A 111234-nucleotide genomic window follows, 5' to 3' on the forward strand; every position below is an offset into this window, starting at 1 on the left:
CAACGGCCACTCCTCCGCGCGTATCTATTGTCAGAAGATCGAGGCTGAACTGCTTGCAATTGATGGATTTTACCAGACTGCGGACGACATCGACGCCTCCTTGCGCGGCAAGCCGGCGCAGGCCTGGCTGCAGGGGAATACCATGCGAATTACAGCACTGAACTGACCAGCAAAGGAGAGATTTCAGATGAGTAAGGTACTGGTCGTGACATCAGGCAAGGGCGGGGTCGGCAAGACCACGACGACCGCAGCCTTGGGGGCGGCGCTGGCGCAGCGCGGCGACAAGGTCGTGGTGGTCGATTTCGACGTTGGCTTGCGCAACCTTGACCTCGTGATGGGCGCCGAGCGGCGCGTGGTGTTCGACCTCATCAACGTGGTGCAGGGGGTTGCAAAGCTCCCGCAGGCCCTGATCCGCGACAAGCGGCTGGAGAACCTCTGGCTGCTGCCGGCATCGCAAACCCGCGACAAGGACGCGTTGACCGAGGAGGGCGTTCGCGCCGTCATCGCCGATCTGCGCAGCCGGTTCGACTGGGTGATCTGCGACAGCCCCGCCGGAATCGAGCGCGGCGCATCCATGGCGATGCGCTTTGCCGATGAGGCCGTGATCGTCACAAACCCGGAGGTCTCCTCGGTGCGCGACTCCGACCGCATCATCGGCATGCTCGACTCCAAGACGGTGCGGGCCGAGAAGGGCGAGCGCGTCGAAAAGCACGTCCTGATCACGCGCTACGATTCCTCGCGTGCATCGCGCGGCGAGATGCTGAACATCGACGACATCCTCGAGATACTCGCAACGCCGCTGCTCGGCATCATCCCGGAGAGCCAGGACGTGCTGAAGGCCTCCAACGTCGGTACGCCCGTGACGCTGTCCAATGCGGACGGCGCGCCAGCGCGGGCCTACATGGACGCGGCGAAGCGGTTGTGCGGCGAAAGCATTCGGATGACAGTGCCTGCCGAGAAAAAAGGCTTCATGGATCGCCTCCTGCGACGGAGGGCAGCATGAGCATGGGTCTGCTCCGGCTTCTCCGCGGCAACAAGGCCACCGCTCCGGTCGCGCGCGAGCGGTTGCAGATCCTGCTTGCGCATGAACGCGGGCTGCGCGGCCAGCCCGATCTGCTGAGCGTGCTGCGTGAGGAAATCCTCGCCGTCGTCTCGAAACACGTCAAGCTCGACCCGACCAAGGTGATCGTGCGGCTGGAGCGCGGGGACGAAGTCTCGACGCTCGAGGTCGACATCGAGGTGCCCAACGATGTCGAGCGCAAGCGGGTGGCGGTCGGGTAGGGGCCCGGCGGGGTCGTCTAACTTGGGGTGGATGAAAAGGCAGTCCGCTGGCGACAGCGGGCTGCCTTTGTTGCGTTCGCAAGGCCGAGCCCTTCAAATTCCCGGGCCTGCCGACGTGATGTGACGCGCGGGAACCCGGCTTACGCTCGGCCGTTTGTTAGAGGTCGTGGCGGCGTCTACGCCGCGGCTGCGATGCGTCAACCGGGAGAGCGCCCATGATGTCCGAGGTCCAGGTCCATACCATCGCGCGTCAGATGCTCGAGAAGCACGGCTTTGCTGCGATTGCTCAGGCCGCCCAGCAGGCGCAGGCCTGCGAGAGCCGCGGCGAGGCCGAGGAGGCGAAGGAGTGGCGCCACATCGAGGACGCCATGAAGATCATGAAAGGCCCGCACCATAGCTGAGCTGACGCGGCGGCGGCCTCAAGCGCTCATCGCGCTTTAGGTTTTTTGTTTGAGCATGATCTTTTCGGAAAACCGTTTCACACTTTTCCGGATCATGTTTCCGGATCATGCTCTAGTGCGCGTCCGGTTCAGTGCCCGGCGCCGGCGGCTTGTGCTGCGTCTGCGCCTGGTTGTTGCGCTCGCCGGTCTCCTTGCAGGCAAGCTGTGTCCACGAACCGTCCGGCGCCTGCTGATAGGCGCTGCACGTTGACGTTGCCGATTTGTCTTCAGCGGGCTGGTTATTGGAATTCCTGGCGAGCACGGGCGCGGTCAACGCGCCTGCGAGCACACCTGCAAGCAGAATGTGGGCAATCCGCATTTTGGGGTCTCCTTGACGAAGCCGCCTGCATGCTTGCGAGGATTGTGACGATTGTTGGCCAATGCCACCGGGTCCATCGCGGCATGGCTAACGTTTGCGCACGAACGCCTCAGTGTCCCGCGGGCTCGATGGCGATGTCGTTGCGGCGGGCGCAGGCGCGCAGCCAGCCGATGATGCCGGGCTGCACCGAGAATCCGTAACTGTCCTCGACCATCTTGGCCCTGACAATAAGGCTCGAGTCCTTCTCGATCGCCGCCGCAAGCGCGGCGCCGTGCTGCGGGAAGATGCCGATCTCGTCGGGGCCCTGGACCTGCGCGGAGAAGTCGCCGAACGGCGCGTTGCCGACCTTCAGCGTCGCCTCGATGGCCTGGCCTTCTGGCAGGTTGAGCTTGGAATCCTTCAGCATCATGGTCAGGCCCTTCGCGCGGCTCACCATCAGGAAAGTTCCGAGGCGGCGCGATGGCGTGTCCGTGCCGCCGACATAGTGACGGCGGATGAGGCAGATGATGATCGCGCCGTCGCGGTTGCGGAGCTCGGAGGCGTCCCAGCCCTCGATCTTCCGCTTGTCCTCGATGCCGGGCGGGCCGGCCGGCGTCGGCTGCATCACGGCGATCTTCGGCGAGCGCGCCCGCGGCGCGGGTATCTCCGGCGTGTTGGGATCGGTCGGCCTGTCGATTGCGATATCGAAGGTCTTGCTGCACAGCTTCAGCCAGGCAAGCGCGTCCGCAGGCAGGTTGAGCGCGATCGCGCCGGAATCGACACCGGCGCCTTGCGAGCGCAGTGTCACGGCGTTGGCTTTGCCAAGCGCCGTGAGCGCGCCGTCGGTATCGCCGGGATGGAGCGCGAATACGGGGCCGACCGGGAAGCCGACCGCCGGAAAGCCGCGATTATCGATCACGATCTCGGCCTGGTCGTCCAGCACCTGCTCGGTGGGCATTCCGTCATCCATCATCGAGATCACGAAGCCCGAGCCGCGGCTGATGTTGAGCACGAAGCGGGTATCGACCTTGCCGCCCGCCTCGATGCGCTGCCTCGGCGCGACCAGCACGCATTGCCTCACCTTGCCGTCCGGCCCGACCTGGGGCACGGCGCTCCAGGCGCCTCGCGGAAAGCGCACCTGCTGCCCCGCAACGGGCTTGTCCGCCGTCGCCGCGCAGGCGGGCAATGTTGCGGCGATGAGCGCCGCAAGCGCCGCCGTCCAGCGCTTCCAATGCGTATGTCCCCGAGGCATGGCCCCTCTCGCGTTTTCCTGAGCTTGAGGGGTTGGACGCGAAGGAGGGAGCTGAGGTTCACCGGGGGCGCAGGATGGGCTGCGGGACCGTCATTTGGCGTGAATGAGCCCGGCGAGGTTGGTCTTCTGGGCTTCGCACCAGCCGCTCATCCCGAGCCGACGCTGGTCGAGATCGGTCGATTGGGTTGCGACCGCAACCTCGGCCATGAGGTCATCGTCCTGCTTCTCGCCCATCTTGCCGCCGGTGTGCATGAAGGCGATGGCCTTGCGCACCTTTTCGGTCGTGCCGTCGGGTAGCTGCATGTCCTGCGCACGCTTCACCAGGTCCTGGTAGACGAGATCGGTGCCCGGGCATTCGACCTTGGCGGCGAAGGCCTGCAGGACCATCGTCACATAAACCGACCGCGGCGTGGCCTGGGCGGGTGCAGCAATCAGCATCAAGCCCGCGATCAACCAACCATAGCGCATTCCAATGTCCTCCCGTTTTTTTGGGAGGCTAGCGTCCGGCGTCCCGCTGCGCAATGGGGGTGGAAGATCGCGCGCGCTGGTGCGGGCCGTCAGGTCAGGACGCCACACACGAGGAATGCCGCCCCGTCGTGCGATAGCAAATTCGGGATGGCGGTGCGTGACGAGTTAACCGGACCGTTGCCAGCTCGGAACGGGATCGAGCGGCGTCCGATAGACCTCGTTGTGATCGCGGTCGGTGACGCGCACGGCGCAGCCCCTGTGCTGAAGATCAGGATTCACCTGCGACAACTCGTTGGCCAGTTGTTCAGCGCGATCGGAGGCGACCTCGAGGTCTTCGAGGATAATGCCGCCCTGGTTCTTGAACTCTTCACCAACGACGAGATCGAAAGAGTAGTAAGGCATCTGAGGTCCCCAAGTCTTGGCTACTCAAGTCCTGAATTCTCAAGCTCTGCGACAAGTCTCACATCGAAGATGATACCACTGAGTCGACATCTTCCGAACGAAGCGTCCGCGTAATCTCTGTGCGTATGACGCAAAAATCATGTGCAGCGCGCGAGGTCATTAAGATTTTATTAAGTATGCGCGCGTCATGCTCGCGGCATGAAATTGCAGCAGAACCGGGCTCCGGGAACCGGCAGTTGCAAGAGAAGGCCGGCGGCATAGATCCCGACGGCCTTTTCTCTTTCCGTGCACAAGCACAAATCCCCGCTACCGTAGTCGCCCGGACTCAATGTCTCACGACGACTCAGACAGCGTCACCTCTGCTTCGCGTGAGCCAGCGCACGAGCGAGACGAGCGCGTAGATCATAATCGCAAGCGGTGCGAACAGCACCAGCATGCCGAACAGCGTCATGACGTTGGCGACGAAGTTGTCCGCGGCCTGCGGCCCTGCGATCGCTGAAATGATCCAGCTTGCCAGTCCGATCAGCGCAAACAGTCCGACGATCGCGAACAGAATGACCAGCGGGGTTGCCGCCAGCGATAGATTCGAAATGAAGCGTCTGATCGTCAGCATGGTGGTCAGCCCGAGGCGCATGTCCGGTCGGTGAGCGAACCGGTCCTCTGCCTTGGTCTCGCTGTGCCGCCGAAGGGTTCACGAGCCTGAGACTAGTGCACCGGCATCGGCGGGCGCACCACAGGTCCGTCGTCATCAGCGAGCTGCGAAGCGGAAGCAGGCGGTGGCGGCGGCGGAACGGCAGCAGCTTGCGGCGGAGGTGCGATCGGCGCCGGCGCGTAAGTCGGTGCATAGGCCGGGGCGGCGGCCACGGGCCTGGGTTTGCGCACAGGCGGCGCGGGCGGCCGCGGCGGCAGAGCAGAGAGCTTCGCGCGTGGATCGGCAATCCTGGCCTCAGCCGGTCTCGGCGGTGCGGAGGCCTTCGCGATCTCGCGTGCCATCTGCTCCTGGCTTGCTTTCAGTTCGGCGATGTTGGCCTTGAGCTGCTCGATCTGCTGCGTCATCGCGGCGAGATCGCGCGTCATCGACTGGAGCGACTGCGGCGCGTCGGACGCGGTCGCCGGTGCGCTCGTGTTGCTGTTGTCCTGCGCCTGAACCGGAGTTGCCGGTTGCTCGGCGGGTTGATCAGCCGTGGTGGCTTGCTGCTCGGTTGACGCAGGCTGCTCCGTCACCGGCGGCGTTGCCTGCGACGGCGAAGCGACCAGGGCCGGCATCCATGCAGCGACCATCGCTTTCGCGGTATCACCGTGAGTCTGCCAGGCGACGGTGGCGGCGGCGCTGCCTGCGGCGAACAGCAGGGTGACGAACGCGCCCCTGAGCCATCTGCCGACCGACGAGCGCTTGCGTCTGATGTCGCCGGCCGCTGCGCGAACTGCGGTGTCGACCGACGGCGCCGCAGCGGGAGCCTCCGTCACCAGATTGATCTTCGGCTCCGGACGTAGTGCGCTGTCAGGCACGAGCGTGGGCGCGGCCTTGTCCGGGCGCGAGGCGAGGACGATCTCGGGTGCAATATCGAGCGCGTCGTGCGGATCGTTATCCTTCGCCGTGTCCTTGACGATTTCATCGACGATTTGCTTGCTGTTCAGCGTCGCGAGCATCGAGGCTCCTTAAACCTTGGTCGTCCGCATTTGCGCGAGCCGATTGAACGAGATCAGTCGGTCCTCCGCCCCCAGTGCGCACGAGTCCAGCCGGGTTTGACGAAAGCAAGGCGCCGGGAAGGAGAGTGTGGGGCCGCCCCTTGCCGGACATGCCGGCGGAACCCTCGCTCCCGTACACTTGTCAATTTTCCCGCGGTGCTGCCATTTTTTCAGCACGATTTGGGCAGCAGATGTCTATGGTTGGGGGCGCAACCTGGGGCAGGCTGTGCAAAAATCCTCTATCGCAATACTGGTAGCCGCGTTGCTGCCACTGGGCGGTTGCATGCAGGCGACACTGTCGCCGTCCAACAACGCGAGCATGACGCCGCGCGACCGGCAGTTGCTGGCGCATACGCCCTACGCGCAGGCGAGCGTGCCCGAACAATATCTCCGCCACATCGTCGACTATTCGCGCAAGGAGCAGCCGGGCACGATCCTGGTCGATACCGACGCGCGCTATCTCTACTACGTCCTGCCGGACGGAAAGGCGATCCGCTACGGCGTCGCCGTCGGCGAGGAAGCGATGGCATTCTCCGGGGTGGCGCGGGTTGGCAAAATGGCCGCGTGGCCGGACTGGATCCCGACGCCGGAGATCCAGGAGAGGCTGGGGCCTTATCCTTCGCGCGTTCCCGGTGGCGCAGCCAATCCGCTCGGCGCGCGGGCGCTTTACCTCTACGCCGGAAACAAGGACACGCTCTACCGCATCCACGGCACCAACCAGCCTGAATATATCGGCCAGGCGATCTCGTCCGGCTGCATCCGGATGCGCAATGAGGATGTGATCGATCTCTACGACCGGGTGAAGATGGGGTCGACCGTGGTGGTGCTGCCGCCGGGACGGACAGCGCAGTTCGGGGCGGCAGATGGCTTGCGCGGGTAGCGAATAACCGCAGAGGCGAAATCACCTCTGCGCGTGGCGCTATGGAACTGCAAAACGTGAACTGCCGCACAGCGGATTTGCTGCATGCGCGCGATGCCTCACGGGCTGGCTGCCATGGGAGGCACCATGCAGAAATTCTTTCATCAATTGAAAGATGACGACCGCCGCATTGCGCGAAAATGGCGGTGGGCCAGTGTCGGCTTCTACGCCTCAATCCTCGCGGGAATGATCCTGTACGCGGCGCTGCATTGGAATCCGGAGGTGAACTACGCCGCCGTCGATTCCGTGGCGCATGTAAAGGTCGCGAGCAGCCTGAGGCACTGAGATTCGAGCGGTCCTGCTATTCGTCGGGCCGGGCAATCCGCCATTGCAATGTCGTGGCGTTGCCATTGGTGTCGCCGGGCTCCTTGTCGGCGGGAGACGTATAGAGCGGGCGATAGCGGTAGGCCCACATCTTGCTGCCGTCATTGCGGGTGATCACGGTGAAGTCGCCGACCGCCTTGGCGTCGGTGGGCGCTGACAGCGGCGTCCAGCTCTGGGTGCATTTGCCGTCGCAATTCGACGTCTTGCCGCTGGTGTCACGCTCATAGTAATAAAGGGTCATACCCTTGAGATCGACCAGCTTTGGCCCTTGCTTGGTCAGGATCACGCGCGCAGGCGCGGTCGTGGCGTCGGGCTTTGGCGGCGGCGGAGCATCCGAGCCGTGTCCGTTGGCGAGCGCCTGCCCGGAAAAGAGCAGTGCGGCTAAGGCCGCCATGACGAACCTGAACATCCAAGGCCCCCGATCGCAAAGTTAAGCACGCGTTAAGCGCAGAATGGGGGCGACGGTAGCAGCCGAAAGTTAGTTCCAGGTTTCGCCGCGTTGCGACAAATTTGGGCACCGGTTGCAATCGGCGAGGATTTGCGGGAACTCTATCGCACGCGATATCCAAGTGGGGAGTTACGCCATGGCCTTTTCGCTCTACGACGCAACGGTTGCCAACTATCTCCAGATTTCGGGTGCGGTCGGCGGCTTCCTCGACAAGAGCCTTGTCCATTTCAAGGAGAAGGGCATCGATCCGGCCGAGGTCGTGGAGACGCGCCTTGCGCCGGACATGTGGCCGCTGCGCGCCCAGGTGATTTCGGTCGCGCATCATTCGCGCGGCGCGCTCGCAGCGGCGAGGGACGGGGTGTTCGTCCCGCCTAGCATCAAGCCCGATCTCGACTACGCCGCGCTTCAGGCGCTGGTGACCGAAGCACGCAACGAGATCTCCGCTCTGACCCCCGAGGCCGTCGATGCTCTGATCGGCCGCGATGTCACCTTCAAGGTCGGTGACCGCACGCTGCCGTTCACCGCGGAGGGTTTTCTGATGTCGTTCTCGCTGCCGAACTTCTTTTTCCATGCGACCACGACCTATGCCATCCTCCGCCACAAGGGCGCGCCGCTGGGCAAGCGCGATTTCATGGGCCGGCTGAATCTGAAGACGTGAGCGCGCTCACGTCGGCGCCTCGCGCAGCGGCGCGCGGCTGAGCTCGTTGCCCGCGGCGATCGCCTTGCGCAAGAGCCGCGTCAATTCATTGGCCTCCTTGTCCGTCAGGCCGCGCAGCATGATCCGCTGCGCCGCCTCGACTGCCGGCGTGATGGCGCGCAGCGTCTTGCGTCCTTCGTCGGTGATCTCGAGTTCGCGAGCGCGCCGGTCGCGGCTGCTGGCGCGACGCTCGGTGAGGCCCTTCTGCACGAGGCGATCGATCACACCGGTGATGGTCGTGCGGTCGTAGGCGATCAGGCCTGCCAACGTCACCTGGTCGAGCCCGGGATTGGCCTTGATGGTCGCGAGCGCCGCATATTGTACGGGCGTGAGATCGAACCCCGCGTCCTCCACCTCGGCGAGGAACACCGCCACTGCAATCTGCTGAAAGCGACGGGCCAGATGGCCGGGCATGTCGTTGTTGTCTTTCACCGGGCGCTCCTCGGATAGGGGGGTGTTGACGAGTATACTGATGGTCAGTATACTGATCAATATTGAAGAAGGGGCTAACGCCGACAGCAAGCCCGAAAGAGGGGAGGAGCAGGTCTCATGCAGTTCCATCTCAATGGATTTTTGCCCGGCGACCCCGATATCGCCGACCCCGCAGAGCGCATTCAAGCCTCCGGTGCGACCGGCTCCGTTCCGGACCAGGTCGACGTTTTGATCGTCGGTTGCGGTCCGGCCGGCCTCACGCTCGCGGCGCAGCTCGCCGCGTTTCCCGACGTCAAGACCTGCATCGTCGAGCAGAAGCCCGGCCGGCTTCTCGTCGGCCAGGCCGACGGCGTTGCCTGCCGCACCATGGAAATGTTCCACGCCTATGGCTTTGCCGAGCGGGTGCTGAAGGAGGCCTATTGGGTCAACGAGACGACGTTCTGGAAGCCCGACGACAAGCACAGCGCAAACATCGTGCGCAGCGGCCGGGTGCAGGACGTCGAGGACGGGCTGTCCGAATTTCCGCATGTCATCCTGAACCAGGCGCGCGTGCATGACGGCTTTCTCGACGTCATGCGCAAGTCGCCCGCCAAGCTCGAGCCGCATTACGCGCGGCGTCTGATGGATCTCCATGTCGATCCCGCGGCGCGCTTCGAGGAACGCGCGGTGACGGTGAGGCTGGAGCGCGTTGATCCCGGCCATCAGGGCGAGATCGAAACCGTGAAGGCGCGCTATGTCGTCGGTTGCGATGGTGCGCGCTCCACCGTGCGCAAATCCATCGGCCGTGAGCTGCATGGCGATTCCGCCAACCACGCCTGGGGCGTGATGGACGTGCTCGCGGTGACCGACTTTCCCGACATCCGTTTCAAGGCGCTGATTCAGTCGGCCAATGACGGCAGCATCATCATCATCCCGCGCGAGGGCGGCTATCTCGTCCGCCTCTATGTCGAGCTGACGACGCTCGACATTGGCGAGCGTGTTGCGAGCCGCAACATCACCTCCGACGATTTGATCGCAAAGGCGCGCCGCATTCTGAATCCCTACACGCTCGATGTGAAGGAAATCGCCTGGTGGTCGGTCTACGAGATCGGTCAGCGCCTGACAGACAAGTTCGACGACGTGCCGGAGGCGGAGATCGCGATGCGACTGCCGCGCGTCTTCATCGCCGGCGACGCCTGCCACACGCACAGCCCGAAGGCGGGGCAAGGCATGAACGTCTCGATGCAGGACGCTTTCAATCTGGGCTGGAAGCTCGCCGCAGTGCTGCGCAAGCAGTGCGCGCCGCGCCTTCTGCACAGCTATTCGGCCGAACGCCAGGCAGTGGCCAAAGAGCTGATCGAGTTCGATCGCGAATGGGCGACGATCCTGGCCTCGGCCAAGGGCGACGGCAAGGCTGCGGATGCCGCCAAGACTCAGGACTATTTTGTCCGCCACGGACGCTACACCGCAGGCACGGCGACGCATTATCGGCCGGCCCTTCTCACCGGCAACACCACACATCAGCATCTGGCCAGCGGTCTCGTGATCGGCAAGCGCTTTCACTCTGGGCCGGTCATCCGCCTTGCCGATGCAAAACCCGTTCACCTCGGCCACGTCGCCAGGGCGGACGGCCGCTGGCGCATTTTTGCCTTTGCGGGTGCGGGCAACCCCTCGGCGGGCGAGGGCCCAATTGCCGCGCTCTGCAATTTCCTGAGCCAGGGACGGGAGTCGCCGGTGCGACGCTATACGCCCGGAGATGCGGATATCGACTCGGTGATCGATGTGCGCGCGGTGTTCCAGCACGATCATCGCGAGCTCGCAATCGGTGCGATGCCGTCACTGCTTCTGCCAGCGAAAGGACGCTACGGACTTCGCGACTACGAAAAGATGTTCTGCCCCGATCTCAAGGGCGGTCACGACATCTTTGCGATGCGCGGCATCGATCGCAATGCGGGATGCATGGTCGTGGTGCGGCCGGATCAATACGTCGCACATGTGCTGCCGCTCGATGCCTACGCAGAGCTGGCGGCGTTCTTCGACGACTTCATGCTGCAGGTGAATTGAGCGAGGAAATCGTAGCCTGGATGGAGCAAATCGCAATCCGGGATTAGAGCCCGCGGGACGATACCCCGATTACGCTTCGCTCCATCCGGTCTACGCTTCAAAGAGCGTGTGATGAACGGCGGATGAATATTGAACCCGTCCGCCAACGGTCTTTTGGCTAGTTCGACGCGATGACGCGGAACGCTCGTTCCGTTCGGACGTTCCTGCTCGTACGAGGAGGATCACGCCATGAAGCTTAGACTTGTTCTTGCTGCAGCCATGCTGCTCGCGCCGACCGCCGCGCTTGCGGCGCCTGGCATCGTCACTGCGTCCGTCGGATTGAGGGCAGGGCCGGGGCCCGGCTTTCCGATGGTCGACCGTATTCCCGGTGGGGCACGCGTCAACATTCACGGCTGCCTGCGAGGCAATGCCTGGTGCGACGTGAGCTGGTCGGATGACCGCGGCTGGGTGTCATCGCAATATCTCGAATATCTCTACCGCAACCACTACGTCTATCTGCCCGACTATGTCGACGAGATCGACGTTCCCGTGGTGCCGTTCGTGCTGAGCTCGTACTGGTCGAGCTATTACGCCGGCCGACCCTGGTATCACCGCCGCGACTACTGGGCGAACTATTGGACCTCGCACGAGCGCGACGTGACGCGGTTGACGCTTGATCCGCGGGCCGCGCGCATCGGCCGTGCCGCGACGCGTGACGCCGCGATCGGCGTCGAAGGTCGGACCCGTGCAGGCGAAGCCGGGCGCGTAACGCGCGAGCAGTCTCAAGCTCGTGTGACGCGCGAGCAATCGCAGGCACGCGAGATCCGCGGCCGCCCGGCGGATGCACAGGCGCGGATGACGCGTGAGAACGAGGTGCGTGCGACGCATGAGAATGCGCGCGCCGCTGCCCATGAGAACGCGCGTGCCGCCGCCCGCGTGCAGCCGATGGCACGTCCGCAGCCGCAAATCGCACGTGGCCACGAGGCGCCGCGCGTCTCGGCGGCCCCTGCGGCACGTCCCGCGATGCCGCACGTCGCGCAACCCAATATCAGTCACGGCGCGCCGATGAACGCGCATGCGCAGATGCCGGCTCCGCGCGCGGCTGCACCCGCGACGCCCCATGTCGGCGGTGGTGGCGGTGCCCCCCATATCAACGCCGCGCCGCATGGCGGCGGAGCGCCGGCCGGAGGCCCTCCGGGCCGCGAACGGCACTAAATAGACCGAAAGCCCGGCCAAGAGCCGGGCTTTTTCTTTCCGGCGTGCACAATTTGAGGCAATTACGCAGAGGTAGATTTCATCGAACGTAACAACTTCACCGGATGATTCGCTGGTCCACTCGGGGCAAGGGGCTTACGGGAGGATGACGATGAGACAGCAAGGCCAGTCGGAGACGCGCCGGCAAAATGTCGCGATGAAATCGATGTCGAAGGAGGCGAAGCAGCTTGCCCGCGTGATCGCCGGCTATCGCGGTTCGCTTCTCGATCTCGACCAGCAGCGGACGCGGACGAAATTGTCCGACGCCGAAAAAGGCATCTTGGACGAGCGGCGTAATAATTTGCTTGTGACGATTGCAGCATTGGAAGACCGCCTCTCGGCGGTGCAAGGATTGATCGACCTCGGCCGGCCGCACATCATTCGCGTGCATTGACCGCCGCCCAGCGCGCCCCGACATCCATAACCTGAGGGTTTCGCGCGCCGCGGCGGCGGTCGCGAGGCTGCACGATGCTCTGGACGGCACCAAATTGCCATGCTCCCGGCGAATTGCCGCCAAAGCCCGCTGGCACGTGAGAAGCGGGTGCAGGGGATGTGCGATGGGGACGATTGTGGCTTACAAGATGGTCGCAGAACGCGACAATGAGACGTATAGGTTCGAGCGTGAGAGCCGGCTCGTGATCGTGGCGAAGGCTCGGGTGTGGGCGAGCGAAGGCTGGCAGGTCGTGATCACCGACCAGGATGGCAAGGCCTACGCGCCAGCCGAGTTCGAGGCGTTGCCGGCGGCCTGACCGGCTGCTCGATTGGGGTAGGGGACAATTTTGACGTCATCTGATCGATCGGGGCGCAGGCTGATCGCGCGCTTGTTCGCCGTGGCCGCAGCCGTCCTGCTGACCGCGACCGTTGCGCGTGCGCAAAATCTCGACGAGGGCAAGCCGCCGCAAAAACTGTTTGCCGATGGCTGCGCGAGCTGCCACCGCAGCCCGCGCGGGCTTGCCAAGGGGCGCTTCAGCTTCACGCTCTACTGGTTCCTGAAGGACCATTACGCGAGCAGCGCGGACTCGGCGAAGGCGCTGGCAGCTTACCTCGAGAGCGTCGACAGCCCGCCTGCCGGCAAGCCGCGCGCGGCCGCGAAATCCTCGAAGCCGGCCGGTGCGCCGCGGTCGTCTCTGCGGCCGCCAGCGCCGGTTCCGCAGAGGTAAACGGCCCTACGCGGCTACCCGCTCAGCTCGTGCGCACTTTGGAGGCACGCGAAGCCTGCGGATGTTTCCCTCGCGCATCGCGCGCGGCGGTGTGCCTGGCTGCGCGTGCGGCCGCGAGCTTCCTCGCAGCAACTTTCTTGTGCGGCTTCGCCTCGGCCGCGGCCTGCTTGGAGGTCGAGCCGCCGCCGCGGCGGGAGACGTATTCCTGGCCGTCGATCGGGCCAACATGCGGCGGATCGTGGTCGAGATAGGGCCGCCCGATTCCGAGCGCCTTGCCGTTGGCATCGACCCACTTCCACAGCAATTCGGTGGAGACCCAGCGCTGCGCGCGGTTCTCACCCTTGACGCTCACGATATCGGCGGCGAGCCCATGGCCATAACCGCCACGCGTGCTGCCGCCATGATACGAGCGGTTGGAGGCGGCTTTCAGGCCGCTCGCGATCGACTGACGATAGTCGTCGCGGAAGGCGCTGGTGATGCCGGGCTCGAGACCCGCCGCCTGCGCAGCATGAAGCGCGTGGAACAGCTTGAGCTTGAAGCTGCGGTCCATACCGCCGATCACGTAATCCATCAGCGACATGCCGGCCTTGTCGGCGGCCTTCGGATCCTTCCAGGCGAAATCCTCGTCAACGAGCTTGGTGAAGGTTCTCATCACCGTCACCATCTTACCGCGCCGCTTGATCGTGACGCTGCGCCGCTCCTGCTCCTTGATCGAGTCCTCCTTGGGCGTGCGCTGATAGAGCGCCCAGAGATAGCGGTCGATGCAGACGTCGACGACGAGGCACTCGTCGGCGACTTCGAGCGGATCCGGACCCTCGCGCGTAGTTGCTTTCGCGTCGGTCACGACGGGCTCCGCGCTCGCTGCGGCGAGCGGCGGCGTGTCCGCGGGCAGCACGTCCGTCGGATCGGCGGAAGCGAGCTTGACGGTCGGCTCTTGCGCCTGTGTGGTGGTGACAGTCTCCGGCGTGCTTGAACTTGCGAGCGGCGGCGAGCTTTCCGCCGGCAGCATTTGCACGGGATCGGACGATGCAAGCTTGATGACTGGTTCAGGTGTGGCCGTGGCTGGTGCCACGTCGGTCGTCGTGCTCACCGCCGGCAGTGCGATCGTCGGCACGTCGATCACGGCGACGGGCTCGCTCGCGCTCGCAGCACGCGGGACGTCGGCAAGTTCAGTGTGCGCGGCGAGAGCTGGTGTGGAAGAGTCCGCAGCGACGTTGGCACTGCTGTTCTCGATTGCCGCCGGAGCAGCCGAGGCAAGCCACAGTGCAAAGGAACCCGCGAGAACCGCCGCAGGGCACGACACCGCCACGATGAGAGAGCGTTGATCGTTCATCATCCCAGCCTCCAAAGGCTCCTGCCGGAACCCGATTGCAACAGCCAAGCATGCGACGCAGCAATTGTTCGGGCGAGGATATGGCGGCGCAATGGCGTAAAAGGCGAAGGCAGAGCTTTTCAGCGCGAGTGTGGCCCGGCGGACACGCGCGGGTTCCATGCAGTTCCCTCAGAGTCTCAGCCGGCCGTCGCTGAGCCTCGCATGATCACGATGCTTCAGACACAAAAAGGCCGCCCAGCGGCGGCCTTTGAAGTCATAAAGCGCAGAGCCAATCAAAGTAGGTACCGCAAAGCCAGCCCCGGGTTTTTCAAAATCGGCACGAGCTCAAACGTCCTGCCCGGTCGCGTGGAGCTTAATGGAAAATTGTTGCACGCGTAAATGAGGAATTGTGACTTCGCTTAATGCAAAACCTTAACGCGCGATGCAGCGCGAACCGTCTTGGCCGGGACACGCCCCGGCCATAACGATGTGCAGATTGTGCTAACGCGTCAGCATCGCGCGCGATCGCCGGCTCCTATTTGCCCGGCGGCGTGTAGACGGCGGCGAGACGCGAGGCCTTTTCCGCGACCGACTTGAACTCGCCCATTTTCCAGGCGCGGACCGTTTCGATCTTCGACACCGCGCCGCTTGCAGCAGCCGCCATGCCGATCGCAATGGCATCGGAGCCGTCGGGCATATCGGTGACGATCACGGCATCATGCGCGCCGGTGGTCATGAACGCGCCGAGCAGCTTGCCGCCTGCCTTCTCGACCAGCTTGTTGACGACCTCCGAACGATCAGACGGCTTCTCGACGAGTCCCTTCACGCCTGCATTCGAATAGGAGACGTAGGTGATGAACAGTGGCATCGTTCCCTCCGTTGGGGTGATGAGCGCACAATCAGCTTTTTGAAAAAGGCGCCCGCAGGGGCGAGGATCAAGCCTGCCGACGGCATGCAAGCTGCCTCAAAGCAAAGCGGACTTCGGCACGTCCGTTGTGGCAGCGGGGAGGGACTATAGTCCCTTTTTCGAGCGCCACAATGCTTCGCCTCGCACATGAGGTCACGGAGTTGAGACCTTGCGAAAGGTATCATCTTGGTGGAGCAATTGACGGGTATCGCTGTCGCTCCAGCCATCCTCGAAGTCAAATCGCGCACATGCTCGTCATCTCCATTCAAAGCCAGGTCGTTCACGGCCATGTCGGCAATTCGGCCGCCGTCTATCCCATGCAGGCGGAGGGCGTGGATGTCGCGGCGGTACCGACAACATTGCTGTCGAACCACCCGCGCTATCCGACGCTGCGCGGCCGCGTGCTGGACGCGGAGCTCGTGGCCGATCTCCTGCTCGGCGTCGAGGAGCGTGGCCTGATCGAACGGGCAAGCGTCCTTCTCACCGGTTATCTCGGCTCGACTGCAAACGCGAAAGCCATCGCCGATTTCGTCGAGCGCGCGCTGCGACGAAATCCAAACCTTATCTATCTCTGCGATCCCGTGATCGGGGACGACGGCAAGGTCTACGTCGCCGACGGCATTTTGGATGTGATCCGCAAGCGGCTCGTGCCAGCCGCGACCTTCATCACGCCGAACCAGTTCGAGCTGGAACTGCTGTCAGGGATCGCAGTCAAGGATGCATCCAGCTTGTTGGCGGCAAGCGCCGCCATCGCGGCGCAGGGCCCGCGTGGCGTCATCGCTACCGGTTGCACGCTTGTCGAAACGCAAGCAGGGCAGGTGGAGACGATCCTCTGCCAGGACGAAAAACTGTCGCGCTTTGCGACAGGACGGCTGCCGATCCGGCCGTGCGGGACGGGAGATCTGCTGTCGGGGCTCGTGGCGGCGGGGCTTGCGAAGGGAGCGACGATTGAAACGGCGGTTCGGCTCGCGGTCGATCATGTGTTTACGGTGCTCGCGCGCACGCATCAAACGGGATCGGACGAGCTTTGCCTTGTTGCGCCGACAGGTTGAGTGGTTGCTAATTTCATTATCTGCAGGTGTCCGGCCGGCCGTCGTAAAATACGGCAAGCTTGAGGCAGTCAACAGCATATACCGTTAGAACGCGAGTTACCCCCGTAATACATTGGGAGCGTTGGGGTTGTTCGGGGCGCGTATCGGGAGAACCCACCCATGGCAAGTGTTGAACAATTGCGAAGAAAGGACTCGGTAAACCTGGTTCAACTTGAGGCGGACATTGCTTCGGTTCGTCACGGAAGTTCATTAGCTTCAATTGCATTGCCTGATTATGTCGAGCACACGGAGGGTGTCACGCGTGTGGGCGCCCTCAGCGCAGAGGCGGTCATTCGCGATTATGAATCCGCCGCAAAAGAGATTGAGGCGATGGGGGCCGAGTTGATCGGCGCTGCGCGAAAATGCGAAGAGCTGACGGCTCAGGTGCACGATGCGATCGCGTATATGCGCGAAACGGCCGCGGGCTACCGTGAAGAAGGACGCAAGATCTTCAAAAGGATCGAAGAATGCGCCCTGTTCACCGAGGACGTCCGCAAGACATGCGAGCAGGTGAAACGCAGAATGGGAGGCGCGGGCAGCGTTCCCTCCACGGAGGAGGAGCCCGCCCAAGAGGAGCAGGTATCCGAAAGCGCCTAGGTGCCCTCCCGGATCCGGTCCCCTTGATCCGGGGGGTGTGAGACCGCCTTCGGGCGGTCTCTTTTTTTGCGAGAGCCTCGCAGCCTCGGATACCGAACGACCAGCTAGTGGCGTGTTGCACGGACTTCCAGCGTGGTCTGGGTGATCCTGGCCACGAAGCCCTCAAAGTTTACGACCCGCTGCTTGACCAATTGTTCGTGCAGGTCGGTGATTTTCTGAGTTTCTTCGACGAAGGATTCACACGCCTGCTTCGCGAATTCCATCTGAAGCTCAAACGCCTCCGCGGGTGAGCGCGCGCTCGCAAGCTTCCCGATGAAGGACCAGGCGCGTTCAAGTGACTTCCTGGTGTAGTCGCCATAGGCATCCGCAATCGACTGCATGCTGACCGGGACGAGTTCCATCGAAGCGGCCGGCACGTTTGCTGTCTCGATGGCAGAAACCTCAGTCGACGGGAACTGTGGTTCGAGGTCTACGCCGGTCTCCAGCTCGGTTGCCTGACTGGTCTCCGGCTCGGGATCCGGCGACTGAACCGTTGCGGCCGCGTGTTGCTCGTCGGCCTTGGCCTGCTTCGTCTTTTTCTTCCGGTTGCGCTGGCCGGATTTTCCGGTCTGCTTGGTCTGGTCCACGCTCAACATTACAAAATGACTCCCCAAATCGATGAAGCTGCAACCCTCCGCTGCGTTTGCGCTGAAATCGCGATTGCGGCTTGTCACAGGCGTGGCGGGGGTGTGATGAGATTTGGCAGGGTGAACGCCAGGCCGGAGGGATTTCGCGTTCAGGACGGTCCGGCCATCTGCAAAATCTGCATTGTTGCAATGCAGCAAGGTGGGCTACCGCGCTGCAACATAAGGACATAGTTCCGGATCTCACGTTCTACCCAGGAGATTCGGTGTGAAAACAATTCCGTTAACCATTGCAGCCGCTGCCATGTCGGTCGCTGCTGCCACCGCCGCCTTCGCCGCGGAACTGCCGAGCTATGAGGCCAATGGCTTTGCGGCCTCGCCCGTGCAGGTGAGCCTGCTCGGCGCCGCGCATGTGAACCAGCAGGCGGCTTCCACGACCGCGCCGTCTCCGCACCAGGTGAGCGTGCTGACGCCGCGCGCCAAAGTGACGACCGCAACGACCGCGCCGGTCACGACCGGCACCGCGCGCTGAGCGAGGTCAGAAAGAGCAGGGTGGGCCTGCGCCGTTGGCCAGCCCCATCCTGCCGGCTCATTCCGCGAGCACGATCCCGGCGCAGCCTTCGTCTCGCATATCGTCAAATTGTCAGACCCGAATTAACGCAATCGTAGATTGCACATCCTATCCGGTTACGCGCGGGCCATGCCTCGCACAACCGGAAAGGATACGCTTTTGAAGCGCATTTTCGCAAAATTCATCGCTGACGAGTCCGGCGCGACCGCGATCGAGTACGGCTTGATCGCCGCCGGCATCGCGCTTGCCATCATCGAAGTCATCTATGCGCTCGGCACCAATCTGGTTGAGAAGCTCAACGCGCTGGCCGCCGCGTTGAAGTAGCAAGAGCGGTCTGCGTAGCCCGGATGCCCATCCGGGCTACCGACGGCCTCTCGGATCGCGACGCCTAAAGAAATACCGTAAATCCGAAGTATTGTAAAGGAGCATCTACCGGCCGAGGAGCCGATCAACCAAACAGCGCCGCGTAGATCACGTAGAGCCAGCCCAAAATGCCGTGGATGATTGCCCACAGGATCGAATGGTTCTTGGTGTAGGAGATCGCGATGGCCAGCGCCGAACCGAAGCCCACGCCATATTTGGCGCCCTCGACCCGAACTCCGTAGTAGCGATTGCCGTTCATCGTCGTCCTCGCTTCGCTGATCCCGACCCGCCTTACGCCTTCCGCACGAACTCCGATTTCAAATTCATCGCGCCGATGCCGTCGATCTTGCAGGCGATGTTGTGCCCGTCGGTGGCGTCCTGGAGGCGGATGTTCCTGACCTTGGTGCCGCCTTTGACCACCGAGGACGATCCCTTGATCTTGAGATCCTTGATCACGATGACGCTGTCGCCATCGGCAAGCGCATTGCCGTTGGCATCGCGCACGCCCGCCTCCTGCGCGGCTTCCGAAGCCGCCTCAGTCGACGTGCTCCATTCATGGCCGCATTCCGGGCAGACCCAGAGATCGCGATCCTGGTAGGCATGCTCGGAGTTGCAGGTGGGGCATTTCGTGGCGTCAGTCATCGTCAAACTTATCCATCGTTTTTAGGCGGGCGCACCGTAGGGGCCGGGGAGGGGAAAGCAAGGGAAATCCGGGCTACCTGTCCCTCCCATCATCGTGACGCAGCATTTGGCTGATACCGCTTGTGCTCAGCCTCGCGAAACATAGCTGATAGGGAGCGGATTACCGCTTGCGCCGCGTTCAGGTAACATCATCGCATGAGCGAAATCGAGACCTTGTTTGGTGTGTTGCGTCAGTCGGCCGACGAAGGCGTCGTCGACATGCTCGAGCGCATGGTGCGGGAGGCGCCGGACCATGCCTTGAACCGCATGAACGCGCTGGACCTGGCGGTTCGCGCCGGGCTCGATGAGGAGCGCGTTGTCGCGGGCCTGCTGCATGCGGTGCAGCTCGGCATGGCCGAGATGACCTGGAGCGTGATCTGCCCGAGCTGCGCCGGTGTGCTGTCCGCCAACAAGAGCCTGAAGACCCTCAACAGCCCGCATTATCATTGCGCCTTCTGCGCCGCGGGCTATGAGACGACGCTCGACAATCTCGTCGAGGTGACCTTCACGATCAGCCCGCGCGTGCGCAAGATCGCGGCCCACAATCCCGACGATTTGCCGCTGGCCGACTACTATCGCCAGATCTTCTGGAGCTCGGCCATCGATCTTCCGGGCGACGTCGAGACACTGCTGCGCGAGGTGACGCTCGAGACGTTCGACCTGCCGCCGGGCGAGCGGGCCATCCTGTCCCTGCAGGTGCCAGAGGGCACGTTGATCGTGTTCGATCCTGTGACGCATACCGCCCAGTTCCTCGATATCAAGGGCGAGGAGACCAGCGAGCGGCAGAACCTCTCGATGATCTTCAACAAGGCGGAAACGCCTGCCGAAGCGGTCAGCTTGCGCCCCGGGCCGCTGCGGCTGGCGCTCGACAACCGCACCGACGGCCGCGTGCTGCCGGCGGTGTGGGTCGCGAACAAGGCGCTCGACGATCTCTTGACGCGTCGCAAGCCGGCGCTGACGGCAAAGCGCCTCCTCACCAACCAGACCTTCCGCGATCTCTACCGCACCGACACGCTCGCTATCGGCCAGCGCCTGAAGATCCTCAGCCTGACCTTCCTGTTCTCGGACCTGCGCGACTCCACCGGGCTCTACGAGCATGTCGGCGACCTCGTCGCCTTCGATCTCGTCAACGAGCACTTCCGCCTCTTGCAGGAGATCATCGTCTCCGAGCGCGGCGCCATCGTGAAGACCATTGGCGATGCCGTGATGGCGACCTTCGAGACGCCGGACCGCGCCATTGCCGCCGCCATCCGCATGCGCGAGGCGATGAGCGACCTCGGCGCCGAGCGGCAGCATCAGGGCCTGCTGCTCAAGATGGGCATTCACGAAGGCTCGTGCCTCGCGGTCACGCTCAACGGCCAGCAGGATTATTTTGGCCAGACCGTCAACATCGCCTCGCGCGTCCAGGGACTTGCCGCCTCACGCGCGATCGTGGTGACGGAGCCGGTGCTGGAGCATGCTGACACGCGGACCTTGCTCGAGGCCAGCGGCCTAAGCCCAACGCGACGCAGCGTGGCGCTGAGCGGCATCTCGGACAGGGTGTCGGTGTACGAGATTCCCTGAGGGTGGGGCCGGGTGGGGGCAAAACAAAAAGCGCGAAAACAACCCCATGCAAAGTAGCCGATCACCCCTGTGATGCGTTTGCGGATTTTACGAAGTCGCTTGACGCGTCGGGCAAATCATCGGCATTATTTCATCATCGCGGTTTTTGGCGACAGCCCGTCACCGTAGTCCGGATGAAGCGCAGCGCAATCCGGAATTGGAGCCCGCGGGACGATACGCCGATTACGCTGCGCTCGATCCGGGTCACGCCACGCTCATCCGCATTCATCACCAAGGTGACCAGATGGATATGAAGACCGCGCTCGCGGCGTCGCTCCTGATTGCCAGCTTCCTGGTCACCCTGTGGCTCTGGGCTCTTGTGGAGCAAATACCAGGCGTGCCCAGTCCCTTTGGTGGGGGGCGGGAAGCCGGCCTCGGCATCATGGTTCTCATGCCTCCTTTGCGCTGGCTGACGCTGTCAGCCGCGTTTGTCGTCCTGCTGATCGACGGAAGATTGCAGGCGTGGGCGCCCTACGGGATTCTGCGATTTCTCATGGCGATGGTCGGACTCATTGTGCTGGAAATTTTCATGTTCCAGATTCTCTTCCGTCGCCTCGACGACTCCATTGCGCCTTTCCATTGGCTTTTTAGCTCTTTGATGATCCTGCTGCCTCTGACCGTGATGGTGGGAGGCTATCTGGGCTCGCGCGCCGTATTCGTCATCGGCATCGCGGCTTCATTGGCTGCCGTGGTTTGGCCCATCTCTCCCAGTGTCGACTACATCGTGCGCCACCCCGACAATGAGGGAGGCGCAACGGCTACTCTGGCGAGCCTCGAGAAACATCCCGATTGGGTGAAACAGGTCTCACGCGAACTCGATGGCAACCACTACTGGTCCTTACGCCCGGCCTATCTGCTGACCCTGAAGCCGGCCGCGCTGGATGAGGATGTGCAGGAGAAGTGCTGGAAGGTCGGGCTCTCGGTGTTTGCCGAGGCGAGACGGTTTCGCGACAAGGGTGAAAACCAGATGCCTGGAGAATTCAACGAGATCGCACCGGTCTTCGCGGGCCTGGCCTCGATTCCCGGCCCGGTGCGGGATCGTCACCACGCCGAGTTCGTCGCCGTTCGCGATCTTGTCAATTTCTACAGGACCGAAACGCCTGACACGCGTCATCCTGAACTGCCGGACCTCAACACGGTGGATTGGGTGCCCGCGGGCAAGTGATGCGAGGCGCGGGGTAGCGCTTGTAGGATGGGTTGAGCTCTTCGAAACCCATCGTCTTTCCGAACCGCGATCGATGGGTATCGCTTCGCTCCACCCATCCTACGGGCTACGCTTGCTGCGCGGCTCGTTATGTATGGCCGTTCAAAACGGACGTGATCTCCTTAATGGTTGCTTTGCAGATCGCGCGGCTTGATGGGGCCGCCGCGTTTTGAGCGGTCATTTCTGGAAATCATACTGGAGGCCGTCATGCCCGTTGCGCAGAAAGCTGTCATTGCCACCGCGTCGCCGCGTGCGTTCATTCTCAGGCATATGGCGCTGTTCGCCGCGGCCGCGCTGTTCGTGTTCGTGCTGAGCTTGACCTACGGGCTGGATCTCAGCCCGGGGTTCTTCTGAGCGAAAGTGCATAGGGTGCAGGATGGGTTTCGCTGCAGCGAAACCCATCATTTGCCGCGGTGAAGATGATGGGTATCGCTTCGCTCCACCCGTGCTACGGGATACGCTCTACCCATCGTGAGGGCTCACCACTCCGGATAGCCGTAAGGGTCCATCATGTAGGGCGGGGGCATCCAGTGTTCTCGCGGCGGCCTGGGCCGCCGAGGTGCGGGTGCGGCTATGTGCTGGCGCGCAGCCGTGTCGTTCTCCTTCATCACGGTCCGAGCGGCGGGTTTCGCGGATGACGCAGCAAGCTGCGCTTGCAACGCCTGGACCTGCGCGGCGAGGCGCGCATTGTCCCCCGCATCTTTCTCCTGCGCCGTCTTGAGTTGTTGAATGGCGTCGGCCTGCTCGCGAAGCGTTTGCTCGTGACTGTTCTTCAGTTGCTCGAGCTTGTCGTTGATGTTCGCAAGCGACTGCGTGATGGTCTTGAGCGATTGCGTAAGCTCGGCGGATGCCTGGTCGGGCGGTGTGGCGGCGGCCGGCGGAGCGCTTTCTGCCTGCTTTTGCGCTTCCTTGTTCGCTTGCTTTTCCGATTCCCTGGGGACCGGCGGTGCCGGCACGGACGTCGGCTCATCCGCGGCAGCCAGCTGGACCGCTGGCGGCTGCGCCGGACTGCGAACGTCTGATACCTCCGGGGGCGGATTCGAGGCCGGTGGGGCCCATCGCGCCATGATCGCCTTGGCCTCGTCGCGATATTGCGAAGCGAAGGCAGCACCGAGGACGCCTATCGCCAGTAACAGGCCAACGAAGGCGCGCAGCATGGGCCGGTCCGCTTTCAGGCCTTGAGGGCGAACGTTGCTTTGCGGCGGCGGCGCCTTGTCCGGGGGAGCGTCGGCTCGTTCCGCACCGGCGTCTACTGGCGGGGCTGGCGGGGGCGGGCTGTCGCCGCGTTCCAATCCGGAAACCAGTCGGTCCAGCCGCGCGAGTTCTTCATTGGCGCTCTTGATCCGTTCATAGGCCCGCGTCAGCTCGCCGTCGGCGCGCTGCGGGCCCTGCGGATCATCCGGCTTGGGCTCGTCCGGCATGGGGTCGTCCGGATTGGGGTCGTCAGGCTTGGGGTCGTGCGACTCAGGCACCGATGCGCTCTCCATTCAGTCCGTTCGTCAACGGAATGAGTGCGGCAGTCCGAGATTGCTGAGGATAGTTCCCGCCGCCGTCGTGATCAAGACAACGCGAAGGTGTGGGAGAATTTATGGCGACCTCGGCACGCGGTGCGTTGTGCTATGGTATGGCGTGGAGGAAGTGCAATGAGAGTCCTTACCGCGATACTCGCCCTGCTTCTTTCAAGTCCGGCCTCCGCCCAGGACTGCCAGACATGCTCGATGGCCGACGCCTGCATGAAGGAGTACCTCAAGGCGACGTCGGAGGCCCAAAGGGCCACCAAGCAAGCCATCCGGGACTGGAAGCAGAATCTGGACAGGAAGGCCTCCGCGGAATTGTCCAGCAGGGGCATAAGCGCACTGCAAGACACCATGGAGACGCAGGTTCGTTCCGAGCTGGAGCGCCTGAAGGATTGTTTGGCGAAGATCAGATAGGGAGCAAAGGAGGATGCGATGAAATCGCTTTTGCTGCTCACGGCGAGCGGGCCGCTGCTCATTCTTACATCGCACGAGTCCCTGAACGACCAGAGGCTCCTTGAGGTGCTCAGGAACAAGGGGATCGGCAAGTTCGTCGGCTTCGAGGTTCCCTTGGCGCTCGCGAGAGCGCGCTACGGCGGGCACTTTCAGGCGGTCGAAAGCAATCTGCACGAGACCGATGATCTGAGGGTCCTCGACTTCAACGGCCAGCGGGTCTTTCAGCTGTTTCGGTTCGACGAACTGGGTTCGCCGGCCCTGATAGAACATTTGTGATCCGGTTTTGTCTCGAAGCATCGATCGAGCCTGCCAGAGGAGCCTGCTATGACATCCTATACCGTCGGGTTGAAGCTCGGGATGCGCGCCAAGGCGCTCACGATCGACGCCGAGGATGCATTGGTCGCGGCGCTGAAGATCAAGCTCGAGAACCCCGAGGCCCTCGTCACCTACGTTCGCAAGTCAAATCGACGCGGCGATCGTCGCCACCCCCACGAAGCGCTGCGGGCCAAGAAAACCGGCTAGCCACGGCTGCAGGTCTGTACGGTGGGCAAGGCTTGTAGGATGGGTTGAGCGAAGCGATACCCATCATCTTCGCTGCGGCAATTGATGGGTTTCGCTGCGCTCCGCCCATCCTACGGGCTGCGAGCCGATCTACCCTCAGCAGACATTCTGCCGGAAAAGATTGATTGGGAGGGAATCCTTTACCATGGCTTCCGGTCTCGGTTGAACCAATGGAGGTTTAGGAATTAAGGAAAAATTCTGCGGTATCTATGCCTGGATTTTACGGATGCGTCGGATACGCCGTTCGACGTTGCCGCAGGTTACGGGAGCGTACGAGTCATGAGCGAGTATCGTGCTGCAGTCAGACATCACACGCTGAGGACCGGCATCATCGAATTCGACAACGGCACCGGCCGCATCATCAACGTGCCCTGTACGATCCGCGATGTTTCCGGCACCGGCACCCGCCAGGCACTCAACAGCTCGCGATGGATCCCGGAGCAATTCACGTTGGTCTTCAGCAACGGACTGCGAAAGGACTGTCGGGTCGCGTGGCGCAAGGGGAGGCTGATCGGCAGCGCGTTCGTGGATGGATATGCGAGCCCGGACGAACAGGCCGCCATGATGACCGAGGAAGAGCAGTCCCGGCACAGGCGGCAGATTGGTGCGCGTGTCAGAAGTGCGCGCGAGACTCGCGGCTACACCGAAGTCCAGTTGGCGGAGCTCATCGGCGTCTCGCCCGGGTTTGTGTCACGTGCCGAGAATGGAGAGGTGGACATTCCTCTCTACCAGCTGATGCATATCGCCGATCTGCTGCAGGTCAGTCTCGACGGGCTTGTGGCAGGGCCGACGCCGAGCGGTTTGCCCGGGGAAGTCGACGCAGCGTAGTGGGGGCAGCAAAGCTTGCAGGATGGGTCGAGCGAAGCGATACCCATCATCTTCGCCGCGGCAATTGATGGGTTTCGCTGCGCTCTACCCATCCTACGAGCCATCATCCGCCGCAAGGCGCAGGAATTGCCGCTTCATCGCGTTGACCCTGGAGACATAGCCCGCGACGAGATGATCGCCGCAGCGCTCGCCGGCCATCATCTGAAAGTGACGGCGTGCGTAGGCTAGCGCGGGACCCGCGCCACAGAGATGGATGAGCGCGGCGAGATCCTGCTTCTGCTGCGCGCTTGCCTTCACATCGCCCGCGAGGGCGAGAACCGCCGCTACATTGCGGTCCAGATACACCGATGCCAGTTCGATGGCGTGGCTCGGGATTGCGCGGATATAGAAGCCGGTCGATCCGCAGCCGCTATCGGTGACCGCGTTGCCACGGACACAGAACCTGATAGCCTCGGCATAGGCCGGATTGGTCATCTGGTAGAGGCCGACGGCACTGGAGGCGGGCTGGTAAAGCGCGAGGGGATTGGGGCTCAATCGCCAGCGCCAGTAGGTGCGCGCGACCGGATTGCCTGAACTCTCGACCTGCGCCAGCGCGGCCAGCAATTCGGGTGTGATCGTATCGGTGGAATGCTTGCGGAAGAGCGGCCCGTATTGTCGCCACGTCTCGGCCGGCTCCTTGTCGAGGGAGTTGCCGACAAGGAAGAACAACTCGGTCGGCTTGCGGACCACGTGATAGACAATGTTCGTCAGCGCCAGGACCGCAAGGAGGATCGCGGCGACACCAGTGATACGAACCGCTCGCGGAGCTCGCGCGAGCTTGCGTCGCGCCCACAGAGCGCCGCGCCGAAAGCTGCGAAGGCGGCTCTTGCGTTTTCTTGGCATGCGTCTCGCGGGAGCACGTAGGATGGGTTGAGCCCTAGCGAAACCCAGACCTGACCGAGTTTGATGGGCGTTGCTTCGCTCTACCATCCCATGGGCTTGCTTGAAAATGTAGCTACAAGTGTGAAATGGCGCACAGACGGAAGCCGGTCCGTCTGGTTGTGTCACATGAATGTTGGCCCCTGCCTCCGGTGCAGGCCGTGAGAGGGGCATGCGGCAATCTCAGGAGCCTCGTCATGCGCGTCCAGAAGCTCACGGCCATGCTTTGCAGCTTTCGCATTGAGTTCACCTTGAGCGGGTGTACCGAGGGGTTTCGAGTGCGCTGAACAACGCGCACAGGGATTTTCTGGAGGCCCCGCCGGTGACGGACGGGGCCTTTTCCATTTGTGTCTGCTCACGTCTGCCCGGCGGCGCCTTCGCGATGAAGGACCGGGGTCATGTGGGAGTATTTTGGACCCGATTTCGCGTTTGACGTGGTGAAGGGAGTGGTCGCCGGAATAGCCTCGATGGCCTTTCAGGTCGTCGCCCCGCGGACCTTCCGTGCCGCGAAGCAGTTTCGCGCGCGCTGGGTTGCGAGGAAAGCTGCGAGGCGAGCGGCAAGGCGGGCACGCCGCGACGCGACGGCGAACGATGGGCGGTGAGAAGAGAATAGCTCGGATGGACTTCGTAGGGCGGGTTAGCCGAAGGCGTAACCCACCCTTCTGTCGTCGTGGAAACGAAAGAGGTGGGTTACGCCGAGCGAAATGCGCTTCGCGCAGTCGCAAGGCTAACCCACCCTACGCGCTGCGCTGGTTGAAATGCTACACACCGCAGCCGTCCCGGCATACCACCGGGGCGGTTTCTTTTTTGTGCCGACGTGAACTGCTTCACACTGATTTTTCGGACCGGTCCTAAAATCAGCGGCGCGCAATGAAGCGCTTCTCGAATGTGGGAATTTGATCATGGCTATTGCACAACATTCAGCAATGCCGTCCCTAGTTCGTAGCTACGACGGCTTGATAATTCTTGGTTACGCGGCATTTGCCGCTATCGCGCTCGTCGCGATCTACTTCGCTGCGGGCGGCCCAAGCTTCAATGCCGCTGCTCTTTCAATGATGGATGTAATGCCACTAATGCGGTGGACTCTCGGCTGCTCGCTTCTGATTGCTGTCGGCGTCTGGCTGTCGGTTGGGCCGCCAGTGGCGGATGCGAGCAGCGCATACATCGCCGTTGCCAGACGCTGAGCGCGCGCGGCAACCCGTTGGCTAACCACCGTGTGGCTCCGTCATGTCCGACCGAGTGGAAAGATACTTGAAAATGGCAGAGGAATGCCGGCGGCGCGCAGCGGAAGTGCGCAATTCGGCGGATGAGCAAGCTTGGCTTGCACTAGCCGACGAATGGTCAAAGCTTGCGCAACGGAACTGCGACGACGCTAGCGGCCATGCTGCATCCGACTGACTGCAACAAGAAGATCGGGACGTTCGAGCACTTCGACGAGTTGATCGAGGATTACGCGTTCGTTGGTGCGTGGTAGGGGCTTGAGATACTCTTCCAGAATACGTTGCGCCTCCCCGAGGGCTTTGGCAGCTAGCTCTTCGTCACGCATGAAATCGCTCCGTTGCGATTGATGCCCTTTAATAAGTATTCGTGCATTTGGTTCCACAGACTTTCGACGATGCTCGCCGGAACGTCAGGGCGATTGCTAAGTTAGACCGATGCCCTTCCCCAAGGGCGGTACGGCCCCAGCTCACCCCCAAAGCCCCCCAGAGCTGGGGCCTTTTTTGCGTGCTGCACCGCTAGCGCTTGCTTCGCTGCTTGATCCCCGCCGGCACATACGCCTTCGGCGGCCACTTACGGAACTGCACGCCGGTTTCGGTGAAGACGATTCCGGCGTTGCTAAGCTCATTCATCAAGACAAACAACGTGCCTTCGTGCGGCTCGCGCTAAACGTGCGACGACGAAACGTCAAACGCCCGTGCCGTTGCCGAAGCGGTTGTTGGCTCATTTGCGGAGATGGTCGCGGCTGGGAATATCGAAGAGCCATTTCGTGGAGTGGAACGGCAAATTCGTAGGATGGGTTGAGCTCTTGCGAAACCCATCATCTTCGCCGCGGTGATTGATGGGTTTCGCTGCGCTCTACCCATCCTACGAGCTGCGCTTCGCGCAGTCGCAAGGCTAACCTACCCTACGTGCTACGGTGGACAAGTCGCTCCACCATCACCGTGGGCAAGCCCAAAGCCTCAGCAAGAAAGTAGAACGTTAAGATTTGCTGATGGCTGATTTGCGCGATTCTGATTCGTTCTTTGAGAACGAAGCAGAGTCAGATGCAGAACAAATTTCCTGCATGGCTCGTAGGGTGGGTTAGCCGAAGGCGTAACCCACCACTTCTCTCAGCGCACCGAAAGCAAAGCGGTGGGTTACGCTTCCGCCTTACGCTCGTTGAGCTTCGATCGACCCATGCTATCGGCTGCAAGATCGTGAAGACGTCTTGTCGGTTGCGCGGGTTCCTGCGTGCGGTGCGAGGTCCGTCGGTTAATACATTGGTCATTCCTTTGCAGTCATTTTCACGGCCTCATTCAACAGGGAGGCACCATGTCTGACGTCACCATTCCCGGCGGAAAAATTCGTTCGTTCGTCGAGCGGATCGAGAATCTGGATACCGAACTGCAGGAGTTGAACGAGCAGAAGAAGGAAGTGTTTTCGGAAGCCAAGGCCGAGGGTTTCGATGTGAAGATCCTCAAAGAAATCATCAAGCTGCGGAAGCAGGACGAGGACGAGCGTGACGAGCGAGAAACCCTGCTTGATCTCTACATGAGAGCGATGGAGACGGCGGCGCCGGAACAGGCCGCCAAGGCAGCTTAAGGCAGCCTGATTCAGTTCGAGCGAATCCAAACAGCGGCGCGAAGGATGGGCTGAGCACTTGCGAAGCCCATCATCGTCTTGGCACCCGCGGTTGATGGGTTTCGCTTTCGCTCTACCCATCCTACGGGCTCTAAGCCCATTCGGGTCAAAGTCGCGCGTCTTTGTACTTCATGGGCCTCTTTTTCTCCTGCGGATCGATCATCAGGTCGATCGGTACAGACCGTCGATCATCTGCCGAAATCACGGCGATCAAATTCCAGATTGAAGGGCGGTCAGTCTCAAGGGCTAACGCAAATCGATATTTGTTGCCTCGCGTGCCTACATCAAACCGCAACATCCCTCGTTGGACATTATGCTCAAACATTTCTAGGTATCGATCCTCAATCGTTACAGAGCCGACGGCTACGCCCATGATTGAAGATGAGACAATCCTACCAAGCACAAAGAAGGCTGCGTTTCCGTGCTTAATATCTATTTCACTCGTCTCTGTATCCTTAATCTCCGACGCCACTGGTGCTTCGTATCCTCGAATTTCGACTTGGACCTTTCGGATCGTTGATCCGTCGTCCGACGAGTTCGCCACCACGAGATAGAATGTATTTTCGTGAAGCCCCGTGTCTCGCCCGCTCTCCGCTTTGACTAGCCGGGATTCGGTGTAGATGTGGGCGCCTAGCTCGAATGGACCGCGGCGAGCAGATGATCTGTCACCGGCCGCTAAGATAGAAAGGGCCCATACACCGAGCGCAATGCTAGTGATGAGCAGGGAGATTCCGACGATCATCTTCTGCGACTTTGTCCCGTGCGTTCGCAATGGCGCTGTAAGCCAGACAAGTCCGAGGAACACGAGGCCAGCTGCAACTACATAAAGGTATTCGCTAGACAGTCCCCGTGAGCAGCTTTCTGTCAGTGAAGGGGTTAGCTTCTTTGGCCATTTGCAGAGGTTTGCAATGGCGTCATCGGGCCCCACTTGCATCATGAAAGGAATGGCGGCACCCGCCGCTGTCGCTAGTAGGCCGTAAGTGGTTGTGCGCTTCTTAGTCATTCACAGTCGTGGCAGCCATAAGTCCGACGAACACACGATAAAAAGGCGGCCGTGGCCGCCTTTCCAGGTTCGGTAGTTTCGGTCAAGAACCACCAATCTCACGAACACCCCGTCGTGCTGCCGCACGTATCGCACTTCATGCACGTGCCATTCCGCACCAGCGTGAAGTTGCCGCACTCGCTGCACATCTCGCCTTCGTAGCCCTTGGCCTTGGCTTCCGCGCGGCGCTCGGCCTTGGTTGGCACCACGGTTTGCGCGGTGCCGGCCTTGCTCCACTGGAGCTGCTCGAGCTTCTCGGTCGGCGAGAGGTCGTGGCTGGCTTCCTGCTTCAGGGCGACTGCGCCTTCGATCGTATCGCCAGCGCGCACCGATGCGCCGTGCAGGGCGGTGACGCGGTGGCCGCCGGCGGGGGCGCTGTCGTTGCCGGAGGAGACCGCGGCGGAGCCGCCGCGCATCACGACCAGGTTGTCCGTACGCGAGCGGGTGAGGCCGCGCGAGACCAGCTTGGTCGCGTGGTGGCCCGGCTCGTCGTCCGGCTCCTTGCCTTCCTCGACGCCCTTGCCGAGCGCGTCAAAACCCGTCTCGCTGGGATCGACGTGGGCGAGGTCGAAGCGGCTGAGATAGCTCACCGCCAGCTCGCGGAAGACGTAGTCGAGGATCGAGGTCGCGTACTTGATGCTGTCGTTGCCCTGCACGGGGCCCGCGGGCTCGAAGCGGGTGAAGGTGAAGGCGTCGACATATTCATCGAGCGGCACGCCGTATTGCAGGCCGAGCGACACGGCGATGGCGAAGTTGTTGATGAAGGAGCGGAGCGCCGCGCCTTCCTTGTGCATGTCGATGAAGATCTCGCCGAGACGGCCGTCGTCATACTCGCCGGTGCGCAAGTAGACCTTGTGGCCGCCGACGACCGCCTTCTGGGTGTAGCCCTTGCGGCGATCCGGCATCTTCTCGCGCTCGCGCATCACGATGATGCGCTCGACGAGCTTTTCGACGATCTTCTCGGAGACCTGGGCAGCGCGCGCGGCCATCGGCTTCTCGTAGATCTGCTCGACCGCATCGTCCTCGTCCTCATCATCGCTGATGAGCTGCGAGTTGAGCGGCTGCGACAGCTTCGAGCCGTCGCGGTAGAGCGCGTTGGCCTTTAGCGCCAGCTTCCACGACAGCATGTAGGCGGACTTGCAGTCCTCCACGGTGGCGTCGTTCGGCATGTTGATGGTCTTGGAGATCGCACCCGAGATGAAGGGCTGGCTGGCCGCCATCATGCGGATGTGGCTCTCGACCGACAGATAGCGCTTGCCGATCTTGCCGCAGGGGTTGGCGCAGTCGAACACCGGATAGTGCTCGGCCTTGAGGTGCGGAGCACCTTCCACCGTCATCGCGCCGCAGATGTGGACGTTGGCGGCCTCGATCTCGCGCTTGGTGAAGCCGACGGCCTGGAGCAGGTCGAAGCCGGGGGCTGCGATCGCCTCGGCGCCGATGCCGAGCTGGTCGCGGATGAAATCCTCGCCAAAGGTCCACTTGTTGAAGGCGAACTTGATGTCGAAGGCGGTCGGCAGGGCCTTTTCGACCTTGGCGATCGCTTCATCGGTAAAGCCCTTGGCCTTCAGCGTCGAGGCGTTGATGCCGGGGGCATTCGACAGCGAGCCGTGGCCGACGGCATAGGCCTCCATCTCCGCGATTTCGCTCTCGCGATAGCCGAGCGTGCGAAGCGCTGCGGGGACTGCGCGGTTGATGATCTTGAAGTAGCCGCCGCCGGCGAGCTTCTTGAACTTCACCAGCGCGAAGTCGGGCTCGATGCCGGTCGTGTCGCAATCCATGACGAGGCCGATCGTGCCGGTCGGCGCGATCACGGTCGTCTGGGCATTGCGATAGCCGTGCTGCTCGCCGAGCTCGAGCGCCGCATCCCAGGCTGCCTGCGCATGCGCGACCAGGTCGGCTTGCGGGCAGGAGGCGTGGTCGAGCGGCACCGGATTGACGCTGAGCGCCTCGTAGCCCGAGCTCTGGCCGTGCGCGGCGCGGCGGTGGTTGCGGATGACGCGCAGCATGTGCGCGGCGTTCTTCTTGTAGCCGGGGAAGGTGCCGAGCTCGGCCGCCATCTCCGCCGAGGTCTTGTAGGTGATGCCGGTCATGACGGCGGTCAGCGCGCCGCAGAGCGCACGGCCTTCCTTCGAGTCGTACGGCAGGCCCATGGTCATCAGCAGGCCGCCGATATTGGCGTAGCCGAGGCCCAGCGTGCGGAACTCGTAGGAGAGCTCGGCGATCGCGCGGGACGGGAACTGCGCCATCATCACGGAGATTTCGAGCACCAGCGTCCAGAGCCGGCAGAGGTGCTCGTAGCCCTCGACGTCAAAGTGCTTCGTCGTCGTGTTGTAGAACGTCAGCAGGTTGGCTGAGGCGAGGTTGCACGCCGTGTCGTCCAGGAACATGTATTCCGAGCACGGATTGGACGCGCGGATGTCGCCGGACGCCTTGCAGGTGTGCCAGTCGTTCATCGTGGTGTTGAAGTGCAGGCCCGGGTCGGCCGACGCCCAGGCGGCGTAGCCGATCTTCTCCCAGAGGTCGCGGGCGCGCAGCGTCTTCGTCACCTTCTTGTTGGTGCGGCCAATGAGGCTCCAGTCGCCGTCGGTCTCGACCGCGCGCAGGAAGTCGTCCTTCAGCGAGACCGAGTTGTTGGAGTTCTGGCCGGAGACGGTGAGGTAGGCTTCTGAATCCCAGTCGGTGTCGTAGGTGTCGAACTGGATGTCCTTGTAGCCCTGCTTGGCAAACTGAATGACCCGCTTGATGTAGTTGTCGGGCACGAGGCTCTTGCGCGCCAGCTTGATCTCGCGGCGCAGGGCAGGGTTCTTCTCGGGGTCGAAGCAGTCGTCGCCCGAGCCTTCGCAGTTCACGCAGGCCTTCAGCACCGCCTTGAGGTGCTTCTGGTTGATCTTGGATCCCGTGACGAGGGCTGCGACCTTCTGCTCCTCCTTCACCTTCCAGTCGATATAGGTCTCGATGTCGGGGTGATCGACGTCGACCACGACCATCTTGGCCGCGCGGCGCGTGGTGCCGCCGCTCTTGATGGCGCCCGCCGCGCGGTCGCCGATCTTGAGGAAGCTCATCAGGCCGGACGAGCGGCCGCCGCCGGAGAGCTTTTCGCCTTCGCCGCGCAGGCGCGAGAAGTTGGAGCCGGTGCCGGAGCCGTATTTGAACAGGCGCGCCTCGCGCACCCAGAGGTCCATGATGCCGCCCTCGTTGACGAGGTCGTCACCGACGCCCTGGATGAAGCAGGCGTGCGGCTGCGGATGCTCGTAGGCGGACTTCGACTTGGTCAGCTTCCCGGTGAAGGGGTCGACGTAATAGTGGCCCTGGCCGGGGCCGTCGATGCCATAGGCCCAGTGCAGGCCGGTGTTGAACCATTGCGGCGAGTTCGGCGCGACCATCTGCATGGCGAGCATGTAGCGGAGCTCGTCATAGAAGGCCTGGGCGTCCTCGTCGGAGGAGAAGTACTTGCCCTTCCAGCCCCAATAGGTCCAGCAGCCGGCGAGGCGGTCGAACACCTGCTTCGCCGAGAGCTCGCTGACATAGCGCTCCTTTTCAGGCAGCGCGGCCAGCGCGTCGGTATCGGGCACGGAGCGCCACAGGAAGGAGGGGACGGATTCCTCCTCGACCTTCTTCAGGCGCGCGGCAACGCCGGCTTTGCGGAAATACTTCTGGGCCAGCACGTCGGAGGCGACCTGCGACCACTCGGTCGGCACTTCGACGTTATCAAGTTTGAATACGACCGAGCCGTCGGGATTGCGGATCTCCGACGTGGTCAGCCGGAATTCGATCCCGGCATAGGGTGACTGTCCTACCGTGGTGTGGCGCCGCTCAATTTTCATAGTTTGCCCCGTCCTTTTCTAGCCGGACCCGCCTTTCGTTCAGGCGCTGCCGGGTCGTTATTCTCTCGCGACTCCTCCCGGCCGTTTCGGCTTCAAGGCTTCGCAGTTCAGCCGGTGGATCCGGCCCAGTTTCTCCCGACGGAGCGACCAGTACCGAAGCACCGATCATCCGCCGGCATGTCCACGTGCACCCGCCCCCAAGGGGATGCGCGCGACATGCGTTCAACGCCACCACACTACGCTTGCTCCGGGCCTGTCTCGGCCCGTTCGAGCGCCCCGAGAGTCGGCAAATCAAGGGCAGACAAGCCCTTCACCCGCTGCCCCCTTCGGCTGGCGGAGTGGTCATTTGCGAGGACCCTTTGGGGAGTGACCGGCGGGACGCAAACACACTCGCGCCGAACGGACCGAAAGCTAGGACTCTCCGTTGCGCACGTCAAGAACTAGTGCGAGTTCCTGAATCAAATACTAAATATGGTGGAAAGACGGGGATAACAGGGGTCGGAACCGCGCCTGTTGTGGAGGCAAGTATCAGTGAGTCCTGAGAGATTCCCAACCAAAAAAATTTGCGTTTGGTGATGCCTGGCGGGCTTCGTCCCGCTGTTCACAGGGTGCGTTTATTTTTGCCTCGGGGCTTGCGTCAGCAGGACTCACGTAGCGCTACGGAACGTACAGGCAGCCATGCTCGCTTGGGTGGTGGTGGAGCGCGCCAATAGGCGACAAGGTGGGCCCGTTTCTGCCGGGCTACCACATGCATGATTCGACAAAACGGGGGATGCGGACGCCCATCGCCCCGGCCGGCCTGATGTTCCTCGCCATCACCTCGGTGGGCTGGGGCTTCAACTGGCCGGTGACCAAGTTTCTGCTCTCCGAACTGCCGCCGCTGAGCTTGCGCGGCGTCACCGGCGTGCTCGGCGCGCTGCTACTCGCAGCCCTGGCCGTGATCCGCCGCGACAGCCTGAGGATCGCCCCCGGCATATGGCCGCGGCTTCTGGCCGCGGCCATTCTCAACGTCACCGGCTGGATGGTGCTGATGGGGCTGGCGCTCTTGTGGTTGCCGGCGAGCGAGGCGGCGCTGATCGCCTACACCATGCCGGTCTGGGCCTCGCTCTTTGCCTGGCCGGTGTTAGGGGAGCGGCCGACGCTTCTGCGCACCGTCGCGCTGGTGATGGCCTTTGCGGGCCTTGCCTCGATCATGGGCGGCAACGGCGTCTCCGCGAGCGTGGAAAAGCTGCCGGGCATCATCATGGCGCTCGGCGGCTCGATCGGCTTTGCGGTCGGCACGGTGGTCTCAAAGAAATATCCGATCCATCTGCCGCCCATCACGGCTGCCGCCTGGCAGATCGGTCTCGGCTGCCTGCCGGTTGCGATCGTGGGCCTGGCGCTGGAGACGACGCATCTGTCGCAGGTGACGCCGGTCGGCTGGGGCTTGCTGGTCTATTCGGTCGTCGGGCAGTTCTGCATCGCCTATGTGAGCTGGTTCGCCGCGCTGTCGCGCCTGCCGGCCTCGGTCGCCGCGATTGGCACAATGGCCGTACCCGTCATCGGCGTCGTGACCTCAGCGCTCGCGCTGCACGAGCCGCTCGGCGCAGGCCAGATCGCCGCGCTGGCCTTCACCCTCGCCGGCGTCGTGCTGGCGACGCGGTGAGGCGGCGCAATATTTGTAGGATGGGTAGAGCGAAAGCGAAACCCATCAACTTTCTTCTCTCAAGTTCTTTCGCCGAATTGGGGACCGTCCTCGTCGCGGGAGACGACTCCGGCCCAGTCCGCCGGGTAAATCCCAAGCTTGACGAAGCGATGGAACGACGACGGCGCCCAGTCTGACACCCGCCCGACCAACCCATGCTTGACGGGATTGATGTGAACATAGTCGATGTGCCTCGCCAGATCCGTCTCGTTCCGGATGGTGTGCTCCCAATAGCGGCGCTGCCACACACTGCGCTCACCCCTGCCGGCACGGCTCGCTGAAATTCGCTCGACCCGCGCGAGGTTGCGAGAGAATGTTGATTTGATCAATCGCCACCGCGTCGCGAAATCCGCATGACCTTCGGGCATGCTCCAGACTGTGTGAAGATGATCAGGCAGCACAACGATTGCATCGATCGTGAATGGGTGCCTTTGACGTGTCTCTCGGAACGCCGCGCGCAGCAACTCGATATGGGTCGTCAACAACGAGAGCTTCCGTTCGACCAGATTGACGGTGAAGAAGAAGGTCCCGCCGGGGACGAAATTGCGGCGATACGAGGTCATTGCGCAACGATAGCACAACTTGGGCGTGATGAGTTTCGCTTCGCTCTACCCATCCTACAATTCTAACCCACCGGCTCCTTGCCGAGCGCCAGGCGGATCATCTCGGCGAGCTGGTTGCGGCGATAGGGCTTGGTCAGCAGCAGCACGCCTTCGTCGAGCTTGCCCTGGTGGACGATGGCGTTGTCGGTATAGCCGGAGGTGTAGAGCACTTTGGTGCCCGGCCGGCGTTTTTCGACCTCCTGCGCCAGCGCGCGTCCGCTCATGCCGCCGGGGATGACGACGTCGGTGAACAGGAGGTCGAACGGCTCGCCGCGGTCGACGAGCGCCAGCGCCGTGCGGCTGTCGGCGGCGGAGATGGTCTTGTAGCCGAGGCTTTGCAGCTGCGCGGTGACGAAGTTGCGCACGAGATTGTCGTCCTCCACGACCAGGATGGTTTCGACGCCTCCGGTCGCCGGAGCAGCCGCGCTGACCGCCGTCTCGCTCGCGCCTTCGCCGGGCGGCAGATAGAGCTTGATGGTCGTGCCGTGGCCCGCCTCGCTGTAGATCTTGATGTGGCCGCCGGACTGCTTGACGAAGCCGTAGACCATGGACAGCCCGAGCCCCGAGCCCTTGCCGATTTCCTTGGTGGTGAAGAACGGCTCAAAGGCCTTTTCCTGCACGTCTGGCGGCATGCCGCTGCCGGTGTCGCTGACCGCGAGCATCACATAGGCGCCGGGCGTCACGTCCGGGTTGGCCTGCGCGTAGGCCTCGTCCAGCGTCACCCGGCGCGTCTCGAGCAGCAGCTTGCCGCCATCGGGCATGGCGTCGCGGGCGTTGATCGCCATGTTGAGCACGGCGTTGGTCAGTCGCGACGGATCGATGTGCGAGGTCATCGGCCCCTGTTCGAGCGCGGTCTCGATCTGGATCTGCTCGCCGAGGGCGGGACGCAGGAGCTTTGCGCTGTCTGATATCGCGGCGTTGACGTCGACGTTGCGCGGCTCCAGCGGCTGCTTGCGGGCGAACGCGAGCAAATGCTGGATCAGCTCGGCGCAGCGCTGCGCGGCATCGTCGATCAGCCGCGCCACACGCTGCAGTTCGGGTTGCTTCCCGAGGCTGCCGACCAGCGTCTCGGTATTGCCCGAGATCACGGTCAGCATGTTGTTGAAGTCGTGCGCGACGCCGCCGGTCAATTTGCCGATGGCGTCCAACTTCTGCGACTGGTGCAGCTGCCGCTCGGTCTCGCGCGAGATGGTCGCATCGTGATAGACCAGCACCGCGCCGGAGATCACGCCTTGCGCGGTGCGCATCGGCCGCCCGCTGATGAGGAGATGGCGGGCGGGATCGCCGCTGTGCGGGCGGACGATCATCTCCATCTCTTCGAATTCGTCGCCGCGCAGCACGCGCGCCGACGGCAGCTCCTCGGACTGCAGCGGCGTCACGCCGTCGCCGTGGAACACGTCCGACATCGCGCGCAGGCTCGTCAGGTTCATCCCGGCGCGATGCAGCAGGATGCGCTCTGCGGCGGGATTCGACAGAAGGACGTTGCTGTCCTTGTCGATGACGAGCACGGCTTCCGCCATGCTGTGGAAGGTGCTTTGCATCACGTTCACCGAGATGCGGAGCTCGTCATGGGCGGTGACGAGGTGCTCGGTTCGCTCTGCGACCGCCGCCTCCAGTGCCTCGTTGGCAGCCCTGGTCTCGTGCAGCGTGCTTTGCAGAGCGACACTGGTGCGCCGGGTCTCGCGTATCAGGAGCGCGACCAGGAGCAGGATGATCAAGGCCCCGACAATGTCGATGCCGAGCAGGACGATGCCGGTACGGCGAGACTCCACCGCGCGAGCGGCAAGCTGCTGATCTTCCTCCGCGGTCAGCCGGTCGAGATTGGCGGTCACCGCCTCCATCAGGCCGCGGCCTTCGGCCTTGCCCTGGAGCGCGGCGATGCCGTCGCCGTCATTCGCGGCGCGCAGCCGCATCGCTTCGGCCGCGATATCGAGCCGGCGCAGAATCAGCGGTTCGGTGCCCTCAAGCAGCGCAACTTGATCGCGATTGTCGTGGAGCGCGCGCTTGAGATCGGCGAGTGCAGGCGCGACGGCCCGGCGCGTCGCCTGGAACTCGTCGTTGAAGGCGGGGCTGCGATAGAGCTCATAGCCGCGCGCCGCACTTTCGGCGCGACTGACGAGCAGGCGCAGGTCCGAAATCTTCTTCAGCGCCCCGACGGTGTGGTTGGCCCATGAGGTGTCGGAGCGCGCCTTGACGTCGAGACCGATCGAGGCGGCGGTGATGATCAGGAGGATCGCAAGTCCGGCACCGAGAATGACACGCTGCGAAGCAATCAAGGGGATTTGTTGTCCTTCACCGGCGTCGCCTCGTCGAGGCATTCCTTGATTGCCGTCAGCAGCGTCTCGGGCGTGAACGGCTTGCGCAGGCAACGCGTCGCGCCGAGCTCGAGTGCCATGCGGAGAAAATCGGGCGAGGGCGATGCGGACGAGGCGAAGGCGTAGCCGGACATCGCGATCAGCGGGATCGTCGGCGCACGCTCATGGAAGATGCGGATCGACTCGAAGCCGCGCATATGCGGCATGAAGATGTCGACCAGCATCGCGTCGAAAATCTGCTGCTCCAGCGCAGCCAGCCCGGTTTCGCCGCCGTCAGTCAACGTGACGTCGAAGCCTTGGCGTTGGAGGAGGACCTCGATGGTCGCGCCGACCATCGGATCGTCATCAACCACGAGAATACGCGGCATGACTCTGCCTAACCAATCGAAGTCCCCACAGTCTTTGCTGATATAGGCGAATCGTGGATCGGGTCAATTTTGGATTGGATTAGGACAGATATGCACGGTGGGGTGCATAAAACGCGCGATGTATGGCGTTCGTGTGAAAGCCCGCGCAGCTCAACGACGCGTCAAAAAGGCGCCGCGTGAAAGCGGCGCCTTTTTCGATCAAATTAAAGCAGTGCAACTAACCTGCCCCTAGGGGCAGGGATGTCGCAGACCGTCATAGCCGAGATAGGTGCCTGACGCGGGGTCATAGGACCTGTAGCGCTGGGCACAATAGGCCGCGGAATCGCCGCCGGTGTCGGGCACGACGGCAACGCTCGGACCCTCGTCATAGTAATAGTCATCGTTGTAGTAGGAGTCGTTGTAGTAGGGGCTGCCGTAGTAGGCATACGACCCCAGCGTCCCGATCGCGGCGCCGGCAGCCACGCCGGGCCAGAAGCCGCCACCGCGATGGTGCCAGCCGCCGCCACGCCAGTTACCGCCGTTCCAGTTGCCGGACGGAGCGCCGGCAGCAATACGGCCGCCTCCGGTGAAGGCTGGCGCGGAGACGCCAGGACGAACCGCTGTGGAGGCTGCGAAATTGCCGCCACCACCGCGGATCGCCGCGGCACCGCCGCCAAAATTACCGCCGCCCATCCGGGCTCCCCCGCCGCCGCCTCCGACCGAGACGTGTCCGCCACCGCCACCGCCGCCACCGACGGCCTGAGCGCGGGATTGGGCAAAGCTGGCGGCCGGCGTCACCAGCGGGAGAACCAGTGCCAGCGTCGCCGTGGCGGTCAAAACTCTGAGATTGTTCATTTTCGGCTCCTTTTCCCGAAATCAAACCGCTCAAGCAGGCAGTGGTTCCCGGGCGCCCGCGTGGTTTGCATGGGAAGCGCAGGATTCCAGCCCGCATCTGTACCCGCCATGAACGGATCGCGTCCTCCTTGCGGCGGATCAGCGCATTCCAGATGGTTCATTCGCAGTGCCGCAACTGGACAAGTTCGCTTGCGGATGGCATCAGGACCCCACGAAGCAGGGCCCTTGCCGCATGAAACAATTCTTTCTCAAGCTCTTCACCTGGTGGAACGGCCAGACCTTTGGCACGCAGCTCTGGACCTGGCGGTTTGGCGAGCTGGTCGGCGAGGACGAGCAGGGCAACCGCTACTACCGCACCCGCGGCGGCGTGATCGATCCGACGCTCGGTTTCGAGCGACGCTGGGTGATCTATAACGGCTATGCCGAAGCGAGCCGTGTGCCGCCGGCCTGGCATGGCTGGCTGCATCACGTCGTCGACGTGCCGCCTACCGAGCTCAACTACAAGCCGCACGAGTGGGAAAAGCCGCATCAGCCGAACCTGACCGGCACGCCCAAGGCCTACCGGCCCTCGGGCTCGACGCTTGCGAGCGGCAAGCGCCCGAAGGCGACCGGCGACTACCAGCCCTGGACGCCCGGCTAGACCGGCAAACTCAGTGATCATTGGTGCTGGATGCATTCGCATCCAGCTATCGCAGCTGTGAACAACGGGAACAGCGGGGACGCCGCGCGCGCCGCCGTTGCACTTTCGCGAGCGATACGGCTCAATGAACCCATCTTACGGAGATGGGAGACCATCGCGTACGGTTCGGGCAACAGTTCGCGACTGTCCCGAAATGCAGCGGCTGCCGAAGAGGACTCGATCGGGAGATAGGCCCCCGGTCTGGAAGCTCCGAAATCGCCCGTTGGAATGTGCAGCTGTCGTAAGACAGGAAAGGCCGCCCGGGAAACCAGGCGGCCTTTTTCTGTTTGTCGGTCGCGTGCCCCGGACGCAGTGCAGCGCGCCAGCGGTGCACTGCTGAGCCGGGGCCCAGTCTCGTGCGCAGTGGCTCGATGGGTCCCGGCTCTGCGGCGCAGCGTTGCACGCTGCACGGCGTCCGGAACACGAGTGCGGCGTCCTCACATTACCCTGGCCGCGGCCTGCTTGGCGGCTTCGATGCGGCGCGCTTGCGCCGGCGCGATGCGTTCCTTCATCAGTGCGAGCACTTCAGCGGGGGCTGTCTCCGGCGAGCCCGCATTGAACGGCGGTGCCGGATTGTATTCGAGGCGGAGCTGGATCGCTTCCGCCATGGTGCGGTCGACCAGCATCGAGACCAGCGTCAGCGCGAAATCGATCCCGGCCGTGACGCCGCCGCCGGTGATGCGGTTGCGGTCGATGCAGACGCGTGTTCGCGTCGGCGCCGCGCCGAACAGCGCCAGCACCTCCATCGCGCTCCAATGGGTCGCGGCGCGATAGCCCTTCAACAGGCCGGCTGCGCCCAGCACCAGCGATCCCGTGCACACCGAGGTGACGCATTTGGCGCCCTCGGCCTGCCTGCGCAGAAAGTCCAGCACCTCCTCGTCATTGACGAGCGCATCGGTGCCGAAGCCACCGGGCACGCAGATCACGTCGAGTTGCGGACAATCGGCGAAGGTCGTGGTCGGCGTCAGCGTCAGCACGGAATCGCTCGGAACGGGCTCGATCCGCTTCCAGATCAGGTGCACCTCGGCGCCGGGCACGGAGGAAAACACCTGCACGGGACCAGTGAGGTCGAGCTGGGTGACACGCGGAAAAACCAGACATCCGATTCTGAGCGGTGACGACATGAGAGCCTCCAGACAATCAGCTTGACGGGCAGACGATGCCATGATGCTCTTCTGTCAGAAATGGCATAATTCCCTCAATTTCGGACATAACGCAGGGTTCGGCCCATGATCGGCGTCCTGATCTTCCCCGACTTCCAGTTGCTCGATGCGGCGGGCCCGATCTCGGTGTTCGAGATCGCTGCGCGCTATTCGAAGAAGGTGCCTGCTATCCGCGTGCTGGCGCTGAACGCCGGGCCCGTGCGCAGCTCGTCCGGCGTCGAGATGATGGCGCGTGATTTCAAATCGGCGCACGCGATCACGACGCTGGTCATCGCGGGCGGCGAGGGCGTGGCGGGCGCAGCGCGCTGCCCGGCCACGCTTGCGTTCGTGCAGCGGCTGGCCAGGCGCGGCGTGCGCGTCGCGAGCGTCTGCTCGGGCGCCTATGTTCTGGCTGAGGCTGGCTTGCTCGACGGCAAGCGCGCGACCACGCATTGGGGCCGCACGCGCGATTTCGTCGCGCGTTATCCCAAGGTGAAGCTCGAGCCAGACCAGATCTTCACCCGCGACGGCAATGTGTGGACATCGGCCGGCATCAGCGCAGGCATTGACCTCGCGCTTGCAATGGTGACCGACGACCATGGCGAGGCCGTCGCGCAGGACACCGCGCGCCAGCTCGTGCTGTACCACCGCCGCAGCGGCGGACAGTCTCAATTCTCCTCGCTGCTCGAATTGAAGGCGCCGAACGGGCGCTTCGGACCGCTGCTCGCCTGGGCGCGCGAGAACCTCGATACGCCGCTCACGGTCGAGGACCTAGCCGAGCGTGCCAACATGAGCGCCCGGCACTTTGCGCGCGCCTTTGCGGCGGAGACCGGCTCGACGCCGTCAAAGGCGATCGAGCGCTTGCGCGTAGAGGTGGCGCGCGAGCGCGTGCAGTCGTCCAGCGAAGCGATCGAACTCGTTGCGCAATCGACCGGCTTCCGCGACCCCGAGAGGATGCGCCGTGCCTTCATCCGCGCCTTCGGCCAGCCGCCGCAATCGCTGCGGCGGGCGGCGCGGGCGGGCTAGGATGTCGTTCCGGCGGTCGCACCGACCGCAGTCGACTGCGCCGTCAAGCGTCGGGCGATCGGCGTCAGCATCTGCGGCGCGACGTAGTAGGGAAACTGGGTGAGGGCGAAATAGAGCCAGGTCACGCCGGGCAGGGTTCCGGCCGTCGCGGCCAGCATCAGCCCGATATTGCGCTGCGAGACCATCAGCCCGAGCGCGAAGGCCTGTTCGTAGCCGATGCGGCGGAACAGCAGCGTCGTGACGATCAAGAGCGCAAAGAAGATCGCGAAGGCGAGCAGCGCAATGGCGATCGACAGCAGGGGATCGGCGAGGAAGTCGGCGATCACATTGCCCATCACGGCCGCGACGAAGACGAGCAGGATGATGATGTTGATGCCGTCGATCGGCCGGCGTTGACGCTGGATCGCGTCGGCGCCGAACAGCCAGCGGATCACGGTTGCGACCATGAGCGATCCCGCGAGGATCGCGAGCAGTTTTGCGCCGAGCGCAAGCGGCGAGATGCTGAGCGTTTCGCCAAGGAAGAGTGCGGCGAACAGTGACGCCGTGAACGGCACCAGCGCCGTGGAGGTCACCAGCGTGACCAGCACCAGCGTGGCATCGAGGCCCATCAGCGCCGCGATCGCGGGCGATGCCATCATCGGCGAAGCGATGGCCTGGAGCATCAGAGCGAGGAACAGCTCGGGCGAACGGGCATCGAAGCCGGACAGATGCGCCACGAGGCCGAAGATCAGGGGAACGCCGATCGTTGTCCAGGCGGTGGCCGCGACGATCAATCCCGGCCGGCGCAGATGCGCGCGCAGCGCGGCGAGATCGACGCGCATGAAGGAGATGACGAGCAGAAGGAAGATCGCTTCGGTCACGTAAGGCCGCAGCAGCGCGCCGAGGGGCGGGATCGCGATCCCGAACAGCACCAGCGCCGCCACCGCGCGGGTACCCTGGTCGCCGAGCCATGCCAGCCATCGCACGGGGGCGACCAGGATGCGTTGCAGGCTGAGGGACATTTTGTCTTCCAGGAGAGGGTCACCTCGCGCGAAGCGGTTGAGGCGATTTGCGGAGTGCAACTCTTGAGGCACTGGCCTTGTTGTTCAAAGTAACAAAGTGATTACCGTGCATTGCCATGAGCGGTAGCCCGGATGAGCGAAGCGATATCCGGGGACAGGTGCTTCCTCGCAGCGACAAAGTCCGCGCATGTCGCTTCGCTCATGTGGGCTACGATCGATCATCGCTGGCTGAGATCCTCAACCACGCGCCGATCTCTTTGGCCGCGACATCGGCCTGCGGCAACAGCTTGCCCATGGTGAAGAAGCCGTGGAATTGGCCGGGGAAGTGTCGATAGGTGACGGGCACGCCGGCAACTTTCAAGCGCTGCGCATAATCGTCGCCTTCGTCGCGCAACGGATCGCCGCCTGCGGTCAGCACATAGGCCGGGGGCAGGCCGACAAGCGTCGGAGCGCGCGCAGGCGAGGCGCGCCAATCATGGGTGTCGGCGGTGCCATTGAGATAGTGGTCGCGAAACCAGCGGATCACGGAGTGGGTGAGGAGGAGGCTGGTTTCGGGCTCGCTGTGCGAGGCGTGAGTCATCGCGAAATCGACGGCGGGATAGATCAGCACCTGGCCTGCGATGGCCGGGCCGTTGCCGTTCCGGGCGGCGATGGCGACCACGGCGGCGAGATTGCCGCCGGCGCTGTCGCCGCCGACGCAGAGGCACGACGCATCGATGCCAAGCGCGCTTGCGTTCGCTGCGATCCAATGGGTCGCGGCGATGGCGTCGTCGACCGCGGCGGGAAACTTGTGCTCGGGCGCGAGGCGATAGTCGACGGAGATCACGATGAGCTCGCCCTCGACGGCGAGCTTGCGGGCTGCGACATCATGGGTGTCGAGATCGCCGATCACCCAGCCGCCGCCATGGAAGAACACCAGAGCCGGCGATAGACCGTCGCGTTGGCGCAGCTTCATTGGCACGTAGAGGCGGGCGGGGATCGTGCCGTGCGGCGCCGGGATCGCAAGCGCTTCGACGCGTGCCAGCTCCGGCGGCTCGGGATTGGTCGCAAAGCGCGCTTGCGAATAATCCGCGCGGGCTTCCGCTGCGGTCAGCGCTTCATAGGGCGGGCGGTCGGCGTCGAGGAACGCCTTGTAAACGGCGGCGGCATCGGGATCGAGGACGACTGGCATGGGAGGCCTTGACGAGGAATTGGCGGGTGGGCGCATTCGGGGTCACCTGTTGGAGGCTCCCCGGAATGATAGGAGGCGCCGCCCGTCAGGGCCCGCCGAAAAGGGTTCATCGACGCAACTATCCCATCCACCGGGCGGTGTGGCCAGCCAAGGGACCGGGAACGGGCCGGCGGGCGGGGGAAACCGCCCTTTCCCCGCCGTATTCGGCGTGTTAACCGGATGGTCTGCGAGCGGCCGTAACCCCTGTACAATGCTCGATAAACCCGATTCGCTGTTGAAGCCGCGCGAGATGTCTCGAAACCTGATCCTGACCGGCCTTGCGGCGCTTTTTGCCGCCACAGCGATGACCGTCTCGCCTCCGGCGCAGGCGCAGATTGGCACGATCTTCTCCGATCCGCCGCCGCTGCGGCCGCCCGGCAGCATTCCGCGCGGCAACCAGCCGCAGCAGCAGATGCCTGACGACGACGAGGAAGTGCCGGAGCTGCCGCCGCAGGGCCGCGTGCTGCCGACGCCGAACCGTCCGGCCGCCCGCCAGGGTAATGCTCTGCCCGGTCCGGTTGAGACGCAGCCTCTGGCGCCGCCGCCGGGAAGCACCGTGCTGCCGCAGAACCAGCAGCCCTCCATCGCGGTCGCACCGCCCAATCCTCAAAGCCCCCCGCCGCAGCCGGGCGCCAATCCGACGCTGCCGGGCTTGCCGCCCGGGCAGCGCCAGCCCAAGGGCACGCCGCAAAACGGCGTGCCGCAGACGCCGGCCAGCCTTCAGCCGGGCGATGAGGTCGTCACCGAGCCTCCGGCGCAGAAGATCGTGAACAAGAAGGCGACCTTCTCCGGCCTCGACAAGATCACCGGCCGCATCATCAATTTCGACGAGGAGATCGGCGAGACCGTGCAGTTCGGCGCGCTGCGCGTCAAAACCGACGCCTGCTACACGCGACCGGCGACGGAAGCCGCCAATACTGACGCTTTCGTCGAGGTCGACGAGATCACGCTGCAAGGCGAGGTGAAGCGGATTTTTTCGGGCTGGATGTTTGCGGCAAGTCCCGGCCTGCACGGCGTCGAGCACCCGATCTACGACATCTGGCTGACCGACTGCAAAGAGCCGCAGCAGACGATCGCGACCGCGGCGCCGGATCCGGCGAGCAGGCCGGCCGCGCCACCGCCGCCGGCGCAGAAGAAGGCCGCACCCAAGCAGGCCGTGCAGCAGCCGCGTCCGCCGCAGCCGCCGCCGCAACAGCAGCAGGCGCCGCCTCCGCCGCCGCCACCGCAGCAGCAGCCGGGCCTCTTCGGGCTCCCGGGCTTCGGCCGGAATTAGCTTCGCGTCGCGATGATCTCAAGTGCGCTCGCCCCCGGGATCGCGTCTCCAGGCAACTTCAGGAAGTCGGCGGACTCGCCCGCCAGCGCCTTGTCGAGCAGGGCGGTGTAACGGCGCCTGGAAATCTCGACCGCACCGAAGCTGCGCAGATGCTCGGTGACATATTGCGTGTCGAGCAGCTCGAAGCCGCCGCAGATGAGCCGCGCCACCAGATGCACCAGCGCGACCTTCGAGGCATCACGCGCGGTGTGAAACATGCTTTCGCCGAAGAAAGCGCGTCCCAGGCTCACGCCATAGAGACCACCGACGAGGTCGTCGCCCTGCCAGGCCTCGACACTGTGGCAATGGCCGAGCTCGTGCAGGCCGCCATAGAGGTCACGAATGCGCTTGTTGATCCAGGTGTCCTCGCGTCCGACCTGCGGCGCGGCGCAGCCCGCCATCGTCGCCTTGAAGGCGGTGTTGACGGTGACGCGAAACACATCCGAACGCACGGTGCGCGCAAGGCGTGAGGCGACGCGAAATCCATCGAGCGGGATCACGCCTCGCATCTCCGGCTCGACCCAGAACAGCGTCGGATCGTCCGCGCTCTCGGCCATCGGAAAGATGCCGCAGGCATAGGCACGCAGCAGCACGGCGGGGGTGATTTCAGACGAGGCGGAGTCGCGCGCAGTCATGCGCGGCACATTAGCAGGATCGCGGCAGCCTTGCGATGGGGTCGATGCGGGGCTTCGCGGATCAGCTCGCGGCGGCGCTGTTCGTCGTGCTCGACGGCGCGGGCAGGCGGCGGAACTTCAGCAGGATCTTCGTCCCGGCGTGATCCGGATCGCGTTCGACGGAGGCGTCGAGCTTGGAAGCCATCGCCGCGACGATGCGCTGGCCCATCCCGGTCGAGCGCGGATCGGCCTTGGCGTTGTCGCCGACGCCATCATCGGCGATTGACAGAACGAGATCCTCACCCTGCGAGGTCAGCTCGACGTGAATGGGGCCTGCCCCTTCCGGATAGGCGTATTTCACCGCGTTCATGACGAGCTCGTTGACGATGATGCCGACCGCGACTGCGCGGTCCGGATCGATCTCGATCGGTTCGGCCTTCAGCGTCAGGCGCGACATCCGGTTGCCCTCGGCGGAGCGGCGGAGGTCCTCGAGCAGCGAATCCAGATACTGGTTCAGGACGACGCTCTTCAGATCCTGCGAGGTGTAGAGACGGCGGTGCACCTGTGCGACCGCGGCAACGCGGCCCATCGCGTTGGTCAGGGCGGCCTTGACTTCCTCCTGCGCAGCCGAGCTTGCCTGGAGATGCAACAGCGAAGCGATGATCTGGAGCGAGTTGCCGACGCGGTGGTTGACCTCGCGCAGCAGCATTTCGCGCTCGGCGGCAAGCGCTGCGTAGCGGTCGCGCGAGGCGTGGATTTCGGCTTCCGCCTCCTCGCGCGCCTTCTGCAGCTCGGCTTGACGCAGCGCGCCGTCGGCCGCGACATGCAGCAGCGGGATGAAGTCGCCGGTGACGTCCTTGACGAGGTAGTCGGCCGCGCCCGCCTTCAACGCGGTCACGGCAATGCTGGAATCCTGCGAGGCCGTGACGAAGACGACGGGCGGCGCGTCCGGGATCGCCATGATCTGTTCGAGTGTCTCGAGACCGTCGAGGCCCGGCATGTACTGGTCCAGCGCCACGACGTCGATGTCGCCGTCGACGTTGCCTTGCCGGATGCGAGCGAGGCCTTCCTCGCCGCTTGCGGCAAGAACGACCTTGTAGCCGCGGCGCGACAGGCCGCGCTCGACGAGGCGCGCCAGCGCGTCATCGTCGTCGATATAGAGCAGCGTCGGCGTGGTCTGGCTCATGTGGCGGCGGCTGGGATCTGGATGACGGAGAAGAATAGCCCGAGCTGGCGGATCGCGTTGGCAAAATTCTCGTAGTTGACCGGCTTTGTGATGTAGACGTTGCAGCCGAGCTCGTAGCAACGCTTGATTTCCTGGGAGTCGTCGGTGGTGGTCAGCACCACCACGGGCGATGCCTTCAGGTACTTGTTTTCCTTGATCCGCCTCAGGATATCGATCCCGGTCATGTCGGGCAGGTTGAGGTCGAGCAGGATCAGGAGCGCGTTGCCTTTGTGCGCCAGGCCGTTGCCATCAGCGCCGAACAGATATCTGGTGGCGTCCGTGCCGTTCGCGAACGGTACGATCTCGTTATTGACGCCGGAGCGGCGGATGTTGCGCTCGATCAGGCGGGCGTGCCCTTCGTCGTCCTCGATCATGATGATGGTGACGGGCTGGGTCATTGGTTTCTGTCCCGATTGCTGGCGTTCCACTTGATCGGCAGCGTGATCGTGAACGTGCTGCCGACGTTAAGTTCGGAGGAGACCGACATCGTGCCGCCGAGGCGCCGCACCAGGGCGCGGACGTGGGCAAGGCCGATGCCCTGGCCCGGCTTGTCCTGGAGGCCGGCGCGGCGGAACAGATCGAAGATGCGCTGGTGATCCTTCGGGTCGATGCCGCGGCCATTGTCAGAGATCTCGAAGATCGCATAGCCGAGCTTGGTGCGGCCGCGCAGCACGATCTCGCCGGGAACGCCGGCCTTGAGATACTTGATGGCGTTGTCGATCAGGTTGGAGAAGATCTGCTCCAGCGCCAGGCGGTCGCTCACGATATCAGGCAGCTCGCCGACGCGGATTTCGGCCTGCGCCTCGGCGGCCTGATGCGCTACCGTCGCCACGATCGTCTCGATCAGCTCGCCCGTGTCGATCCTGACCGGCTCGAATTCGCGCCGGCCCTCGCGGGTGAGGTTGAGGATCGCCGAAATCAGGCGGTCCATCTTGCCGATCGAGGATTTGATGAAGCCGAGCGCCTCGGAAAAATCCTGCGACAGCTGCTTGTCCGGTTCCTCCAGCGCGCTTGCTGCGGCATCATTCATTGCCAGCGGTGGCCCGTCCGCCGGCACGTGGGTGAGGCTGCCGATGCGCCGGAAGATGTCGTTGCCCAGTTCCTCGAGCTCGCTGGTGAAGCCCATGATGTTGACCAGCGGCGAGCGCAGGTCATGGCTCACGATATAGGCAAAGCGCTGGATCTCGTTGTTGGCTTCGCGCAAGTCGGCCGTGCGTTCATCGACGGTGGCCTCGAGATTGAGATTGGCATCGCGCAGGCGCGCCTCCGCCTCGTCGCGGATGGCCGCCGAGCGCCGCACCAGCCAGATCGAGATCAACGCGAGCACCACGACGAGACCGGAGCCGATGCCGGTGAGCGATGCTGCCAGCGTCTGACTGTTGTTGGCATTGGCCGAGCGGAGCGTGAATAATCGCTGTTCCTCGCGGAGCATGGCGTCTGCGGCGTCGCGGATCGTGCTCGTCGTGTCGCCGGCGGCCGCTTCGCGGACGAGCGCGGAGGCGCGTGCGAAGTCGCTCTGCTCGATGTAATTCATCTCGCGCGTGAACTGGTCGAGCCTGGTTTCGACCGCCGGCCGCAGCTTGCGGACGCTTTCCGCCTGCGCGGGATTGTCCTTGGTCAGCTCCACCAGCCTGTTGAGATGCGGCGGGACCCCCGCCACCGCGGCCTGGTGGTCGGTCCAGAATTCCGGCCCGCGCGTGAGGAGAAATCCGCTCGCACTGCTCTCGGCGCGGCGAATTTCCAGGAGCAGCGTGTGGATCTGGTTCTCGACCTCGATGGTGTGAATGACCGAGGCGTTGTCGTCACGCGCCTTGTTGACGAGGTAGACGGAGCCGGCGCTGATCACCGTCAGCACCAAGAGTCCCGCCGCGAACAGCAGGATCTGCCAAAGTGCGCGCCGCCGTCTCAGGTCAGGCGTCACGCCAACTCCAGTTCCGACCTTAAGAATTTCCACTCCCCCATGCAGAAAACCCGCCGATAACGCCGCAAGCGGCGTTCGGTTCCATAGCAAGGGTAGGACGGTGGCCGCTAGTTGCCGGATTGGCCGGCCAGGTACTGTTCGAGCCAATGGATGTGATAGTCGCCGTCGATGATGGCGGGTTCACGCACCAGGGATCGGAACAGCGGCAGCGTCGTCTCGATGCCGTCGACCACCATCTCGTCCAGCGCGCGGCGCAGCCGCATCAGGCACTCGGTGCGGGTCTTGCCGTGCACGATCAGCTTGCCGACGAGGGAATCGTAGTAGGGCGGGATCGTGTAGCCCTGATAGACGGCCGAGTCGATCCGTACGCCCAGACCGCCGGGCGGATGGTACTGCGAGATCCGGCCAGGTGAGGGACGGAAGGTCTGCGGGTTCTCCGCGTTGATGCGGCACTCGATCGCGTGCCCGATGATCTGGATCTCCTCCTGCTTCGCCGGCAGGTCGCCGCCGGCGGCAATGCGGATCTGCTCCAGCACGAGGTCGATATCGGTGATGCTCTCGGTGACGGGATGCTCGACCTGGATACGCGTGTTCATCTCGATGAAGTAGAACTCGCCGTCCTCGTAGAGGAACTCGATGGTGCCGACGCCGAGATATTTCATCTCGCGCATTGCCTTGGCGCAGGTTTCACCGATCTTGGCACGCGCGGCCGCGGAGAGGACGGGCGAGGGGCCTTCCTCCCAGACCTTCTGGTGACGGCGTTGCAGCGAGCAGTCGCGTTCGCCGAGGTGGATCGCGCCGCCGCGGCCGTCGCCGAGGATCTGGATTTCGATGTGGCGCGGCTTCTTCAGGTATTTTTCCAGGTAGACGGACGCGTCGCCGAAGGCGGATTTCGCCTCGTTGGCGGCGGTCGACAGCGCCAGCGCAAGGTCTGCCTCGCTGTTCGCGACCTTCATGCCGCGGCCGCCGCCGCCGGCGGCAGCCTTCACCAGCACGGGGAAGCCGATCTGCTTCGCGATCGCCGTCGCGTCGTCGTTGGGACCGACCGCGCCGTCCGAGCCGGGCACCACGGGGATGCCGAGCCGCTTGGCGGTCTTCTTGGCCTCGATCTTGTCGCCCATCAGGCGGATGTGCTCGGCCTTCGGACCGATGAAATGCAGATTGTGCTCGGAGAGGATTTCCGCGAAGCGCGCATTTTCCGACAGGAAGCCGTAGCCCGGATGCACCGCATCGGCGCCGGTGATCTCGCAGGCCGCGAGCAGCGCTGGAACGTTGAGATAGCTGTCCTTCGACTGTGGCGGCCCGATGCAGACGCTCTCGTCGGAGAGGCGGACATGCATCGCGTCCGCGTCGGCGGTGGAGTGCACGGCGACGGTCGCGATCCCGAGCTCCTTGCAGGCCCGCAGGATGCGAAGGGCGATCTCGCCGCGATTGGCTATGAGGATCTTGTCGAACATGGTGCCTCAGCGGGCAAATAGCGAGTAGCGAATGGCGAATGGAAGTGTAGCAACCATTCGCTATTCGCCATTCGCCACTCGCTTATTCAATGATGACCAGCGGCTCGCCGAACTCGACCGGCTGGCTGTCCTCGACCAGGATCTGAGTCACGGTTCCGGCGCGCGGCGAGGGGATCTGGTTCATGGTCTTCATCGCTTCGATGATGAGGAGCGTCTGACCGACCGAGACCTTGGAGCCGACCTCGATGAAAGGCTTTGCGCCCGGCTCGGGCGACCAATAGGCGGTGCCGACCATCGGCGAGGTGACGGCGCCGGGATGTTTCGACAGATCTGCCGGCGCTCCGGCCGCAGTCGCCGTGGCAACTGCCGCGACAGGGGCCGCGATGATCGACGTCGGCACGGCCGCGGCGACGCTGATATTGCGCGCGACGCGCAGGCGAAGTCCTGCGCGTTCGATCTCGATCTCGGTGAGGCTCGTCTCGTCGAGCAGGGTCGCGAGTTCGCGGATGAGCGCGGAGTCCTCGCTGGAAAACTTTGCGGCTGCTTTATCGTCTGGCTGGCGCGCCATGATCTTGATTCCGAACCTTCTGTTTGAAAAGGGGCGTCAGGCTTTGGGCTGGATGCCGAGCTTGGCGGCAAGGCCCTGGATCGCGAGGCGGTAGCCTTCGATGCCGAAGCCGCACAGCGACGCGAAGGCGGCGCGGGCGGTGTAGGAATGGTGACGGAAACTCTCGCGGGCGTGGATGTTGGTGACGTGCACCTCGACCGTCGGGATCTGCACCGCGAGCAGTGCATCATGCAGCGCGATCGAGGTGTGCGAATAGCCGCCGGCATTGATGATGATGCCTTTCATCTTGCGGGCGTGCGCCTCGTGGATGAAGTCGATCAATTCGCCTTCGCGGTTGGACTGCCGGCAGTCGGCCTTGAGGCCGAAGTTCGCTGCGGTCTCCCGGCAGAGCGTCTCGACATCGGCGAGTGTCGCGTGTCCGTATTTCTCCGGTTCGCGCGTCCCCAGCATGTTGAGGTTCGGCCCGTTGAGGACGAGGATCGTGTCGGTCGCAGGTTCAGCCATTCAAAATCCCGTCAGGTGCTTCGGCGGAGGTGGCGGGGGTTATAGGTAACAAAGGGGCTTAGGGGAAGCCTTCAACGACCTCCCGCGGGGCTTCAGATAGCTCATCCAGCCCGCAAAAAGCTGTGCGGAAGCTACGGAAATTGCTTGTTAACCAGTCCAAATCATGGCCGGCCGATGGCAAAAAGGGCGGGCATTGCTGCCCGCCCCTGGGGGGTGCCGATCTGGCGGCCGTCAGGCGTTGAGAACCGCGATGATCTCGTAGGTGACAGGATCGATGATCACGATCTCCTCGCGGACCAGGATGTACCTGTAGCTTCGCCACTCCGGATATATCGTCGCCACCCGCGACGGCAGGGCGTGCAGCTCGATGCCCTCACGCGGAATCCGCGTGCCGACCGAAACCGAGAAGTTGACGTTGCTGACGGGAGCCACGTGCTCCTCGTGGATCACTGACGTGATCTGCGTGCGCTGCTCGGTCGAGAGCTTGGCGCCGGCGCCGGCCTGGCCGGTGGTCTGTGTCTGGGTCGACGTGCCGGACTTGGTTTGCGTCTCCGAGCTCATGCCCTTCGACCTGTCCTGCTGGCCCTGGGCGCGTTCGTCAGTGCGTTGGCCCTTCGTTACACCCGACTTCTCCTCAGCCGTCGGATTCTTGTGCATCGTGCCCGAGGACTTTTCGTCCTTCATCGCGCCTGAGGATCTCTCTTCAGCGCCGGACTTCATTGACCCGCCGGCCTGTCCCACGGTGCCCTTTTCCTTGCCCGTCGAATCCTTGTGCATGGCGCCGGACTTCTCGTCCTTCATCGCGCCCGAGGACCTCTCTTCAGCGCCGGACTTCATGGATCCGCCAGCTTGTCCCACGGTGCCTCTTTCCTTGCCCGTGGATTCCTTATTCATGGCGCCGCCGTGCTCGGTCGCGCCAGCTGATGGCTGGTGCTGCTGCGTCTGCTGACCGCCGTACTCCTTGGTCCCAGTTCCCTGCGCATTCGCGAGACCAGTGCCCGCGACGAGTGCCAGCGCGGCAACCGAGATCATAAAGCGATTAGTCATTGAACCTCTCCTCACGTGTTTTGTGCGTCATTGCCCGCGCCGACAACGAAAGGAGAAATGAGATGTTCCGAAACTTCATCGGTTCCGAGGTTTTTGTTTGTTGAATGCGAGATGAATGGTCGCACCAAGATTCCGACAACAAAAAAGGCCGGTAAAAACCGGTCTTTTTCAATGTTCGAATAATCGAAAACGGGAACTAGCAGGTCGCCTTGCCGCAGCGTGCGACGCCGATCTTTTCCTTCAGGCCGTCGAGGCCGATGGCGCCGACCACGATCTGCTTGCCGATCACGTAGCTCGGCGTGCCGTTCATGCCCATCGCTTCGGCGAGCTTGAAGTTCTCCTCGATCGTTGCGCGCACTTCCGGAGTGGCCATGTCCTTCTCGATCTTCGCGACGTCGAGACCGGCTTCCTTGGCGGCGGCAAGCGCGTGCGCCTTGTCGGCCTGGCCGCGGCCGCCGAGCAGCTTCTGGTGGAAGTCGAGATACTTCTTGCCGGTGGGATCCTGCATGCGGACGGCGACCGCAACCTGCGCCGCCTCGACCGAGCCCTGGCTCAGCACCGGAAACTCCTTGAGCACGACCTTCAGCTTGGGATCGGCCTTCATGAGATCGAGCATGTCGGTCATCGCGCGCTTGCAGTAGCCGCAATTGTAGTCGAAGAACTCGACGAAGGTGACGTCGCCGTCCTTGTTGCCGAGCACGACCTGGCGCGGCGAGTTGAAGATCGCATCCGCATTCTGCGCAATGCTTGCTTCGTGCTTCTGCGCTTCGGCTGCCGCCTGGCGCTTGCTGAGCTCGGCCATCGCATCCTCGAGCACCTCGGGATGGCTGACGAGATAGTTCTTGATGATCGTCTCGATGTCGGAGCGCTGGGTGTCGGTGAAGCTGTCGGCCGCGGCCGGCCCGGTTGCGCCGAACACGGCGAGCGCAAACAGGGCGGGTACGATCAGGCGCAGCGAAGGCATTGGCAAATCCTCTGGTCGAAAGCAGGTTTCGGAAGACATCCCGGCCGATCTAACCTGGCCGCGCCGTGACGTCGTGGTGTTGGTGTCATTGCGTCGGTGTCGTTCTAAGCGTCTAATTGTTGCGTGGCGGTTTTGACGCCACGATGTCATCGGCCTTGACCCAGCCGGGCGTGCCAATGGCGAAACGGGTTTTTGCGCGCGTCGCAAGCTCGCGTGCGGTCTTGTTGTCGCCGCGCAGGTAAGCTGCCTGCGCCGACGCCAAATCGGCCTCCGCATAGTCCCCCTTGCGGCCATAGGCCATGGCGAGCTGTGTGTAGCCGATCGGCGCCTCCGGCTCCCGCGCCACCGCGGCACGGAGAATCCGGATCGCTTCGTCCGTGTAGGACTTATTATCAGTTCCGACCAGAGCCTGCCCAAGTAACATCTCGATGAGCGGGGCGTTGCCGGACAGCTGCACCGCCTTGTGCAGGGCAGGGATCGCTTCCGCCGCCTTCCCGCTCTCGAGCAGTGCCTGGCCGCGCACCTCGTAGAAATACGGGTTGTTCGGCTGCGCCTGGATCAGCGCGTCGATCTGGGACAGCGCGCTGCGCAGGTCGCCGTGCAGATAGGTGCTGATGGCGCGGGCATAGCGGGCTGGTATGCTGTCGTTGGACAGCGGATAGCGGCGGTAGACAGTCTCGGGCCGCTCCATGAAGGCGGAGACCTTGGCGCGAACCATGTCATGGCGCGCCTGGAGTGCCGGATCGTCCTTCTTGTCCCAATAGGGGCTGGCGCGGGCGAACTGGGCGAGCGCCTCGACGCGCTCGGCCGGCATCGGATGCGACTGCAAATAGGGATCGGCGCCGCGCGCGGCGAACAGGCTCTCGCTGGTGAAGCGCTTGAACGTCTCGTACATGCCCTTCGGCGACTGCTGGGTCGCGGTCAGGAACTTCACGCCGGCACGGTCGGCGTTCTCCTCCTGTTGGCGCTGATAGGACAACAGCGAGCGGCGGATCATCTCCTGCGGTCCGGCGACGGCGGCCGCGCCGGCATTGGCGAGACCACTGTTCGCGTTGCCGCTGCGGGCGCCCGCGACCATGGCGCCTGCGCCGAGCAGCATGGCGATGATCATCTGCGTCTGGGCGTTGGCGAGCTGCTCGCGCAGCTTGGCGAGATGCCCGCCGGCCAGATGCCCGGTCTCGTGCGCGAGCACGCCGATCAGCTGGTTCGGGGTTTCCGACTGCATGATCGCGCCGTAATTGACGAAGATGCGGCGGCCATCAGCGACGAACGCGTTGAACGATGCGTCGTTGAGGATCACCATCTGGATGTTCTGCTTCTCCAGACCCGCGGCGCGCAGGATGGGTCGGGTATATTCGCGCAGCAGTTGCTCGGTCTCGGTGTCGCGCAGCACCGGCGGACCTCTGGGGCTCTCCTGCGCCTTGATCGCCGGGAGCGGCGCCAGCACCATGGCGGTCGCGGTCACGATGGCGGTGAGAGCGGAGGCCTTCTTGCGCAAAGCGAGCTGTAGCAACATCGATCGGTCTTGAAATGCAGTTTTGTGATTGGTCTTGGTGATTGGCGTCGGACCGGATACGGGCTATGCCCTAATGAGCCGCACAATGCGGCCAGTCTGGGGCGCGGACGCCCCCGTTCCCGGCCCCCCAAGGGTTCCGAACTGGAAGCGAAATAGCAGATATTGATGGCCGATGCGATATTGAGGAACCGGCTGGAGCCTTGGCTGACGCCATCCCGCCGCAGTGACGTTCCCCCCTTCATGGTGATGGACGTGATGGCGGCGGCCGTGCGTATAGAGGCAGCCGGCGGCCACGTCATTCATATGGAGGTCGGACAGCCCGCCGCGCCGGCCCCGAAGACCGCGATCGCGGCCGCCCACAGGGCACTGGACACCACGCGGATCGATTATACCTCCGCGCTCGGCATCCCCTCGTTGCGCGAGCGCATCGCGCGCCATTATCGCGACGCCTATGGCTGTGCGGTGAGCCCCGAGCGGATCGTCGTCACCACCGGGTCTTCCGGCGGCTTCATTCTGGCCTTCCTTGCCCTGTTCGAGCCAGGTGACCGCGTCGCGGTGACGGTGCCCGGCTATCCGCCATACCGTCATATCCTGACCGCGCTGGGCTGCGAGCCGGTGCCGATCGAGACCACCAGCGAGACCCGTCACGCTCTGACCGGCGAGGCGCTGCTGGCTGCCCATCGCAAGGCGCCGCTCAAGGGCGTGCTGGTTGCAAGCCCCGCCAACCCCACCGGGACCATGATGTCCAGGGAAGCGCTATCCAGCCTGATCGCAGCCGCCGAGGGCGCCGGTATCCGCTTCATCTCGGACGAGATCTATCACGGCCTCGACTATGCTTTTCCCGCCGTCACCGCAGCGGCGCTGTCGGACCATGCGCTCATCATCAATTCGTTCTCGAAATATTTTTGCATGACTGGCTGGCGGGTCGGCTGGATGGTCGTGCCGGACGTCCTGGTGCGGCCGGTCGAGCGGCTCCAGCAGAACCTGTCGATCTCGGTGCCGTCGCTGTCGCAGATCGCGGCTGAAGCAGCATTCGACGGCGCTGCCGAGATGGAGGAGATCAAGCACGGCTATCAGGAGAACCGCCGCATCCTGATCGAGGGCCTGCCCAAGGCGGGCCTGACCAAGTTCCTGCCCGCCGATGGCGCATTCTATCTCTATGCCGACGTGTCGGATTTCACCTCCGACAGCTTTGAGTTCGCCAAGCAGATGCTGGAGCAGGCCCATGTCGCGGCCACGCCCGGCATCGACTTCGATCCCGTGCACGGCCGCTCTTTCATCCGCTTCTCCTATGCGAGATCGGGGGAGGAGATGCGGGAAGCAGTTGACCGGATCGCCCACTGGCTTAAATAGCCGCCAGTTTTTGAGAGCCTTCCGGAGTTCAACGTGTCCGATAGATCGCCTGCCGCCGCGCCGCATTTTCCTCTCGCCACCATCGTGTGGCCGGTCCAAAGCGGCGAAGCCGCGGGCGCGCTGCGCGCGGTCGTGCTGGTTGCGTTTGGAACGGCCTTGATGGCGCTATCAGCCAAGGTCAGCCTGCCGCTGCCCTATGTGCCCATGACCTTGCAGACCCTGGTCGTGCTGATGATCGGCGCTGCCTTTGGCTGGCGCCTCGGTAGCGCAACCATGATCGCGTATCTCGCGGAAGGCGCAATGGGCCTGCCGGTGTTCGCAGGCCCGGTGGGCGGCCTCGCTCCGCTCGTCGGCCCCACGGCCGGATATCTGTTCGGCTTCGTCGCGGCGGCCTTCGTCACGGGCTTTCTCGCGGAGCGGGGCTGGGATCGGAGCATGGCCTGGCTGTTCGCTGCCATGGCCATCGGCCACATCGTCATTTTGGCGATGGGCTTCGCCTGGCTTGCGTTCGGCCTCGGGCTTGGCGCTGTCAAGGCCTGGCAGGTCGGTATCGTGCCGTTCATCGCGGCGTCGCTGATCAAGAATGCGCTCGGGGCGACCTTGATGCCGGCCGCGCGCCGGATCGTCGATCGCCGCCACTAGGCGGTCAACGGTCGAGCAGTTCCATTTGACTCGGCCCGCCAAGTTGATCTTGGCTAGAACCAAGAGAATTGAGGGGAGGGAGCAATGACAACGACAACGATGACGGCGGCCGCGCCTGCCGCAAAGGCCGCGGCCAAGCCGTGGTACAAGGTTCTCTATGTCCAGGTGCTGATCGCCATCTTCCTGGGCGCCATCGTCGGCTGGCTGTGGCCTACGGTCGCAACCAACGACTGGATCAAGGCGATGGGCGACGGCTTCATCAAGCTGATCAAGATGGTGATCGCCCCGATCATCTTCTGCACCGTGGTCTCGGGCATCGCCCACATCCAGGACGCCAAGAAGGTCGGCCGCATCGGCGTCAAGGCGCTGGTCTATTTCGAGATCGTCTCGACCTTCGCGCTCCTGATCGGGCTCGTCGTCGGCAATCTGGTTCGTCCCGGCGCGGGTTTCGGCAGTGCGGCGGCGAACGCGCAGGCGGTTGCCAACTACGCCAAGCAGGCCGAGGGACAGAAGAGCGTCGACTTCATCCTGCACATCATCCCTGACACCGTGGTCGGCGCCTTCGCGCAAGGCGAGATCCTCCAGGTGCTCTTGTTCTCGGTGCTGTTCGGCTTCGCCATCATGGGGCTCGGCGAGCGTGGCCATACGATCCGCAGCTTCATCGATGATGCCGCCCATGCCGTGTTCGGTGTCATCTCGATCGTGATGCGCGCAGCGCCGATCGGCGCATTCGGCGCGATGGCCTATACGATCGGCAAGTTCGGCACCGGCGCGATCCTCAACCTGATCGGGCTGATCGCGACCTTCTATGTCACCGCTGCGCTGTTCGTGTTCGTCGTGCTCGGCACGATCGCGCGCTTTGCGGGGTTCTCGATCTTCAAGTTCCTGGCGTACATCAAGGACGAGCTCCTGATCGTGCTCGGCACCTCGTCGTCGGAAAGCGCGTTGCCGTCCTTGATGGAGAAGCTGGAACGGCTCGGCTGCTCCAAGTCGGTGGTCGGCCTCGTGGTGCCCACTGGCTACTCGTTCAACCTCGACGGCACCAACATTTACATGACGCTGGCGACCCTGTTCATCGCGCAGGCGCTCGGCGTCGATCTGAGCTTCGGCCAGCAAATCACCATCCTGGTGGTGGCGATGCTGACCTCGAAGGGTGCCTCCGGCATCACCGGCGCCGGTTTCATCACGCTCGCTGCGACACTGGCGGTGGTCGATCCACGGCTCGTGCCGGGCATGGCGATCGTGCTCGGCATCGACAAGTTCATGAGCGAATGCCGCGCGCTGACCAACCTCTGCGGCAACGGCGTCGCCTGCGTGATCGTCGCCTGGTGGGAGGGCGAGCTCGATCGCGAGAAGCTCAGTGCGCGACTGAGCCAGCAGATCGATCCGACCGACATGGAGACGGCGCTCACGACGGACTGAGCCGCAAGCTGATCGTAACGGCGCCTCGCGCCGCTGCGCCTTGAAACTGGAGGGCTGGTCGACATCGTCGATCAGCCCTTGCTGTTTTTGCCAGGCGCCAAAGTGACGGAATTTTCGCGCCCGTCCGTTTAACCCCCATCGGGATTTCGGGGTGAAGGGCGGGTGGCATCGTGGGCAAGGCGGCGGTCGATCGGATTCTGTTGCAGGCGGTGGAGCATTACGAGGCGGGGCAGCCGGATCAGGCCGGCCTGTTGTGCGGCGAAGTCCTGAAGGCGCATCCCGACCATGTGCCGGCGCTGCATCTGTCCGCCGTGGTCGCTTTTGTGACCGATCGCGCGAGCGACGGGGCGAGCCTGCTGAGCCGCCTGTTCAGCCTCGATCCCGACCACGCGCCGGCCCTCGTCACGCTGGGCGATGCGCTTGCCGTAAAGGGCGAGCGGGACGGCGCGGTGGCGGCGTTTCAGCGCGCGCTGCTGGGGCGGCCGCGCGACGCGGCCCTCTACAACAAGCTCGGCGTGGCGCTGGCTGAGCTGTCGCGCTTCGAAGAGGCGGAAGCCGCCTATCGGCGCGCCATCGAGATCGATCCGCATCTGATCCGTGCGCATTTCAACCTGGCCATCGCGCTGGCGGGGCAGGGACGGCTCGCAGAGGCCGAGAACGCTTATCGCGAGGTCATCGCAAGGGATCCAGCGCATCGCGGCGTCTGGCTCAATCTCGGCAACGTGCTTGCGGATCGGAAGAAGCTCGACGAGGCCGTGATGGCCTATCGTCGCGCCCTCGAAGCGGGCGCCGAGGATCCGGGCCTGCTTTGCAATCTCGGCGCTGCGCTCTACCGCAAGGGCGAGCTCGAGGAGGCGATCGCGCATTATCGCCGCGCGATCGCGCTTGATCCGGACAACCTTCCGGCGCTGCGGTTGCTCGGTCTCGTCCTGCACGAGGCCGGCCACCTGCATCAGGCGGCCGCGACCTACCAGCGGACCATCGCGCGCGATCCGGCTGATCACGTGATCACCAGCAATCTTGGCGCCTGCCTGTGCGAGCTCGGACTTTTCGACGAGGCCATCGCGGCCTGCGAGCGCGCGCTGGAGCTGAAGGCCGATCATGCGCCAGCCCACACCAATCTCGGCATCATCTTCGAGAAGCAGGGCCGTGTCGAAGCGGCTGTTGCCGCTCATCGCCGCGCCGTCGTCGCCGATCCCGCCTATGCCAAGGGCCATGCGAACCTCGCGGTGGCGCTGCGTAACGCCGGCGAGATCGACGCGGCGCTTGCCGCCTCGCACCAGGCCATCGCGCTCGATCCGGAGCAGCCGCTCGCGCAATATAACCACGCGCATTTCCTGCTGATGAACGGCGACTTCGCCAGCGGCTTTGAAGCCTATCAATGGCGGCGCAGGTGCAAAACCCTCTCGGACGGCGATCCGATCTTCAGCGAGCCGGAATGGCGGGGCGAGCCGCTTCTAGGCTGCAGGCTTCTGCTGTTCGCCGAATACGGGCTCGGCGACGCCCTGCAATTCGTGCGCTACCTGCCGATGGTGGCCGCCCAGGGCGGCTCCATCATCCTCCAGGTCCAGCCGGCGCTCGCCTCGCTGCTGCGCATGATGGAGGGCGTCACCGTGATCGCGCGCGGCGAGCCGCTGCCGCCGTTCGACGTGCAGCTGCCGCTGATGAGCCTGCCGCGCGTGTTCGGCACGACGCTCGATACGATCCCGTCGAACGTGCCCTATCTGCATCCGGATCCGGCAAGGGTCTTGCGATGGCGCGCCGCGCTCGATGGTCTAAGCGCGCTGAAGGTCGGCGTGGTCTGGGCTGGCAATCCCAGGCACAAGGGCGACGCGCAGCGCTCCCTGTTGGCAGAAGAGGTCTTGCCGTGCCTGATCACGCCGGGCGTGCAGCTTTACAGCTTGCAGAAGGAGCCGCGCGAGGCTGACGTCCCGGTGCTGGCGGCGCTTGGCACCGACATCATCGATCTCGCGCCGGCGCTCGGCGATTTTTCCGATACCGCCGCGGCGGTCGCAGCGCTCGATCTCGTCATCGCCGTGGACACCTCGGTTGCGCATCTTGCCGGCGCGCTCGGCCGCCCGGTCTGGATGCTCCTGCCTTACGCGCTCGACTGGCGCTGGCTGCGCGATCGCGAGGACAGCCCATGGTATCCGACCATGCGGCTGTTCCGACAGCGCAGGCCGGGCGAATGGGACGATCCGCTAATGCGAATGTCGGCCGCGCTGGCGGTTCTCGCCGCGAAACACGCTGGCTAGAAGCGCTCCGGCCGGTACGGCGCGGGATCGATCGACGGCCTCTCGCCGCTCATCATCTCCGCGAGCAGGCGTCCGGTCGCGGGCCCCAGCGTAAAGCCCTGGTGACCGTGGCCGAAATTCATCCAGAGCCCGCGATGGTGCGGCGCAGGCCCCAGCACCGGCAACATATCGGGCGTGCAGGGCCGCGTGCCATACCACGGCTCGGGTTCGGCGCGGCCGCCGAGATCGAGCAGTTCTCGCGCGGAGGCCTCAGCACTGGCGAGTTGCACGGGCGTTGCCGGCGCATCCGGTCCGGTCAACTCGGCGCCGGTGGTGATCCGGATGCCCTTGGCCATCGGCCCCATGGCATAGCCTCTTGCCGTATCGACCAGCGGCAGGTCGAGCGAAGCGCCGCCGCTATAGTGCATATGGTAGCCGCGCTTGCGCACCAGCGGAATGCGGTAGCCGAACTTTTGCAACAGATCGGGCGACCACGGTCCGAGGGTGACGACGACATTGGCCGCATCGATCGGTCCGTCGTCGGTCTGCACCGACCATCCGGACGAGGTCTGCTGCAACGTCTGCGCATCGCCGAGAAGGATATGGCCGCCGAGGCGCTGGAACAGTTCGGCATAGGTGGCGACCAAGGCGCCGGGATCCGACACGGTCCAGGTGTCGAGCCAGTGGATGGCACCGGGAAGATCATCGCGCAGGATCGGTTCGGCCTTCGCGAGCTCGCTGCCGGACAGCACGCGGAAGTTCACGCCGAAGTCGCGCTGGTTTTCCTCCGCGGTCTTGATCGCGAGCTCGAGCGCGGCGGGATCGCGATGCAGCAGCCGGTAGCCGGCGCGACGAATGAGATTGTCGGCGTGCGCCTCGCGGATGAGGGTATCGTGCTCTGATGTCGCATAGGCGATCAGGCGCGCCCATGCCTCGATCGCCTCGCGATGCCGCTTCGGCGCCGAATGCCACCAATAGCGGAGCAGGGGCTCGACGTGGCGGTGCAGGGACGCAAGGCTGTAGCGGACGTCGTTGGTGCGGCCGGTCACGATCTTCAACAGCGTCGCAAAGTCGCGCGGCATTGGATATGGCCGCACAGCCTCCGCCTGGATCATTCCGGCATTGCCGTAGCTGGTCTCCCGGCCCGGCTCCCTGCGGTCGACGAGCGTCACCGACCAGCCGCGCCGCTGCAAGTGCAGCGCCGCGCTGACACCGATCATGCCGCCGCCAAGGACGATTGTGCTTTGCATCGGCATGTGCCCCTCAGGCCGGCTGCGGCGCGAGTTTGGGTTGCGCCGTGTTGATGGTCGCCGCGACGACGACCGACATCGCGGTCATCGCCACCAGGAAGCCGAAGGCCGCATCGAACGATCCGGTTCCGGTCACGATGAAGCCAATCGCCGCCGGCGCCACGAAACCTGCGCTCTGGCCGCCGAGATTGACCATGCCGACGCCCGATCCGATCTGGTCGTCGCGAAGCAGTTTCGTCGGAAGCGCTACCACCGAGGCCAGCACGAAGGATTTGAAGAAATAGACCAGCGACTGGTAGGTGATCAGCACCGCGATCGTTTCCGCCTTGTACATGGCGTAGAGGAAGATGCCGGTCAACGCGGAGCTGCCGATCAGCAGCCATTTTTCGCGCTCGGCGAAAAACCTCGTCATTACCCAGCCGCCGATCGCGGTCGCGATCGTCGCCATCACGAACGGGATCGGCGCCACGATGCCGACGGTCTTGAGATCGAGTCCGCGCTGCTGGAGCAAATAAAGCGGCATCCAGGAATCCAGGCCCTTGTTGACGCAGCTGAGGCCGAACCACACCACCATCAGCTGCCAGATCAGCGGGTTCTTCATCAATTCGCGCATCGGCGTGCGGTCCGCAGGCTTCGCCGTCGCCGTGCTCGCCGGGGCCGCGCCCAGGCGCCGCAGATGAGGGACGAAGAGGAAATAGACGATCGCGAACACCAGGCCGGCGATGCCGATCGTATTGAAGGCGTGGCGCCAGCCGAGCCAGAGGATCAGCGGCGCCATGATCAGCGGCGCGATCATGCTGCCGGCATAGTTCGACGACAGCAGCAGCGCCGACATTTTTGGCCGGCTGTCCTTCTTGAACAGCTCCGCGATGGCGCGAATGCTCGCCGGCGGAAAGCCGCCCTCGGCGATGCCGAAGATGAAGCGGATCGCGATCAGCGACGTCAGTGACCAGGCCAGGCTCGTGAAGGCCGTGAACAGCGACCACATCACGATCGTGACGATCACCACATATTTCGAGCCGAAGCGGTCGGAGAGCCATCCGCCCGGCACCTGCATCGCGGCATAGCCGAGGAAGAACGCGCTGATGACGATGCCGAGATCGGCGGCCTGGAGATTGAAGTCCTTGCCGATCTGCGCCAGCGCCAGCGAGATCGCGGCGCGGTCGATGTAGGAGATACAGTAGGCGATGTAGAGCAGGACGAACGCGACGACCCCGGTTTTCCGCTGCGACAATTCAGTCATGCTCATCTCCGTTTCGCCGGCGATCCGGTGGCTGCTAACTCTGCTGTGGGGTCATTCCCAGGTGAAGAAGCCTGGCGCCGCCGAGAGCGGCGGCGCCCCGGCGAGCCGTGCCAGATCGGGGATCGGGCGGCAGAGCTGCGGGTCGCTCGCAAACGCCGCCTCGATGCTCGCCGCAATCGAGAGCACGATGGCGTCCCCGCCGCGCGGGCCCACGATCTGGAGGCCGAAGGGCAGGCCCGCTTCATCGACGCCGAGTGGCAGGCTGAGCGCGGGATGGCCTGGAAGCGTCACGGCATAGGCGAGCGCAAGCCAGTGGAAATAAGATTTGGTCGGCGTGCCGTCGATCTGCGCCGGATAGAGCTCCGACCAGGGGCGCGGGCTCAGCGTGATGGTCGGGCTGATCAGCACGTCGCAGCTTTCGAAGAAGTTTTGATAGGCGCGATAGATCCGCGTCTGCGTCGTCGCCGCGCGCGCGTAGTCTTCGAGCGTGTAGTTCAGGCCTTCCTCGACATTGGCCCGCACATTGGGGCCGAGCATCTCGGGACGCTCCTTGTAGTTCTTGCCGTGCATCCCGAGGAACAGGCCTGCGCGCAGCACGGCGAAGGCATCGTCCGCGCCGGAGCAATCCGGCGTCGCCTCGCGGCAGTCGGCAAACAGCGGCGCAAGCTTGCCAACGCGGTGGCGGAATACGCGGCGGATCGCCTGCTCGGTCGGGGCAAAGCCAAAGTCTTCGGTGAAGGCGACGCGCAGCTTGCCGAGCTCGGCGGGGCGCGGCGCTGTCCAGCGTTCGGCGCGTCCGCGCAATGGTTCGCCGGGCAGGGTGTAGGCGAGCGGATCACGCGCGTCGTCGCTCGCCATCACCGACAGCATCAGTGCGGTGTCGGCGACATTGCGCGCCATCGGCCCGTCGGTCGACAGGTTGGACCAGCCGAAGGCGCGCTTTTCGCTCGCCACGAGGCCATAGGAGGGACGCATGCCGACGATGCCGGCAAAGCCGGCCGGATTGCGCAAGGAGCCGCCGGTGTCGGAGCCCGAAGCGAGCGGGGCCATGCCGCAGGCGAGCGCCACCGCCGAGCCGCCGGAGGAGCCGGCTGCCGAGCGCATGGGATCGAAGGGATTGCCGGTCGCGCCGAACACCGGGTTGCGGGTGTTGCCGCCCGCAGCCCATTCCGGCGTGTTGGTCTTGCCGAAGATGATCGCACCGGCCGCGCGCAGCCGCGCAACGGAAGCCTGGTCGGCGGCTGGAATGTGATCCCCGAACAGCGGGCTGCCATAGGTCGTGCGTAGCCCGGCGGTGTCCTGTGTATCCTTGATGAGGACCGGCAGGCCGTGCAGGGCGCCACGATCCTCGCCGCGCAGGATGGCGGCCTCGGCTTCCTTGGCCGCAGCGCGCGCGCCGGGCTCGTCCAGCGTCACGACGGCGTTCACGGCGGGATTGGTGGTGGCGATGCGCGACAGGCAGGCGTCAAGCAGCTCGACGGGCGAGATCGCCCGCGCGGCCAGCAGACGGCGCAGCTCGACGGCGCTGGAATCGCAAAGCTCGGACAATGCCATGGCCTTTCAAATTATGAAAACGATTTAGCATATCGGAAAGTGTGGCCGGCGCATCAATTTTTGTCAAAACCGGCCGTTTCGTGCACAAATGCTGGCAAAGTTGCCTTTCGGGCGGCCAAGTGGAACTCTTCGACATAAGCTGAGCCCAAAAGTTTAGGCGGATCGGCCAACAATTTTTCTATTGCCGTGTTAGGCTTGCTGCATGAGCGAGATCACGACGTCCGAAGGTGCCAATTCCCAGCTCGGCCTATGCCTCAAGGCCGCCCGCCAGGCGCGCGGCCTGACGCTCAAGCAGGTAGCGGAGCGGACGGGCATGGCGCTCTCGACCCTGTCCAAGGTCGAGAACGGGCTGATGTCGCTGACCTATGACAAGCTGGTGCAGCTCACCTCAGGCCTGAAGATGGAAATCGCCGAGCTGTTCAACCCGGCGACCCCGATGCGCCCCGAGCACGACCGACCGGTAACCGCTCGGCGCAGCATCAGCCGGGCCGGGCAGGGGCAGGTGATCACGACGAAATTCTATACCTACACGTATCAATGCACCGACCTGATCGGCAAACGCATGGTGCCGATCCTGGCCGAGGTCCGCGCGCGCTCGCTGGAGGAGTTCGGCCCGCTGCTGCGCCATGCCGGCGAGGAGTATTTTCTGGTGACGAGCGGCCGCGTCGCCGTCCACACCGAGTTCTACGCGCCGGAGATCCTGGGCGAGGGCGACGGCATCTATCTCGACAGCACCATGGGCCACGCCTACCTCAACGCCGGCGATGCGCCTGCCGCCAAAGGCGTCTGTCTCTGCACCAGCGAAGCGCCTGACCTCTACGACCAGCTTCGCCAGATCGCCTCCCGCGACGTGCCGCCGCTATAGCGGTAGCTGATCCAAACGAAAAACGCCCGGCTTGGCCGGGCGTTTTTGTCTGTTGGCGTTCGGCCTATTCGCCGCCGCCGAAGCGGCGCGACCACCAGCCGGCGCGACGCGGCTGCGGCGCCGGTGTTTCGACTGCGGCCTCTGGCGCCGGCTCGGCGGCGGGAGCGGGGGGCGCAACCTCGGTGGGCGTTTGCGCGACCTCGGCAGCGGGCTCGGGCTGGCTGCTGAAGAAGCTCACCTTTTCACGCACGGTCGAACGACGCCGCGCGGCCTTATCGCTATCCGACGTTGACTCATCAGCGGCGGCCTCGGACTGAGCCGGGGCAGGTGCTGCGTCGGCCGGTTCCTCAGGCTGAGGCGCCGCAGGTTGAACGGTCGCTTCGGTCTGCGCGATCGAGGGAGTCTCTAGCGTGAGGCCGTCGAAATCGGCGACCGCCTCCGTCGCCTCGGGCGGCAGATTGGCGCTCAGCTCGTCGCTGATCGAACCGGAGAGACCTTCCTCGCCACCGCCACGCCGGCGGCGACCGCCGCGACGTCCACGCCGGCGACGGCGCTCGCCGCCCCCCTGCTCACCACGGGCCTGGTCGAGCTGCTCCTCGGTCTCTTCGCCTTCCTGCTCCGCGTCGGCTTCCTCGTCGGACTCGCCTGCAGCCATGGCCGGCTCGGGAACGGTCGGCGCTGTATCCTCGCGAAGCTCGCCCTCGCGCTGGCCGCCGCGGCCACGACGACGCCGACGGCGCCTACGGCGCTGGCCGTCCTGCTCGGGCGCAGCATCGCCTGCGGCCTGTTCCTCAGTGAGACCCTCGGTCTCGTCCGTCTCGACCTCGGATTCGGTTTCGAGATCGAAACCGTCCTCGTCGTCATAGGCCTCTTCAACCACGGGCGGCGGGCTTGCCGCGGCCTGCGCCGCAAGCAGCGCCTTGGCGGCTTCCAGCGTGTGGACCTGCTCGCCGCGGTCGATGACGTAGGCCTGCGGCCCGCTGACGCTCGCGTCGGCGATGATCGACAGCGTGACCTTGAAGCTGTTCTCGAGGTCGCGCAGATGGCCGCGCTTGTGGTTCAGAACATAGAGCGCGACGTCGGTGCGGGTACGGACCACCAGATTGTGGGTCGCGCCCTTCATCAAAATCTCTTCGAGCCCGCGCAGGAGCTGGAGCGCGACGGAGGAGACCGAGCGCACGTGACCGGTGCCACCGCAATGCGGGCAGGGATCGGTCGAGCTCTCGAGCACGCTGGCGCGGATGCGCTGGCGCGACATCTCCAGAAGGCCGAAATGCGAGATGCGGCCGACCTGGATGCGCGCGCGGTCCTGCCTGAGGCAATCGGACAGCTTGCGCTCGACCGCGCGGTTGTTGCGCTTCTCGTCCATGTCGATGAAGTCGATGACGATCAGGCCGGCGAGGTCACGCAGGCGAAGCTGGCGCGCAACCTCTTCGGCCGCTTCCAGATTGGTCTTGAGCGCGGTGTCCTCGATATGGTGCTCGCGCGTCGAGCGGCCCGAGTTGACGTCGATCGAGACCAGCGCCTCGGTCTGGTTGATCACGATGTAGCCGCCGGAGCGCAACTGCACGGTCGGCGAGAACATCGCGTCGAGCTGGCTCTCGACGCCCATGCGCGAGAACAGCGGCTGGCCGTCGCGATACTGCTTCACCGCGCTGACATTGGCCGGCATCAGCATCTTCATGAAATCGCGCGCTTCGCGGTAGCCGCCTTCGCCCGCGACCTGGATCTCGTCGATTTCCTTGTTGTAGAGGTCGCGCAGCGAGCGCTTGATCAGCGATCCTTCCTCGTAGACGAGGGTTGGCGCCTGCGATTTCAGCGTCAGGTCGCGCACCGTCTCCCACATCCGGATCAGGTATTCGAAGTCGCGCTTGATCTCGGGCTTGGTGCGGGAGGCGCCGGCCGTGCGCAGGATGATGCCCATGCCCTCGGGCACGTCGAGATCCTGCACCACTTCCTTCAGGCGCGAACGATCCTGCGCGCTGGTGATCTTGCGGCTGATGCCGCCGCCGCGCGCTGTGTTGGGCATCAGGACGGCATAGCGGCCGGCGAGCGACAGATAGGTCGTCAGCGCGGCGCCCTTGTTGCCGCGCTCTTCCTTGACGACCTGCACCAGCATCACCTGGCGGCGCTTGATGACCTCCTGGATCTTGTACTGGCGGCGCGGGCGGAAGGTGCGCTCCGGCACTTCTTCCAGCACGTCGTCGCCGCCGACGGACTCGACGACTTCCTCTTCGGCCTCTTCACCGTCCTCGCCATCCTCGGCGTCGTCCTCAGCCGGAGCCTCGGGATGCGGCACTTCTGCGCTTTCATCGGCCGCGTACACGGCGTCGGCGGGTTCGATCGCGGTTGTCACGGCTTCCGCCAGCGCCGCGGCATAGGGTTCGGGCACTGGCGCTTCGGAGGCGGCGGCCTCCTGCGGCTCGGCTACCTCGGGCGCGACAACGGGTTCGGCTCCGACTGCCGCGACGGCCGCGGGCGCCTCGTCGGCATGGTCGTGCTCGTGATCATGATCGTGCCCGTCATCATCATGGTGATGGTGGTCGTGATCATGATCGTCGTGCCCATGGTCGTCGTGCCCATGCTCGTCATGATCGTGGTCATGAGCCTCGAACGCGTCGTGATGCTCCGCTTCGGCGTGCAGATGCTCGCCCTCGTGCGCGACGCCCTCGGCGTGCTCCGGCAGCACCCCGCCTTCGAGCGGCTGGGCGGCGGGATCAGCGCCGGCCTCGAGGCCCTCGACGATGTCGCTCTGCACGCGCTCGCCATGGCCGCGACGACGGGCGTTGCGGTGGCGCGAGCGGCGGCGGTTGTGGGAACGGTTCTCGTTCTCCTCTTCGGCCTCGCGATGAGCCTGCTCCTCGGCCTCGATCAGCGCCTGCCGATCGGCAACCGGGATCTGGTAGTAATCGGGATGGATTTCGCTGAAGGCGAGGAAGCCGTGGCGATTGCCGCCATATTCGACGAAGGCGGCCTGGAGGGACGGTTCGACCCGTGTGACCTTGGCGAGGTAGATATTGCCGCGCAGTTGCTTGCGTTGCGCGGTCTCGAAATCAAATTCTTCGACGCGATTGCCGCGGACCACGACGACCCGGGTCTCTTCCGGGTGGGTGGCATCGATCAACATCTTGTTGGGCATGTCTTAACTCTTGGCGGCGGCGGGCGCGATTCACCGTGGGCGCGATGAGCGCTGCCGGGTGACGCGACGGTCCACCTGATTCGGGGGTGAGGGGAAGGCCAAAACACCTGCGCTCGCGCCGCGCCGAACCGAAAGCCGAGAGGACAACGCGGCGCGCGGAAGTTTCGCTCCGCAATGTCGCGAATTGTCTCTCAGTTTTGGTCGGCACAGTCTGGCGCATCAAGCGTCGGCCCGTATGAAACATCGGACGGCGAGCGCGCCGCCCCTTAATCAGTTGCTGCTGGCCAGGGTATGGCGCGAAAGCGCTCGCCCCTTGGGAACACCGCCGGGTCCTTGGGATTAAGGAACCGGGTTACGGGCTACGCCGCCTGTCAAAGCCGTCCCTGGAAATGGTGGTAACCTGGGACCGGCGCCACCGGAGCCTTGACCCGTCCAACCTCGCTGCCGCGCGCAGCGCTGGCCGTGAAGGAGGGGGGAAAACGCTGGAATCCTCAAACCTTGAGAGTTCCGGCGCTGCACCGTGAGGCTGAGAGCGACACAACCGGAAATATTGGCCGTCAGCAGTTCGTACATACGAGGAATGCGACCTTGGTGCAAGGGAGCGTGGCGCGAGCGTCGCGCGCCGGTCACACTTGGCGAGATTTGGTCATTGCGTCATTAAGGACTGATTCACCCTGTGGCTCTATTGCGTTAGAAGAGCTGCTCGGAGGCACGGAATCGGTGGCGAGCCGCGCAAATCATCTGATTTTGCTGGGATGTGCGCTGCTGTGCGCCGCAGCATTGCCGTGCTCTGATTCTAGGCCTGTCGCGGCTGCGGAAAGCCAGCCGCAAGCTGCCGTTTCGGCGTCGAATTTCCCGATTGTCTCGGCGGCGCGCCTGGCCGGGGACACCAGCCAGACCCGCCTTATTCTCGATCTCGACCAGACCATCACGTTCCGGGCCTTCACCCTGGCGGACCCGTATCGGGTGGTGGTCGATGTTCCCCAGATCAATTTCCAGCTTCCTGCCGGCACCGGGGCAGCCGGGCGCGGGCTGGTCAAGGCGTTCCGCTATGGCCTCGTGATGCCAGGCGGCTCGCGAATCGTGCTCGACCTCGCGGGCCCTGCCAAGATCGCCAATTCCTACGTGCTCGAGGCCGCCAACGGCCAGCCGGCCCGGCTGGTGCTGGAGCTGGAGGAAGTCGATCGCGCTGCTTTCGTGCAGTCGGTGGCGCCGGAAAGCCGGGCCGCTCTGCACCCTGCGACAACCGATGCTCCTCCGGCGCCAGCGGCGCCTGAGCCTTCCCAACAAAAGCCCGCAGCGCCGACGGATTCACGTCCCGTGGTGGTGATCGATCCCGGCCATGGCGGCATCGACAACGGCACGCAGTCGAGCGGCGAGAGTGAAAAGAATCTGGTGCTGGCCTTTGGCCTCGCGCTGCGCGACCGGCTGGAGAAGACCGGCAAGTACCGCGTAGTCATGACCCGGGATGACGACACCTTCATCCCGCTCAACGACCGCGTCAAAGTCGCCCGCTCCATCAATGCCGCGCTGTTTGTCTCGATCCACGCCGACGCGCTGCCGCGTGGGGAGGGCGACGCCCAGGGCGCCACCATCTACACGCTGTCGGACAAGGCCTCCGACGCGCAAGCCGAGCGGCTGGCGGAAGCCGAAAACAAGGCCGACGCCATCGGTGGGGTCAATCTGTCCGATGAGCCGGCCGACGTCGCGGACATCCTGATCGACCTCGCCCAGCGGGAAACCCGCACCTTTTCAAACCGTTTCGCCCGCCTCTTGATGGGCGAGATGAAGACCACGGTGCGGATGCACAAGCACCCCCTGAAATCGGCGGGGTTCCGGGTGCTGAAGGCGCCCGACGTGCCCTCGGTGCTGGTCGAACTGGGCTACGTCTCCAACAAGGGGGACCTCGAGCATCTGGTCTCGGAGAGCTGGCGTTCCCGGACTGTGGCGTCAATGGCCCAGGCCATCGACGCCTTTTTGGCCAAGCGGCTCGCGACCGCCGGACAGGCCAATTGAAAAGCGAGTTTTGGCTGGTCCCGCAAAGCCCTAGTTTGGCCACAGCGGGCGCTCTATAAAATCTGCGGATGGGGGGCAGGAATCGACAACCCCCGCGGCAAGCGTGTTAGGGCTAGAGGCCCAGCGAAGCTCTTGAGTGGTGTAATCTGGCACGCCGGTGAATTCGCGACTTGAGGAAGGCGCCCTTTTGCCGGCGCCGAGAATCGTTCCATGGATATCCATGGGTTGTTCAAGGTTTGAACGGATAAACAGATAATGCGCTTGCTGATACGGTTCATGGGCTTCCTGTTCGCTGCGGGAACCGTGGTGTTCCTGGTGGGCGTCGGGGCCATGGCTGGCCTGATCTGGCATTTCTCCAAGGACTTGCCCGACTACTCTCAGCTTCAGGATTATGAACCGCCGGTGATGACCCGCGTGCACGCGGTCGACGGCTCGTTGGTCGGCGAATACGCCAAGGAGCGCCGGCTGTATTTGCCGATCCAGGCCGTGCCGAAGCTCGTGATCAACGCCTTCCTCGCCGCCGAGGACAAGAATTTCTACGAGCATGGTGGCATCGACTACACCGGCATGGCGCGCGCCGGACTGGTCTACTTGCAGAACTACGGCTCCAACCGCCGTCCGCAGGGTGCCTCCACGATCACTCAGCAGGTCGCCAAGAACTTCCTTCTGACGAACGAAGTGTCGTTCGCCCGCAAAATCAAGGAAGCCTTGCTGGCGATGCGGATCGAGAAGACCTACTCCAAGGACAAGATCCTCGAGCTGTATCTGAACGAAATCTATCTCGGCCTCGGCGCCTACGGCATTGCCGCGGCCTCGCTCGTCTATTTCGACAAGTCGGTGAACGAGCTGACGGTCGCCGAAGCGGCCTATCTGGCGGCGCTGCCCAAGATGCCGGCGACGCTGCATCCGGTGCGCAACCGTGACCGCGCCATCGAGCGCCGCAACTACGTGATCGACCGTCTGCAGGAAAACGGCTGGATAAAGCAGGCTGACGCCGAGAAGGCGCGCAAGGAGCCGCTCGCGGTCACCAACCGCTCCAACGCTGCCCACACCTTCGCGGGCGAATATTTCGCCGAGGAAGTCCGCCGCGACATCTTCGAGCGCTACGGCGAGAAGAAGCTCTATGAGGGCGGCCTTTCGGTGCGCACGACGCTCGATCCGAAGATCCAGGTCATGGCCCGCAAGGCCATGGTCACGGGCCTCGTGAACTATGACGAGCAGCAGGGCTATCGCGGTGCGATCAGCAAGCTCGACATTTCCGGCGACTGGGGCGTCAAGCTCGCCGACATCAAGTCGCTCTCCGACATCTCGCCCTGGCGCATGGCGGTGGTGCTCGAGACCAGCGACCAGTCGGCACGTCTGGGCTTTCAGCCGGCACGCGAGCTCGGCGGCGCCGTCAGCAAGCAGCGCGAGACGGGTATCGTCACGCTCGATGGCGTAAAATGGGCGCGAGCGGCCTCGGGTCCCGCGAAAGGCAAGGCGCCGACCGCGGTGTCGCAGGTGCTGCAGCCCGGCGACGTGATCTATGCCGATCCGCTCTACAGCAAGGAGGGGCAACCCGTCGAAGGTCAGTACCGGCTGCGCCAGATCCCCGAAGTCTCGGGCGCGATGGTGGCGATGGATCCCTGGACCGGCCGCGTGCTCGCGATGGTCGGCGGCTTCTCCTTCGACCAGAGCCAGTTCAACCGCGCTACGCAGGCCTATCGGCAGCCGGGCTCGTCCTTCAAGCCGATCGTCTATTCGGCCGCGCTGGATAACGGCTATACGCCGTCGACTGTCGTGGTCGACGCGCCGATCGAGATCGACCAGGGGCAGGGTGGTGGCGTCTGGCGGCCGGAAAACTTCTCGAACGGCAAGTACCAGGGGCCGGTAACGCTGCGCAACGCGCTGCGGCTCTCGCTCAACACCGTGACGGTGCGCTTGGCGCAGGATATCGGCATGCCCTTGATCGGCGAGTACGCGCGTCGCTTCGGCGTCTATGACGAGTTGCCGAACTATCTCTCGTTCGCGCTCGGCGCCGGCGAGACGACGGCGATGCGAATGGTCACGGCCTATTCCATGATCGCCAATGGCGGCCGTCGCGTGAAGCCGACCCTGATCGACCGCATCCAGGACCGCTACGGCCACACCATCTTCAAGCATGACCAGCGCGAATGCCGGGGCTGCGATGCGCCGGGCGGCTGGAAAAACCAGAACGAGCCGCAGCTGGTCGACCGCCGCGAGCAGGTGCTCGACTCGATGACGGCCTATCAGATCACCGAGTTGATGGAAGGCGTCGTCCAGGCCGGTACCGCGACCGTCGTCAAGGAGGTCGGTAAGCCGATCGCCGGCAAGACCGGCACCACCAACGAGGCCAAGGATGCCTGGTTCGTCGGCTTCTCGCCGGATATCGCAGTCGGCATCTATATGGGCTACGACAAGCCGCGCGCGCTGGGTAAGGGCAATGCGGCGACCGGCGGCCATTTGGCCGCGCCGATCGCGCGCGATTTCCTCAAGCTCGCGCTCGCCGACAAGCCGGCAGTTCCGTTCAAGGTTCCGGCCGGCATCAAGCTGATCCGCGTCGTCGCCAAGACCGGCATGCGCGCTGGCCCGGGCGAGACCGGCGGCACGATCCTGGAAGCCTTCAAGCCCGGCACGGCGCCGCCGGATAACTACTCCGTCATCGGCGTTGCCGATGCCGATGGCCGCGGCGGCGTGCCGCAGCAGGCGCCGCCCGATTCCGGCTTCTTCATGCGGCCCGGTACCGGCGGGTTGTACTAGGGCTCAGAGGGCTCAGGATAAAGCTGGCGATCCAAAGCTCCGGCGGTTGCGCTTTGCAGCCGCCGCCGTTACATCCCCATTTCATTCATACGCGGGAACAATTCCGCGAGACCAGAGAACGACATGCGCGCCGAAATCGAACGGTTGGTAGAAGAGATCAAGCAGTCAGTCGGGCTGCTGAGGAGGCATCTTTGACGTCGAGAAATCGACGGCGCGCCTCGCTGAGCTGAATAAGCTCGCAGAAGATCCCAATCTCTGGAACGATCCGCAGAAGGCCCAGAAGCTGATGCAGGAGCGCACCTCGCTGGAGGATGCGCTGTCGGGCATCGGCAAGGTCGAGCAGCAGCTCGAAGACGACGTCGGCATGATCGAGCTCGGCGAGGCCGAGGGCGATGAGGGCGTGGTCGCCGAAGCTGAGGCTGCGCTCAAGAACCTGAAAAAGGAAGTCGCACGGCGCGAGCTGGAGGCCCTGCTCTCGGGCGAGGCCGATCGTTTCGATTCCTATCTTGAAGTCCACGCCGGCGCCGGCGGCACCGAGAGCCAGGACTGGGCGCAGATGCTGCTGCGCATGTACACGCGCTGGGCTGAGACCCACGGCTTCAAGGTCGAGTTCCTGGAAGAGTCCGAGGGCGAAGAGGCCGGCATCAAATCCGCGACCATCCAGGTTTCCGGCCATAACGCCTATGGCTGGCTGAAGACGGAAGCCGGAGTGCACCGTCTGGTGCGCATCTCGCCGTTCGATTCCAATGCACGGCGGCACACCTCGTTCTCGAGCGTGCAGGTGTTCCCGGTCATCGACGACAGCATCAAGATCGACATCAAGGAATCCGACGTCCGCACGGACACCATGCGTTCGGGCGGTGCCGGCGGCCAGCATGTCAACAAGACCGAATCCGCGGTGCGGCTGACGCATATCCCGACAGGTGTCGCGGTGGTCTGTCAGGCCGGCCGCTCCCAGCACAAGAACCGCGCGCAGGCCTGGGACATGCTGCGCGCGCGGCTCTACGAGATCGAGCTGAAGAAGCGCGAGGAGAAGGCCGCGGCAGACCAGGCCGCCAAGACCGATATCGGCTGGGGCCACCAGATTCGCTCCTACGTGCTGCAGCCCTATCAGATGGTGAAGGATCTGCGCACGGGCGTGCAAACCTCGGACACCTCGGGCGTGCTCGGCGGCGATCTCGACGAGTTCATGGCCGCAACGCTCGCCCAGCGCGCCTTCGGCACCACGAGCGGCGAGATCGAGGACGTCGACTGATGCCGCGCGTCGCCTTCATCGGGCTTGGACGGATGGGTCACGGAATGGCCGGCCGCTATCTCGATGCCGGTTTCACCGTGTCGCTCTGGAATCGCAGCAAGGCCAAGGCGGAAGACCTGATCGCGCGCGGTGCGCGCTGGGCGACCTCGCCCGAGGACTCCGCGATCGATGCGGACGCCGTGGTGACCATGGTCGCCGATGATGAAGCTTCGCGCAGTGTATGGCTTGGTCTCAACGGCGCCGCGAAGACGGCAAAGGCCGGCACCATCGCGATCGAGTGCTCGACGGTCTCATATGATCACGCACGCGAGATGGCGCGCGAATTGAACGGGCGGGGGCTCATCTATATCGATTGCCCCGTGACCGGCCTGCCGGATGCGGCGGCGGCGGGAAAGCTGACGCTGCTGGTCGGTGCCGACGCCGCCGATCTCGAACGCGCCCGGCCGTTCCTCGAGCCGATCGGCTCGACCATCCGCCATTATGGCGCGGTGGGTTCGGGTACGGTCTACAAGCTCATCAACAACCTCATGGGTGCGATCCAGATCGCAGGGCTCGCTGAAGGTCTTGCGATCGCCGAGCAGGCCGGGCTCGACATGAAGCTCGTGCTGGAGTCGATCCAGGCCGGCGTCGCTGCAAGCCCGCAGGTGCTGAGGCACTCCAAGCGCATGGTCGCGCGTGATTTCAGCGGGGCGACGTTCACGTCAGCGCTGCGCCACAAGGATGCGGACTACGCCGTGAAGCTCGCCGAAAGCCTGCTCGCCGACAAGCCGCTCGTCGGCCCCGCTGCGGTCGAGGCTTATGCCAGGGCGAAAGCCGTGATGCCCGACGATGACGAGGGCAAGATGATCGAGCTCGTGTCGCGGCCGAAATAGGCCCGTTCATCCCAATCGGAAATCGGGTGGCAATACCCGCGGCTCCGCGGTAGGCGATCTATTCGATCGCCAATGTGAGACGCCATGCCCGCCAACGACAACCGGATCGACGCACGAGACTGGTCGCTGCTCTCTGTGCTCTCAGTCCTCTGGGGCGGCTCGTTCTTCTTCAATGGTGCTGCGCTGCGAGAATTGCCGCCTTTGACGCTGGTGTTCCTGCGTGTCGCACTCGGCGCAGCCATTTTGCTGCCGTTACTGCGCACCCAGAAGATCGCCTTTCCCAAGGGCGTTGCAGGCTGGCGGACGTTCTTCGCGATCGGACTGCTCAACAACGTCGTCCCGTTCTCCCTGATTGTGATCGGCCAGACCTTCATTCCGAGCGGCCTCGCATCGATCCTGAACGCCACCACGCCGCTGTTCACGGTGATCGTGATGGCGATGGCGGGCGAAGAGACGTTGCAGATGCGGCGCGTGGCCGGCGTTGCCTTGGGGCTCGTCGGCGTGGTCATCCTGAGGGGATGGGGCGTCGAGGCGAGGACGGGGCAGGGCCTCGGCATTTTCCTCTGCCTCGGCGGCGCCTTCAGCTATGGCCTCGCGGCACTGGCGGCACGCCGATTGCTGAAGGATTCGCCGCCGCTCGGGACGGCAACCTTTCAACTGCTGGCTTCGACAGTCATGATGGCAATTGTCGCCGGCGCCATCGAACAGCCATGGCGACTTCCAATGCCTGATGTAACGACCTGGCTTGCCGTGCTTGGCCTCGCTGGGCTGTCGACGGCGTTTGCCTATATCGTTTTCTTCCAGATCCTTCGACGTTCGGGCGCAACCAATGTCATGCTGGTGACGCTGCTCATTCCAGTGACTGCCATTCTTCTTGGCTGGCTCGTTTTGGGCGAGGCGGTCTCGCTGCGCGAGATCGCGGGGGCGATGGTCATCGGCAGCGCATTGCTCGTGATCGACGGACGCGTGCTGGCGGTATGGCGCAGCGCTTCAGCGACGTTCGGTCTTTAGCGCCATGCCGCCGGCGACGCCAACGCCGAGCACGTAGATCCAGCCGGCATGAAAATCGAACAGATGCGAGTTCAGCAGCGAGCTCGTCATGTTCTGCACGACGACGACGAGTCCGATCCAGGCCGCGAGGCCGTCTCCCGTGAACAGCGAGAGATGGACAAGCCACATCGCATAGAGCAGGACGACGCCGAGCAATCCCCATTGCATGGCGACGTTGAGGGTCTGGTTGTGGGGATTGTTGACCACTTCGGCCTCGAGGCCGGCCTGTCCCGCCGCGGCGCGCTCGAACTGCCGCTTGATCGCGCCGGTACCGTGACCGAGCAGAGGCGCCTCGGCAAAGGAGGCGGTCGCCTTGCGCCAATAGGTCAGCCGCTGCGCGGTGGAGGCGTGGCTGATGTCCTCGTGTCCATGCTTGTATTCGACGGCAATGTCCGTGATCCGCTGACGCAGATACGGCGATGTCGTCCAGGCGAGAAAACTCGCCGCGACGGCGCCGGCCAGCAGCAGCATGGCGGCGCGCCGGCCCAGATGCCGCCAGGCGAACAAGGCGAGCAGTGCGGGCATACAGAGTAGCGCGGTGCGGGCCGAGGCGACGAACAGCATGTTAGTGACGAACAGCAGGATCAACGCGAGGCAGCCCAATGTCGTGGTCAGCCGTCGCTCGCGCCAGAACGTCAGCGTCGGCAGCGCCAGCGCAAAGGCGCACAGGGTGAATTCCTGGCTCTGGTCGATGTAATTCTTGACCGGCACGCCGGCGGACGCGGTCGCTGTGAGCTTCCACTCGGCGTGGAACAGCACGATCCAGGAAAAGATCGCGAGCAAGACGCACGAGGCGAGAAAGGCAGCGAAGATCCACGTGCCGCGCTCCGAGCGTCGGACGTGATACAGCAGCGGCGGAATGATGATGAGCTTTGCCACCGGCTTGATGGCGTGCAGCCGGTCGGCCCAGGCGGCGTCGGACCAGAGCAGGCCTGCGAGCGCAAGACCCAGAAATGCGAAGGGCAAGGCGAAGGCCGGCTGCTTCAGGCAACCTGCATAGTCCCGCCAGTCGATGGTCGGCGCCAGGACGAGCAGCCATAGCGCCACGAAAATCGAGGGCAGCGAGGTCGACCATGGCAGCGACGCCGCGATCATCGCGGCGAGCAGGTCGGCACCGTGCTGCAGCCTTGCCGTGCTGCGCGAGGGCGCAAGCACGCCGCGCGTGTCGGCGGCTTCAACGGTCATGATGAAGCGCCTATTGCGCAGCCATCATGCTTTCCGCCGGCCGATACTGGCCGAGGAAGTCGGCGGCCTGGGTCTGGTAGCCGAAGCGTTTGGCAAGCTCGCCGCGGTGGTCCCTGATGTCGCGGCGGCATTCTTCCTGCCGCGCGATGACGCGCGTGACGGAGGCGCGGATCGACTCGGCCGAGAAAGGATCGAAATAGTCGGCGAGCTCGCCCGCGACCTCGCGAAACACGGCGATGTCGGAGCAGAGAACGGGCGTGTTCGCCGCGAGCGCCTCAATGATCGGCACGCCAAAGCCTTCGGCGAAGCTCGGCATGATCAGGCCGTGCGCCTCGGAGATCAGCGTCGCTTTCTCATGCTCGTCGACATAGCCGGCAAAGCTGATATTGGGCGGCAGGTTGCGCATCTGCGAGGCAAGGCCGGCATAGCCGATCACGACGAGGTCGGCCTGCGGCATGCCGCGGAAGGCACGGATCACGGTGGCGACGTTCTTGCGCGGCTCGTTGGAGACGATGACGACGAAGCTCGGCCGCCCCGGACGCCCCGTCGGGGCTGGCAGTTGCAGGACGTCCGGAGCGTCGAACTGCGTGCGGGGGTAAACGACCCTCGCAGGCAGATGGGCAAATTGCGGCAGCAACTCTCTGAACCGCATCATGCTGTAGTTGGAGACGAAGGCGAGCTCGTCGGCCTGGCGCAAGCTCGTCAGCAGGCGCGACAGGAACAGGCGCGTTGCGACGTCGCTGAGCTTGAGATCGGTGAGCGGCAAGAGGTCGTGGACCACGCAGATCACCTTGGCGCCGGGCTTGCGCTTGATCGCCACGCGGGTCGGCGTATCCACCAGGATGACGTCGTAATCTCGGGCATCGATCCGTGGCGGCGGCAGCAGGAAGAGGGCCGCGGAGTCCTGGTAGCTGTAGAAGCCGGCCTCGAGCTGGAAGTCGCGGAACAGCTCGAGATGACGCAGATCCGGCGGAATGTATTCGAGCGCGGCGCTCTTGTTCTCGATCAATCGCGTGCTCATCCCGCGCAGGCCGATCGCACGCAGGAAGCAGAGCGCGTATTCCCACGACGTCGCCATGTCGATCCGGTGCCGGATCCAGCCGAGCAGGCGACGCAGGCCGCCATGGCTGCGCATCATCGGCTCGCTCATGTTGACCTCGTCGAGGTAGCGGTACAGCGCCAGGAGCTCGATGTTGCGCGATTGCCGCGGAAACAGCCCGGTACGCCGCTCGCGTGCGCGCAACTTGCGATAGCGGCGCGTTGTCTCGACGAGCAGGGTCAGCGCGTGGCCGTCGGCTTCGAGCGAGCGGATCAATTCGCGGCTGAAGTGGAAAATGCCGCGCTTGTGGTTGGGCTCGCCGAGCGCCTCGGAAACGACCAGAATGCTCTTCTTCATGCGCGTATCTCGCGGAGCTCGAATGGATGGGCCGCGGGCGGCTCGACGGCGACCGTCGAGGCGACGCGCCCGTGGTCGAGGTTGATGATGGTGGAGCAGGTTCGGCGCAGCAGCGGCTGGTCATGGGACGCGATGATGACGATCGCGGCCTGCGAAACCAGTTTGAGCAGACGGGCCTGCGCCTTGGCCGAGAAATTCTCGTCGACGACACTGAGCCACTCGTCGAGCAGCAGGATGTCGGCCGGGAATGCGGTTGCCGTCGCAAACAGCACGCGCATCAGCATGCCCGAGGAGAACATCCTGAGCGGCAGCCGCTGCATCCGCTCCTCGAGCTCGGTGAAGGCCCAGATCTCGTCGATGATGGCGCGGGTCGGCTTGCGGCCGGAGATCCGCAGCAACAGCGCGATATTGTCCTCGGCCACGAAGTCCAGGTTGACGCCGGCATTGAGGCCGAGCAGGGGCACGATGTTGCCCTTGATCGCGACGTTGCCGCTGCTCGGCGGATAGACCCCGGCAATGAGCCGGAGCAGTGTCGACTTGCCCGAGCCGTTCGGTCCGGCAAGACCGATCCGTGCGCCGGCCTCTGCTTCGATCGTGATGTTGTCGACGGCGCGAATGATCCGCATCCCGCCTTGCTCGCGGATGAGATGGCCGAGGAGGCGGCGCTTGAGCGAGTAATCGTAGGCGCCGTAGAGGGGATAATCGAGACTGACGTTACGCAGGTTGATCGAGGCCATGACGCTAGATCCAAAAGGCCGCTTTGCGCAGGTGCACGAGCGTCAGCCAGCTTGCGAGCATGAGCACGGCAAGGCACGCCAGCACATAGAAGATGCTGATCGTGTCGACGTGACCGCCCGCCAGAGGCTCGCGCCACACCGCGAACAGGTGCGTCAGCGGATTGATCCGCATGATGGTCGAGCGATGATGGATCATCTCCGACGACCAGATCACGGGTGAGGAGAGGAAGCCCAGCATCAGCGAGGATTCGATGATCGGCTTGAGGTCGCGATACCGCGTCGCCATGGCGCCGAGCACCAGGCTCAGCGCGAAGGTGCAGGCGATGAAGAGCAGCAGCCCCGGCAGGGCGGCGAGCGCGTGGGAGAGATCGCGCGGGGTCAGCACCAGCCAGAGGATCAGCGGCACACAGGCGTTGTGGAGCGCGAACAGGGCCTGGCGGAAGGTGCATTGCAGAAGGAAGATCACCGGCGGCAGCGCACGGTCGCGGATCAGGCTAGCCGAGCCCTGGAGCGCCGTGGTGGCATCGAGCACGACGCTGTTGAGGAAGGTCCAGGCCGTCATCGACAGTGCGAGCATGGGCAGCCGCGCGAGCACGCCGGCGTTGGACATCTGGCCGATCACCGAACCCAGCACGGCGACCACGATCGCCATCTGGAGCGACATCCAGAACGGGCCGAGCAGCGAACGCACATAGCGATGGCGCATGTCGGACCAGGCCAGCGCGCCTGCGATCCGGATCATTTCGAGCCAGCCCGGCGTGGCGGACGAGCTTGTGCTCGCGGCCGAGGCCTGAGCCAATGCCTGGGCGTATACCGTCTCCATACCGTTCTTGAAGGCCGTGGCGGAATAGCGCGTGGCCGCACGCGTTCGCGCGGCAAGGCCCATGCGGCGGCGGCGTTCGGGATCGCGGATCAGGGAATCGATGGCGTTGCCGAGCGCTGCGGCATCGCCGGGCGGTACGGTGATCGCCTCGATGCCGTCACGCGCAACGTGAGGTACGGCCGTATCCAGCGCGGTGTTGACGACAGGCCGGCCTGCCGCCATCGCCTCGAGCTGGACGAGCCCGAACGTCTCGGCGTTGGTCACCGACGGCATCGCGAACACGTCGGCGATGCACATCAGCTTGACGCGCTCGCAATCGGGTACGGAGCCGAGCAGGCGGACGCGGTCGCCCACACCGAGCTCGGCGATCAGTTGCTCGAGCCGCGCGCGCTCGGTGCCTTCGCCGATGATCCAGACCTCGAAATTCCACCCCTGGGCGGCGCGGATCAGCACCTCAAATCCCTTGTAGGGAACCAGCCGGCCGCAGGCGAGCACGAGCCGTCCGCGATCGTTGACGTGCTCGGGCTCGATCCTCGGCCAGTCATACTTCGTGGTGTTGATGCCGAATGGCACGACGTGGCACTTGTCGGCGAATTCCCGCAGCAGCGGCGTTGTGTCGACCAGCACGCGGTCGGAGACGATGATGGCGGCGGCCTGACGCAGCGTCCGGCGCATCAAGGGTTCGATGAACCAGCGCAGGCCGGCATGGGTGACGATGTCGGCGTGCCAATGCACGACCAGCGGCCGCTTGCGAGCAAGGCCGAACGCGAAGACGAGGTCGGCAAGCGGGAAGGGGGCGTGCAGCGCCAGCAGGTCGTGCTGCGCGATCTTGCGCCACAGGCGCCACGGATAAGTCGGCGCAGCCGGCAGCGAGAGCACGTCGCCGAATGACTGCACGCGCTCCACGGCCACGTCGTCGACGACGATATCGCGGCGTTCTTCGGCGGATTTCGAGCAGACCAGCACGGCGGAGGCGAAGGCGTCCTTCAGGCTCGCGCAGATGTCGCGGATCACAGTGAGCGTGCCGCCGAACAGGTCGGGGTAGTAGACCTTGAAGATATGAAGAACCGACGGGCGGGTGGGTTCGCTGACAGGGGTCATGCTGTTCGTCGCGCTCCGCTCAGCCGGCCAGGAGGGCGGCGACGAAGGGCACCGCGAGCGTCGAGATGAAGATCGCGCCGCGCAGCAGCGCAGGCAGCATCGGTTCGACGGCGTCAGGGCGGCGTCGGCCGAGATGTGCGGAAATCATGCTGGAATTGCAGACCAGGCGGTCAGGCATTGGGTCAACTTTCCCTTTCGAGTCGTGCCCTCAGTTGCGTCTCCTATATGTGGGAAAATTTACCACGTCAACGGCGCAAACGAAAAATGTGGGATTGTGTCCCACGCGAGGCGCCGTTACAATTCAGACATGAATGCCAAGCCCGGGTCCAAGGCGGCGGATAAGCCGGCTGCGCCACAGCCGAACGCCGCGGCAAAGCTGCACGCGCCCCTCGCGCGGCTGTTGCGCCCGTTGGTGCGCCTGTGCATCCGCAGCGGCATGACGTTTCCGGCGCTGGCACAATTGCTCCGCGAGCTGTTCGTCAACGTCGCTGAGCACGATTTCGCGCTCGAGGGCAAGGAGCAGACCGACAGCCGCGTCAGCCTGCTCACGGGCATCCATCGCAAGGAAGTGGCGCGGCTGCGCGGCGCCGGTGCGCCCGTGCACGAGGCGCCGGCGGCGGTGTCGCTGACCAGCGCGGTGATCGCGCGCTGGCTTGCCGCGCCCGAATTCACCGATGCGAAGGGCGAGCCGCTGTCGCTGCCGCGCACGGCCGAAGGCGCGGCTCCCTCGTTCGAGCAACTTGTCGCCTCCGTCACCAAGGACGTCCGTCCCCGCGCGGTGCTCGACGAATGGCTCGATCGCGGGCTCGTCACCATCAACGGCGATGACGCGATCGAGCTGGTCGAGGCTGCCTTCGTTCCGCGCGGCGAGGACGACAGCAAATGGCACTATCTCGGCCGTAACCTGCACGACCATATCGCGGCGGCGGCCGAAAACGTCTCTGGGCCTGCGCCGCGCTTTCTCGAACGCGCAGTGCATTACAACGGCCTGTCGCCAAAACTTGCCAAACGGCTCGAGGCGCGCTCGCGCGAGCTTGCGATGGAGGCGCTCAAGACCGCCAACCGCGAGGCGAACCGCGCGCTCGCCAAGGACAAGGGCGGCGATGCCCGCTGGAATTTCGGCATCTACATTTATTGCGAGGACGTCGAGGAGGAGAGCGACGGCAGCGGCGAGGGCGGTCGCTCATGACCACGCCGCCGCGCATTTCCCGCCGCCTGCTGCTGACGGGATTCTGGCTCGCCGGAACGGCTGCCGCCTGGGCGCAAACCAGGCGCGGCACGGACCAGGGCATCGGCGGCACCGGAATTACGCGCGGCGATGATCAGGGCATCGGCGGCACCGGCATCGTCGGCGTGATCCAGCGCTTCGGCAGCATCTACGTCAACGGCGAGCGCGTCGCTTACGCGGCCGACGTGCCGGTGCGGATCGACGGCGAGCAGGCTACGACCAAGAGCCTGCGCATCGGACAGCTCGCGCGCGTGGTCGCCGTCCGGCAGGCCGACGGCACGCTGGCGACGCGCAGCATCAACATCGCCAGCGAGGTTGCAGGCCCGATCGAAGCGGTGAAGGGCAACGAGATCACCGTGCTCGGCCAGAAGGTGGTGGCGAGCGGCCAGGAGAGCTGGCGCCGCGTCGGCACGCATGTCGCCGTGTTCGGGCTGCGCCGCACCGACGGCACGATCGTCGCAAGCCTCGTCGAGCAGCGTCGCAAAGCCACCGCGCGGGTTTCCGGTCTGCTCGAGCGCGGTCCGGACGGGCTGCATATCGGCGGCCTGCGGCTGAAGGGTGCCGATGTCGCGCTGGTCGGCCAGCGCGTTCAAGTCGAGGGCAGCGCGAGCCAGGGCATGCTCCAGGTCGCGCACGCGAGGGTCGACAATTTCCAGGATCTTGCCGGCGCGACGAGATTGTCGGTCGAAGCCTATGTGCAGCGCGAGGGCGCCAACCTCCAGCTTGGCTCCGGCCTCATCGCCCATGACGGCTCGCGCTTTGCGCCGAGCGCAGGCGAGGCGCGGGTGGTGCTGAACGGCATATTCGATCCCGCGCGTGGCTTGCAGGTCGAATCGGTGCAGGCCGTCACGCAGTTCCCGGGATCGTCGCTGCAGGGGCCGGGCAGCCCGCCTGGCTTTGGCGGCCATTCGCCGGGTGGCTCGATCCTGCATCCGGGAAGCGGCACGCCTGGTTCGCCGAGCGGCCAGCCCGGCGCACCACCTGGTGGTGGGCCCGCGCCTGGTTCGAGCCCCGGTTCAGCTCCCGGCTCCGGGCCATCCGGCCCGGGCGGTCCGTCCGGTCCCGGCGGCCTTGGCTCACCCGGCGGTCCCATGGGGCCCGGCGGTGGCGGCTTCGGTGGTCCCGGCGGCGGGATGGGTGGCGGCAGGCGTTAAATAAAAAGCGACGAGCCGCATGCTCGTCGCCGTTGAACACTCTGCTTGTCGCGGATTAGCCCGCGCTGAGGCGCACGCCGGCGCGCAGGAATTTCTGCGGGTCGACCGCTTCGCCGTCGATGCGGGTTTCGTAGTGCAGATGCGGGCCAGTGGAGCGGCCGGTCGATCCGACCAGTCCGACAACCTGGCCGATCTTCACGATCTCGCCGACCTTGACGTTGATCTCCGAGAGGTGGCCGTAGCGGGTCGAGAGCCCGTTGCCGTGGTCGACCTCGACCATGCGGCCGTAGCCACCTGACCATCCGGCCGACACCACCTTGCCGTTGGCGGTGACGCGGACGGGATCGCCGGTCGCGGCGCGGAAGTCGAGGCCGGTGTGCATCGCCGGCCGGCCGAGGAACGGATCGCTGCGCACGCCGAAGCCTGAGGTGAACTCGACCTCGCCGATGACCGGCTTGCGATAGGGCACCAGCGCCAGCGTGCGGTTGAGCCGATCCACCTCGGCGCGCGTGACGTTGATACGATTAAGCTGCTTCTCGAACGGACCGGCATTCGCGGTGAGTTTGACGGGTACAAAAGGCCCGCCCATCGCGGTCCGCGGCACGGCGGCTTCGAGATCGGCGAGGTTCAGGCCAAGATCACTGACCACGCCGCGCATCCGACGCGCGCGCGATTCCATGCTGTCCTCGACGGCGCTGAGCGCGGCGATCTGGCGTCTCTCGACCTGGTCAAGCGAAGTCTGCAAACGCACCAGGACGTTGTCAAAACCCTGAACCTTGGCGAACTGGTTCAGCTGCGGGCTGGTGATCACTGGTGTGCGGGATTCAAGCCGCGCCTCGCGATCCGGCGGCGCCACGAAAATCACGGTGTCGCTGATCGGCGAGGGTTTCGGTGTGCCCTGAGGAGGGGTGGCGTCGCCGCGCTGCGGTGTCGCGCGCGGGATCGATCCGGTCACGTCGGGCATGGCGCCGAGCGCCGTTGCGCGCGACTCGAGCGCGGTCTGGCGCTTCATGATCTGGTCGAGCTTCTGGTCGAACTGCTCCTGGTCGAGCAGCTGCCGGCTCGTGGTGCGATCGACCTTGGCCCTGAGCTCGGCGATGCGATCCTCATAGGCATATTGCATCTCGGCCTGGCGGGCGATCAGCCGCGTCAGCACGTCGTCGCGGAAGGCGAAATAGGTGGCGGTCGCCGCCGACCACAGCCCGAGCAGCACGACGGTCCCGACCACGATCCAGAACACCACGGGCCCGAGGCGGACCTGCTTGCCGTGATGCACGATGGTGTAGGCGTCGTCGGCGGCGGGCAGGGGTATAGCGGTGGCGGAGCTGACAGGACGGCGGTTGAAGGGCCGCCCGTGGTCGTGAGGGTGATGCTGGGAGTAGTGCGAGTATTGGGCAGAACTTTTCGACATCGGCACTCCCGCGCCGGTCGGAGAGGTTCCGTACGGCTCAATTGCCGCAGCAATCTGGGCCGCTCATGGTTAATTTTCCGGAAACGGGAACGCTCGAATTCGCGCAACTGGTTAAAGAGATGTTGCCGCCGCCAGCACGTCCTCGGCGTGGCCGTCGACCCGGACGTTACGCCAGATTCGCGCCACCTTGCCGTCGGCGCCGACCAGCACCGTGGTGCGAAGAATCCCGAGGAAGGTCCTGCCATACATCGATTTTTCGCCCCAGGCGCCGTAGGCCTCGAGCATCTCGTGCTGCTCATCCGAGATCAGGGGAACAGCCAGCTTGTGCTTGTCGCGGAACTTCTCCTGGGCCTTCTGGGGATCGGCCGAGATGCCGAGCACGCTCGTGCCGGTCGCGGCGAAGGCATCCTTCAGCCGGGTGAAGTCGATTGCCTCGCGGGTGCAGCCCGGCGTGTCGGCGCGGGGATAGAAGAACAGGACCAGCTTCTTGCCGGAATAGTCAGCCAGCCTCGCCACGCCGCCGCCGTCGCGCGGCAGGCTGAAGGCGGGTGCCTTCTGGCCTTCGGACAGGGCACCCTTGGTCCCCTTGGCGGGGGCGGCGGTCGATTCGGAAGATTTTAACCGTTTCGACGTGGCCTTGTGCGATGCTGCCACGGTTGAGGTCTTTGTTGATTTGCGTGTTGCGGCCCGCTGCGTCCTAGCGGGCTTTGTTGTCGCCATAGTCCGCGTTTGCGTCCGCTTTTTCCTAGGGGTTGGGCTGCCGGAGGCCGTCTTGGACGATTTCTTTCGCGTTTTCTTGGACATACGCCTTCCTTTCGACGCTTTCGGCGGGTCAACCAAAGCGGTATTGCAGCTCTCGTCCGGCGTGCCGGATTCGTGCCCTCGGCTGGGCAACTCTGACGGCGCCGGAGTATGGTTACAAGGAATTCCAAGCACCACCCCACTGCTCGTTGAACGCGCGCTCGGGGCGATATGACGAACAGCAGGAATATCAAGGGAATGGCGGCAATGCCGGCGCAGGGACGTTTGGTCCCCGCGGACGGCTGCGGCCCCGGCGGCGCTCAATCTAGGGATGGGCGCCTGTATCGAGAGGCAATGGCAAGGAATACGTCGCCCCAGGACCACAACGGGGACCTCTATCGGGACCTCGATCGGCGCGCCGGAGTGCAAGAGCCCGTCGAATGGGACGAGGTCGATTGGGATCCGGACCAGGAGGCGGCCGCAGGCCACCGGGCGCGCCGGCTGTTGTCCCGTTCCAACTCCCGCTTTCATCGCGTAGGCGACGGCTTTGGCGCGTTCGGCCGCTGGCTCGCGGCCGATCGCTGGGTCAAGCGGCTCGCCCTCGTCACCTGTACCCTCGTCATCATCTTCGTCTGTTGCTTCGCCACGCTGTGGTGGCGGCTCGGCGCGGGTCCCATCAATCTCGACATGGCGACGCCATGGCTCGCGGCGGCGATCGAGGACAATATCGGCCACGGCAACACCGTCGAGGTCGGCGGCACCCAGATCGAGCGCGCAGGGCGGATCCGCATCGCCGTGCGCATTCGCGACATCATCGTCCGCGACCGCGATCGCGCCATCGTCGCAAGTGCGCCGAAGGCCGAAGTGCGGCTGTCGGGCGTGGCGCTCCTGATGGGCCGGCTGCGCGCCGAAAGTCTCAATCTCGTCGATGCCGAGCTCGCGATCCGGATCGCGCCTGACGGTACCGTCACAGTGTCGGCCGGTGACACCGCCAAGCCGCTCGCCACCGGCGTCGCGTCGAAAAAGGAGGCGGGCCTGCCGCCGACCTTCCCGCGTCCGGGATCGGCGCCGCCTCCCGCAACGACTGCTCCCGCCACCCCGTCCGGTGCGGACGCGGCGGCAGCGTCTTCGGCCAGCGGCAGCACGCAGAGCGGACTGCTTGCCGGGCTCGACTGGCTCGACAGCCTGAGCATGACCGGGCTCGACGGCCAGAATCTCAACGAGATCGGCCTGAAGAACGGCAATCTGATCGTCGACGACCAGCAGCGTGGCAGCAAGTGGAGCTTCGAGAACATCAGCCTCAGCCTGCGCCGTCCGCACGGTGGCGGCGTTGCGCTCAGCTTCGGCGAAGAGGGCGCGCGGCCATGGTCGCTCCGCGCAACGATCGGCCCGGCCGAGAACGGCGTGCGCTCGGTCGATATCAAGGCCGACAAGGTCTCGACCTCGAACATCCTGCTGGCGTTGCGGCTGAAGGACCTGACCTACAATGCCGACCTGCCGCTGACCGGCGAGCTCAAGGGCGAACTCGGCCGCGACGGCCTGCCGACCTTCTTCCGCGGCAAGATTCTCGTCGGCGCGGGCAACATCATCGACACCGACACGCCCGACTATCCAATGGCGATCGACTCGGCCGAGCTCAATCTCGAATGGGATGCCGGACGCCGGGTGCTGGTGGCGCCGTTCAAGATCATCTCGGGTGCCAACCGGGTCACGCTGCTCGCGCATCTAGAGCCGCCCAATGGCACCACCAACGACTGGCAGCTCGGGTTCAGCGGCGGATCGATCCTGCTCGGCGGCATCGACAACGAGCCGCCGCTGGTCTTCAACCGCATCGCCATCGGCTTCCGTTTCGACACCGACCACAAGCGCGTCGTGCTGACGCAGGCCGACATCAGCAATGGCGAGATCGGCGTCGCCGGTACCGGCGCCATCGACTATTCCGGCGAGCCGCGGCTGATGCTCGGCTTTGCGGGCACGCCGATGTCGGCGTCCGCGCTCAAGCGGATGTGGCCGACGCTTGTTGTTCCGGAGCTGCGTGAGTGGGTGATCGAGCGGATCGAGCGCGGCACGCTCCAGCGCATCGAAGTCGGCGTCAACTCGCCGACGCGCAATCTCCCCCGGAAGGGCCCGCCGATCCCCGATGACGGACTGTCAGTCAACATCGTGGCGAGCGGGGTTGCGGTTCATCCGGTGGACGGCATGCCCTCGGTGCACGACGCCGACCTGAAAGCGCACGTCACCGGACGGACCGCGACGGTGACGATCGGGCAGGGCATTGCCGATACGCCGGCGGGGCGCAAGATCACGATCTCGGATTTCACCTTCGAGGTGCCTGACATGGCGCCAAAGCCCTCGCCGTCGCGCAGCAAATTCCGCGTCGATGGTCCGGTGCCGGCGGCTGCGGAAATTCTCGCCAATGATCGCTTGAGCGATCTATCCGCCACCTTCGTCGATCCCAACACCAGCAAGGGTACGTTCTCGGCCAACATCACGCTCGCCTTGCCGGTGAAGGGCGAGCTGACCAAGGCGGACACGAGCTACACCGTCGCCGCCGACCTCAACGGCTTTGCTGCCGACAAGCTGGTGATGAACCAGAAGCTCGAGGCGAACAGCCTCAAGATCGTCGCCACCAACCAGGGCTACCAGGTCAAGGGCGACGTCAAGATCAACGGCCAGGCGGCCTCGCTCGATTACCGCAAGCCGGCCGAGGGCGATGCCGACGTCAAATTGCAGGCCACGCTCGACGATGCGAGCCGCGCCCGTCTCGGTTTCGATCTGGGTCCCGCCATCAGCGGTTCGATTCCGGTCAAGGTCTCCGGCAAGATCGCCAGCGGGCCCGAGCAGACCACGCGCCTGGGCATCGAAGCCGACCTGACCTCACTCAAGCTCGACAACATCCTGCCGGGCTGGGTGAAGCTGCCGGGCAAGTCGGGCAAGGCCAGCTTCAAGGTGGTGCCGACGGCGCAATCGACGCGGCTGGAGGACATCGTCGTCGAAGGCGGCGGCGTCTCGATCAAAGGCTCGCTCGAGGTCGACCAGAACGGCGACCTCATGAATGCGAACTTCCCGACCTATTCGCCGTCCGACGGCGACAAGGCCTCGCTGAGGGTCGAACGCGGTCCCGACGGCGTGGTGAGGGGCACCATGCGCGGCGACGTATTCGACGGCCGCGGCTTCCTGAAGTCGGCGATATCAGGGAATTCCGGCAAGGACGACAACAAGAGCAAGCTGAAGAACGTCGACTTCGACATCGACGTCAAGTTCGGCGCGGTCGCCGGCTTCAATGGCGAGGCGATGCGCAGTGTCGATGCCAAGATGTCGCGGCGAAGCGGCGCGGTGAAAGCTTTCACGCTAAGCGGCAAGGTCGGCCGCGACACGCCGGTGACGGCGGACTTGCGTGGTGGGCGTGCGCAGGGCAGCCGCGAGGTGATCTATCTCCAGACCAACGACGCCGGCGCGTTCCTGCGCTTCTCCGACACCACCAACAAGGTGTTTGGCGGCCAGATGGTGGTGGCGATGGAGCCGCCGACATCGGAGCCGACGGCGCGCGAAGGTCTCATCAACGTGCGTGACTTCACCGTCAAGGGCATGGAGCAGCTCGATCGCGTTGCGGCGGGTGGCCCCAACGGCACACAGAGCGGTGTGTCCTTCTCCGCATTGCGCGCGGAATTCACCCGGCAGAACGGCGCGCTCACGATCCGCGACGGCGTCGTCAAGGGACCGATGATCGGCGCCACCATCGAGGGCTCGATCGACTATCCCGGCAATCAGGTGTGCATGAGTGGCACCTTCGTGCCGGTATACGGGGTGAACAACATTTTTGGCCAGATTCCGTTGTTCGGCATCTTCCTCGGTGGCGGCGACAAAGAGGGGCTGATCGGCGTCACCTATGAGGTCGTCGGCACGCCGTCTGCGCCCGTGATGCGAGTCAATCCGATCTCGGCGATGGCGCCGGGCCTGTTCCGCAAGATCTTTGAGTTCAACACCGGTAAACAGAACTCGCCGATTGACGAGCTGCCAACACAGTCGGGCGAGAGCGGATCATCGCGGCCGCTATCGAGCGGCTGCAATCTGGCGCGGCGATAGCTTGAAGACGGTGAGGCGCCTCGCGCCAGCTTGCGTCCGTTCAAATCGTGATGAAAATCAGCCCAAGGCTTTTTCGGCAGCAAGACCGCCGGCGTCTGAACCCGCCTGGGTAAGCCCGCAATGAACCGCTTCGTTCACCGCTTCATCATGGCCGTGCTTCTGGCCGCGGCACTGGCCGTCATCTGGAACGTGCTCGGCGGGCGGTGAAGCGGCACCGGCGAGTTCGCCGGTGCCAATTCGCATTCAGGAGATTCTTAGCGCCGCGCGAAGGCGCCGCTCGGCTCCTCGCCCTCCTTGCGGACCAGCGCGTCGACGCTGATCGGGCCGCCACCGGCCGCGGAGATGTACAGACAGGCGAAGCAGAACAGGATCGCCGCGGTGCCGCCGTTGAGCAGCGGCAGGAACACCGGCGAGCCGCTCTTGAACATGTGGCCCATGAAGTACGCGAAGGCCATTTCGCCCGACAGTACGAACGCAGAGATCCGCGTGAACAGCCCGATCATCAGGGCCGCACCGAGCACGAGCTCGAGGGCGCCGGCCGCATAGATCAGCGGCGGGATGTCGGCGAAGTAGGGGACCGCCGGAAACTTGAAGATCTTGGCGATGCCGTACTGAAGCAACAGCAAGCCAGTGATGAAGCGAAACAGGCTCAGCAGAGCCGGTTGAAAGCGAGACAGTGAATTCATGATTTGCGCCCTTCCATCCAATTCCCATGCGACTTGAATCGCATCCGGTTCCACCCTGCAAGACAGGGACCATCAATTTGTGCTGACATTTTCGTCATGACAGACAAAACACCGCAAGCGATGCTTTGAGCCTGAGGCTTTGCACATTTTGTTTCCGGAACAAACGCATCCGCCGTCCGTAGTTTTCCGGTGGCGATACCGATTGCAGGTTACCTCGGGTACACCTAGCGCCGCAAGGCGGGCACAACTAGGAAGGGAATCATCCCGAGCACCACGCTCGCAAGTGCGAAGGCGAGCAGCGGATTGTAGCTCTGGGTCGCATCGTGGATCAGGCCGCCGCTCCAGGAGCCGAATGCCGAGCCGAGCCCGCTGCCGATCGAGATGCTGCCGTAGATCGTGCCGACGCGCTTGCCGCGGAAGATCTTCATCGCGGTGGCGGAGATGAGCGGTCCCCGCGAGCCCATCATGCTGCCGAAGCAGACGACGAAGCCGGTGAGCAGGATGGTGTTCGGATTGTACTGCAGCAGCCACAGGAGGAGGATGCCAAGGATCGAGATCGCGTAGCTCAACAGCACCGAAGGCCTGCGGCCGATCAGGCCGTCAAGCGCAGACACGCCGAGCATGCCGAACACCAGCACGACGCCCGAAAAGCCCCAGGCGGTTGCGGCCTGCAAAGGCGGGAAGCCGGCATCGATCAGATAGGCGACGATCTGGGCCGCGATGGAGTACATGCCGACCGCGGTGAAGAAGAAGGTCGAGAACAGCGCCCAGAACGCGTGATGACGCATGGCGCGCAAGAGCGTCCAGCCTTCGTCGACGAAATCGGGATCGGTCTTCTTCACGATATGGGGCGAGCCCGACGCGAACATCCGCCACGGTAGCAGCAGCAAGGGAAGCAAGAGGCCGAGGGCCGTGAAGCCGAAGATCTCATAGGTGCCGCGCCAGCCGACATGGTCGATCAGGATTTGCGAGATCGGCAGCAGCACGAGCACACCGCCGCCCATCGCCGAATAGACCACCGACATCGCGGTCGGCAGGCGCGGACCGAACCAGCGGCCGAGCAGGATCGAGTTCGGCACGATGCCGATGAAGGCGATGCCGACCCCGACGCAGAGACCGATCGAGAGCTGGAACTGCCAGAGATAGTTTGCGCGCGCCGCGACCAGGAAGGCGGCGCCGAGCAAGAGCAGCCCGAGCGCATAGACGCTGCGCGGTCCGGAATGGTCGAACAGCCGTCCGACGAACGGCGCGGTGAGGCCGCTTGCGAGCCAGGTCAGTGAATAGACCGAGACGATCTGCGCGCGATCCCAGCCAAAGCTTTCCGAGATCGGCTTCAGGAACACCGTAAAGCTGTCGCCAAGCCCGCGTCCGAGCACAGACAGCGTGAAGCACAGTGCGAGCACGACGAGGGCAGTGCGCACATGCGCGCCCGACTGTGCCGCGGCATTTCCCTTGGACGTGTTCTGATCCATTGCCCCTCAGGGAGCGCGTTTCCGCGCGCCCTGGCAAGCAGTGAAAAGCTCATACGCCTATGCAGGCTTGACGAGCACGTGCTTCTTCTTGCCGAGCGAGAGCTTGATCACGCCCTCCGGCGTGAGATGGGCCGGCGTCAGCGTCATCTTCTCGTCGGTGACGGATTCGTCATTGACCCTGAGGCCGCCGCCCTTGATCTGGCGCCGCGCTTCGCCGTTGGAGGCGACGAGGCCCGCCTTGACGAAGGCGTTGAGCACGCCGAGTCCGGCCTCCAGCTCACCGCGCGGAATTTCGATCGTCGGAAGCGTCTGCGCCAGCGCCCCTTCCTCGAACGTCCGCCGTGCGGTCTCGGCCGCTTCATTTGCGGCGTCGCGGCCGTGCAGCAGCGCGGTCGCTTCGGTCGCGAGCAACTTCTTGGCCTCGTTGATCTCCGAGCCCTGCAGCGCCTCGAGCTTCCTGATCTCGCTCATCGGCAGCGTCGTGAACAGTTTCAGGAACTTGCCGACGTCGGCGTCCTCGGTGTTGCGCCAGTACTGCCAGAAATCGTAGGGGCTGAACTGGTCGGCGTTGAGCCAGACCGCGCCTTGCGCGGTTTTGCCCATCTTGGCGCCCGAGGCGGTCGTGAGCAGCGGCGTCGTCAGCGCGAAGAGCTGCGGCGAGCCCATGCGGCGGCCGAGATCGACGCCCATGATGATGTTGCCCCACTGGTCGGAGCCGCCCATCTGCAACCGGCAGCCGGCGCGCTGCGAGAGCTGCACGAAGTCGTAGGCCTGGCAGACCATGTAGTTGAACTCGATGAAGCTCATCTCCTGCTCGCGCTCGAGGCGCAGCCGCACGGAGTCCATGGTCAGCATGCGGTTGACCGAAAAGTGCTTGCCGACGTCGCGCAGCATCTCGATCCAGTTGAGCTTGGTCAGCCACTCCGCATTGTCGAGCATGACGGCGTCGCTTGCGCCGTCACCGTAACGGAGCACCTTGGCGAACACGCCGCGGATCGAGGCCTTGTTGGCTTCGATCTCGGCGATCGTGCGCATGGCGCGCGTCTCGTCCTTGCCGGAGGGATCGCCGACCATGGTGGTGCCGCCGCCCATCAGCGTGATCGGCTTGTTGCCGGACTGCTGGAGCCAATGCAGCATCATCATGGTCAGGAAGTTGCCGATATGCAGCGACGGAGCGGTGCAATCGTAGCCGACATAGGCCGTGGCTTCGCCCTTGGCGGCGAGCGTGTCCAGCCCTTCGAAATCGGAGCACTGGTGGACGAAACCCCGTTCCTGCAAAATATTGAGGAAATCCGATTTAAATGCACTCATCTGTCGTCGGCTCTGATCATTCTTATTTTACGGTAATTGCGGCCAGTTGCGGAACCCGGAAGGAACGGACTGCCGCGTCGCGGCGCGCTGTGGCATTATAAGATGTGCTTGTTTGATACAAGCCAGGCGTCGGGGTAGGGAGACGTCGAGGCTTATTTGCGATGATGTTAACCGCACTTGGTCTGATGAGCGGGACCTCGCTTGACGGGGTCGACGTTGCATTGATCGAAACGGATGGAAAGCAGATCAAGGCGTTCGGGCCCTCCGGCTACCGGCCTTACAGCAATGCCGAGCGCAGCCTGTTGCGCCGGGCGCTCACCGAGGCTGTCCATTTGCCGCGGCGCGATGCCCGGCCGGGGGTTCTGGCCGAGGCCGAGCGCGCGGTGACGCTGGCCCATGCCGAGGCGGTCGCCGCCTTCACCGCCCAGAATCGGATGAAGCCGGAGGAGATCGACATTGTCGGCTTCCACGGCCAGACCGTGCTGCACCGGCCGGAGCGGCGGATGACGGTGCAGATCGGGGACGCCGTGGCGCTCGCCAAGGCAATCCATATTCCCGTGATGCACGATTTCCGTGCCGCCGACGTCGAGGCGGGCGGGCAGGGCGCGCCCCTCGTGCCGGTTTACCACCGGGCGCTGGCGCAATCGCTGGAGCGCGAGGGGCCGATCGTCGTCGTCAATATCGGCGGCGTCTCCAACATCACCTATATCGACGGCAACGATACGCTGATCGCCTGCGATACCGGTCCCGGCAACGCGCTGCTCGACGACTTCATGTACCGGACCATGAACCAGGCGTTCGATGCGGAAGGAAAGTTCGCCGCGCTCGGCAAGGTGGACGAGGCCTGGATCGCGCGGGCGCTGGGGCTACCATTCTTTGCGCTGCCGCCTCCGAAATCGCTCGACCGCAACGATTTTGCTGCACTCAAGCTAGGCGAGGTCTCGCCGGCAGATGGCGCTGCGACGCTTACCGCCTTCACCGCGGCCGCGATTGCCCGGGTCATTCCACTGCTGCCGCGACGACCGCGGAGCTGGATCATCAGCGGCGGCGGCGCGCGCAACCTCACCTTGCTGCGCATGCTGCGGGAGCGGGTAGGCTCGGCCACCGTCCAGGCCGCCGAGACGCTCGGCTGGGCCTCCGACGCCATCGAGGCGCAGGCCTTCGGCTTTCTGGCGGCGCGCGGCATGAAAGGCCTGCCGCTGTCCTACCCGGCCACCACCGGGGTGCCGATGCCGATGACGGGCGGGGTGATCGCGAGGCCATAGATCACGGGTGGTTGATGCATATGCATCGATCTTGACGGTTTCATGCAAATGCATATATGTTGATGCGCATGCATTGACCCGCCAGGATCTCCGCCATGACCGCAGCCCTCAAACTGATCAGCCACAAGCTTTGCCCTTATGTACAGCGCGCCGTGATCGCGCTGACCGAAAAGGGCGTGGCGTTCGAGCGGATCGACATCGATCTCGCCAACAAGCCCGACTGGTTCTTGAAGATATCGCCGCTCGGCAAGGTGCCGGTGCTGGTGGTCACGACCGCGCAAGGCGAGGTCGCGCTGTTCGAGAGCAACGTGATCGGTGAGTATATCGAGGAGACGCAAGGAGGCGCCGAGCTGCATCCGGCCGACGCGCTGAGGCGCGCCGAACACCGCGCCTGGATGGAGTTCGGCTCGGCGATCCTCGGCGATCTCTGGGGACTTGAGACGACAACCGATCCAGCAACGTTCGAGAGCAAGCGTCAGGCGCTCTCCGCCAAGTTTGCCCGCGTCGAGGCCGCGCTGGGCGCCGGCCCGTTCTTCGCCGGCGAGCGGTTCAGCCTGGTCGACGCCGTGTTCGCGCCGGTCTTCCGCTATTTCGACGTCTTCGATGAGCTTGCCGAGCTCGGTATCTTCAAGGATTTGCCGAAGGTCCGCGCATGGCGCGCGGAGCTTGCCAAGCGTCCGAGCGTTCGCACGGCTGTTGGCGCGGACTACCCGCAATTGCTGCGCGCGTTCCTTGTGCGCCATGACGCGCATCTGTTAAAGCTTGCCGCGTGAAGCGGCTCGTGATCGCGAGCGGCTAGGTGCACCCGTCGGCGAGCAGCAATCTGCTCGTCGTCGTCGCGTGGCGCACCTTGAACAGCTCCTGAATCTCAGGATCGCTCAGGAATGCTTCCGCGTTTTCGCGCTCCGGAAATTCGATGATGACGAGGCGTTCGGGTGCCCAGTCGCCCTCGATCGTCGTCGTCTGAACCCCACGAACGATGTATTTCCCAGAATGCCTGGCGATGAAGGCGGGGATTTCGGCGATGTATTGCTTGAAGCCTTCGAAGTCATTCACCGAGAGGTCGAGCACCAGATACGCCTTCATTGCTCGAGCTCCGCGGCCATCTTCGCCAGCGTCGCGATCGTGTTCATGTTGCGCGCGGTGCCGGTTTTCGCGGCGGGGATGACGAGCTTCGACGTCCCCATGCCGTCGCCATAATGCACGTAGATCTCGCGGCGGCCGAGGCGGACTTCCTCGTCCTCCTGGCCGCGGATGCCCGTGAGCGCGTCGGCCGGCGGGGGCTTGTCGAGGAAGGTCGCGAGGGTGCGGTTGGGCGCGGCCTTCGGAAAGGGATTGTCGGCTGCAACCTGCGCCATCTCCGCCGCGCTGCGCACGAGCACGCCGACCGGTTTGCCCGCGTAAGCGTGCAGGCGCTTCTCAAGCGCAGCCTTGATTGCAGGTTCGGACTTGCGACTGGTGAACACCACATTGCCGCTGGCTATATAGGTGCGCACGGCGGCAAAGCCGAGCTCCTCGCACATCGCCTTGAGCTCGCTCATCGGCAGCTTGCCGGTGCCGCCGACATTCACGGCACGGAGCAAGGCGACGAACGAGCCCATCAGCAGCCTTTAGCGAACGTTGGCGAGCCGCATGTCGAGATAGGCGGTGATGGTCTCCATCAACGGCTCGAGCTTGCCGTCGAAGAAGTGATTGGCGCCGGGAATGACCTGCTGGTCGATCACGATGCCCTTCTGCGTCTTCAGCTTCTCGACCAGCGTGTTGACGTCCTTCGGCGGCACCACCGCATCCTTTTCACCATGGACGATAAGTCCCGAGGACGGGCAGGGCGCAAGGAAGGAGAAGTCGTAGAGGTTGGCCGGCGGCGCGATCGAGATAAAGCCTTCGACCTCGGGGCGGCGCATCAACAGCTGCATGCCGATCCAGGCGCCGAAGGAGAAGCCGGCAACCCAGCACGCGCGGGCTTCGGGATTGATGGTCTGCGCCCAGTCGAGCGCCGCGGCGGCATCGGACAATTCGCCGGTGCCGTGATCGAACGAGCCCTGGCTGCGGCCGACGCCACGGAAGTTGAAGCGCAGCACGGAGAAGCCGCGGTGCGCGAAGGCGTAGTAGCACTGGTACACGATCTGATGATTCATCGTGCCGTGAAACTGCGGATGCGGATGCAGGATCATCGCGATCGGCGCGTTCTTCTGCTTGGCCGGATGGTAGCGGCCTTCGAGACGGCCTGCGGGGCCGGCGAAAATGACTTCAGGCATGATGATCTCTTGATTGATTCCCTCGAGACGATCCTCAGCGATCAACCGATCGTGGCGGCTTCCACCGGCTGCAGAGCCGACGAAAGCGCGCATGGGAGTGGAAGGGGCGCCCTCGGATGATGCGCGAGTGGCGCGCGGGTGAACTGACGCGCGCGTTCTAACACGAGGCAAGGGTCAGAAAGCAAGCTTCTTCGACATCTCGCAATGCGCTCAAGAGCTTAGCCGGTCATCGCGGCGTCATGAGCGCCCCGCCGCACGCGGCTGTGTCGCCGCCGGGATCGAGCAAATCGACGACGAGGATCGGTGTTGAGTTCAGGATTCCAAGTTAACCAATTGGAATCATGGCGATTTAGCGCCCGCCGGGCAGCCCCGGAGCGATTCACACAGGAGGCGTGCGACCTCCGAGCGAGGCAACCGCTAGCCGATAGCGCCGGCTGCCCTGGAGCGTTTGCCCGTTGTCGAAGGTGAGTTCGAAATCTCCTGACGGTTTCAGGTCCACGCCGCTCACCCGATCGAGATTGGCAAGCTTCGTCCGATGAACGCGAACGATGGCGAAGCGCGAGAGCTCGCTCTCGGCCATCGCGAGCGTACCCCGGATCAGGTGCTGACTGCCGTCGGTAAGGCTGTATTCAATGTAGTTGCCGGCGGAGGCGACCCAGAGAATGTCGCGCGGCGCGAGGCGAATGCGGCTTGCACCGTCTCGCAGCCAGATCAGATCGGGGACAGGCGGCTGTCGCGGGTCGGCAGCTTTGGCAGCCAGCGCGGTTCTTTTCAGCTCACGACGGCTCTCGAATAGCCAGATCGTTCCGCCGATCAGGAGGGCGGCCACGGCATCCTTGCGAAACTCGTATGAGATCGTCGCAAGCGAGAAATGGAAATCGTAGGTGCTTCCCGCGAGCCAGAGCACGAGCTTCCTGACCCAGACCATGCCGGTGATGTGGAGGGTCGAGAAGCCGAGCAGGGCGAGCGCTCCGATACCCACCCGGACGACGAGCCCCGGGCTCCGGTGCATGCGCCGGACGGCCAGCACCAGGAGCGGGACGGTCAGCAGGACGACGGCGATGCTCGACATCTCCCAGAACAGCCGCCGGCCGATGTCGTAGCTGTCGCCGCGCCAGGCGGCATCCTGCGCGCCGGAGAGCGCATTCACGATTCCGACCGCAAGCGCGACGGCTGCGATCGCCGCGAACATCGTCCAGTCGCCGCCGCTGATCCCAAAAAGCCCACCGCTCGTCCCAGGGCGTGACGCTTCATCCCGCGTGTTGCGGTTCTGATCCCAAACCGGCTCGACGCGCTCTGCTTGTGGGGCATTTTCGGTGTCAGCCATGGCCAAAGAACCGTGCTTGGCGTCCCGTCAAGGAGCAGAAAACCATGTCAACACCACAGCAACTCTCGACCTCGGAACGGCGCATCGATCTAGACTGGGTGCGGATTGGCGCCTTCGGGCTCTTGATCTTCTACCACGTCGGCATGCTCTACGTGTCCTGGGGATTTCACATCAAGAGCGTCTACAGGCTGACCTGGCTCGAGCCGTTGATGCTGGTCCTCAATCCCTGGCGGCTCTCGCTTCTGTTCCTGGTTTCCGGGGTTGCGACGAGGTTCATGCTCGGCAAGTACCGCCTCGGATCGTTCGTTGGCGCGCGGTCGGCGCGGCTGTTGATTCCCCTGATCTTTGGCATGCTGGTGATCGTGCCGCCGCAGTCCTATCTCCAGATCGTCGAAAGCCTCGGCTATCCGGCCGGCTTTGTCGATTTCTATGTCCATCACTATCTCGCCTTCGGGGCGCAGTTCTGTCCGAACCCTTGCATCGTCCAGCCGACCTGGAACCATCTCTGGTTCGTGGTTTACCTGTGGGTCTACACGATCGCGCTGGCCGGCGTGCTCTGGCTATGGCCGGCCGTGACCGATGAACTCGGTGCGCAGCTTGCCGTTCTGCTCACAGGGCCCGGATTCCTGATCCTGCCGAGTCTGCTGTTCGCGGCCTGGCGCCTGTTCCTGTTCCCGGCCTTTCCGTCCACGCACGCGCTGTTTGGCGACTGGTACAACCACGCGGACTATGCGACGGCGTTCCTGATCGGCTTCCTGCTGGCGAAGCAGGGGAGCGTCTGGTCCGAGATCGAACGCCAGCGCTGGGCGGCGCTGGCAGTCGCAGCCGCTTGCTTCATCATCTTCATCCTGCTGTTCGCAGGCCTGCTCGCGCCGTCGCCGCTGCTGAAGAGGTGCGCCAGCATCGCCTATGGCTGCTATCAGTGGCTTGCCATGGTCGCAGTGCTCGGTTTCGCACGGCGGCACTTCACGGCCGACGGACCCGTGCGCCGCTATCTCACGGACGCGATCTTCCCGTACTACATCGTGCATCAGACCGCGATAATCGTGATCGCGCATGGACTGCGTGGCAGCGGATTCTCGGTTGAGGTCGAGGCCTCCATCGTGATCCTCGGCACCGCGCTTACATGCGTAGTCACCTATGAGATCGTGCGGCGCATCGCCTGGCTGCGGCCTCTGTTCGGATTGCGGACCGGGTCCCGCCGCCCGGCCGGGATCCCGCAGCAGCAACCGGCCTGATGCGGGCGGGGTCCCGATTGGCGCGCTGGCAAAAGGTGCTAAGAGGGCGATATGCTGCCGACCCGCGTTTATCTCGACTGGAATGCGACCACGCCGCTGCGCCCGGAGGCGCGGGCGGCGATGGTCGCGGCCTATGGTCTGGTTGGCAATCCGTCGTCAGTCCACGCCGAGGGGCGGGAGGCACGCCGGCTGGTCGAGGCGGCTCGTGCTGCGCTTGCACGAGCGGTTGCCGGCCTGCCGCGCAACGTCATCTTCACCTCGGCGGGAACCGAGGCCAATGCGCTGGCGCTGTCGCCGGGTCTAAAGGGGCCCTCAGGCGGCCCGGTGGAACGCCTTCTGGTGTCCGCCGTCGAGCACGCCTCGGTACTGGCAGGCGGGAGGTTTCCGGCCGATGCCGTCAGTCCGATTCATGTGACGCGCACCGGCGTTGTTGATGTCGGCCACCTCAAGGCGCTGCTTGCTTCCGGTCCGCCGGCGCTGGTGTCGATCATGGCCGCCAACAATGAGACCGGCGCGCTTCAGCCGGTGGCGGAGGCGGCGCGGATCGTCCACGAGGCGGGCGGGCTTTTGCATGTCGATGCGATCCAGGTGCTTGGCAAGATACCTTTTGATATCAATGAGATATCTGCTGATCTTGCCACCTTCTCTGCACACAAGATCGGTGGTCCCAAGGGTATTGGCGCATTGGTGGTGGCCGAGGGCGTAACGGGGCTCGAACCGCTGCTGCGCGGTGGCGGGCAGGAACTCGGCCGCCGCGCGGGAACCGAGAACGTCCCGGGCATCGCCGGTTTCGGCGCGGCCGTGACGGCGGCCGTTCAGGCTCTGGCGGAGGATGCAGAGCGGCTCCGAACCTTGAGGAATCGCTTGGAAAACGGGCTGCGAACTGTGCCGGGCACGATGATTTTCTCGGAGGATGCTGGGCGGTTGCCAAATACCACCTTGTTTACGGCGCCGGGGCTGAAAGCCGAGACCGCCGTGATCGGCTTCGACCTCGAAGGGATCGCCGTATCCTCAGGCTCAGCCTGTTCGTCCGGGAAGGTACAGCCCTCCCACGTGCTCTCCGCCATGGGATTCGACCCCAAAACGGCCCAGGGAGCGGTGCGTCTCAGTCTGGGCTGGTCCACGCAGGAGGCGGACATCAATCGTACCCTTGAGGCTTGGCGAAAGCTCGGTAATAACCTACTTAGAGAGTAAGCGACGAAACACGGCTTGAACGGTTCTAAGCACGTGCTTTCCGCATAGAAACATCGTAATAGTCGTTCGAGTTTGATCCACCGCGGTCCTTGAAACCGCGAGCGGAGGATGGAATGCCAGCCGTACAAGAGACGGTCGAGCGCGTGAAGCGCATCGACGTCGACCAGTATCGTTATGGGTTTGAAACCCTGATCGACTCCGAGAAGGCCCCGAAGGGGCTGTCGGAAGACATCGTAAAATTCATTTCCGGAAAGAAGAACGAGCCCGCCTGGATGCTCCAGTGGCGGCTCGAGGCCTATCGGCGCTGGCTCACCATGACCGAGCCGACCTGGGCGCGCGTCGAGTATCCCAAGATCGACTTCCAGGACATCTACTATTACGCGGCGCCGAAGCCGAAGAAGACGGTCTCCTCGCTGGATGAGATCGATCCGGAGATTTTGAAGACCTACGAGAAGCTCGGCATTCCCTTGAGGGAAGTGGCGATGCTCGAAGGCGTCGAGCCGAAGCCCGGTGAGGAAGACCCGGCCCGGCGCAAGATCGCGGTCGATGCGGTCTTCGACTCGGTGTCGGTTGCGACCACCTTCAAGGCCGAGCTGAAGAAGGCTGGCGTGATCTTCATGCCGATTTCGGAGGCGATCCGCGAGCATCCCGAGCTGGTGCAGAAGTATCTCGGCTCCGTGGTGCCGACCTCTGACAATTTCTACGCGACGCTGAACTCGGCGGTGTTCTCCGATGGCTCGTTCGTCTACGTGCCGCCGGGCGTGCGCTGCCCGATGGAGCTCTCGACCTATTTCCGCATCAACGAGCGCAACACCGGCCAGTTCGAGCGCACGCTGATCATCGCCGATAAGGGCTCCTACGTCTCCTATCTCGAGGGCTGCACGGCGCCGCAGCGCGACGAGAACCAGCTGCACGCCGCCGTGGTCGAGCTCGTCGCGCTCGACGACGCCGAGATCAAATATTCGACGGTGCAGAACTGGTACCCCGGAAACTCGGAAGGCAAGGGCGGCATCTACAACTTCGTCACCAAGCGTGGCGACTGCCGCGGCAACCACTCCAAGATCTCCTGGACCCAGGTCGAGACCGGCTCGGCGATCACCTGGAAATATCCGAGCTGCATCCTGCGCGGCGACAATTCGAGCGGCGAGTTTTACTCGATCGCGATCTCGAACGGCTTCCAGCAGGTCGATAGCGGCACCAAGATGATCCATCTCGGCAAGAACACGTCGAGCCGGATCATTTCCAAGGGCATCGCGGCCGGCAAGTCGCAGAACACCTATCGCGGTCTCGTCACCGCGCATCGGAAAGCGACCGGCGCCCGCAACTTCACCGCCTGCGACTCGCTGCTCATCGGCGACAAATGCGGCGCGCACACCGTGCCCTACATCGAGGCCAAGAACTCCTCGGCCACCTTCGAGCACGAGGCGACGACCTCGAAGATCTCCGAGGACGTGCTGTTCTACTGCGTCCAGCGCGGCCTCAGCCAAGAGGAAGCCGTCGGCCTCGTCGTCAACGGCTTTGTCAAGGACGTGCTCCAGCAGCTCCCGATGGAGTTCGCAGTGGAAGCGCAGAAGCTGATCTCGATCTCGCTTGAAGGGTCGGTCGGTTAATTGCCGGCCCTCGCGGCGCGCTTCGGCGCTCCCTGGATCATTTGAATAGACTGGAAACCAATATGGCTTTGCTTGAAGTGAAAGACCTGAAGGTTCGTGTTGAGGAACGTGAGATCCTCCACGGACTGACGCTGACCGTGAACGAAGGCGAGGTGCATGCGATCATGGGGCCGAACGGCTCCGGCAAGTCGACGCTCTCCCACGTCATCGCCGGCAAGCCCGGCTATGAGGTCACCGACGGCCAGATCCTGTTCAAGGGTGAGGACCTCCTGGAGATGGACCCCGAAGAGCGCGCCGCCAAGGGCGTGTTCCTGGCGTTCCAGTATCCGGTCGAGATCCCCGGCGTCGCCACGATGAACTTCCTGCGCACGGCGCTCAACGCGCAGCGCAAGGCGCGCGGCGAGAGCGAATATTCGACGCCGGACTTTTTGAAGAAGGTCCGCGAGGTCTCGAAATCGCTGAACATCCCGCAGGACATGCTCAAGCGCGGCGTCAATGTCGGCTTCTCCGGCGGCGAGAAGAAGCGCAACGAGGTGCTTCAGATGGCGTTGTTCGAGCCGAGCCTGTGCATTCTCGACGAGATGGATTCCGGTCTCGACATCGACGCGCTGCGAATTGCCGCCGACGGCGTCAACGCGCTGCGTTCGCCGAAGCGCGCGATGGTGGTGATCACCCACTATCAGCGCCTGCTGAACTACATCGTACCGGATTTCGTGCACGTGATGTCGAAGGGCCGCGTCGTGAAGAGCGGCGACAAGCAACTGGCGCTGGAGCTGGAGGAGTCCGGCTACACCCAGTTCGAGGACGCGGCGTAAGGGATTTTGCGATGAACGTTGCTTTGGTCAAGACCGGGACCGGCCGCGCGGTGAGCGATCTCTTCACCAGCGCCGAAGGCCGGCTGCCCGGCTCGCCCGCGGTCATAGCAGTGCGCCGCCAGGCCTTCGAGACCTATGAGCGTCTCGGCCTGCCGCACCGCCGGCTCGAAGAATGGAAATACACCGATCTGCGCGCACTCGTCGGCGAGGTGCTGCCGCTTGCGGCCACCCCCGACGCCGCGGCGCTGTCGCGCGCAGCCGAGGCGGTGAAGGCGCATGGCTTCGCCGGCGCCCGCAAGCTGGTACTGGTCGACGGCATGTTCGCGGCCGACCTGTCCGACGTGAAGGCGCTCGCATCGGAAGTCAGCGTCAAGACGCTGCGCGAAACGCTGGAGAAGGAGTCCGGCGACCTGCTCGCGACCGCCTCGACGGACGCGATGATTTCTTTGAATGCGGCGATGGCGACCGACGGCGTCGTGGTGTCGATCGCGGACGGTGCTCAGCTTTCAGCTCCGATCCAGATCATCCACATCGCGACCGCCGCCTCCGCGTCCGCCTTCACGCGCTCGCAATTGCGAATCGGGAACGGCGTCCGCGCCACCATCATCGAGAGCTTCGTCGCGGCTGGCGCTGCGGCCTACCAGGTCAACGACGCCGTGCTGGTGACGATCGGCGACAACGCCGATGTCGCGCATATCCGCCTGATGGATGATGCGCCTGACGCCGTGAACATCACCTCCGAGATCATCACGGTCGGCGCGAATACGAAGCTCAACTTCTTCAACATGACGACCGGCGGCGCTGTGAGCCGCCTGCAGGGCTTCATCACGCTGGCAGGCGAGGGCAGCGAGCTCGCGGTCAATGGCGTGAACCTCCTGAAGAAGACCGAGCATGGCGATTCGACGCTGGTCGTCGACCACGCCGTGCCCCATTGCACCAGCCGCGAGATCTTCCGCGCCGTGATCGATGATCGCGCGCATTCGGTGTTCCAGGGCCGCATCATCGTCCGCCCCGACGCACAGAAGACCGACGGCAAGATGATGACGCGGGCGCTGCTGCTCTCGGACGAGGCTGAGGCCGACAACAAGCCCGAGCTCGAGATCTTTGCCGACGACGTCTCCTGCGGCCACGGCGCGACCGCCGGTGCGCTCGACGACAGCCTGCTGTTCTATCTGCGCGCCCGTGGGTTGCCCGAGAAGGACGCTCAGGCGCTGCTGATCCAGGCCTTCGTCGGCGAGGCGATCGAGCAGATCGCCGATGATGATTTGCGCGAGCACGTGATCGGCATTGCCGAGCGCTGGCTGGAGCGGCGGTCATGAGCACGCATCCGGCGGTCCTGAACGGTTCTTATGACGTCGCGCGGGTGCGCCAGGATTTTCCGGCGCTCGCCATGCAGGTCTACGGCAAGCCGCTGGTCTATCTCGACAACGCGGCCTCGGCTCAGAAGCCGCAATCCGTGCTCGACCGCATGACGCAGGCCTATACGAGCGAATATGCCAATGTGCATCGCGGCCTGCACTACCTCGCCAATGCGGCGACCGAGGCCTATGAGGGCGGCCGCGCCAAGGTGGCGCAGTTCATCAACGCGCCCCGACCTGAGGAAGTGATCTTCACCCGCAACGCGACGGAGGCGATCAACCTCGTCGCCTCGTCCTGGGGTGAGCCCAATATCAAAGAGGGCGACGAGATCGTCCTCTCGATCATGGAGCACCACTCCAACATCGTGCCCTGGCATTTCCTCAGGGAACGCTACGGCGCGGTGATCAAATGGGCTCCGGTCGATGATGAAGGCAATTTCCTGATCGACGAGTTCGAGAAGCTCTTGACCGCGAAGACCAAGCTCGTCGCGATCACGCAGATGTCGAACGCGCTCGGCACCATCGTGCCGGTCAAGGACGTGGTGAAAATCGCGCACGCCCGCGGCATTCCCGTGCTGGTCGACGGCAGCCAGGGCGCCGTGCATATTCCGGTCGACGTCCAGGACATCGGCTGCGACTTCTATGTCTTCACCGGCCACAAGGTCTATGGGCCGACCGGCATCGGCGTGCTCTGGGCCAAATACGACCACCTCGTCGCGATGCGTCCCTACAATGGCGGCGGCGAGATGATCCGCGAGGTCTCCCGCGAAATCGTCACCTATGGCGATCCCCCGCACAAGTTCGAGGCCGGCACGCCCGCGATCGTCGAGGCGGTCGGGATTGGCGCGGCCATCGACTACGTCAACTCGATCGGCAAGGAGCGCATCGCCGCCCACGAGCACGATCTCCTCACCTATGCCCAGGACCGCCTGCGCGAGATCAACTCGCTGCGGCTGATCGGCACCGCGCGCGGCAAGGGCCCGGTGATCTCCTTCGAGCTGAAGGGGGCGCACGCCCACGACGTCGCCACCGTGATCGACCGCCAGGGCATCGCGGTGCGCGCCGGCACCCATTGCGTGATGCCGCTTTTAGAGCGGTTCAACGTGACCGCGACGTGCCGGGCATCGTTCGGCATGTATAATACAAGGGACGAAGTCGACCATCTGGCACATGCGCTTTTGAAGGCGCGGGATTTGTTCGCATGAGTGACACGGCCGAAATCAAAGCCAATCCGATGGAGACGCATTCGGCGCTGCCGCCGGAGGAGACCGAGCGTCTGACGCGCGAGATCATCGCGGGGCTCAAGACCGTGTTTGATCCGGAAATTCCCGCCGACATCTACGAACTCGGCCTGATCTACAAGGTCGAGATCAAGGACGACCGTTCCGTCGACGTCCTGATGACGCTGACGACGCCGAATTGCCCGGCCGCAGGCGAGCTGCCGACCATGGTCGAGAATGCGGTTGCCAGCGTTCCCGGCGTCGGCGTGGTCGATGTCAAGGTCGTCTGGGAGCCGGCCTGGACGCCGGAACGCATGAGTGACGAGGCGCGCCTCGTCCTCAACATGTGGTGACATCAATCAGGCTCTTGCACATCCGGCATTGAACTTGCTCCGCAACGGACCAAATGACTGACATGACCCAGGCTTCTCCAGTTTCGACTCCCAAGCCGCGGCGGCCGCGTCCGCAGGTGATGCGGCTGACGGATGCTGCCGCGCAGCGCATCATCGAGCTGACGCAGCGTGCGGACTCCGAGATCGTCGGCTTGCGCGTCGGCGTGAAGAACGGCGGCTGCGCCGGGCAGTCCTACACCGTCGAATACGCCCACGAGATCCGCCCGACCGACGAGGTCGTCGAGGACAAGGGCGTCAAGATCCTGGTCGATCCCAAGGCCGTGCTGTTCCTGCTCGGAACCGAGATGGACTACAAGGCCGACAAGATGCAGGCCCAGTTCGTCTTCAACAACCCCAATCAGATCTCCGCCTGTGGCTGCGGCGAGTCGGTCGAGCTGCGGCCGGCCAAGGTCGAGGGGTAGCCCCGCTCTCGCCATTCACTCCGCTGTCGTCCTGGCGCAAGCCAGGACCCATACCGCGTGATTTCTCGTGGGTGACAGGTCTCAGTACCGGCGCTGGTACAACTAGCGGTCTTCGCTAAACTGCTCCCTGGGGTAATGGGTCCTGGCTTTCGCCAGGACGACCATGCGGAGAGAGCGTGCCGATGGACCGCGAATTCCTGATCGACCTATTTGCCGATTTCGGCCCCGTCACCATCCGCCGGATGTTCTCCGGCTACGGGATCTCCGCCGACGGCACCAATTTCGCGCTGGCTCTGCGCGCCGGCCTGTTCCTCCGCGCCGATGAGCAGACGATCCCGAGCTTCGAGGCCGAAGGCTCAGCGCCGTTCCAGTACCAGACCCGCGCCAAAACCGTGATGGTGAACTCCTACTGGCAGTTGCCTGCACGCCTGTTCGACGATTCCGAGGAGCTTGCGGAGTGGGCGAGGGCCGCGCTCGCCGCCGCCCAGCGCGCCAAGGTGAAGAAGCGGCCCAAGGCAAAGAAGGCGACAAAGAAGGCGGTGAAGAAGGCCGCCAAGCCTGCGAAGAAGGCGCTGGTGAAGAAGCCGACCAAGAAGGCTGCGGTTCGCAAGCGCGCGAAGCGGAAGGCGTAGCTCTAACCATTCGTCATTCCGGGCTCGCGGCTTCGCCGCGTCCCGGAATGACGGCGGTGAATAAGGCTCAAGCCACCTGGCCGCGCCTCTCGACGCTGTATTCCGGGTCGGTCTCGCAGATCACGCGGTTGCGGCCGTTGCGCTTGGCGGCGTAGAGGCAGGCATCGGCGCGCTCGATCAGGGAGTCGGTGTCGTCGCCCGGCTTCACCATGGAGACGCCGACTGAGATCGTGACGCGGCCAAGGATCTCACCGGTCGATTTCTTCTTCAATTCCTTCGCCATCACGGCGCGGCGGATGTGGTCGGCGACCGTGAGCGCCTGGCGCAGCGCGGTGTTGGGCAGCACGACCGCGAACTCCTCGCCGCCGTAGCGCGCGGTGATGTCCTGGCCCTTGATGGTTTGCTTCAGTGACAGGCCGACGAGCCGCAGCACTTGGTCGCCGGTGAGGTGGCCATAGGAATCGTTGAACGACTTGAAGTGGTCGATGTCGAACAACAGCAGCGACAGCGGCTCGCCGCTTGCGAGCGCGTTCTGCACGGCCATACCGATCATGCGATCGAAATATTTGCGGTTGCCAAGACCGGTGAGGGGATCGGTCAGGCTTTCGGCGCGGATCGCCTCGAGGCTCTGCTGGAGATTGCTGATCTCGTTCGCGGACAAGGTCAGGCGGTCCTCCAGCGCCTTGTTGGTCTCGCGCATGTCGCGCGTCGCATGGAGCAGCGTGTCCACGATCGCCTTGATCTGGTCGCGGTCCTTGGCGGTCGACAGCTTTGCGGCGGCGCCTGACAGGCTCGCATCATAGGAGGCGGACATGCCCAGCGCTTCGGTGAGCACCTTCATCACGTCGTCGATCTCGCCGATGACGCGCGCGCCGACCTTGTCGATGCGGTCGGTGGTCTTGATGTGGGAGAGATAAGTCTCGTAGATCTGCTCGAGATCGGCTTCGGTCAGCTTGCCGTTGCGCGCCAGCGTCTCGTTGATGATCTTGTTCAGCGGGGCGTTGTAGCCGGTGGCGTAGACGTACCAGATCTCGTAGTTGCGGGGAATTGCGGTCTGCTTGAGCGATCGGATCTGACCGAGGGCCACCTCGGCGAACGCCATCGTGCGTTCGTGTTCGTCGAGCACCTTGACCACAGAACATCCCCAGAGCAGCCGGTGCGCCTCCGACTGCAGCAATACTTAAATTATGGTCTCAGGCTAAAGGACGATTCTGAACGGCCGGTAAACGGCCGTTCCCTGGAGCATGATCCGGACCCGAAGGGCCGCGTCAGCGCAAAGTGTGTCGCGATTTTCCCTCGCGACAAACGCGGGACGCGTTTGCGCGGAGATCACGCTCAGACAAACAACCTAAAGCGCGGCGCGCTTTAGGCGCCGGCGGGGGAACGAACCGGTCGCAACAGAAATGCCGGCAGATGCGAATGATCGCCGGGCTCGCTGTCGGCCTCGCGCTGCGGACGGCGGGGCTCGGGCCGGCCGATCGAGGGCACATGCGACGTATTGGCCTGCTGGCGCGAGCCGTGGCGCGGCTCAGAGGCGTGCCTTGCTTCGCGCGCAGGCTTTGCCTCGCGTGAAGGCTTGGGCTCGCGTGCAGGCTTGGGCTCGCGTGCAGGCTTGGGCTCGCGTGCAGGCCGCGCTTCCGCTGCTGGCCTTGCGTCCGAGGCGTGCCGCGCGTCACCACGCTGCTCATGGCCGCCGCGACGCGACTTGCCGCGACCGCCGCGCGACCGCTCCCGGCCACGCTGCTCGCGCGAACGCTCGGTTGGCTCGGCGGACTCGCTGTGGACCTCGAACTCGCCTTCGGCGCGCGGAATGTTCTGGCCGATCAGCTTTTCGATCGCGGCCATCGACTTCTGGTCGAGCGGCGTCACGATCGAGATCGCGGTGCCGGTGCGGCCCGCGCGTCCCGTGCGGCCGATGCGGTGAACGTAATCGTCGGGATGATGGGGAACGTCGAAATTGAAGACGTGGCTGACCTCGGGGATATCGAGGCCGCGGGCGGCGACGTCGGAGGCGACCAGCAGCGGCAGCTCGCCCTTGCGGAACTGATCCAGCGCCGCCATGCGGGCCGGCTGATCCATGTCGCCGTGCAGTGCTCCGACACTGAAGCCGTGCTTCTGGAGCGATTTGTGAACGATCGCGACCTCGCGCTTGCGATTGCAGAAGATGATCGCGTTCTTGAGATCCTTGGCCTCGCGCAGGAGGCGGCGGAGGAGTTCCCGCTTCTCATGCGCCTCGCGTCCGGCGGGGACCTGGGACTGCGTGACTGTGACGGCGGTGGTGGCGGGCTTGGAAACTTCGACCTTCTGCGGATTGTGCAGGAAGGCTTCGGTGATGCGCCGGATCTCCGGCGGCATGGTCGCGGTGAAGAAAAGGGTCTGCCGCGTGAAGGGGACGAGCTTGCAGATGCGCTCGATGTCGGGAATGAAGCCCATGTCCAGCATGCGGTCGGCTTCGTCGATGACGAGCAGCTCGACGCCGGTGAGCAGGAGACCGCCGCGCTCGGTAT

At 64.3% G+C, this 111234-nt stretch carries 109 protein-coding genes (2 of these 109 only partly in view); 53 read left to right on the forward strand and 56 right to left on the reverse strand.

Annotated elements, in window-relative coordinates; translation table 11 throughout:
- The 4 genes from minC to NLN62_RS39165 form a co-directional block, all read left to right on the forward strand.
- On the forward strand, nucleotides 1-166 hold the 3' end of the coding sequence (minC, locus tag NLN62_RS39150; RefSeq protein WP_027526770.1) for a septum site-determining protein MinC. Its footprint begins 530 nt before the window's first position; 166 of the gene's 696 nt are visible here — the last part of the coding sequence; its start codon lies off the left edge, out of view; its stop codon occupies nucleotides 164-166.
- 21 nt (nucleotides 167-187) lie between these two features.
- Nucleotides 188-1003: a septum site-determining protein MinD gene (minD, locus tag NLN62_RS39155; RefSeq protein ID WP_027526771.1), complete on the forward strand. Its 816-nt coding sequence runs from the start codon at nucleotides 188-190 to the stop codon at nucleotides 1001-1003.
- Complete coding sequence (minE, locus tag NLN62_RS39160) at nucleotides 1000-1281, forward strand: cell division topological specificity factor MinE (protein ID WP_027526772.1); 282 nt, start codon at nucleotides 1000-1002, stop codon at nucleotides 1279-1281. Before minD ends, minE begins: the two co-directional genes overlap by 4 nt.
- A gap of 215 nt (nucleotides 1282-1496) precedes the next feature.
- Nucleotides 1497-1682 (forward strand): hypothetical protein, encoded by a 186-nt coding sequence (locus NLN62_RS39165; RefSeq protein ID WP_027526773.1) that lies wholly within the window; start codon nucleotides 1497-1499, stop codon nucleotides 1680-1682.
- A gap of 112 nt (nucleotides 1683-1794) precedes the next feature.
- On the opposite strand, the gene NLN62_RS39170 is transcribed toward NLN62_RS39165, so the two are convergent.
- From NLN62_RS39170 to NLN62_RS39195, 6 genes are all read right to left on the reverse strand, one after another.
- Nucleotides 1795-2040 (reverse strand): hypothetical protein, encoded by a 246-nt coding sequence (locus NLN62_RS39170; protein ID WP_254112255.1) that lies wholly within the window; start codon nucleotides 2038-2040, stop codon nucleotides 1795-1797.
- Nucleotides 2041-2149: 109 nt separating this feature from the next.
- Complete coding sequence (locus NLN62_RS39175) at nucleotides 2150-3271, reverse strand: hypothetical protein (protein ID WP_254112256.1); 1122 nt, start codon at nucleotides 3269-3271, stop codon at nucleotides 2150-2152.
- A 90-nt stretch (nucleotides 3272-3361) separates the two neighbouring features.
- Nucleotides 3362-3739 carry a hypothetical protein gene (locus NLN62_RS39180; protein WP_027526776.1) on the reverse strand — a complete coding sequence of 126 codons (378 nt, stop codon included), beginning with the start codon at nucleotides 3737-3739 and terminating at the stop codon, nucleotides 3362-3364.
- A gap of 165 nt (nucleotides 3740-3904) precedes the next feature.
- A complete protein-coding gene (locus NLN62_RS39185) occupies nucleotides 3905-4141 on the reverse strand; it encodes a hypothetical protein (protein ID WP_027526777.1) in 237 nt (78 codons plus the stop codon).
- A gap of 343 nt (nucleotides 4142-4484) precedes the next feature.
- Nucleotides 4485-4754, reverse strand: a complete 270-nt coding sequence (locus tag NLN62_RS39190) for a hypothetical protein (protein WP_156944705.1) — start codon at nucleotides 4752-4754, stop codon at nucleotides 4485-4487.
- A gap of 92 nt (nucleotides 4755-4846) precedes the next feature.
- Entirely contained in the window at nucleotides 4847-5791 is a 945-nt protein-coding gene (locus NLN62_RS39195) for a hypothetical protein (RefSeq protein WP_027526779.1), read from the reverse strand.
- A gap of 322 nt (nucleotides 5792-6113) precedes the next feature.
- Here NLN62_RS39195 and NLN62_RS39200 point away from each other — a divergent pair, with 322 nt between their 5' ends.
- Entirely contained in the window at nucleotides 6114-6710 is a 597-nt protein-coding gene (locus NLN62_RS39200; protein WP_198031887.1) for a L,D-transpeptidase, read from the forward strand.
- 126 nt (nucleotides 6711-6836) lie between these two features.
- Nucleotides 6837-7034, forward strand: coding sequence for a hypothetical protein (locus tag NLN62_RS39205; RefSeq protein ID WP_198031888.1), 198 nt, complete (start codon nucleotides 6837-6839; stop codon nucleotides 7032-7034).
- A 16-nt stretch (nucleotides 7035-7050) separates the two neighbouring features.
- On the opposite strand, the gene NLN62_RS39210 is transcribed toward NLN62_RS39205, so the two are convergent.
- Nucleotides 7051-7482: a hypothetical protein gene (locus NLN62_RS39210; protein ID WP_027526782.1), complete on the reverse strand. Its 432-nt coding sequence runs from the start codon at nucleotides 7480-7482 to the stop codon at nucleotides 7051-7053.
- 175 nt (nucleotides 7483-7657) lie between these two features.
- Here NLN62_RS39210 and NLN62_RS39215 point away from each other — a divergent pair, with 175 nt between their 5' ends.
- Complete coding sequence (locus tag NLN62_RS39215) at nucleotides 7658-8179, forward strand: DUF1993 family protein (RefSeq protein WP_254112257.1); 522 nt, start codon at nucleotides 7658-7660, stop codon at nucleotides 8177-8179.
- 6 nt (nucleotides 8180-8185) lie between these two features.
- On the opposite strand, the gene NLN62_RS39220 is transcribed toward NLN62_RS39215, so the two are convergent.
- The gene (locus NLN62_RS39220; protein WP_027526784.1) at nucleotides 8186-8650 is read right to left on the reverse strand and encodes a MarR family winged helix-turn-helix transcriptional regulator; all 465 of its coding nucleotides are present in this window, start codon (nucleotides 8648-8650) and stop codon (nucleotides 8186-8188) included.
- Nucleotides 8651-8767: 117 nt separating this feature from the next.
- Here NLN62_RS39220 and NLN62_RS39225 point away from each other — a divergent pair, with 117 nt between their 5' ends.
- From NLN62_RS39225 to NLN62_RS39245, 5 genes are all read left to right on the forward strand, one after another.
- Complete coding sequence (locus NLN62_RS39225; RefSeq protein WP_254112258.1) at nucleotides 8768-10693, forward strand: FAD-binding monooxygenase; 1926 nt, start codon at nucleotides 8768-8770, stop codon at nucleotides 10691-10693.
- 228 nt (nucleotides 10694-10921) lie between these two features.
- Nucleotides 10922-11887, forward strand: coding sequence for an SH3 domain-containing protein (locus NLN62_RS39230; RefSeq protein WP_254112259.1), 966 nt, complete (start codon nucleotides 10922-10924; stop codon nucleotides 11885-11887).
- Nucleotides 11888-12032: 145 nt separating this feature from the next.
- Nucleotides 12033-12320 carry a hypothetical protein gene (locus tag NLN62_RS39235; protein WP_027526787.1) on the forward strand — a complete coding sequence of 96 codons (288 nt, stop codon included), beginning with the start codon at nucleotides 12033-12035 and terminating at the stop codon, nucleotides 12318-12320.
- A gap of 163 nt (nucleotides 12321-12483) precedes the next feature.
- Nucleotides 12484-12675 carry a hypothetical protein gene (locus NLN62_RS39240; protein WP_156944707.1) on the forward strand — a complete coding sequence of 64 codons (192 nt, stop codon included), beginning with the start codon at nucleotides 12484-12486 and terminating at the stop codon, nucleotides 12673-12675.
- Between the two features lie 30 nt (nucleotides 12676-12705).
- Nucleotides 12706-13086, forward strand: a complete 381-nt coding sequence (locus NLN62_RS39245; RefSeq protein ID WP_027526789.1) for a hypothetical protein — start codon at nucleotides 12706-12708, stop codon at nucleotides 13084-13086.
- A gap of 22 nt (nucleotides 13087-13108) precedes the next feature.
- On the opposite strand, the gene NLN62_RS39250 is transcribed toward NLN62_RS39245, so the two are convergent.
- Together NLN62_RS39250 and NLN62_RS39255 are read right to left on the reverse strand one after the other, a co-directional pair.
- Nucleotides 13109-14419 (reverse strand): hypothetical protein, encoded by a 1311-nt coding sequence (locus tag NLN62_RS39250; protein ID WP_254112260.1) that lies wholly within the window; start codon nucleotides 14417-14419, stop codon nucleotides 13109-13111.
- A gap of 514 nt (nucleotides 14420-14933) precedes the next feature.
- Nucleotides 14934-15266, reverse strand: a complete 333-nt coding sequence (locus tag NLN62_RS39255) for a GYD domain-containing protein (RefSeq protein ID WP_027526791.1) — start codon at nucleotides 15264-15266, stop codon at nucleotides 14934-14936.
- Between the two features lie 287 nt (nucleotides 15267-15553).
- On the opposite strand from NLN62_RS39255, the gene pdxY reads away from it, so the two are divergent.
- Nucleotides 15554-16357: a pyridoxal kinase gene (gene pdxY, locus NLN62_RS39260; protein ID WP_254112261.1), complete on the forward strand. Its 804-nt coding sequence runs from the start codon at nucleotides 15554-15556 to the stop codon at nucleotides 16355-16357.
- Nucleotides 16358-16516: 159 nt separating this feature from the next.
- Entirely contained in the window at nucleotides 16517-16993 is a 477-nt protein-coding gene (locus NLN62_RS39265) for a hypothetical protein (protein ID WP_254112262.1), read from the forward strand.
- Nucleotides 16994-17097: 104 nt separating this feature from the next.
- Here NLN62_RS39265 and NLN62_RS39270 read toward each other — a convergent pair whose 3' ends face one another.
- On the reverse strand, nucleotides 17098-17628 hold the full coding sequence (locus tag NLN62_RS39270; protein ID WP_254113827.1) for a phasin family protein: 531 nt from the start codon (nucleotides 17626-17628) through the stop codon (nucleotides 17098-17100).
- A gap of 256 nt (nucleotides 17629-17884) precedes the next feature.
- Between NLN62_RS39270 and NLN62_RS39275 the strand changes: the two genes are divergently transcribed.
- Entirely contained in the window at nucleotides 17885-18148 is a 264-nt protein-coding gene (locus NLN62_RS39275) for a hypothetical protein (RefSeq protein ID WP_371933072.1), read from the forward strand.
- Between the two features lie 198 nt (nucleotides 18149-18346).
- Nucleotides 18347-18511: a Flp family type IVb pilin gene (locus tag NLN62_RS39280; RefSeq protein WP_027526795.1), complete on the forward strand. Its 165-nt coding sequence runs from the start codon at nucleotides 18347-18349 to the stop codon at nucleotides 18509-18511.
- 124 nt (nucleotides 18512-18635) lie between these two features.
- Here the strand turns inward: NLN62_RS39280 and NLN62_RS39285 are convergent, their stop codons facing one another.
- Complete coding sequence (locus NLN62_RS39285; protein WP_016840760.1) at nucleotides 18636-18809, reverse strand: hypothetical protein; 174 nt, start codon at nucleotides 18807-18809, stop codon at nucleotides 18636-18638.
- Between the two features lie 32 nt (nucleotides 18810-18841).
- Complete coding sequence (locus NLN62_RS39290) at nucleotides 18842-19192, reverse strand: zinc ribbon domain-containing protein YjdM (protein WP_027526796.1); 351 nt, start codon at nucleotides 19190-19192, stop codon at nucleotides 18842-18844.
- Between the two features lie 195 nt (nucleotides 19193-19387).
- Between NLN62_RS39290 and NLN62_RS39295 the strand changes: the two genes are divergently transcribed.
- The 3 genes from NLN62_RS39295 (at nucleotide 19388) to NLN62_RS39305 (ending at nucleotide 22391) form a co-directional block, all read left to right on the forward strand.
- Nucleotides 19388-20794 (forward strand): adenylate/guanylate cyclase domain-containing protein, encoded by a 1407-nt coding sequence (locus tag NLN62_RS39295; RefSeq protein ID WP_254112263.1) that lies wholly within the window; start codon nucleotides 19388-19390, stop codon nucleotides 20792-20794.
- 283 nt (nucleotides 20795-21077) lie between these two features.
- A complete protein-coding gene (locus NLN62_RS39300; RefSeq protein ID WP_156944708.1) occupies nucleotides 21078-21998 on the forward strand; it encodes a hypothetical protein in 921 nt (306 codons plus the stop codon).
- Between the two features lie 246 nt (nucleotides 21999-22244).
- Nucleotides 22245-22391: a hypothetical protein gene (locus NLN62_RS39305; RefSeq protein ID WP_198031889.1), complete on the forward strand. Its 147-nt coding sequence runs from the start codon at nucleotides 22245-22247 to the stop codon at nucleotides 22389-22391.
- A gap of 125 nt (nucleotides 22392-22516) precedes the next feature.
- Here the strand turns inward: NLN62_RS39305 and NLN62_RS39310 are convergent, their stop codons facing one another.
- Nucleotides 22517-23509: a hypothetical protein gene (locus tag NLN62_RS39310; RefSeq protein ID WP_254112264.1), complete on the reverse strand. Its 993-nt coding sequence runs from the start codon at nucleotides 23507-23509 to the stop codon at nucleotides 22517-22519.
- A gap of 171 nt (nucleotides 23510-23680) precedes the next feature.
- Here NLN62_RS39310 and NLN62_RS39315 point away from each other — a divergent pair, with 171 nt between their 5' ends.
- The 4 genes from NLN62_RS39315 to NLN62_RS39330 all read left to right on the forward strand — a co-directional run bounded on the left by NLN62_RS39315 (nucleotide 23681) and on the right by NLN62_RS39330 (nucleotide 25396).
- Nucleotides 23681-23968, forward strand: a complete 288-nt coding sequence (locus tag NLN62_RS39315) for a hypothetical protein (protein WP_027526800.1) — start codon at nucleotides 23681-23683, stop codon at nucleotides 23966-23968.
- A gap of 18 nt (nucleotides 23969-23986) precedes the next feature.
- Nucleotides 23987-24283, forward strand: a complete 297-nt coding sequence (locus NLN62_RS39320; protein ID WP_027526801.1) for a hypothetical protein — start codon at nucleotides 23987-23989, stop codon at nucleotides 24281-24283.
- 48 nt (nucleotides 24284-24331) lie between these two features.
- Nucleotides 24332-24529, forward strand: coding sequence for a hypothetical protein (locus tag NLN62_RS39325; RefSeq protein WP_254112265.1), 198 nt, complete (start codon nucleotides 24332-24334; stop codon nucleotides 24527-24529).
- Between the two features lie 318 nt (nucleotides 24530-24847).
- Nucleotides 24848-25396, forward strand: coding sequence for a helix-turn-helix domain-containing protein (locus NLN62_RS39330; RefSeq protein ID WP_254112266.1), 549 nt, complete (start codon nucleotides 24848-24850; stop codon nucleotides 25394-25396).
- A 93-nt stretch (nucleotides 25397-25489) separates the two neighbouring features.
- Here the strand turns inward: NLN62_RS39330 and NLN62_RS39335 are convergent, their stop codons facing one another.
- Entirely contained in the window at nucleotides 25490-26278 is a 789-nt protein-coding gene (locus NLN62_RS39335; RefSeq protein WP_254112267.1) for a transglycosylase SLT domain-containing protein, read from the reverse strand.
- 938 nt (nucleotides 26279-27216) lie between these two features.
- Here NLN62_RS39335 and NLN62_RS39340 point away from each other — a divergent pair.
- A complete protein-coding gene (locus tag NLN62_RS39340; RefSeq protein WP_156944709.1) occupies nucleotides 27217-27498 on the forward strand; it encodes a hypothetical protein in 282 nt (93 codons plus the stop codon).
- Between the two features lie 188 nt (nucleotides 27499-27686).
- Here the strand turns inward: NLN62_RS39340 and NLN62_RS39345 are convergent, their stop codons facing one another.
- Nucleotides 27687-27860 (reverse strand): hypothetical protein, encoded by a 174-nt coding sequence (locus NLN62_RS39345; RefSeq protein WP_198031890.1) that lies wholly within the window; start codon nucleotides 27858-27860, stop codon nucleotides 27687-27689.
- Nucleotides 27861-28846: 986 nt separating this feature from the next.
- Between NLN62_RS39345 and NLN62_RS39355 the strand changes: the two genes are divergently transcribed.
- The gene (locus tag NLN62_RS39355) at nucleotides 28847-29116 is read left to right on the forward strand and encodes a DUF2312 domain-containing protein (protein ID WP_027526807.1); all 270 of its coding nucleotides are present in this window, start codon (nucleotides 28847-28849) and stop codon (nucleotides 29114-29116) included.
- Nucleotides 29117-29261: 145 nt separating this feature from the next.
- Here the strand turns inward: NLN62_RS39355 and NLN62_RS39360 are convergent, their stop codons facing one another.
- Nucleotides 29262-30158 (reverse strand): hypothetical protein, encoded by an 897-nt coding sequence (locus NLN62_RS39360; protein ID WP_254112268.1) that lies wholly within the window; start codon nucleotides 30156-30158, stop codon nucleotides 29262-29264.
- Between the two features lie 98 nt (nucleotides 30159-30256).
- Nucleotides 30257-34021 carry a vitamin B12-dependent ribonucleotide reductase gene (locus NLN62_RS39365; protein ID WP_254112269.1) on the reverse strand — a complete coding sequence of 1255 codons (3765 nt, stop codon included), beginning with the start codon at nucleotides 34019-34021 and terminating at the stop codon, nucleotides 30257-30259.
- 748 nt (nucleotides 34022-34769) lie between these two features.
- On the opposite strand from NLN62_RS39365, the gene NLN62_RS39370 reads away from it, so the two are divergent.
- Nucleotides 34770-35666, forward strand: coding sequence for a DMT family transporter (locus NLN62_RS39370; RefSeq protein ID WP_254112270.1), 897 nt, complete (start codon nucleotides 34770-34772; stop codon nucleotides 35664-35666).
- A gap of 59 nt (nucleotides 35667-35725) precedes the next feature.
- On the opposite strand, the gene NLN62_RS39375 is transcribed toward NLN62_RS39370, so the two are convergent.
- From NLN62_RS39375 to NLN62_RS39390, 4 genes are all read right to left on the reverse strand, one after another.
- On the reverse strand, nucleotides 35726-36268 hold the full coding sequence (locus NLN62_RS39375) for a transposase (protein ID WP_254112271.1): 543 nt from the start codon (nucleotides 36266-36268) through the stop codon (nucleotides 35726-35728).
- 62 nt (nucleotides 36269-36330) lie between these two features.
- On the reverse strand, nucleotides 36331-38583 hold the full coding sequence (locus NLN62_RS39380) for a CHASE3 domain-containing protein (protein WP_027524545.1): 2253 nt from the start codon (nucleotides 38581-38583) through the stop codon (nucleotides 36331-36333).
- Entirely contained in the window at nucleotides 38580-38990 is a 411-nt protein-coding gene (locus NLN62_RS39385; protein ID WP_027524546.1) for a response regulator, read from the reverse strand. The genes NLN62_RS39380 and NLN62_RS39385 overlap by 4 nt, the downstream gene beginning before the upstream one ends.
- A gap of 228 nt (nucleotides 38991-39218) precedes the next feature.
- On the reverse strand, nucleotides 39219-39824 hold the full coding sequence (locus NLN62_RS39390; protein WP_027524547.1) for a BA14K family protein: 606 nt from the start codon (nucleotides 39822-39824) through the stop codon (nucleotides 39219-39221).
- A gap of 232 nt (nucleotides 39825-40056) precedes the next feature.
- Here NLN62_RS39390 and NLN62_RS39395 point away from each other — a divergent pair, with 232 nt between their 5' ends.
- On the forward strand, nucleotides 40057-40464 hold the full coding sequence (locus tag NLN62_RS39395; RefSeq protein WP_254112272.1) for an NADH:ubiquinone oxidoreductase subunit NDUFA12: 408 nt from the start codon (nucleotides 40057-40059) through the stop codon (nucleotides 40462-40464).
- 476 nt (nucleotides 40465-40940) lie between these two features.
- Here the strand turns inward: NLN62_RS39395 and NLN62_RS39400 are convergent, their stop codons facing one another.
- Complete coding sequence (locus tag NLN62_RS39400) at nucleotides 40941-41627, reverse strand: DJ-1/PfpI family protein (protein WP_254112273.1); 687 nt, start codon at nucleotides 41625-41627, stop codon at nucleotides 40941-40943.
- A gap of 105 nt (nucleotides 41628-41732) precedes the next feature.
- Here NLN62_RS39400 and NLN62_RS39405 point away from each other — a divergent pair, with 105 nt between their 5' ends.
- Nucleotides 41733-42671: a GlxA family transcriptional regulator gene (locus NLN62_RS39405; RefSeq protein ID WP_027524550.1), complete on the forward strand. Its 939-nt coding sequence runs from the start codon at nucleotides 41733-41735 to the stop codon at nucleotides 42669-42671.
- Here the strand turns inward: NLN62_RS39405 and NLN62_RS39410 are convergent.
- Entirely contained in the window at nucleotides 42668-43672 is a 1005-nt protein-coding gene (locus NLN62_RS39410) for a Na+-dependent transporter (RefSeq protein ID WP_027524551.1), read from the reverse strand. The two genes, NLN62_RS39405 and NLN62_RS39410, sit on opposite strands and share 4 nt — an antisense overlap.
- A 208-nt stretch (nucleotides 43673-43880) precedes the next feature.
- Nucleotides 43881-44843, reverse strand: coding sequence for an alpha/beta hydrolase (locus tag NLN62_RS39415; RefSeq protein ID WP_254112274.1), 963 nt, complete (start codon nucleotides 44841-44843; stop codon nucleotides 43881-43883).
- Between the two features lie 250 nt (nucleotides 44844-45093).
- Between NLN62_RS39415 and NLN62_RS39420 the strand changes: the two genes are divergently transcribed.
- Nucleotides 45094-46155: a DUF2155 domain-containing protein gene (locus NLN62_RS39420; protein WP_254112275.1), complete on the forward strand. Its 1062-nt coding sequence runs from the start codon at nucleotides 45094-45096 to the stop codon at nucleotides 46153-46155.
- Here the strand turns inward: NLN62_RS39420 and aat are convergent.
- From aat to NLN62_RS39470, 10 genes are all read right to left on the reverse strand, one after another.
- Nucleotides 46152-46829 (reverse strand): leucyl/phenylalanyl-tRNA--protein transferase, encoded by a 678-nt coding sequence (gene aat, locus NLN62_RS39425; protein ID WP_027524554.1) that lies wholly within the window; start codon nucleotides 46827-46829, stop codon nucleotides 46152-46154. The genes NLN62_RS39420 and aat overlap by 4 nt on opposite strands.
- Before the next feature lie 61 nt (nucleotides 46830-46890).
- Nucleotides 46891-47994, reverse strand: a complete 1104-nt coding sequence (locus NLN62_RS39430; RefSeq protein WP_254112276.1) for a sensor histidine kinase — start codon at nucleotides 47992-47994, stop codon at nucleotides 46891-46893.
- Complete coding sequence (locus tag NLN62_RS39435) at nucleotides 47991-48431, reverse strand: response regulator (RefSeq protein WP_027524556.1); 441 nt, start codon at nucleotides 48429-48431, stop codon at nucleotides 47991-47993. The genes NLN62_RS39430 and NLN62_RS39435 overlap by 4 nt, the downstream gene beginning before the upstream one ends.
- A complete protein-coding gene (locus NLN62_RS39440; RefSeq protein ID WP_254112277.1) occupies nucleotides 48428-49954 on the reverse strand; it encodes a CHASE3 domain-containing protein in 1527 nt (508 codons plus the stop codon). The genes NLN62_RS39435 and NLN62_RS39440 overlap by 4 nt, the downstream gene beginning before the upstream one ends.
- Nucleotides 49955-50061: 107 nt before the next feature.
- Nucleotides 50062-51411, reverse strand: a complete 1350-nt coding sequence (gene accC, locus NLN62_RS39445) for an acetyl-CoA carboxylase biotin carboxylase subunit (protein WP_027524558.1) — start codon at nucleotides 51409-51411, stop codon at nucleotides 50062-50064.
- An 82-nt stretch (nucleotides 51412-51493) separates the two neighbouring features.
- Entirely contained in the window at nucleotides 51494-51979 is a 486-nt protein-coding gene (gene accB, locus NLN62_RS39450; RefSeq protein ID WP_027524559.1) for an acetyl-CoA carboxylase biotin carboxyl carrier protein, read from the reverse strand.
- 36 nt (nucleotides 51980-52015) lie between these two features.
- Nucleotides 52016-52483, reverse strand: a complete 468-nt coding sequence (aroQ, locus tag NLN62_RS39455; protein WP_027524560.1) for a type II 3-dehydroquinate dehydratase — start codon at nucleotides 52481-52483, stop codon at nucleotides 52016-52018.
- A gap of 231 nt (nucleotides 52484-52714) precedes the next feature.
- Nucleotides 52715-53530: a DUF1236 domain-containing protein gene (locus NLN62_RS39460; protein ID WP_027524561.1), complete on the reverse strand. Its 816-nt coding sequence runs from the start codon at nucleotides 53528-53530 to the stop codon at nucleotides 52715-52717.
- A 196-nt stretch (nucleotides 53531-53726) separates the two neighbouring features.
- A complete protein-coding gene (locus NLN62_RS39465; protein WP_027524562.1) occupies nucleotides 53727-54494 on the reverse strand; it encodes a DsbA family protein in 768 nt (255 codons plus the stop codon).
- Nucleotides 54495-54606: 112 nt separating this feature from the next.
- Nucleotides 54607-56010, reverse strand: coding sequence for a M48 family metalloprotease (locus tag NLN62_RS39470; RefSeq protein WP_027524563.1), 1404 nt, complete (start codon nucleotides 56008-56010; stop codon nucleotides 54607-54609).
- A 165-nt stretch (nucleotides 56011-56175) separates the two neighbouring features.
- Here NLN62_RS39470 and NLN62_RS39475 point away from each other — a divergent pair, with 165 nt between their 5' ends.
- From NLN62_RS39475 to NLN62_RS39490, 4 genes are all read left to right on the forward strand, one after another.
- The gene (locus tag NLN62_RS39475; RefSeq protein WP_254112278.1) at nucleotides 56176-57363 is read left to right on the forward strand and encodes a pyridoxal phosphate-dependent aminotransferase; all 1188 of its coding nucleotides are present in this window, start codon (nucleotides 56176-56178) and stop codon (nucleotides 57361-57363) included.
- A gap of 84 nt (nucleotides 57364-57447) precedes the next feature.
- The gene (locus tag NLN62_RS39480; protein WP_027524565.1) at nucleotides 57448-58005 is read left to right on the forward strand and encodes a biotin transporter BioY; all 558 of its coding nucleotides are present in this window, start codon (nucleotides 57448-57450) and stop codon (nucleotides 58003-58005) included.
- Between the two features lie 84 nt (nucleotides 58006-58089).
- Nucleotides 58090-59427, forward strand: a complete 1338-nt coding sequence (locus tag NLN62_RS39485) for a dicarboxylate/amino acid:cation symporter (RefSeq protein ID WP_027524566.1) — start codon at nucleotides 58090-58092, stop codon at nucleotides 59425-59427.
- A gap of 170 nt (nucleotides 59428-59597) precedes the next feature.
- On the forward strand, nucleotides 59598-61682 hold the full coding sequence (locus NLN62_RS39490; RefSeq protein ID WP_254112279.1) for a tetratricopeptide repeat protein: 2085 nt from the start codon (nucleotides 59598-59600) through the stop codon (nucleotides 61680-61682).
- Here NLN62_RS39490 and NLN62_RS39495 read toward each other — a convergent pair.
- From NLN62_RS39495 to NLN62_RS39505, 3 genes are read right to left on the reverse strand one after another with little or no spacing between them, the layout of a single operon-like run.
- On the reverse strand, nucleotides 61679-62911 hold the full coding sequence (locus tag NLN62_RS39495) for an FAD-binding oxidoreductase (protein WP_027524568.1): 1233 nt from the start codon (nucleotides 62909-62911) through the stop codon (nucleotides 61679-61681). The genes NLN62_RS39490 and NLN62_RS39495 overlap by 4 nt on opposite strands.
- Before the next feature lie 13 nt (nucleotides 62912-62924).
- Complete coding sequence (locus NLN62_RS39500) at nucleotides 62925-64154, reverse strand: MFS transporter (protein ID WP_027524569.1); 1230 nt, start codon at nucleotides 64152-64154, stop codon at nucleotides 62925-62927.
- A 51-nt stretch (nucleotides 64155-64205) separates the two neighbouring features.
- Nucleotides 64206-65702, reverse strand: a complete 1497-nt coding sequence (locus NLN62_RS39505) for an amidase (RefSeq protein WP_027524570.1) — start codon at nucleotides 65700-65702, stop codon at nucleotides 64206-64208.
- Nucleotides 65703-65910: 208 nt separating this feature from the next.
- Between NLN62_RS39505 and NLN62_RS39510 the strand changes: the two genes are divergently transcribed.
- Nucleotides 65911-66573: a helix-turn-helix domain-containing protein gene (locus tag NLN62_RS39510; RefSeq protein WP_027524571.1), complete on the forward strand. Its 663-nt coding sequence runs from the start codon at nucleotides 65911-65913 to the stop codon at nucleotides 66571-66573.
- A 64-nt stretch (nucleotides 66574-66637) separates the two neighbouring features.
- Here NLN62_RS39510 and NLN62_RS39515 read toward each other — a convergent pair whose 3' ends face one another.
- A complete protein-coding gene (locus NLN62_RS39515; RefSeq protein WP_254112280.1) occupies nucleotides 66638-69712 on the reverse strand; it encodes a ribonuclease E/G in 3075 nt (1024 codons plus the stop codon).
- A gap of 720 nt (nucleotides 69713-70432) precedes the next feature.
- On the opposite strand from NLN62_RS39515, the gene NLN62_RS39520 reads away from it, so the two are divergent.
- The 5 genes from NLN62_RS39520 to NLN62_RS39540 all read left to right on the forward strand — a co-directional run bounded on the left by NLN62_RS39520 (nucleotide 70433) and on the right by NLN62_RS39540 (nucleotide 77626).
- Nucleotides 70433-71728: an N-acetylmuramoyl-L-alanine amidase gene (locus tag NLN62_RS39520; protein ID WP_027524573.1), complete on the forward strand. Its 1296-nt coding sequence runs from the start codon at nucleotides 70433-70435 to the stop codon at nucleotides 71726-71728.
- A gap of 255 nt (nucleotides 71729-71983) precedes the next feature.
- Complete coding sequence (locus NLN62_RS39525) at nucleotides 71984-74488, forward strand: penicillin-binding protein 1A (protein ID WP_254112281.1); 2505 nt, start codon at nucleotides 71984-71986, stop codon at nucleotides 74486-74488.
- Between the two features lie 123 nt (nucleotides 74489-74611).
- Nucleotides 74612-75743 (forward strand): peptide chain release factor 2 gene (gene prfB / locus NLN62_RS39530; protein ID WP_254112282.1). Its coding sequence is split into 2 segments (ribosomal slippage): nucleotides 74612-74680 and nucleotides 74682-75743, totalling 1131 coding nucleotides; the frame shifts between segments, so codons are not numbered across the junction.
- Nucleotides 75743-76615: an NAD(P)-dependent oxidoreductase gene (locus NLN62_RS39535; RefSeq protein ID WP_254112283.1), complete on the forward strand. Its 873-nt coding sequence runs from the start codon at nucleotides 75743-75745 to the stop codon at nucleotides 76613-76615. Before prfB ends, NLN62_RS39535 begins: the two co-directional genes overlap by 1 nt.
- 84 nt (nucleotides 76616-76699) lie before the next feature.
- On the forward strand, nucleotides 76700-77626 hold the full coding sequence (locus NLN62_RS39540) for a DMT family transporter (protein ID WP_254112284.1): 927 nt from the start codon (nucleotides 76700-76702) through the stop codon (nucleotides 77624-77626).
- Here the strand turns inward: NLN62_RS39540 and NLN62_RS39545 are convergent.
- Genes NLN62_RS39545 through NLN62_RS39565 form a run of 5 tightly spaced genes read right to left on the reverse strand, consistent with a single transcriptional unit; the run spans nucleotide 77606 to nucleotide 83085 of the window.
- Nucleotides 77606-78850, reverse strand: a complete 1245-nt coding sequence (locus NLN62_RS39545) for an O-antigen ligase (protein WP_051389850.1) — start codon at nucleotides 78848-78850, stop codon at nucleotides 77606-77608. The genes NLN62_RS39540 and NLN62_RS39545 overlap by 21 nt on opposite strands.
- 10 nt (nucleotides 78851-78860) lie before the next feature.
- On the reverse strand, nucleotides 78861-80246 hold the full coding sequence (locus tag NLN62_RS39550; RefSeq protein ID WP_254112285.1) for a glycosyltransferase family 1 protein: 1386 nt from the start codon (nucleotides 80244-80246) through the stop codon (nucleotides 78861-78863).
- Complete coding sequence (locus NLN62_RS39555; protein WP_027524579.1) at nucleotides 80243-80983, reverse strand: ABC transporter ATP-binding protein; 741 nt, start codon at nucleotides 80981-80983, stop codon at nucleotides 80243-80245. Before NLN62_RS39555 ends, NLN62_RS39550 begins: the two co-directional genes overlap by 4 nt.
- 4 nt (nucleotides 80984-80987) lie before the next feature.
- Nucleotides 80988-82907: a glycosyltransferase gene (locus NLN62_RS39560; RefSeq protein ID WP_254112286.1), complete on the reverse strand. Its 1920-nt coding sequence runs from the start codon at nucleotides 82905-82907 to the stop codon at nucleotides 80988-80990.
- A 19-nt stretch (nucleotides 82908-82926) separates the two neighbouring features.
- On the reverse strand, nucleotides 82927-83085 hold the full coding sequence (locus NLN62_RS39565) for a hypothetical protein (protein WP_198031807.1): 159 nt from the start codon (nucleotides 83083-83085) through the stop codon (nucleotides 82927-82929).
- A 129-nt stretch (nucleotides 83086-83214) separates the two neighbouring features.
- Between NLN62_RS39565 and NLN62_RS39570 the strand changes: the two genes are divergently transcribed.
- Together NLN62_RS39570 and NLN62_RS39575 are read left to right on the forward strand one after the other, a co-directional pair.
- The gene (locus NLN62_RS39570) at nucleotides 83215-84096 is read left to right on the forward strand and encodes a DUF6502 family protein (protein ID WP_027524581.1); all 882 of its coding nucleotides are present in this window, start codon (nucleotides 83215-83217) and stop codon (nucleotides 84094-84096) included.
- Nucleotides 84093-85289 (forward strand): DUF5666 domain-containing protein, encoded by a 1197-nt coding sequence (locus NLN62_RS39575; RefSeq protein WP_027524582.1) that lies wholly within the window; start codon nucleotides 84093-84095, stop codon nucleotides 85287-85289. The genes NLN62_RS39570 and NLN62_RS39575 overlap by 4 nt, the downstream gene beginning before the upstream one ends.
- 55 nt (nucleotides 85290-85344) lie before the next feature.
- On the opposite strand, the gene NLN62_RS39580 is transcribed toward NLN62_RS39575, so the two are convergent.
- Together NLN62_RS39580 and NLN62_RS39585 are read right to left on the reverse strand one after the other, a co-directional pair.
- Nucleotides 85345-86700 carry a M23 family metallopeptidase gene (locus NLN62_RS39580; RefSeq protein WP_027524583.1) on the reverse strand — a complete coding sequence of 452 codons (1356 nt, stop codon included), beginning with the start codon at nucleotides 86698-86700 and terminating at the stop codon, nucleotides 85345-85347.
- Nucleotides 86701-86811: 111 nt separating this feature from the next.
- Nucleotides 86812-87504 carry a peroxiredoxin gene (locus NLN62_RS39585; RefSeq protein WP_084801514.1) on the reverse strand — a complete coding sequence of 231 codons (693 nt, stop codon included), beginning with the start codon at nucleotides 87502-87504 and terminating at the stop codon, nucleotides 86812-86814.
- Nucleotides 87505-87699: 195 nt separating this feature from the next.
- On the opposite strand from NLN62_RS39585, the gene NLN62_RS39590 reads away from it, so the two are divergent.
- Nucleotides 87700-91527 (forward strand): DUF3971 domain-containing protein, encoded by a 3828-nt coding sequence (locus NLN62_RS39590; RefSeq protein WP_027524585.1) that lies wholly within the window; start codon nucleotides 87700-87702, stop codon nucleotides 91525-91527.
- 57 nt (nucleotides 91528-91584) lie between these two features.
- Here the strand turns inward: NLN62_RS39590 and NLN62_RS39595 are convergent, their stop codons facing one another.
- The 4 genes from NLN62_RS39595 to tyrS all read right to left on the reverse strand — a co-directional run bounded on the left by NLN62_RS39595 (nucleotide 91585) and on the right by tyrS (nucleotide 94996).
- Nucleotides 91585-91770 carry a hypothetical protein gene (locus tag NLN62_RS39595; RefSeq protein ID WP_156944462.1) on the reverse strand — a complete coding sequence of 62 codons (186 nt, stop codon included), beginning with the start codon at nucleotides 91768-91770 and terminating at the stop codon, nucleotides 91585-91587.
- An 11-nt stretch (nucleotides 91771-91781) separates the two neighbouring features.
- Nucleotides 91782-92213 carry a DoxX family protein gene (locus NLN62_RS39600; protein ID WP_254095352.1) on the reverse strand — a complete coding sequence of 144 codons (432 nt, stop codon included), beginning with the start codon at nucleotides 92211-92213 and terminating at the stop codon, nucleotides 91782-91784.
- Nucleotides 92214-92437: 224 nt separating this feature from the next.
- Nucleotides 92438-93685, reverse strand: a complete 1248-nt coding sequence (locus NLN62_RS39605; RefSeq protein ID WP_027524587.1) for an MFS transporter — start codon at nucleotides 93683-93685, stop codon at nucleotides 92438-92440.
- Nucleotides 93686-93742: 57 nt separating this feature from the next.
- A complete protein-coding gene (tyrS, locus tag NLN62_RS39610) occupies nucleotides 93743-94996 on the reverse strand; it encodes a tyrosine--tRNA ligase (protein ID WP_027524588.1) in 1254 nt (417 codons plus the stop codon).
- 161 nt (nucleotides 94997-95157) lie between these two features.
- Here tyrS and NLN62_RS39615 point away from each other — a divergent pair, with 161 nt between their 5' ends.
- Together NLN62_RS39615 and NLN62_RS39620 are read left to right on the forward strand one after the other, a co-directional pair.
- Nucleotides 95158-96261, forward strand: coding sequence for an anhydro-N-acetylmuramic acid kinase (locus NLN62_RS39615; protein ID WP_254112287.1), 1104 nt, complete (start codon nucleotides 95158-95160; stop codon nucleotides 96259-96261).
- A 95-nt stretch (nucleotides 96262-96356) separates the two neighbouring features.
- On the forward strand, nucleotides 96357-97034 hold the full coding sequence (locus NLN62_RS39620) for a glutathione S-transferase family protein (RefSeq protein ID WP_027524590.1): 678 nt from the start codon (nucleotides 96357-96359) through the stop codon (nucleotides 97032-97034).
- Nucleotides 97035-97056: 22 nt separating this feature from the next.
- Here NLN62_RS39620 and NLN62_RS39625 read toward each other — a convergent pair whose 3' ends face one another.
- From NLN62_RS39625 to NLN62_RS39640, 4 genes are all read right to left on the reverse strand, one after another.
- Nucleotides 97057-97347, reverse strand: a complete 291-nt coding sequence (locus NLN62_RS39625; RefSeq protein WP_027524591.1) for a DUF1330 domain-containing protein — start codon at nucleotides 97345-97347, stop codon at nucleotides 97057-97059.
- Nucleotides 97344-97862 (reverse strand): DUF1697 domain-containing protein, encoded by a 519-nt coding sequence (locus NLN62_RS39630; RefSeq protein WP_027524592.1) that lies wholly within the window; start codon nucleotides 97860-97862, stop codon nucleotides 97344-97346. Before NLN62_RS39630 ends, NLN62_RS39625 begins: the two co-directional genes overlap by 4 nt.
- 9 nt (nucleotides 97863-97871) lie before the next feature.
- Nucleotides 97872-98519 carry an alpha/beta hydrolase gene (locus NLN62_RS39635; protein ID WP_027524593.1) on the reverse strand — a complete coding sequence of 216 codons (648 nt, stop codon included), beginning with the start codon at nucleotides 98517-98519 and terminating at the stop codon, nucleotides 97872-97874.
- Between the two features lie 379 nt (nucleotides 98520-98898).
- Nucleotides 98899-99846 (reverse strand): LytTR family DNA-binding domain-containing protein, encoded by a 948-nt coding sequence (locus NLN62_RS39640; RefSeq protein ID WP_254112288.1) that lies wholly within the window; start codon nucleotides 99844-99846, stop codon nucleotides 98899-98901.
- A gap of 44 nt (nucleotides 99847-99890) precedes the next feature.
- On the opposite strand from NLN62_RS39640, the gene NLN62_RS39645 reads away from it, so the two are divergent.
- The 9 genes from NLN62_RS39645 to NLN62_RS39685 all read left to right on the forward strand — a co-directional run bounded on the left by NLN62_RS39645 (nucleotide 99891) and on the right by NLN62_RS39685 (nucleotide 108727).
- Nucleotides 99891-101084, forward strand: coding sequence for an acyltransferase family protein (locus tag NLN62_RS39645; RefSeq protein ID WP_254112289.1), 1194 nt, complete (start codon nucleotides 99891-99893; stop codon nucleotides 101082-101084).
- A 54-nt stretch (nucleotides 101085-101138) separates the two neighbouring features.
- Entirely contained in the window at nucleotides 101139-102278 is a 1140-nt protein-coding gene (locus NLN62_RS39650; protein WP_254113829.1) for a cysteine desulfurase family protein, read from the forward strand.
- A 113-nt stretch (nucleotides 102279-102391) separates the two neighbouring features.
- On the forward strand, nucleotides 102392-103888 hold the full coding sequence (gene sufB / locus NLN62_RS39655) for a Fe-S cluster assembly protein SufB (RefSeq protein ID WP_027524596.1): 1497 nt from the start codon (nucleotides 102392-102394) through the stop codon (nucleotides 103886-103888).
- Between the two features lie 62 nt (nucleotides 103889-103950).
- Nucleotides 103951-104703, forward strand: coding sequence for a Fe-S cluster assembly ATPase SufC (gene sufC, locus NLN62_RS39660; RefSeq protein ID WP_027524597.1), 753 nt, complete (start codon nucleotides 103951-103953; stop codon nucleotides 104701-104703).
- Nucleotides 104704-104714: 11 nt separating this feature from the next.
- Nucleotides 104715-106022, forward strand: a complete 1308-nt coding sequence (gene sufD, locus NLN62_RS39665) for a Fe-S cluster assembly protein SufD (protein WP_254112290.1) — start codon at nucleotides 104715-104717, stop codon at nucleotides 106020-106022.
- Nucleotides 106019-107266 (forward strand): cysteine desulfurase, encoded by a 1248-nt coding sequence (locus tag NLN62_RS39670; protein ID WP_254112291.1) that lies wholly within the window; start codon nucleotides 106019-106021, stop codon nucleotides 107264-107266. The genes sufD and NLN62_RS39670 overlap by 4 nt, the downstream gene beginning before the upstream one ends.
- Complete coding sequence (locus NLN62_RS39675) at nucleotides 107263-107634, forward strand: SUF system Fe-S cluster assembly protein (RefSeq protein WP_027524600.1); 372 nt, start codon at nucleotides 107263-107265, stop codon at nucleotides 107632-107634. Before NLN62_RS39670 ends, NLN62_RS39675 begins: the two co-directional genes overlap by 4 nt.
- Nucleotides 107635-107687: 53 nt before the next feature.
- A complete protein-coding gene (locus NLN62_RS39680; protein WP_198031809.1) occupies nucleotides 107688-108095 on the forward strand; it encodes an iron-sulfur cluster assembly accessory protein in 408 nt (135 codons plus the stop codon).
- A 182-nt stretch (nucleotides 108096-108277) separates the two neighbouring features.
- Nucleotides 108278-108727, forward strand: coding sequence for a TfoX/Sxy family protein (locus tag NLN62_RS39685; protein WP_027524602.1), 450 nt, complete (start codon nucleotides 108278-108280; stop codon nucleotides 108725-108727).
- 67 nt (nucleotides 108728-108794) lie between these two features.
- Here the strand turns inward: NLN62_RS39685 and NLN62_RS39690 are convergent, their stop codons facing one another.
- Nucleotides 108795-109862 (reverse strand): GGDEF domain-containing protein, encoded by a 1068-nt coding sequence (locus NLN62_RS39690; protein WP_254112292.1) that lies wholly within the window; start codon nucleotides 109860-109862, stop codon nucleotides 108795-108797.
- A 230-nt stretch (nucleotides 109863-110092) separates the two neighbouring features.
- Nucleotides 110093-111234, reverse strand: the 3' portion of a protein-coding gene (locus tag NLN62_RS39695) for a DEAD/DEAH box helicase (RefSeq protein ID WP_254112293.1). The gene runs 406 nt beyond the window's last position; the window shows 1142 of its 1548 coding nt (coding positions 407-1548); its start codon lies off the right edge, out of view — the gene reads right to left on this strand; it ends in the stop codon at nucleotides 110093-110095.

The sequence above is a fragment of the Bradyrhizobium sp. CCGUVB23 genome, from assembly GCF_024199885.1.
In the GTDB taxonomy this organism is placed as follows: domain Bacteria; phylum Pseudomonadota; class Alphaproteobacteria; order Rhizobiales; family Xanthobacteraceae; genus Bradyrhizobium.

What these genes read in the sequence shown, in the direction of transcription:
- NLN62_RS39290 (WP_027526796.1), bottom strand. Translation starts at nt 19,192, where the DNA reads ATGACTGACGCCACGAAATGCCCCACCTGCAACTCCGAGCATGCCTAC.
- NLN62_RS39375 (WP_254112271.1), bottom strand. Translation starts at nt 36,268, where the DNA reads ATGACCTCGTATCGCCGCAATTTCGTCCCCGGCGGGACCTTCTTCTTC.
- NLN62_RS39355 (WP_027526807.1), top strand. Translation starts at nt 28,847, where the DNA reads ATGTCTGACGTCACCATTCCCGGCGGAAAAATTCGTTCGTTCGTCGAG.
- NLN62_RS39635 (WP_027524593.1), bottom strand. Translation starts at nt 98,519, where the DNA reads ATGCCTGAAGTCATTTTCGCCGGCCCCGCAGGCCGTCTCGAAGGCCGC.
- NLN62_RS39640 (WP_254112288.1), bottom strand. Translation starts at nt 99,846, where the DNA reads ATGGCTGACACCGAAAATGCCCCACAAGCAGAGCGCGTCGAGCCGGTT.
- NLN62_RS39535 (WP_254112283.1), top strand. Translation starts at nt 75,743, where the DNA reads ATGCCGCGCGTCGCCTTCATCGGGCTTGGACGGATGGGTCACGGAATG.
- minE (WP_027526772.1), top strand. Translation starts at nt 1,000, where the DNA reads ATGAGCATGGGTCTGCTCCGGCTTCTCCGCGGCAACAAGGCCACCGCT.
- NLN62_RS39675 (WP_027524600.1), top strand. Translation starts at nt 107,263, where the DNA reads ATGAGTGACACGGCCGAAATCAAAGCCAATCCGATGGAGACGCATTCG.
- sufC (WP_027524597.1), top strand. Translation starts at nt 103,951, where the DNA reads ATGGCTTTGCTTGAAGTGAAAGACCTGAAGGTTCGTGTTGAGGAACGT.
- NLN62_RS39555 (WP_027524579.1), bottom strand. Translation starts at nt 80,983, where the DNA reads ATGGCCTCGATCAACCTGCGTAACGTCAGTCTCGATTATCCCCTCTAC.
- NLN62_RS39485 (WP_027524566.1), top strand. Translation starts at nt 58,090, where the DNA reads ATGACAACGACAACGATGACGGCGGCCGCGCCTGCCGCAAAGGCCGCG.
- NLN62_RS39365 (WP_254112269.1), bottom strand. Translation starts at nt 34,021, where the DNA reads ATGAAAATTGAGCGGCGCCACACCACGGTAGGACAGTCACCCTATGCC.
- sufB (WP_027524596.1), top strand. Translation starts at nt 102,392, where the DNA reads ATGCCAGCCGTACAAGAGACGGTCGAGCGCGTGAAGCGCATCGACGTC.
- NLN62_RS39645 (WP_254112289.1), top strand. Translation starts at nt 99,891, where the DNA reads ATGTCAACACCACAGCAACTCTCGACCTCGGAACGGCGCATCGATCTA.
- tyrS (WP_027524588.1), bottom strand. Translation starts at nt 94,996, where the DNA reads ATGAGTGCATTTAAATCGGATTTCCTCAATATTTTGCAGGAACGGGGT.
- NLN62_RS39370 (WP_254112270.1), top strand. Translation starts at nt 34,770, where the DNA reads ATGCATGATTCGACAAAACGGGGGATGCGGACGCCCATCGCCCCGGCC.
- NLN62_RS39680 (WP_198031809.1), top strand. Translation starts at nt 107,688, where the DNA reads ATGACTGACATGACCCAGGCTTCTCCAGTTTCGACTCCCAAGCCGCGG.
- NLN62_RS39615 (WP_254112287.1), top strand. Translation starts at nt 95,158, where the DNA reads ATGATGTTAACCGCACTTGGTCTGATGAGCGGGACCTCGCTTGACGGG.
- NLN62_RS39525 (WP_254112281.1), top strand. Translation starts at nt 71,984, where the DNA reads ATGCGCTTGCTGATACGGTTCATGGGCTTCCTGTTCGCTGCGGGAACC.
- NLN62_RS39300 (WP_156944708.1), top strand. Translation starts at nt 21,078, where the DNA reads ATGGATATGAAGACCGCGCTCGCGGCGTCGCTCCTGATTGCCAGCTTC.
- NLN62_RS39170 (WP_254112255.1), bottom strand. Translation starts at nt 2,040, where the DNA reads ATGCGGATTGCCCACATTCTGCTTGCAGGTGTGCTCGCAGGCGCGTTG.
- NLN62_RS39435 (WP_027524556.1), bottom strand. Translation starts at nt 48,431, where the DNA reads ATGACCCAGCCCGTCACCATCATCATGATCGAGGACGACGAAGGGCAC.
- NLN62_RS39335 (WP_254112267.1), bottom strand. Translation starts at nt 26,278, where the DNA reads ATGCCAAGAAAACGCAAGAGCCGCCTTCGCAGCTTTCGGCGCGGCGCT.
- NLN62_RS39475 (WP_254112278.1), top strand. Translation starts at nt 56,176, where the DNA reads ATGGCCGATGCGATATTGAGGAACCGGCTGGAGCCTTGGCTGACGCCA.
- NLN62_RS39235 (WP_027526787.1), top strand. Translation starts at nt 12,033, where the DNA reads ATGACGATGAGACAGCAAGGCCAGTCGGAGACGCGCCGGCAAAATGTC.
- NLN62_RS39400 (WP_254112273.1), bottom strand. Translation starts at nt 41,627, where the DNA reads ATGTCGTCACCGCTCAGAATCGGATGTCTGGTTTTTCCGCGTGTCACC.
- NLN62_RS39560 (WP_254112286.1), bottom strand. Translation starts at nt 82,907, where the DNA reads ATGACCCCTGTCAGCGAACCCACCCGCCCGTCGGTTCTTCATATCTTC.
- NLN62_RS39670 (WP_254112291.1), top strand. Translation starts at nt 106,019, where the DNA reads ATGAGCACGCATCCGGCGGTCCTGAACGGTTCTTATGACGTCGCGCGG.
- NLN62_RS39215 (WP_254112257.1), top strand. Translation starts at nt 7,658, where the DNA reads ATGGCCTTTTCGCTCTACGACGCAACGGTTGCCAACTATCTCCAGATT.
- NLN62_RS39575 (WP_027524582.1), top strand. Translation starts at nt 84,093, where the DNA reads ATGACCACGCCGCCGCGCATTTCCCGCCGCCTGCTGCTGACGGGATTC.
- accC (WP_027524558.1), bottom strand. Translation starts at nt 51,411, where the DNA reads ATGTTCGACAAGATCCTCATAGCCAATCGCGGCGAGATCGCCCTTCGC.
- NLN62_RS39255 (WP_027526791.1), bottom strand. Translation starts at nt 15,266, where the DNA reads ATGCCACTGTTCATCACCTACGTCTCCTATTCGAATGCAGGCGTGAAG.
- NLN62_RS39265 (WP_254112262.1), top strand. Translation starts at nt 16,517, where the DNA reads ATGGCAAGTGTTGAACAATTGCGAAGAAAGGACTCGGTAAACCTGGTT.
- NLN62_RS39305 (WP_198031889.1), top strand. Translation starts at nt 22,245, where the DNA reads ATGCCCGTTGCGCAGAAAGCTGTCATTGCCACCGCGTCGCCGCGTGCG.
- NLN62_RS39685 (WP_027524602.1), top strand. Translation starts at nt 108,278, where the DNA reads ATGGACCGCGAATTCCTGATCGACCTATTTGCCGATTTCGGCCCCGTC.
- NLN62_RS39180 (WP_027526776.1), bottom strand. Translation starts at nt 3,739, where the DNA reads ATGCGCTATGGTTGGTTGATCGCGGGCTTGATGCTGATTGCTGCACCC.
- NLN62_RS39585 (WP_084801514.1), bottom strand. Translation starts at nt 87,504, where the DNA reads ATGTCCAAGAAAACGCGAAAGAAATCGTCCAAGACGGCCTCCGGCAGC.
- NLN62_RS39230 (WP_254112259.1), top strand. Translation starts at nt 10,922, where the DNA reads ATGAAGCTTAGACTTGTTCTTGCTGCAGCCATGCTGCTCGCGCCGACC.
- NLN62_RS39565 (WP_198031807.1), bottom strand. Translation starts at nt 83,085, where the DNA reads ATGCCTGACCGCCTGGTCTGCAATTCCAGCATGATTTCCGCACATCTC.
- sufD (WP_254112290.1), top strand. Translation starts at nt 104,715, where the DNA reads ATGAACGTTGCTTTGGTCAAGACCGGGACCGGCCGCGCGGTGAGCGAT.
- NLN62_RS39545 (WP_051389850.1), bottom strand. Translation starts at nt 78,850, where the DNA reads ATGACCGTTGAAGCCGCCGACACGCGCGGCGTGCTTGCGCCCTCGCGC.
- NLN62_RS39270 (WP_254113827.1), bottom strand. Translation starts at nt 17,628, where the DNA reads ATGTTGAGCGTGGACCAGACCAAGCAGACCGGAAAATCCGGCCAGCGC.
- NLN62_RS39580 (WP_027524583.1), bottom strand. Translation starts at nt 86,700, where the DNA reads ATGTCGAAAAGTTCTGCCCAATACTCGCACTACTCCCAGCATCACCCT.
- NLN62_RS39510 (WP_027524571.1), top strand. Translation starts at nt 65,911, where the DNA reads ATGAGCGAGATCACGACGTCCGAAGGTGCCAATTCCCAGCTCGGCCTA.
- NLN62_RS39550 (WP_254112285.1), bottom strand. Translation starts at nt 80,246, where the DNA reads ATGAAGAAGAGCATTCTGGTCGTTTCCGAGGCGCTCGGCGAGCCCAAC.
- NLN62_RS39600 (WP_254095352.1), bottom strand. Translation starts at nt 92,213, where the DNA reads ATGAATTCACTGTCTCGCTTTCAACCGGCTCTGCTGAGCCTGTTTCGC.
- NLN62_RS39395 (WP_254112272.1), top strand. Translation starts at nt 40,057, where the DNA reads ATGAAACAATTCTTTCTCAAGCTCTTCACCTGGTGGAACGGCCAGACC.
- NLN62_RS39430 (WP_254112276.1), bottom strand. Translation starts at nt 47,994, where the DNA reads ATGAGCCAGACCACGCCGACGCTGCTCTATATCGACGACGATGACGCG.
- aroQ (WP_027524560.1), bottom strand. Translation starts at nt 52,483, where the DNA reads ATGGCTGAACCTGCGACCGACACGATCCTCGTCCTCAACGGGCCGAAC.
- NLN62_RS39315 (WP_027526800.1), top strand. Translation starts at nt 23,681, where the DNA reads ATGAGAGTCCTTACCGCGATACTCGCCCTGCTTCTTTCAAGTCCGGCC.
- NLN62_RS39415 (WP_254112274.1), bottom strand. Translation starts at nt 44,843, where the DNA reads ATGCCAGTCGTCCTCGATCCCGATGCCGCCGCCGTTTACAAGGCGTTC.
- NLN62_RS39175 (WP_254112256.1), bottom strand. Translation starts at nt 3,271, where the DNA reads ATGCCTCGGGGACATACGCATTGGAAGCGCTGGACGGCGGCGCTTGCG.
- pdxY (WP_254112261.1), top strand. Translation starts at nt 15,554, where the DNA reads ATGCTCGTCATCTCCATTCAAAGCCAGGTCGTTCACGGCCATGTCGGC.
- accB (WP_027524559.1), bottom strand. Translation starts at nt 51,979, where the DNA reads ATGGCGCGCCAGCCAGACGATAAAGCAGCCGCAAAGTTTTCCAGCGAG.
- NLN62_RS39295 (WP_254112263.1), top strand. Translation starts at nt 19,388, where the DNA reads ATGAGCGAAATCGAGACCTTGTTTGGTGTGTTGCGTCAGTCGGCCGAC.
- NLN62_RS39495 (WP_027524568.1), bottom strand. Translation starts at nt 62,911, where the DNA reads ATGCAAAGCACAATCGTCCTTGGCGGCGGCATGATCGGTGTCAGCGCG.
- NLN62_RS39285 (WP_016840760.1), bottom strand. Translation starts at nt 18,809, where the DNA reads ATGAACGGCAATCGCTACTACGGAGTTCGGGTCGAGGGCGCCAAATAT.
- NLN62_RS39165 (WP_027526773.1), top strand. Translation starts at nt 1,497, where the DNA reads ATGATGTCCGAGGTCCAGGTCCATACCATCGCGCGTCAGATGCTCGAG.
- NLN62_RS39410 (WP_027524551.1), bottom strand. Translation starts at nt 43,672, where the DNA reads ATGTCCCTCAGCCTGCAACGCATCCTGGTCGCCCCCGTGCGATGGCTG.
- NLN62_RS39390 (WP_027524547.1), bottom strand. Translation starts at nt 39,824, where the DNA reads ATGAACAATCTCAGAGTTTTGACCGCCACGGCGACGCTGGCACTGGTT.
- NLN62_RS39225 (WP_254112258.1), top strand. Translation starts at nt 8,768, where the DNA reads ATGCAGTTCCATCTCAATGGATTTTTGCCCGGCGACCCCGATATCGCC.
- NLN62_RS39190 (WP_156944705.1), bottom strand. Translation starts at nt 4,754, where the DNA reads ATGCTGACGATCAGACGCTTCATTTCGAATCTATCGCTGGCGGCAACC.
- NLN62_RS39330 (WP_254112266.1), top strand. Translation starts at nt 24,848, where the DNA reads ATGAGCGAGTATCGTGCTGCAGTCAGACATCACACGCTGAGGACCGGC.
- NLN62_RS39200 (WP_198031887.1), top strand. Translation starts at nt 6,114, where the DNA reads ATGCAGGCGACACTGTCGCCGTCCAACAACGCGAGCATGACGCCGCGC.
- NLN62_RS39595 (WP_156944462.1), bottom strand. Translation starts at nt 91,770, where the DNA reads ATGCGAATTGGCACCGGCGAACTCGCCGGTGCCGCTTCACCGCCCGCC.
- NLN62_RS39500 (WP_027524569.1), bottom strand. Translation starts at nt 64,154, where the DNA reads ATGACTGAATTGTCGCAGCGGAAAACCGGGGTCGTCGCGTTCGTCCTG.
- NLN62_RS39620 (WP_027524590.1), top strand. Translation starts at nt 96,357, where the DNA reads ATGACCGCAGCCCTCAAACTGATCAGCCACAAGCTTTGCCCTTATGTA.
- NLN62_RS39405 (WP_027524550.1), top strand. Translation starts at nt 41,733, where the DNA reads ATGATCGGCGTCCTGATCTTCCCCGACTTCCAGTTGCTCGATGCGGCG.
- NLN62_RS39470 (WP_027524563.1), bottom strand. Translation starts at nt 56,010, where the DNA reads ATGTTGCTACAGCTCGCTTTGCGCAAGAAGGCCTCCGCTCTCACCGCC.
- NLN62_RS39360 (WP_254112268.1), bottom strand. Translation starts at nt 30,158, where the DNA reads ATGACTAAGAAGCGCACAACCACTTACGGCCTACTAGCGACAGCGGCG.
- NLN62_RS39605 (WP_027524587.1), bottom strand. Translation starts at nt 93,685, where the DNA reads ATGGATCAGAACACGTCCAAGGGAAATGCCGCGGCACAGTCGGGCGCG.
- NLN62_RS39340 (WP_156944709.1), top strand. Translation starts at nt 27,217, where the DNA reads ATGGCTATTGCACAACATTCAGCAATGCCGTCCCTAGTTCGTAGCTAC.
- NLN62_RS39325 (WP_254112265.1), top strand. Translation starts at nt 24,332, where the DNA reads ATGACATCCTATACCGTCGGGTTGAAGCTCGGGATGCGCGCCAAGGCG.
- NLN62_RS39250 (WP_254112260.1), bottom strand. Translation starts at nt 14,419, where the DNA reads ATGAACGATCAACGCTCTCTCATCGTGGCGGTGTCGTGCCCTGCGGCG.
- NLN62_RS39320 (WP_027526801.1), top strand. Translation starts at nt 23,987, where the DNA reads ATGAAATCGCTTTTGCTGCTCACGGCGAGCGGGCCGCTGCTCATTCTT.
- minD (WP_027526771.1), top strand. Translation starts at nt 188, where the DNA reads ATGAGTAAGGTACTGGTCGTGACATCAGGCAAGGGCGGGGTCGGCAAG.
- NLN62_RS39345 (WP_198031890.1), bottom strand. Translation starts at nt 27,860, where the DNA reads ATGCGTGACGAAGAGCTAGCTGCCAAAGCCCTCGGGGAGGCGCAACGT.
- NLN62_RS39205 (WP_198031888.1), top strand. Translation starts at nt 6,837, where the DNA reads ATGCAGAAATTCTTTCATCAATTGAAAGATGACGACCGCCGCATTGCG.
- NLN62_RS39570 (WP_027524581.1), top strand. Translation starts at nt 83,215, where the DNA reads ATGAATGCCAAGCCCGGGTCCAAGGCGGCGGATAAGCCGGCTGCGCCA.
- NLN62_RS39185 (WP_027526777.1), bottom strand. Translation starts at nt 4,141, where the DNA reads ATGCCTTACTACTCTTTCGATCTCGTCGTTGGTGAAGAGTTCAAGAAC.
- NLN62_RS39465 (WP_027524562.1), bottom strand. Translation starts at nt 54,494, where the DNA reads ATGCCTTCGCTGCGCCTGATCGTACCCGCCCTGTTTGCGCTCGCCGTG.
- NLN62_RS39630 (WP_027524592.1), bottom strand. Translation starts at nt 97,862, where the DNA reads ATGGGCTCGTTCGTCGCCTTGCTCCGTGCCGTGAATGTCGGCGGCACC.
- NLN62_RS39515 (WP_254112280.1), bottom strand. Translation starts at nt 69,712, where the DNA reads ATGCCCAACAAGATGTTGATCGATGCCACCCACCCGGAAGAGACCCGG.
- NLN62_RS39385 (WP_027524546.1), bottom strand. Translation starts at nt 38,990, where the DNA reads ATGCCGCGTATTCTCGTGGTTGATGACGATCCGATGGTCGGCGCGACC.
- NLN62_RS39540 (WP_254112284.1), top strand. Translation starts at nt 76,700, where the DNA reads ATGCCCGCCAACGACAACCGGATCGACGCACGAGACTGGTCGCTGCTC.
- NLN62_RS39460 (WP_027524561.1), bottom strand. Translation starts at nt 53,530, where the DNA reads ATGACTAATCGCTTTATGATCTCGGTTGCCGCGCTGGCACTCGTCGCG.
- NLN62_RS39590 (WP_027524585.1), top strand. Translation starts at nt 87,700, where the DNA reads ATGGCGGCAATGCCGGCGCAGGGACGTTTGGTCCCCGCGGACGGCTGC.
- NLN62_RS39240 (WP_156944707.1), top strand. Translation starts at nt 12,484, where the DNA reads ATGGGGACGATTGTGGCTTACAAGATGGTCGCAGAACGCGACAATGAG.
- NLN62_RS39195 (WP_027526779.1), bottom strand. Translation starts at nt 5,791, where the DNA reads ATGCTCGCGACGCTGAACAGCAAGCAAATCGTCGATGAAATCGTCAAG.
- NLN62_RS39420 (WP_254112275.1), top strand. Translation starts at nt 45,094, where the DNA reads ATGCTCGATAAACCCGATTCGCTGTTGAAGCCGCGCGAGATGTCTCGA.
- NLN62_RS39210 (WP_027526782.1), bottom strand. Translation starts at nt 7,482, where the DNA reads ATGTTCAGGTTCGTCATGGCGGCCTTAGCCGCACTGCTCTTTTCCGGG.
- NLN62_RS39625 (WP_027524591.1), bottom strand. Translation starts at nt 97,347, where the DNA reads ATGAAGGCGTATCTGGTGCTCGACCTCTCGGTGAATGACTTCGAAGGC.
- aat (WP_027524554.1), bottom strand. Translation starts at nt 46,829, where the DNA reads ATGACTGCGCGCGACTCCGCCTCGTCTGAAATCACCCCCGCCGTGCTG.